The sequence below is a fragment of the Lysinibacillus irui genome, from assembly GCF_028877475.1.
GTDB lineage: Bacteria > Bacillota > Bacilli > Bacillales_A > Planococcaceae > Lysinibacillus > Lysinibacillus irui.
Window position 1 is genome coordinate 1,213,257 of the sequence record NZ_CP113527.1, and the last position, 115,343, is coordinate 1,328,599.

Annotated in this window: 122 protein-coding genes, 2 pseudogenes and 2 riboswitches (2 of these 126 cut by a window edge); of the genes and pseudogenes, 84 read left to right on the forward strand and 40 right to left on the reverse strand. The window is 37.0% G+C overall.

What is annotated here, in order from left to right:
* Positions 1-1,812: the 3' portion of a transketolase gene (tkt, locus tag OU989_RS05735; RefSeq protein ID WP_274796160.1), read on the forward strand. The gene continues 183 nt to the left of window position 1, outside the view; 1,812 of the gene's 1,995 nt are visible here — the last part of the coding sequence; the start codon falls outside the window, past its left edge; it ends in the stop codon at positions 1,810-1,812.
* Positions 1,813-1,836: 24 nt separating this feature from the next.
* On the opposite strand, the gene OU989_RS05740 is transcribed toward tkt, so the two are convergent.
* From OU989_RS05740 to OU989_RS05765, 6 genes are all read right to left on the reverse strand, one after another.
* Positions 1,837-2,187: a hypothetical protein gene (locus OU989_RS05740; protein ID WP_274796161.1), complete on the reverse strand. Its 351-nt coding sequence runs from the start codon at positions 2,185-2,187 to the stop codon at positions 1,837-1,839.
* Positions 2,188-2,373: 186 nt separating this feature from the next.
* Positions 2,374-3,006: a response regulator transcription factor gene (locus OU989_RS05745; RefSeq protein WP_274797285.1), complete on the reverse strand. Its 633-nt coding sequence runs from the start codon at positions 3,004-3,006 to the stop codon at positions 2,374-2,376.
* Entirely contained in the window at positions 2,981-4,021 is a 1,041-nt protein-coding gene (locus tag OU989_RS05750) for a sensor histidine kinase (protein ID WP_274796162.1), read from the reverse strand. The genes OU989_RS05745 and OU989_RS05750 overlap by 26 nt, the downstream gene beginning before the upstream one ends.
* Positions 4,018-4,701: a cell wall-active antibiotics response protein LiaF gene (liaF, locus tag OU989_RS05755; RefSeq protein WP_274796163.1), complete on the reverse strand. Its 684-nt coding sequence runs from the start codon at positions 4,699-4,701 to the stop codon at positions 4,018-4,020. Before liaF ends, OU989_RS05750 begins: the two co-directional genes overlap by 4 nt.
* 112 nt (positions 4,702-4,813) lie before the next feature.
* Positions 4,814-5,452: a PspA/IM30 family protein gene (locus tag OU989_RS05760; protein WP_274796164.1), complete on the reverse strand. Its 639-nt coding sequence runs from the start codon at positions 5,450-5,452 to the stop codon at positions 4,814-4,816.
* A 15-nt stretch (positions 5,453-5,467) separates the two neighbouring features.
* Complete coding sequence (locus OU989_RS05765; protein WP_274796166.1) at positions 5,468-5,824, reverse strand: lmo0954 family membrane protein; 357 nt, start codon at positions 5,822-5,824, stop codon at positions 5,468-5,470.
* A 340-nt stretch (positions 5,825-6,164) separates the two neighbouring features.
* Between OU989_RS05765 and sirA the strand changes: the two genes are divergently transcribed.
* From sirA to OU989_RS05780, 3 genes are all read left to right on the forward strand, one after another.
* Positions 6,165-6,590 carry a sporulation inhibitor of replication protein SirA gene (gene sirA, locus OU989_RS05770; RefSeq protein WP_004232148.1) on the forward strand — a complete coding sequence of 142 codons (426 nt, stop codon included), beginning with the start codon at positions 6,165-6,167 and terminating at the stop codon, positions 6,588-6,590.
* Between the two features lie 98 nt (positions 6,591-6,688).
* Positions 6,689-6,907 (forward strand): YneF family protein, encoded by a 219-nt coding sequence (locus OU989_RS05775; protein WP_004232154.1) that lies wholly within the window; start codon positions 6,689-6,691, stop codon positions 6,905-6,907.
* 345 nt (positions 6,908-7,252) lie between these two features.
* The gene (locus tag OU989_RS05780) at positions 7,253-7,723 is read left to right on the forward strand and encodes an S-ribosylhomocysteine lyase (RefSeq protein ID WP_274796167.1); all 471 of its coding nucleotides are present in this window, start codon (positions 7,253-7,255) and stop codon (positions 7,721-7,723) included.
* A 50-nt stretch (positions 7,724-7,773) separates the two neighbouring features.
* Here OU989_RS05780 and OU989_RS05785 read toward each other — a convergent pair whose 3' ends face one another.
* Positions 7,774-8,745 carry an alpha/beta hydrolase gene (locus OU989_RS05785; RefSeq protein WP_274796168.1) on the reverse strand — a complete coding sequence of 324 codons (972 nt, stop codon included), beginning with the start codon at positions 8,743-8,745 and terminating at the stop codon, positions 7,774-7,776.
* 206 nt (positions 8,746-8,951) lie between these two features.
* On the opposite strand from OU989_RS05785, the gene OU989_RS05790 reads away from it, so the two are divergent.
* The 3 genes from OU989_RS05790 to OU989_RS05800 all read left to right on the forward strand — a co-directional run bounded on the left by OU989_RS05790 (position 8,952) and on the right by OU989_RS05800 (position 11,115).
* Positions 8,952-10,136, forward strand: coding sequence for an acetyl-CoA C-acetyltransferase (locus OU989_RS05790; protein WP_404809716.1), 1,185 nt, complete (start codon positions 8,952-8,954; stop codon positions 10,134-10,136).
* Between the two features lie 22 nt (positions 10,137-10,158).
* The gene (locus OU989_RS05795; RefSeq protein WP_274796170.1) at positions 10,159-10,425 is read left to right on the forward strand and encodes a YqkE family protein; all 267 of its coding nucleotides are present in this window, start codon (positions 10,159-10,161) and stop codon (positions 10,423-10,425) included.
* Positions 10,426-10,608: 183 nt separating this feature from the next.
* Positions 10,609-11,115: a GNAT family N-acetyltransferase gene (locus OU989_RS05800; RefSeq protein WP_274796171.1), complete on the forward strand. Its 507-nt coding sequence runs from the start codon at positions 10,609-10,611 to the stop codon at positions 11,113-11,115.
* Between the two features lie 21 nt (positions 11,116-11,136).
* On the opposite strand, the gene OU989_RS05805 is transcribed toward OU989_RS05800, so the two are convergent.
* A complete protein-coding gene (locus OU989_RS05805; protein WP_274796172.1) occupies positions 11,137-11,616 on the reverse strand; it encodes a VanZ family protein in 480 nt (159 codons plus the stop codon).
* The gene (locus tag OU989_RS05810) at positions 11,613-12,512 is read right to left on the reverse strand and encodes an aldo/keto reductase (protein ID WP_274796173.1); all 900 of its coding nucleotides are present in this window, start codon (positions 12,510-12,512) and stop codon (positions 11,613-11,615) included. Before OU989_RS05810 ends, OU989_RS05805 begins: the two co-directional genes overlap by 4 nt.
* A 76-nt stretch (positions 12,513-12,588) precedes the next feature.
* On the opposite strand from OU989_RS05810, the gene OU989_RS05815 reads away from it, so the two are divergent.
* The 12 genes from OU989_RS05815 to OU989_RS05870 all read left to right on the forward strand — a co-directional run bounded on the left by OU989_RS05815 (position 12,589) and on the right by OU989_RS05870 (position 23,443).
* Positions 12,589-13,146 carry an NUDIX domain-containing protein gene (locus tag OU989_RS05815; protein ID WP_274796174.1) on the forward strand — a complete coding sequence of 186 codons (558 nt, stop codon included), beginning with the start codon at positions 12,589-12,591 and terminating at the stop codon, positions 13,144-13,146.
* 53 nt (positions 13,147-13,199) lie between these two features.
* Positions 13,200-13,712: a hypothetical protein gene (locus OU989_RS05820; protein ID WP_274796175.1), complete on the forward strand. Its 513-nt coding sequence runs from the start codon at positions 13,200-13,202 to the stop codon at positions 13,710-13,712.
* A gap of 122 nt (positions 13,713-13,834) precedes the next feature.
* Positions 13,835-14,296, forward strand: coding sequence for a ferric iron uptake transcriptional regulator (gene fur, locus OU989_RS05825; RefSeq protein WP_274796176.1), 462 nt, complete (start codon positions 13,835-13,837; stop codon positions 14,294-14,296).
* Between the two features lie 232 nt (positions 14,297-14,528).
* Positions 14,529-15,431, forward strand: a complete 903-nt coding sequence (xerD, locus tag OU989_RS05830; RefSeq protein ID WP_274796177.1) for a site-specific tyrosine recombinase XerD — start codon at positions 14,529-14,531, stop codon at positions 15,429-15,431.
* Between the two features lie 98 nt (positions 15,432-15,529).
* Positions 15,530-16,711 carry a phosphopentomutase gene (gene deoB, locus OU989_RS05835; protein WP_274796178.1) on the forward strand — a complete coding sequence of 394 codons (1,182 nt, stop codon included), beginning with the start codon at positions 15,530-15,532 and terminating at the stop codon, positions 16,709-16,711.
* A 13-nt stretch (positions 16,712-16,724) separates the two neighbouring features.
* Positions 16,725-17,975 carry a thymidine phosphorylase gene (locus OU989_RS05840; protein WP_274796179.1) on the forward strand — a complete coding sequence of 417 codons (1,251 nt, stop codon included), beginning with the start codon at positions 16,725-16,727 and terminating at the stop codon, positions 17,973-17,975.
* Positions 17,976-18,271: 296 nt separating this feature from the next.
* Complete coding sequence (gene spoIIAA / locus OU989_RS05845) at positions 18,272-18,625, forward strand: anti-sigma F factor antagonist (protein ID WP_004232181.1); 354 nt, start codon at positions 18,272-18,274, stop codon at positions 18,623-18,625.
* Positions 18,618-19,058 (forward strand): anti-sigma F factor, encoded by a 441-nt coding sequence (spoIIAB, locus tag OU989_RS05850; RefSeq protein ID WP_155590400.1) that lies wholly within the window; start codon positions 18,618-18,620, stop codon positions 19,056-19,058. The genes spoIIAA and spoIIAB overlap by 8 nt, the downstream gene beginning before the upstream one ends.
* A 10-nt stretch (positions 19,059-19,068) precedes the next feature.
* Positions 19,069-19,860: an RNA polymerase sporulation sigma factor SigF gene (sigF, locus tag OU989_RS05855; protein WP_274796180.1), complete on the forward strand. Its 792-nt coding sequence runs from the start codon at positions 19,069-19,071 to the stop codon at positions 19,858-19,860.
* Between the two features lie 15 nt (positions 19,861-19,875).
* Positions 19,876-21,330: a spore germination protein gene (locus OU989_RS05860; protein ID WP_274796181.1), complete on the forward strand. Its 1,455-nt coding sequence runs from the start codon at positions 19,876-19,878 to the stop codon at positions 21,328-21,330.
* A 222-nt stretch (positions 21,331-21,552) separates the two neighbouring features.
* A complete protein-coding gene (gene lysA / locus OU989_RS05865; RefSeq protein ID WP_274796182.1) occupies positions 21,553-22,872 on the forward strand; it encodes a diaminopimelate decarboxylase in 1,320 nt (439 codons plus the stop codon).
* 199 nt (positions 22,873-23,071) lie between these two features.
* Complete coding sequence (locus tag OU989_RS05870) at positions 23,072-23,443, forward strand: GNAT family N-acetyltransferase (RefSeq protein ID WP_274796183.1); 372 nt, start codon at positions 23,072-23,074, stop codon at positions 23,441-23,443.
* On the opposite strand, the gene OU989_RS05875 is transcribed toward OU989_RS05870, so the two are convergent.
* Positions 23,440-23,946 carry a DUF309 domain-containing protein gene (locus OU989_RS05875; RefSeq protein WP_274796184.1) on the reverse strand — a complete coding sequence of 169 codons (507 nt, stop codon included), beginning with the start codon at positions 23,944-23,946 and terminating at the stop codon, positions 23,440-23,442. The two genes, OU989_RS05870 and OU989_RS05875, sit on opposite strands and share 4 nt — an antisense overlap.
* A gap of 55 nt (positions 23,947-24,001) precedes the next feature.
* On the opposite strand from OU989_RS05875, the gene OU989_RS05880 reads away from it, so the two are divergent.
* The 16 genes from OU989_RS05880 (at position 24,002) to OU989_RS05955 (ending at position 40,990) form a co-directional block, all read left to right on the forward strand.
* A complete protein-coding gene (locus OU989_RS05880) occupies positions 24,002-24,781 on the forward strand; it encodes a segregation/condensation protein A (RefSeq protein ID WP_274796185.1) in 780 nt (259 codons plus the stop codon).
* Positions 24,753-25,346: an SMC-Scp complex subunit ScpB gene (gene scpB, locus OU989_RS05885; RefSeq protein ID WP_274796186.1), complete on the forward strand. Its 594-nt coding sequence runs from the start codon at positions 24,753-24,755 to the stop codon at positions 25,344-25,346. The genes OU989_RS05880 and scpB overlap by 29 nt, the downstream gene beginning before the upstream one ends.
* 78 nt (positions 25,347-25,424) lie before the next feature.
* Positions 25,425-26,495: a D-alanyl-D-alanine carboxypeptidase family protein gene (locus OU989_RS05890; protein ID WP_274796187.1), complete on the forward strand. Its 1,071-nt coding sequence runs from the start codon at positions 25,425-25,427 to the stop codon at positions 26,493-26,495.
* Positions 26,496-26,601: 106 nt separating this feature from the next.
* A complete protein-coding gene (locus tag OU989_RS05895; protein ID WP_274796188.1) occupies positions 26,602-27,189 on the forward strand; it encodes a hypothetical protein in 588 nt (195 codons plus the stop codon).
* A 325-nt stretch (positions 27,190-27,514) separates the two neighbouring features.
* Entirely contained in the window at positions 27,515-28,246 is a 732-nt protein-coding gene (locus OU989_RS05900) for a pseudouridine synthase (RefSeq protein ID WP_274796189.1), read from the forward strand.
* A 336-nt stretch (positions 28,247-28,582) separates the two neighbouring features.
* Positions 28,583-29,116: a thiol-disulfide oxidoreductase ResA gene (gene resA, locus OU989_RS05905; RefSeq protein ID WP_274796190.1), complete on the forward strand. Its 534-nt coding sequence runs from the start codon at positions 28,583-28,585 to the stop codon at positions 29,114-29,116.
* Positions 29,117-29,129: 13 nt separating this feature from the next.
* Positions 29,130-30,806 carry a cytochrome c biogenesis protein ResB gene (gene resB / locus OU989_RS05910; RefSeq protein ID WP_274796191.1) on the forward strand — a complete coding sequence of 559 codons (1,677 nt, stop codon included), beginning with the start codon at positions 29,130-29,132 and terminating at the stop codon, positions 30,804-30,806.
* Positions 30,803-31,984 carry a c-type cytochrome biogenesis protein CcsB gene (gene ccsB, locus OU989_RS05915; protein ID WP_274796192.1) on the forward strand — a complete coding sequence of 394 codons (1,182 nt, stop codon included), beginning with the start codon at positions 30,803-30,805 and terminating at the stop codon, positions 31,982-31,984. The genes resB and ccsB overlap by 4 nt, the downstream gene beginning before the upstream one ends.
* A 115-nt stretch (positions 31,985-32,099) precedes the next feature.
* Entirely contained in the window at positions 32,100-32,816 is a 717-nt protein-coding gene (locus OU989_RS05920) for a response regulator transcription factor (RefSeq protein ID WP_274796193.1), read from the forward strand.
* Positions 32,809-34,584 (forward strand): ATP-binding protein, encoded by a 1,776-nt coding sequence (locus OU989_RS05925; RefSeq protein WP_274796195.1) that lies wholly within the window; start codon positions 32,809-32,811, stop codon positions 34,582-34,584. The genes OU989_RS05920 and OU989_RS05925 overlap by 8 nt, the downstream gene beginning before the upstream one ends.
* 78 nt (positions 34,585-34,662) lie before the next feature.
* Positions 34,663-35,196 (forward strand): RNA polymerase sigma factor SigX, encoded by a 534-nt coding sequence (gene sigX, locus OU989_RS05930; protein ID WP_396631733.1) that lies wholly within the window; start codon positions 34,663-34,665, stop codon positions 35,194-35,196.
* Complete coding sequence (locus OU989_RS05935; protein ID WP_274796196.1) at positions 35,193-36,479, forward strand: RNA polymerase subunit sigma; 1,287 nt, start codon at positions 35,193-35,195, stop codon at positions 36,477-36,479. Before sigX ends, OU989_RS05935 begins: the two co-directional genes overlap by 4 nt.
* A 153-nt stretch (positions 36,480-36,632) precedes the next feature.
* Positions 36,633-36,820, forward strand: a riboswitch (FMN riboswitch).
* A 214-nt stretch (positions 36,821-37,034) separates the two neighbouring features.
* Positions 37,035-37,622, forward strand: a complete 588-nt coding sequence (locus OU989_RS05940) for an ECF transporter S component (RefSeq protein ID WP_274796197.1) — start codon at positions 37,035-37,037, stop codon at positions 37,620-37,622.
* 225 nt (positions 37,623-37,847) lie between these two features.
* Positions 37,848-39,194, forward strand: a complete 1,347-nt coding sequence (locus OU989_RS05945) for a sodium-dependent transporter (protein ID WP_274796198.1) — start codon at positions 37,848-37,850, stop codon at positions 39,192-39,194.
* A gap of 186 nt (positions 39,195-39,380) precedes the next feature.
* Positions 39,381-40,715: a type I glutamate--ammonia ligase gene (gene glnA, locus OU989_RS05950; protein ID WP_274796199.1), complete on the forward strand. Its 1,335-nt coding sequence runs from the start codon at positions 39,381-39,383 to the stop codon at positions 40,713-40,715.
* Between the two features lie 89 nt (positions 40,716-40,804).
* A complete protein-coding gene (locus OU989_RS05955; RefSeq protein WP_274796200.1) occupies positions 40,805-40,990 on the forward strand; it encodes a sporulation protein Cse60 in 186 nt (61 codons plus the stop codon).
* 65 nt (positions 40,991-41,055) lie between these two features.
* Here OU989_RS05955 and OU989_RS05960 read toward each other — a convergent pair whose 3' ends face one another.
* Positions 41,056-41,439: an NUDIX hydrolase gene (locus tag OU989_RS05960; protein ID WP_274796201.1), complete on the reverse strand. Its 384-nt coding sequence runs from the start codon at positions 41,437-41,439 to the stop codon at positions 41,056-41,058.
* Positions 41,440-41,642: 203 nt separating this feature from the next.
* Between OU989_RS05960 and OU989_RS05965 the strand changes: the two genes are divergently transcribed.
* Positions 41,643-42,506 carry an AraC family transcriptional regulator gene (locus OU989_RS05965; protein ID WP_274796203.1) on the forward strand — a complete coding sequence of 288 codons (864 nt, stop codon included), beginning with the start codon at positions 41,643-41,645 and terminating at the stop codon, positions 42,504-42,506.
* A gap of 240 nt (positions 42,507-42,746) precedes the next feature.
* Positions 42,747-43,178 (forward strand): annotated as a pseudogene (locus OU989_RS05970) (pyridoxamine 5'-phosphate oxidase family protein); the annotation flags it as partial.
* A gap of 50 nt (positions 43,179-43,228) precedes the next feature.
* Here the strand turns inward: OU989_RS05970 and OU989_RS05975 are convergent.
* Positions 43,229-43,735 (reverse strand): GNAT family N-acetyltransferase, encoded by a 507-nt coding sequence (locus tag OU989_RS05975; RefSeq protein WP_274796204.1) that lies wholly within the window; start codon positions 43,733-43,735, stop codon positions 43,229-43,231.
* 132 nt (positions 43,736-43,867) lie between these two features.
* Here OU989_RS05975 and OU989_RS05980 point away from each other — a divergent pair, with 132 nt between their 5' ends.
* Complete coding sequence (locus tag OU989_RS05980) at positions 43,868-44,665, forward strand: GNAT family N-acetyltransferase (RefSeq protein ID WP_274796205.1); 798 nt, start codon at positions 43,868-43,870, stop codon at positions 44,663-44,665.
* A gap of 10 nt (positions 44,666-44,675) precedes the next feature.
* Here the strand turns inward: OU989_RS05980 and OU989_RS05985 are convergent, their stop codons facing one another.
* Positions 44,676-44,939: a Parvovirus coat protein VP1-like protein gene (locus OU989_RS05985; protein WP_274796206.1), complete on the reverse strand. Its 264-nt coding sequence runs from the start codon at positions 44,937-44,939 to the stop codon at positions 44,676-44,678.
* A gap of 182 nt (positions 44,940-45,121) precedes the next feature.
* Between OU989_RS05985 and OU989_RS05990 the strand changes: the two genes are divergently transcribed.
* From OU989_RS05990 to OU989_RS06000, 3 genes are all read left to right on the forward strand, one after another.
* Positions 45,122-46,168, forward strand: a complete 1,047-nt coding sequence (locus OU989_RS05990) for a DUF418 domain-containing protein (RefSeq protein ID WP_274796207.1) — start codon at positions 45,122-45,124, stop codon at positions 46,166-46,168.
* Positions 46,169-46,307: 139 nt separating this feature from the next.
* Positions 46,308-46,967: a hypothetical protein gene (locus OU989_RS05995; RefSeq protein ID WP_274796208.1), complete on the forward strand. Its 660-nt coding sequence runs from the start codon at positions 46,308-46,310 to the stop codon at positions 46,965-46,967.
* 25 nt (positions 46,968-46,992) lie between these two features.
* Positions 46,993-48,243 (forward strand): glutathionylspermidine synthase family protein, encoded by a 1,251-nt coding sequence (locus tag OU989_RS06000; RefSeq protein ID WP_274796209.1) that lies wholly within the window; start codon positions 46,993-46,995, stop codon positions 48,241-48,243.
* A 58-nt stretch (positions 48,244-48,301) separates the two neighbouring features.
* Here OU989_RS06000 and OU989_RS06005 read toward each other — a convergent pair whose 3' ends face one another.
* Positions 48,302-48,775 carry a YbaK/EbsC family protein gene (locus OU989_RS06005; protein ID WP_274796210.1) on the reverse strand — a complete coding sequence of 158 codons (474 nt, stop codon included), beginning with the start codon at positions 48,773-48,775 and terminating at the stop codon, positions 48,302-48,304.
* A gap of 306 nt (positions 48,776-49,081) precedes the next feature.
* Between OU989_RS06005 and OU989_RS06010 the strand changes: the two genes are divergently transcribed.
* The 3 genes from OU989_RS06010 (at position 49,082) to OU989_RS06020 (ending at position 51,068) form a co-directional block, all read left to right on the forward strand.
* Positions 49,082-50,173, forward strand: coding sequence for a PstS family phosphate ABC transporter substrate-binding protein (locus OU989_RS06010; protein ID WP_404809735.1), 1,092 nt, complete (start codon positions 49,082-49,084; stop codon positions 50,171-50,173).
* Positions 50,174-50,204: 31 nt separating this feature from the next.
* Positions 50,205-50,300: riboswitch (guanidine-I (ykkC/yxkD leader) on the forward strand.
* Positions 50,301-50,412: 112 nt separating this feature from the next.
* A complete protein-coding gene (locus OU989_RS06015; protein WP_274796212.1) occupies positions 50,413-50,754 on the forward strand; it encodes a DMT family transporter in 342 nt (113 codons plus the stop codon).
* Complete coding sequence (locus OU989_RS06020; RefSeq protein WP_274796213.1) at positions 50,754-51,068, forward strand: DMT family transporter; 315 nt, start codon at positions 50,754-50,756, stop codon at positions 51,066-51,068. Before OU989_RS06015 ends, OU989_RS06020 begins: the two co-directional genes overlap by 1 nt.
* Before the next feature lie 44 nt (positions 51,069-51,112).
* Here the strand turns inward: OU989_RS06020 and OU989_RS06025 are convergent, their stop codons facing one another.
* The 4 genes from OU989_RS06025 to OU989_RS06040 form a co-directional block, all read right to left on the reverse strand.
* Positions 51,113-51,997, reverse strand: coding sequence for a glycine betaine ABC transporter substrate-binding protein (locus OU989_RS06025; RefSeq protein ID WP_274796214.1), 885 nt, complete (start codon positions 51,995-51,997; stop codon positions 51,113-51,115).
* 85 nt (positions 51,998-52,082) lie between these two features.
* A complete protein-coding gene (locus OU989_RS06030; protein WP_274796215.1) occupies positions 52,083-52,937 on the reverse strand; it encodes an ABC transporter permease in 855 nt (284 codons plus the stop codon).
* On the reverse strand, positions 52,930-54,129 hold the full coding sequence (locus OU989_RS06035) for a quaternary amine ABC transporter ATP-binding protein (RefSeq protein ID WP_274796216.1): 1,200 nt from the start codon (positions 54,127-54,129) through the stop codon (positions 52,930-52,932). Before OU989_RS06035 ends, OU989_RS06030 begins: the two co-directional genes overlap by 8 nt.
* A gap of 158 nt (positions 54,130-54,287) precedes the next feature.
* The gene (locus OU989_RS06040; RefSeq protein ID WP_274796217.1) at positions 54,288-54,923 is read right to left on the reverse strand and encodes a GntR family transcriptional regulator; all 636 of its coding nucleotides are present in this window, start codon (positions 54,921-54,923) and stop codon (positions 54,288-54,290) included.
* A gap of 271 nt (positions 54,924-55,194) precedes the next feature.
* Between OU989_RS06040 and OU989_RS06045 the strand changes: the two genes are divergently transcribed.
* From OU989_RS06045 to OU989_RS06060, 4 genes are read left to right on the forward strand one after another with little or no spacing between them, the layout of a single operon-like run.
* Positions 55,195-55,926 (forward strand): GTP cyclohydrolase II, encoded by a 732-nt coding sequence (locus OU989_RS06045; protein WP_274796218.1) that lies wholly within the window; start codon positions 55,195-55,197, stop codon positions 55,924-55,926.
* Positions 55,927-55,941: 15 nt separating this feature from the next.
* Positions 55,942-57,054: a bifunctional diaminohydroxyphosphoribosylaminopyrimidine deaminase/5-amino-6-(5-phosphoribosylamino)uracil reductase RibD gene (gene ribD / locus OU989_RS06050; protein WP_274796220.1), complete on the forward strand. Its 1,113-nt coding sequence runs from the start codon at positions 55,942-55,944 to the stop codon at positions 57,052-57,054.
* On the forward strand, positions 57,051-58,136 hold the full coding sequence (locus OU989_RS06055; RefSeq protein WP_274796221.1) for an FAD-dependent oxidoreductase: 1,086 nt from the start codon (positions 57,051-57,053) through the stop codon (positions 58,134-58,136). The genes ribD and OU989_RS06055 overlap by 4 nt, the downstream gene beginning before the upstream one ends.
* A gap of 16 nt (positions 58,137-58,152) precedes the next feature.
* Complete coding sequence (locus OU989_RS06060) at positions 58,153-58,716, forward strand: 5' nucleotidase, NT5C type (protein ID WP_274796222.1); 564 nt, start codon at positions 58,153-58,155, stop codon at positions 58,714-58,716.
* Positions 58,717-58,758: 42 nt separating this feature from the next.
* Here the strand turns inward: OU989_RS06060 and solA are convergent, their stop codons facing one another.
* From solA to OU989_RS06080, 4 genes are all read right to left on the reverse strand, one after another.
* Positions 58,759-59,874 (reverse strand): N-methyl-L-tryptophan oxidase, encoded by a 1,116-nt coding sequence (gene solA, locus OU989_RS06065; RefSeq protein WP_274796223.1) that lies wholly within the window; start codon positions 59,872-59,874, stop codon positions 58,759-58,761.
* 124 nt (positions 59,875-59,998) lie between these two features.
* On the reverse strand, positions 59,999-61,348 hold the full coding sequence (locus OU989_RS06070) for a uracil-xanthine permease family protein (RefSeq protein WP_274796224.1): 1,350 nt from the start codon (positions 61,346-61,348) through the stop codon (positions 59,999-60,001).
* A 55-nt stretch (positions 61,349-61,403) separates the two neighbouring features.
* Positions 61,404-62,771 carry a guanine deaminase gene (gene guaD / locus OU989_RS06075; RefSeq protein WP_274796225.1) on the reverse strand — a complete coding sequence of 456 codons (1,368 nt, stop codon included), beginning with the start codon at positions 62,769-62,771 and terminating at the stop codon, positions 61,404-61,406.
* 322 nt (positions 62,772-63,093) lie between these two features.
* Positions 63,094-63,981, reverse strand: coding sequence for a LysR family transcriptional regulator (locus OU989_RS06080; protein WP_274796226.1), 888 nt, complete (start codon positions 63,979-63,981; stop codon positions 63,094-63,096).
* A 119-nt stretch (positions 63,982-64,100) separates the two neighbouring features.
* Here OU989_RS06080 and OU989_RS06085 point away from each other — a divergent pair, with 119 nt between their 5' ends.
* The 3 genes from OU989_RS06085 to OU989_RS06095 all read left to right on the forward strand — a co-directional run bounded on the left by OU989_RS06085 (position 64,101) and on the right by OU989_RS06095 (position 66,741).
* On the forward strand, positions 64,101-65,285 hold the full coding sequence (locus OU989_RS06085) for a YbfB/YjiJ family MFS transporter (RefSeq protein ID WP_274796227.1): 1,185 nt from the start codon (positions 64,101-64,103) through the stop codon (positions 65,283-65,285).
* A gap of 186 nt (positions 65,286-65,471) precedes the next feature.
* Positions 65,472-66,212: a class I SAM-dependent methyltransferase gene (locus tag OU989_RS06090; RefSeq protein WP_274796228.1), complete on the forward strand. Its 741-nt coding sequence runs from the start codon at positions 65,472-65,474 to the stop codon at positions 66,210-66,212.
* Between the two features lie 13 nt (positions 66,213-66,225).
* On the forward strand, positions 66,226-66,741 hold the full coding sequence (locus tag OU989_RS06095; protein WP_274796229.1) for a DUF6886 family protein: 516 nt from the start codon (positions 66,226-66,228) through the stop codon (positions 66,739-66,741).
* Between the two features lie 48 nt (positions 66,742-66,789).
* Here the strand turns inward: OU989_RS06095 and OU989_RS06100 are convergent, their stop codons facing one another.
* On the reverse strand, positions 66,790-67,275 hold the full coding sequence (locus OU989_RS06100) for an NUDIX hydrolase (protein ID WP_274796230.1): 486 nt from the start codon (positions 67,273-67,275) through the stop codon (positions 66,790-66,792).
* A gap of 19 nt (positions 67,276-67,294) precedes the next feature.
* Complete coding sequence (locus OU989_RS06105) at positions 67,295-67,840, reverse strand: GrpB family protein (RefSeq protein WP_274796231.1); 546 nt, start codon at positions 67,838-67,840, stop codon at positions 67,295-67,297.
* A gap of 117 nt (positions 67,841-67,957) precedes the next feature.
* Here OU989_RS06105 and OU989_RS06110 point away from each other — a divergent pair, with 117 nt between their 5' ends.
* Entirely contained in the window at positions 67,958-68,410 is a 453-nt protein-coding gene (locus tag OU989_RS06110) for a 2-thiouracil desulfurase family protein (RefSeq protein WP_274796232.1), read from the forward strand.
* Between the two features lie 78 nt (positions 68,411-68,488).
* Positions 68,489-69,247 (forward strand): DUF4184 family protein, encoded by a 759-nt coding sequence (locus OU989_RS06115; RefSeq protein ID WP_274796233.1) that lies wholly within the window; start codon positions 68,489-68,491, stop codon positions 69,245-69,247.
* 16 nt (positions 69,248-69,263) lie between these two features.
* Here OU989_RS06115 and OU989_RS06120 read toward each other — a convergent pair whose 3' ends face one another.
* The 4 genes from OU989_RS06120 to OU989_RS06135 all read right to left on the reverse strand — a co-directional run bounded on the left by OU989_RS06120 (position 69,264) and on the right by OU989_RS06135 (position 72,722).
* Positions 69,264-69,971 carry an ABC transporter permease gene (locus OU989_RS06120; RefSeq protein WP_274796234.1) on the reverse strand — a complete coding sequence of 236 codons (708 nt, stop codon included), beginning with the start codon at positions 69,969-69,971 and terminating at the stop codon, positions 69,264-69,266.
* Positions 69,964-70,836, reverse strand: a complete 873-nt coding sequence (locus OU989_RS06125; protein WP_274796235.1) for an ABC transporter ATP-binding protein — start codon at positions 70,834-70,836, stop codon at positions 69,964-69,966. Before OU989_RS06125 ends, OU989_RS06120 begins: the two co-directional genes overlap by 8 nt.
* Before the next feature lie 144 nt (positions 70,837-70,980).
* A complete protein-coding gene (locus OU989_RS06130; RefSeq protein WP_274796236.1) occupies positions 70,981-71,997 on the reverse strand; it encodes an ABC transporter permease in 1,017 nt (338 codons plus the stop codon).
* Complete coding sequence (locus OU989_RS06135) at positions 71,994-72,722, reverse strand: ABC transporter ATP-binding protein (protein ID WP_274796237.1); 729 nt, start codon at positions 72,720-72,722, stop codon at positions 71,994-71,996. The genes OU989_RS06130 and OU989_RS06135 overlap by 4 nt, the downstream gene beginning before the upstream one ends.
* A 117-nt stretch (positions 72,723-72,839) precedes the next feature.
* Here OU989_RS06135 and OU989_RS06140 point away from each other — a divergent pair, with 117 nt between their 5' ends.
* Complete coding sequence (locus tag OU989_RS06140) at positions 72,840-73,442, forward strand: TetR/AcrR family transcriptional regulator (protein WP_274796239.1); 603 nt, start codon at positions 72,840-72,842, stop codon at positions 73,440-73,442.
* Between the two features lie 147 nt (positions 73,443-73,589).
* Here OU989_RS06140 and OU989_RS06145 read toward each other — a convergent pair whose 3' ends face one another.
* Positions 73,590-74,489, reverse strand: a complete 900-nt coding sequence (locus OU989_RS06145; protein WP_274796240.1) for a hypothetical protein — start codon at positions 74,487-74,489, stop codon at positions 73,590-73,592.
* 232 nt (positions 74,490-74,721) lie between these two features.
* Between OU989_RS06145 and OU989_RS06150 the strand changes: the two genes are divergently transcribed.
* The 4 genes from OU989_RS06150 to OU989_RS06165 are packed head-to-tail and all read left to right on the forward strand — an operon-like array spanning position 74,722 to position 78,134.
* Complete coding sequence (locus OU989_RS06150; protein ID WP_274796241.1) at positions 74,722-75,294, forward strand: class I SAM-dependent methyltransferase; 573 nt, start codon at positions 74,722-74,724, stop codon at positions 75,292-75,294.
* Positions 75,294-75,881, forward strand: a complete 588-nt coding sequence (locus OU989_RS06155; RefSeq protein WP_274796242.1) for a DedA family protein — start codon at positions 75,294-75,296, stop codon at positions 75,879-75,881. Before OU989_RS06150 ends, OU989_RS06155 begins: the two co-directional genes overlap by 1 nt.
* Positions 75,882-75,934: 53 nt before the next feature.
* Positions 75,935-76,636, forward strand: a complete 702-nt coding sequence (locus tag OU989_RS06160; protein WP_274796243.1) for a response regulator transcription factor — start codon at positions 75,935-75,937, stop codon at positions 76,634-76,636.
* A complete protein-coding gene (locus OU989_RS06165) occupies positions 76,620-78,134 on the forward strand; it encodes a sensor histidine kinase (protein WP_274796244.1) in 1,515 nt (504 codons plus the stop codon). The genes OU989_RS06160 and OU989_RS06165 overlap by 17 nt, the downstream gene beginning before the upstream one ends.
* 6 nt (positions 78,135-78,140) lie before the next feature.
* Here OU989_RS06165 and OU989_RS06170 read toward each other — a convergent pair whose 3' ends face one another.
* Positions 78,141-78,446, reverse strand: a complete 306-nt coding sequence (locus OU989_RS06170; protein ID WP_274796245.1) for a hypothetical protein — start codon at positions 78,444-78,446, stop codon at positions 78,141-78,143.
* A gap of 136 nt (positions 78,447-78,582) precedes the next feature.
* Complete coding sequence (locus OU989_RS06175) at positions 78,583-79,461, reverse strand: LysR family transcriptional regulator (protein WP_274796246.1); 879 nt, start codon at positions 79,459-79,461, stop codon at positions 78,583-78,585.
* 102 nt (positions 79,462-79,563) lie between these two features.
* Here OU989_RS06175 and OU989_RS06180 point away from each other — a divergent pair, with 102 nt between their 5' ends.
* Positions 79,564-80,754, forward strand: a complete 1,191-nt coding sequence (locus OU989_RS06180) for a YbfB/YjiJ family MFS transporter (protein WP_274796247.1) — start codon at positions 79,564-79,566, stop codon at positions 80,752-80,754.
* 49 nt (positions 80,755-80,803) lie between these two features.
* Here OU989_RS06180 and OU989_RS06185 read toward each other — a convergent pair whose 3' ends face one another.
* Both OU989_RS06185 and OU989_RS06190 read right to left on the reverse strand, forming a co-directional pair.
* Entirely contained in the window at positions 80,804-81,664 is an 861-nt protein-coding gene (locus OU989_RS06185) for a YitT family protein (protein WP_274796248.1), read from the reverse strand.
* A gap of 33 nt (positions 81,665-81,697) precedes the next feature.
* Entirely contained in the window at positions 81,698-82,237 is a 540-nt protein-coding gene (locus OU989_RS06190; protein WP_274796249.1) for a transcriptional regulator, read from the reverse strand.
* Positions 82,238-82,425: 188 nt separating this feature from the next.
* Here OU989_RS06190 and OU989_RS06195 point away from each other — a divergent pair, with 188 nt between their 5' ends.
* Genes OU989_RS06195 through OU989_RS06210 form a run of 4 tightly spaced genes read left to right on the forward strand, consistent with a single transcriptional unit; the run spans position 82,426 to position 84,767 of the window.
* Positions 82,426-82,677: a PLD nuclease N-terminal domain-containing protein gene (locus OU989_RS06195; protein ID WP_274796250.1), complete on the forward strand. Its 252-nt coding sequence runs from the start codon at positions 82,426-82,428 to the stop codon at positions 82,675-82,677.
* On the forward strand, positions 82,661-83,563 hold the full coding sequence (locus tag OU989_RS06200; protein WP_274796251.1) for an ABC transporter ATP-binding protein: 903 nt from the start codon (positions 82,661-82,663) through the stop codon (positions 83,561-83,563). Before OU989_RS06195 ends, OU989_RS06200 begins: the two co-directional genes overlap by 17 nt.
* Before the next feature lie 6 nt (positions 83,564-83,569).
* Positions 83,570-84,349, forward strand: coding sequence for an ABC transporter permease (locus OU989_RS06205; protein ID WP_274796252.1), 780 nt, complete (start codon positions 83,570-83,572; stop codon positions 84,347-84,349).
* Between the two features lie 19 nt (positions 84,350-84,368).
* On the forward strand, positions 84,369-84,767 hold the full coding sequence (locus OU989_RS06210; protein ID WP_274796253.1) for a GntR family transcriptional regulator: 399 nt from the start codon (positions 84,369-84,371) through the stop codon (positions 84,765-84,767).
* Positions 84,768-84,790: 23 nt separating this feature from the next.
* Here OU989_RS06210 and OU989_RS06215 read toward each other — a convergent pair whose 3' ends face one another.
* Positions 84,791-86,188 (reverse strand): hypothetical protein, encoded by a 1,398-nt coding sequence (locus OU989_RS06215; protein ID WP_274796254.1) that lies wholly within the window; start codon positions 86,186-86,188, stop codon positions 84,791-84,793.
* Positions 86,189-86,630: 442 nt separating this feature from the next.
* On the opposite strand from OU989_RS06215, the pseudogene OU989_RS06220 reads away from it, so the two are divergent.
* From OU989_RS06220 to OU989_RS06230, 3 genes and pseudogenes are all read left to right on the forward strand, one after another.
* A pseudogene (locus tag OU989_RS06220) lies at positions 86,631-86,879 on the forward strand (aldo/keto reductase); the annotation flags it as partial.
* A gap of 366 nt (positions 86,880-87,245) precedes the next feature.
* Positions 87,246-88,415, forward strand: coding sequence for an SAM-dependent methyltransferase (locus tag OU989_RS06225; RefSeq protein ID WP_274796255.1), 1,170 nt, complete (start codon positions 87,246-87,248; stop codon positions 88,413-88,415).
* Positions 88,416-88,451: 36 nt separating this feature from the next.
* Entirely contained in the window at positions 88,452-88,745 is a 294-nt protein-coding gene (locus tag OU989_RS06230; RefSeq protein ID WP_274796256.1) for a putative quinol monooxygenase, read from the forward strand.
* A gap of 115 nt (positions 88,746-88,860) precedes the next feature.
* Here OU989_RS06230 and OU989_RS06235 read toward each other — a convergent pair whose 3' ends face one another.
* Positions 88,861-89,244, reverse strand: coding sequence for a winged helix-turn-helix transcriptional regulator (locus OU989_RS06235; protein ID WP_274796257.1), 384 nt, complete (start codon positions 89,242-89,244; stop codon positions 88,861-88,863).
* Positions 89,245-89,665: 421 nt separating this feature from the next.
* Between OU989_RS06235 and OU989_RS06240 the strand changes: the two genes are divergently transcribed.
* Positions 89,666-90,304 (forward strand): GntR family transcriptional regulator, encoded by a 639-nt coding sequence (locus OU989_RS06240; protein ID WP_274796258.1) that lies wholly within the window; start codon positions 89,666-89,668, stop codon positions 90,302-90,304.
* A 17-nt stretch (positions 90,305-90,321) separates the two neighbouring features.
* The gene (locus tag OU989_RS06245; protein ID WP_274796259.1) at positions 90,322-91,371 is read left to right on the forward strand and encodes a 2,3-butanediol dehydrogenase; all 1,050 of its coding nucleotides are present in this window, start codon (positions 90,322-90,324) and stop codon (positions 91,369-91,371) included.
* 321 nt (positions 91,372-91,692) lie between these two features.
* On the opposite strand, the gene yiaA is transcribed toward OU989_RS06245, so the two are convergent.
* On the reverse strand, positions 91,693-92,163 hold the full coding sequence (yiaA, locus tag OU989_RS06250) for an inner membrane protein YiaA (RefSeq protein ID WP_274796260.1): 471 nt from the start codon (positions 92,161-92,163) through the stop codon (positions 91,693-91,695).
* 769 nt (positions 92,164-92,932) lie between these two features.
* On the opposite strand from yiaA, the gene OU989_RS06255 reads away from it, so the two are divergent.
* The 4 genes from OU989_RS06255 to OU989_RS06270 all read left to right on the forward strand — a co-directional run bounded on the left by OU989_RS06255 (position 92,933) and on the right by OU989_RS06270 (position 97,561).
* A complete protein-coding gene (locus tag OU989_RS06255) occupies positions 92,933-93,376 on the forward strand; it encodes a GNAT family N-acetyltransferase (RefSeq protein ID WP_274796261.1) in 444 nt (147 codons plus the stop codon).
* Between the two features lie 443 nt (positions 93,377-93,819).
* A complete protein-coding gene (locus OU989_RS06260; protein ID WP_274796262.1) occupies positions 93,820-94,629 on the forward strand; it encodes a CPBP family intramembrane glutamic endopeptidase in 810 nt (269 codons plus the stop codon).
* A gap of 78 nt (positions 94,630-94,707) precedes the next feature.
* Positions 94,708-96,966 (forward strand): sensor histidine kinase, encoded by a 2,259-nt coding sequence (locus OU989_RS06265; RefSeq protein WP_274796263.1) that lies wholly within the window; start codon positions 94,708-94,710, stop codon positions 96,964-96,966.
* A complete protein-coding gene (locus OU989_RS06270) occupies positions 96,932-97,561 on the forward strand; it encodes a response regulator transcription factor (RefSeq protein ID WP_274796264.1) in 630 nt (209 codons plus the stop codon). Before OU989_RS06265 ends, OU989_RS06270 begins: the two co-directional genes overlap by 35 nt.
* 206 nt (positions 97,562-97,767) lie before the next feature.
* On the opposite strand, the gene OU989_RS06275 is transcribed toward OU989_RS06270, so the two are convergent.
* Positions 97,768-98,961: an MFS transporter gene (locus OU989_RS06275; protein ID WP_274796265.1), complete on the reverse strand. Its 1,194-nt coding sequence runs from the start codon at positions 98,959-98,961 to the stop codon at positions 97,768-97,770.
* Between the two features lie 242 nt (positions 98,962-99,203).
* On the opposite strand from OU989_RS06275, the gene OU989_RS06280 reads away from it, so the two are divergent.
* The 6 genes from OU989_RS06280 (at position 99,204) to OU989_RS06305 (ending at position 104,199) form a co-directional block, all read left to right on the forward strand.
* Positions 99,204-99,788 (forward strand): TetR/AcrR family transcriptional regulator, encoded by a 585-nt coding sequence (locus OU989_RS06280; protein ID WP_274796266.1) that lies wholly within the window; start codon positions 99,204-99,206, stop codon positions 99,786-99,788.
* A gap of 184 nt (positions 99,789-99,972) precedes the next feature.
* Entirely contained in the window at positions 99,973-100,134 is a 162-nt protein-coding gene (locus tag OU989_RS06285; protein ID WP_274796267.1) for a hypothetical protein, read from the forward strand.
* A 157-nt stretch (positions 100,135-100,291) separates the two neighbouring features.
* Complete coding sequence (locus OU989_RS06290) at positions 100,292-101,341, forward strand: Cfr family 23S rRNA (adenine(2503)-C(8))-methyltransferase (RefSeq protein ID WP_274796268.1); 1,050 nt, start codon at positions 100,292-100,294, stop codon at positions 101,339-101,341.
* 447 nt (positions 101,342-101,788) lie between these two features.
* Complete coding sequence (locus OU989_RS06295; protein ID WP_274796269.1) at positions 101,789-102,532, forward strand: SDR family NAD(P)-dependent oxidoreductase; 744 nt, start codon at positions 101,789-101,791, stop codon at positions 102,530-102,532.
* Between the two features lie 287 nt (positions 102,533-102,819).
* On the forward strand, positions 102,820-103,227 hold the full coding sequence (locus tag OU989_RS06300) for an Rrf2 family transcriptional regulator (protein WP_274796270.1): 408 nt from the start codon (positions 102,820-102,822) through the stop codon (positions 103,225-103,227).
* 72 nt (positions 103,228-103,299) lie between these two features.
* The gene (locus tag OU989_RS06305) at positions 103,300-104,199 is read left to right on the forward strand and encodes an NAD(P)/FAD-dependent oxidoreductase (RefSeq protein ID WP_274796271.1); all 900 of its coding nucleotides are present in this window, start codon (positions 103,300-103,302) and stop codon (positions 104,197-104,199) included.
* A 56-nt stretch (positions 104,200-104,255) separates the two neighbouring features.
* Here the strand turns inward: OU989_RS06305 and OU989_RS06310 are convergent, their stop codons facing one another.
* Positions 104,256-104,870, reverse strand: coding sequence for a flavin reductase family protein (locus tag OU989_RS06310; protein WP_274796272.1), 615 nt, complete (start codon positions 104,868-104,870; stop codon positions 104,256-104,258).
* Positions 104,871-105,127: 257 nt separating this feature from the next.
* Here OU989_RS06310 and OU989_RS06315 point away from each other — a divergent pair, with 257 nt between their 5' ends.
* The 3 genes from OU989_RS06315 to OU989_RS06325 all read left to right on the forward strand — a co-directional run bounded on the left by OU989_RS06315 (position 105,128) and on the right by OU989_RS06325 (position 110,350).
* On the forward strand, positions 105,128-105,580 hold the full coding sequence (locus tag OU989_RS06315) for a CBO0543 family protein (protein WP_274796273.1): 453 nt from the start codon (positions 105,128-105,130) through the stop codon (positions 105,578-105,580).
* A 495-nt stretch (positions 105,581-106,075) separates the two neighbouring features.
* Entirely contained in the window at positions 106,076-107,347 is a 1,272-nt protein-coding gene (locus OU989_RS06320; RefSeq protein WP_274796275.1) for a DUF5068 domain-containing protein, read from the forward strand.
* A gap of 522 nt (positions 107,348-107,869) precedes the next feature.
* Positions 107,870-110,350 carry an S-layer homology domain-containing protein gene (locus tag OU989_RS06325; protein ID WP_274796276.1) on the forward strand — a complete coding sequence of 827 codons (2,481 nt, stop codon included), beginning with the start codon at positions 107,870-107,872 and terminating at the stop codon, positions 110,348-110,350.
* 136 nt (positions 110,351-110,486) lie between these two features.
* On the opposite strand, the gene OU989_RS06330 is transcribed toward OU989_RS06325, so the two are convergent.
* Positions 110,487-111,614, reverse strand: a complete 1,128-nt coding sequence (locus OU989_RS06330; RefSeq protein WP_274796277.1) for an acyltransferase — start codon at positions 111,612-111,614, stop codon at positions 110,487-110,489.
* 265 nt (positions 111,615-111,879) lie between these two features.
* Positions 111,880-112,872 carry an NADPH:quinone oxidoreductase family protein gene (locus OU989_RS06335; protein WP_274796278.1) on the reverse strand — a complete coding sequence of 331 codons (993 nt, stop codon included), beginning with the start codon at positions 112,870-112,872 and terminating at the stop codon, positions 111,880-111,882.
* Between the two features lie 125 nt (positions 112,873-112,997).
* Between OU989_RS06335 and OU989_RS06340 the strand changes: the two genes are divergently transcribed.
* The 3 genes from OU989_RS06340 to OU989_RS06350 all read left to right on the forward strand — a co-directional run.
* Entirely contained in the window at positions 112,998-113,585 is a 588-nt protein-coding gene (locus tag OU989_RS06340; protein WP_274796279.1) for a TetR/AcrR family transcriptional regulator, read from the forward strand.
* A 416-nt stretch (positions 113,586-114,001) separates the two neighbouring features.
* Complete coding sequence (rocF, locus tag OU989_RS06345; RefSeq protein WP_274796280.1) at positions 114,002-114,907, forward strand: arginase; 906 nt, start codon at positions 114,002-114,004, stop codon at positions 114,905-114,907.
* A 261-nt stretch (positions 114,908-115,168) separates the two neighbouring features.
* Positions 115,169-115,343, forward strand: the 5' portion of a protein-coding gene (locus tag OU989_RS06350; protein ID WP_274796281.1) for an amino acid permease. Its footprint extends 1,253 nt past the window's final position; 175 of the gene's 1,428 nt are visible here — the first part of the coding sequence; it begins with the start codon at positions 115,169-115,171; the stop codon falls past the right edge of the window.

Sequence of the window (115,343 nt, forward strand, 5' to 3'; positions counted from 1 at the left end):
TTTGTACTGTCAGCTGGTCATGGTTCAATGCTTCTATACAGCTTACTTCATCTTGGAGGCTATGGTTTACCAATGGAAGAAATTCAAAATTTCCGCCAATGGGATTCATTAACACCAGGACATCCTGAATACGGTCATACAGTAGGTGTAGAGGCAACAACTGGTCCTCTTGGTCAAGGGATTGCTATGACTGTTGGTATGGCAATGGCTGAGCGTCATTTAGCGGCTACTTACAATAAACCAGGTCATGACATCGTTGACCACTACACATTTGCACTATGTGGTGATGGTGACTTAATGGAAGGTGTAGCTGCTGAAGCTATTTCATTAGCAGGCCACTTAAAACTTGAAAAATTAATCGTGCTTTACGATTCTAATGATATTTCTTTGGATGGTGACTTAGAAAAGTCATTCTCAGAAAACGTGCAAAAACGTTTTGAATCTTATGGTTGGAATTACTTAAAAGTAGCAGATGGTACAGATGTTGATGCGATTAATGCTGCCATTGAAGAAGCGAAAAAATCAACTGGCAAACCAACATTAATTGAAGTAAAAACGGTTATTGGTTTTGGTTCTCCAAATAAATCTGGTAAAGCAGATTCTCACGGTGCACCACTAGGTACAGATGAAGTTGTTTTAACGAAAGCTGCCTATGAGTGGGCTCACGAACCGTTCAAGATTCCTGCAGAAGTATATGATACATTTACTGCTGCTGCTGAAGTGCAAGGAGCACAACCAGAGGAAGCTTGGAATGCTAAATTTGCAGCATATAAAGAAGAATTCCCAGAGTTAGCAGCTCAATTTGAAAAAGCAATGAATGGTGAATTACCAGAGGATTTTGCTTCTGAATTACCAGTATATGAGGCAGGTAAATCAGTAGCAACGCGTTCTTCATCTGGTGATGCCATCAATGCCATCGCAAAGAAAACACCATCTTTCTTTGGGGGTTCAGCTGACCTTGCCGGCTCTAATAAAACAACAATGAAGGGCGCTGGTGACTTCTCAGCAGACGATTATGCAGGTCGCAACATCTGGTTCGGTGTTCGTGAATTTGCAATGGGTGCTGCTATGAACGGTATGGCACTTCACGGTGGTTTAAATGTATTTGGTGGTACGTTCTTCGTGTTCTCAGATTACGTTCGTCCAGCAGTGCGCCTATCTGCATTAATGGGTCTTCCTGTAACATATGTATTTACACATGACTCAATTGCGGTAGGGGAAGATGGTCCAACTCATGAACCAATCGAACACCTTGCATCATTACGTGCAATGCCAAATCTATCTGTTATTCGTCCTGCAGATGCAAACGAATCAGCAGTCGCTTGGGAACTTGCAGTAGCTTCTGAAAAAACACCAACAGTTTTAGTATTATCTCGTCAAAACTTACCAGTACTTGACGCTTCTATTGAAACAGTACGTGAAGGTGTGACAAAAGGTGCTTATACAGTGTCTCCTGCTACAAAAGAAGTTGCAGATGCGATTTTAATCGCAACAGGTTCAGAGGTTTCACTTGCTGTTGAAGCACAAAAAGCATTAAAAGCTGAAGGAATGGATGTAGCTGTTGTTTCAATGCCATCTATGGATCGCTTTGAAAAACAAGATGCAGCTTACAAAGAATCTGTTCTACCAAAAGCTGTGACAAAACGTCTTGCGATTGAAATGGGTGCATCATTCGGCTGGCATAAGTATACTGGCTTTGAAGGTGATGTGCTTGCTATCGATAAATTTGGCGCATCAGCACCAGGTGAAGTAGTAATGGAAAAATACGGCTTCACGGTAGAAAATGTCGTAGCAAAAGTAAAAGCATTATAAAAGAAACAATGAATACCGCAACACTCAGTGAGCTTCTTTCTCTGTGTTGCGGTTCTTTTCTTTTTTATAGCTTTTTAGTACCGTAATGTATAAAGCCAAGAATTGAGTGACTAGAATACCCATGAAAAGGATAAAATCCTTTGTACTACCACCAATTCCTAATTCATCTACGATAATGGCAGAAAACCAAAGAAGCTGACCAGAAACGATGACGGTTAAACTGGCAAAAATAGTACATAACCAAATGGGTGTTTTTTTGATGCAAACCATAATGAGTAGCAAAATAGAGAACAGAAAAATCACAAGAAAGATAGGATCAAGTAAGGAAAACACATTGTTTGTGACAAAGTTATGATAGGTAAAACGATGATCCATAAAAGATCCCTTTTTTACAAATATTAACGTATCTAATAAAAAAAGGTTCAATTTGGGAGTGGGGTAAAAAGAAGAGTGAGTAGTATATGATGTAATTGGTGCACGTCATCATGTAAGTGATCTACCAAAGTACCTCTAAAAGTATAAAAAACTGCATGCTAACATGCAGTCTTTTTATGTAGGAGGCTATTTAGCGAGCCCATTTTGAAAGGCGTAGACAACAGCTTGTGTGCGATCTTGCACTTCTAGCTTAGCCAAAATATTGCTTACATGCGTCTTTACCGTTTTTAAGGCGATATATAGCTCGTCGGCGATTTCCTGATTGGCTTTGCCCTGTGCCATCAGCAATAATACTTCCATTTCACGGTCAGTAAGTTGCTCGTAAAGGGGCGTATTATTACCGTGACGCATACGGTGCATCATTTTGGATGTTACCTCTGGCTCTAATACCGTTTCGCCACCTATTGTTTTACGGATAGCATCGGCAATTTGTTTTGCATTTGATGTTTTTAGAATATAACTCACTGCCCCAGCCTCTAAGGCAGGATAGACTTTATCATCATCTAAAAAACTAGTGACCATCATAATTTTTGCCTCAGGCCATGCCGCTAAAATTTCTGCTGTTGCCTCTGCTCCTGTCATGATCGGCATGACATTATCCATTAAAATTATATCAGGTCTAAGTTCAAGGGCACGTTCTACAGCCTCTTTGCCATTTTCAGCCTCTCCAACAACTGTAATATCCGGTTGTGCTGATAAATACGCTGAGACACCAATACGTACCATTTCATGATCATCCGCTATGAGCACTTGTATCATCGTCATTGATCTCCTCCTTATGCAGTGGAATTTTAACCTCCACTATCGTTCCTTCTCCAGGCACTGACACAATTTTATAAGTGCAACCAATTTCAACTGCCCGTTCTGCTATATTTTGTAAGCCATAGGAAGTGGATTTATCTGCCTCTACATCAAAGCCTAACCCATTATCTTGAATTCGTAAAATAGCTAAGTCGTCTCGTGCAACTAAAAGTAACTCCACTTCACTTGCCTTAGCATGACGAAGTGTATTGGAGAGCGCTTCCTGAGCAATACGGAATAAATGGTCTTCCTCTGCCTTGGTTAAGGCCATTTCCTCTAACTCATATTCAATATGAAAATAAACTTTTTGCTGAAGCTCAATAATCAATTCCTCTAAGCCTTGTGCCAATGTTTTATTGTGTAGCGCTACAGGTCGTAAATGCAGCAATAATGCACGCATTTCAAGCTGAGCTTGTTGAACAATTTTCTCCACTTGTTTTAAACTCGTAGCATTTTCGTCATTTTCAGTTAATGCGGAGAGCAACATGGAGGCAGCAAACAGTTGCTGTGACACGGAATCATGCAGTTCTCGAGCAAGTCGTTGGCGTTCAGCAATTATGCGCTCCTGAATAATTTTGTCATTAGCTTCCGCCCGTTCATTAGATAAACGCTGTAAGCTTTTACGCTGTGTATCAATTAATTCACTTGTTTGAATAAGTGCTTTTTTTAATGGCTTTGGTAAAGCTTGCTTTTTAGGAAAAATAAAATCTGGCTCGATTAATTGCTTCACGATACGTGTTGCTTGAGCTTCTCGTGCACGAGCAGTCATACTAATCCAGCTAGCAAACAGGAAGCTGAGTGCAAAAAGGCTAACAACAATGATTCCACCTAGAGGAAAATTATCGTAATTCTGTTGCCATAAAGGCTCCCATCTTTTTTCGTCTGGGTTTCCCCAAACAGCCACAAGCAGCCCAAATGTAGCACTCATTAAAATGAAAAATAAAGTAAACAATCTTGAGATAAAGGCAATCATTTGCGTAGCACCTCCAAATCTCCAAGCCATGTTGCGACATGAATAATCAAAATACGTTTTGCATCCTCAGGGTTGCCATCGGAGAAGCTAACACTTTCATTTAATATACGTTGTGGCCCTACATGTAAGCATGTAAGCTCACCAAATAATGTTGTATAGTGTAAACGGAAAGGGATTTCATATGGAATATAGATCTGAACTTTGCCGATACCTTGCCGAATCGTAATAAGACTAGTACCAGCAGGTAAAATGGTTTGTGTTGTATCAATAGTTATATCTCCTGCAAGGCGTTGAATTTGGACATCTTGCCATTTATACGCTTCCGTAGGAGCAGGTATTGTACCGATTAAGTCATTTTTAGTCGCAGGGAGTTTTTCAAATAGCTCTGCACCAACCACTTTTGGCTCGTTTTCTCGTTGTAAGTATTGATAGAGCATATATAAGAGCATGATTACAATGAATAAACGTAAGCTCCACATAGTAAACAGAGCAACCGCAATAAAGAAAATTCCTGTCCATTTGAAAAAACGTACTTTTTTGGAAAAACTTAAATAGAGAAGTACTGCCCCAATCAATAAACAGAAGGCGCCACCATTATTAAAAATAGTGAGCTCTACAAAAACGAGTAAAAAGAAGCATAGTACCCAAAATGTGAGCTTATTAGTTGTGAAATTTTGCAAGAGGGTCACCCTTCCTTCTACTAATAGTATAAGAGAGGGAATGGGTCCCTCTAATTTAAAACGTGAAAGAATGCGCCTTATAAAGTTGGCGCATTGCTTTCATTATATCATGTTATTTATTTTCAATTAGCAGTGGTGAGCTTTCTTCGGCTGCTTTTTTTTCTAATTCTGCCAATCTTGCCTCAAAAGTTGTAACCTCATGATCTTTGTCGATTTGGTAAGCTAATTTATCAATATAGGCTTCTAAATCTTCAAAATTTGTTTTATTGTTTTTGGCAATCATACCGTCCATTTGATGATGAGCACGTGTTACGTTTTCTTTCCCCATCAACTGTAATTGACGTACTTTCATGTCTTTAATTTTATGTTTCATTGTTTCGAATTTGCGCTCAAGCTCGAAGTATTCTCGTGTACTCGCCTCAATACTTGCTTGTAATGTATGGTTTCGCGCTGTGTAAGCTGTTACTTCATCTGTTGCGAAATCAATTAAATCTTGCTCTCCGCTAGTTGTTGCTAACGCCAATTGAGATTCACGTTTTGCGAGTAATTCAGCGTTCTCTTTAAATTCTTGCTCCAATTTTTCCTTTAATTGCCCTTGACGTTCTAATAATTTACCTGTTTGTTCTGTTTGTTTTTCTGCCTCGCGAATGTACTGGTTTAACATCGCAATTGGATTTTTTTGTTCCTTTTTATCAAATAGGTGATGTATGTCCGCCTCTACTGTATATCTAAAACGTTGAAATAAATTCATGTAAATTCGCTCCTTTTATTTTGTTAGATTTGACCATTCTTTTTCAAAGTTTGTAAATGGATCTTCTTCTTTTTTCCCTTCAATTGTAGGGATTTTTACATCTTCGCCATTCCATTTTTTATAGATGACGTAGATAATAGCGATTGCTGCAAGACCGATCATGGCTGGAATGTTAGAAACTGCAGATAGGACTCCGATTAGACCAACCGTAAACCAGAAAATTTTCCCGAATGTGGATTTGCTAGCGATGTAGAAATGCATGCCCAGTGCTACAAATAATCCGGAGAATAGTAAGCCTGCAAGTGGTCCGATTAAGGCAAGTGCAACACATGCTGCGATGACGCCTCCAGTTAATAAAAGAAATTTTCTCATTTGTTTTAGCTCCTTTCGTTTGTACCTTTATGTTACCTATTTGCATGATTGTCTAAAACGGACTCGAAATTGATTTTGTACTAGGTCTTGAGGCGGAGCTTCTTCTAAGCAGCAGTAATAGAGGGGATTTCGGAGTGTTTTACGACTTACTTTTACTATTTTTGATAACTATTCATCGATTTCTAATGCGAATTTTAGCTTTTGTCATAAAGTCATTTTTAGAACCGAAACTAGAATTTTTTCGACAAAAATAGAAGATAGATCCTTCCTTCGTTTGACAAATTAACAAGAGTGGATGAGCTATACTTATGGAAAAGAAACGAGCGAAGGAGGATTTCTGTTGAGAACCTATTCTATATATAAAATAAAAGAAGAGCATTTAACGTTTATTTTTGGCAGAGAGCGTAAGTTGTTGGAAATGATGCAAGGCTGTGAAGACGCCAATGAGAAATCCTTAAAAGAGCTTGCCTATATATGCGAATCCGTTCGTTTTGAAGAAATTGCAGCAATGTTGGAGCATCAACTTGATTCTAAATATGCCCATTTAGAAAGAGCTCGCAATGCTTTGTTTTTAGAACATCCTATAAAAGGCAAAATGGCTATTTATTTAGTCGATCGTAAAATTTGCGTTTATTGCGAAGGTTCGCGAATGCTAGATTTAGATCTATTTCAAATGCTTGCTAAAATGAGTGAACGGTTTATTGCTTTTAATAAACAGGATAATGAGTGTGGGTGGTTAAAGCCGATGAAGTATACAATGCACTAGGAAAATTCACTACAATATATAGTAACATGCTATCATTTGGTGTATAATGGAGCGTGGAGAGTTTTTCTCGGTATATTGTAGTGGAGGAGGTTGGTTGTATGCCTACATGGGGCTGGATTATTATCGTAATTATCGCATTAGCAGCGGGCGCGGCACTTGGTTTCTATTTCGCTCGTCAAGCTATGATGAAATATTTAAAAGAAAACCCACCTATTAATGAGCAAATGATTCGAATGATGATGGCACAAATGGGTCGTACGCCGTCTGAAAAGCAAGTACGTCAAATGATGGCACAAATGAATAAATTCCAAAAGTAATCGGAATTTTTAAGGAGCAGCTAGTTTCAGTAACTGGTTGCTTTTTTCGTGGGTTCAAAAAGAAGGGATTATCTCAAAAGTAAATTGAGATAATCCCTTCTTTTTGTTTAAGAAATGTTTAATAATGGAGCAGCTATACATTTTTTATCTCAAATATTCAACACTTCTATTATTTCATGAAGGACAAAAAAGCGGATATCGAAAACCCCTTGAAATGGGAGGAACATATTATCAGATTGTTATTCTCTTTAAAAATATAAAATTTCATGCAATTTAAAATATTTACACTTATTTTTGGGAAACTAGCTATAATAGGTAGTATTGATAGAAAAGGAGCTGTTAGAAATGGAACGTGAAAAGACAAATGTAGAAAGTTTTGATCTGGATCATACGAAAGTAAAAGCACCGTATGTTCGTTTAGCAGGTGTTAAAACTGGGAAAAATGGCGATGAAGTGTACAAATACGATATACGCTTTAAACAGCCCAATAAAGAGCACATGGAAATGCCAGCCTTACATTCTTTAGAGCATTTATCAGCTGATATTATCCGCAATTACTCTGATCATATTGTTGATTTCAGTCCAATGGGTTGCCAAACAGGCTTCTATGTATCACTTATTAATCACAATGATTATGAAGATTTATTATCTATTTTGGAAAAAACCTTTACAGATGTGACGAAAGCAACAGCAGTGCCTGCATGCAATGAGGTGCAATGTGGATGGGCGGCGAGCCATAGCTTGGAAGGGGCACAAGCCTTAGCGAAAGAATTTTTAGCAAAACGTGATGAATGGCATATCGTTTTTGCGGAATAAAATAACTTAAAAACCTTGCGTGATTTTTAATCAGCAAGGTTTTTATATTGCTAAAAATGGAAAGGTATGACGTTGGAGGAGGAAGAATCTCGATTTATTTTTTGGTAAATAAAACTTTCTAAAAAATCATGAATTAAATCTTCATATTCATCCATATTTTCATTAAAGGACTGTGCATGTGCACCTGTATCAAAGAGTTTTAATTTTTTTGGACCTACTTTTTTATTGTATAAATCAAGTGACATAGAGGCTGGAATAAATGTATCTGGAATACTATGGATAAAAAGTATTGGCTTTTCAATATGGGTAACTGCTTCAGCAGGTGTGACACTTTTAAAAGAGTAGCCATCTCTTAGGCGAACGAAGAAATCGGCAAAACGGATGGGTATAATGGAACCGTATTTAAATTCTGTTTTGGCGATTTGCTTGAGAAGCATCGAAAAGTCAGAGAACGCACAATCGGAAATGTAAAAATCAGCACCATCTTCTACTGTCCCAGCATACAGTAGCATAGTTGCAGCACCCATGGATTCACCATGAATACCAAGAATAGCATCCTCACCAATCATCGCCTTGACTGTTTTCACAACCGCATCCAGATCGTTTTTCTCATAATAGCCGTAACTCGTAGTTTTGCCTCCAGATTCACCGTGGCGACGGTGGTCAAAAATAACTGAATTATAGCCAAGTCTTTCAAATAATCGCGCGTATTTTACGGAATTTATTTTATTTTCCGTAACACCATGACAAATGATAATGGTGTTATTGGTTTCCAAAGGTTGAAACATAATGCCGCGAATGGTGTAACCATTTGGAGAATCAATATTGAGTTCACACTTCAAATTATTATTATACCAAGCTTCGTCAAAGCGCTTAGCTGTCGTTTCACGTTCGCGAACAAATTCAGGATCTTTTTGCTGTATATACATTAATTTATTGGAAAGCGCGAAGCCGAACAAACCTGTTGCAGCCGCGGCTAGCGTTGTCGTAATACCAGAAAATAAAAGCATCTTCTTTTTCATCTAAAACACCTCCACATGCTATTTCTTATTTGTAATGTTCCCAACTAAGATTGTTTAAAACACGTCAACATTTTACAATAACTTTGGCAAAACTGCGATTATTTCTATTATCGAAAATCGTCAAAACATTTGTTAAAATATACATATCTGCTAGTAGCATATGCATGCAGTGTTGATTTTTGAACGGGGAAAAGGGGAGAATGGACATGACAAATGAGGTAGTAATCGTGAGTGCTGTGCGTACAGCTATAGGCTCATTTCAAGGGACATTGAAAGACGTACCAGCAACAACTTTAGGTAGTATTGTCATTAAAGAAGCATTAGCTCGTGCAGGTGTAGCAAAAGAGCAGGTCGATGAGGTGATTATGGGGAACGTCTTATCAGCAGGACTTGGGCAGAACCCAGCGCGGCAGGCAGCGATAAAGGCTGGTTTACCACATGAAGTGTCAGCTTTAACCATCAATAAAGTATGTGGATCTGGTTTAAAGGCTGTTCATTTAGCAACACAGGCCATTTTAGCAGGAGATGCTGATATTATTGTTGCAGGTGGCTTTGAAAATATGAGTCAAGCGCCTTATGTCTTAAAAAATGCACGAGAAGGCTTCCGTATGGGAGATCAAAAGGTAGTCGATACAATGATTCATGATGGCTTGTGGTGTGCGTTTAATGATTATCATATGGGAATTACAGCAGAAAACCTATGTGATATGTACGAGATTTCACGAGAAGAGCAGGATGATTTCGCAGCTCGCTCACAGCAACGTGCAGAGGCCGCAATTTCTGCAGGCAAGTTTGAAGATGAGATTGTCGCTGTAGAGATTCCTCAGCGCAAAGGTGAGCCTATTCTTTTCGAAAAGGATGAGTTTCCTCGAGCAGGTGTGACAGCAGATTCTCTTGCAAAGTTACGTCCAGCATTTAAAAAAGATGGATCAGTAACAGCAGCGAATGCATCAGGCATTAACGATGGTGCCGCAGCCGTTGTTGTGATGTCAAAGGAAAAGGCACAAGAGCTCGGTATTCAACCAATGGCCATCATATCTGCTAATGCCAGCGCAGGAGTCGATCCAGCCATTATGGGAACAGGTCCTGTCAAAGCAGTGCAAAAAGCGCTAAAAAAGGCAGGGGCAACATTAGATGATGTGGATTTAATTGAAGCAAATGAAGCATTTGCAGCACAATCGATTGCTGTAGATCGTGAATTAAGCTTTAATCATGATAAACTAAATGTTAACGGGGGTGCGATTGCTCTTGGTCACCCAATCGGTGCAAGTGGTGCTCGAATTTTAGTGACGCTGTTACATGAGATGGAAAAGCGTGATGCAAAAACGGGCTTAGCCACATTATGTATTGGTGGTGGACAAGGCGTAGCAACTGTTGTCAAGCGCCCTTAATGTCAATAAGTAGGTGAATGGAATGGGAAAGAAACGAAAACAACAGCAACATGCAGCTAATAGCATGACAGCAAGCTTACCAAAGCAAGAAGCTGTAACATTAGCAGACCAACTAGGTGGCGATGTACTTGCAAAATTAAAAGCTGCGAAGCAAGATTTAACTGCTAAAGAGCAAGCGGCAGAAGAAGAACGCCAAGCAAAACTTGCATTTGAACGCAAACAACGTGAAAAAAATAAATCGTTTGAAGAATTACTAAACGAATACGGAGATAAAGGCTCAAAATATTAAATGGGAAAGCAGTGAATTCATGCATAAATGGATTCACTGTTTTTTTATGTCCATATAAAATATCCTTTAATAGACGATATTATAAAGGCAAGAGATTCTTAATCATAAAATGGAGGACGCTGCCAATAACATATACCTTATTGTAGTTTATTAAATGATTAAATTATGATAGGAGTAACAGCCATGTTAGAAATACAAACAGAAAGATTAAGATTAATACCTTTAAATGCTAAGTATCTACAATTACTAATTGAGCGTGGAGAACAAATGGCAAAAGAGCTGTCGTTAAGTAAGTTTGAGGAAATATTAGATGACGAGCTTAAACAAGCATTGCATTTCAGACTCTTCAAGGTTTTAGAAGATGAGCAAAACTATCTGTGGCATACAAATTGGTTGCTTGTATTAAAAGAACAAAATTGTGCTATTGGAGGCATTATGCTAAAAGGGATGCCTAACGAGAGGCTGGAAGTGATCATTGGTTATTACACTTTTCCTAGTTTTCAGGGATGTGGTTATATGACAGAAACCATCATCGCATTGAAGAACTGGTTACTTAGTCAACCAAATGTAAAGTATGTTATAGCTGATACTGAAAAGGATAATAAGGCTTCCCATCGAGTTTTAGAAAAAGCAGGAGCTACATTATATAAAGAAACAGAGTCATTCTTTTTTTGGAGATTCCTACATTAATTATAGATAAAAGACAAAAGGCTAAAACAACGCCTTTTGTCTTTTATTTTTAAACAATTTCCTTATAATGACGACTGCACCAACAAAAACAATGGCCCCGGCTGTATCAACAAGCACATCTTGACCACTCATCGTGCGACCTGGAGTAAAGCTTTGACGAAATTCATCAAGCATTGCGATAAAAGCCGTGCCGATAATGGCAATAATAGCTGCAAAACGGCGTTTTCCCCATGCAAAGTACAGACCAAGTGCAATACATCCAAACCCGATAAAATGTGTCAATTTACGAATTAAAAATTCTACAAATGGAAAATAACCGCGTTCTTCAATAGATACGGTTGTTCCCCAATACGGAATTTTTAAAACGGATAGTTGTTCTTCAAAAGGTTTATTGGAAAGTAAGTCTTCTAATTCAGGTAAAATACTTTGTTGCTCGTAGGTCATACTTGAAGAGGTGATTAGTATGACTAGACAGATGATAAAGATCAACCATTTTTTCATCGGTGTTCTTGATAATGCTCATCTTTAGTCAGCTTATTGACTTTCTTAAAATCTGTTATCGAATCAATTTTTTCATAGGCAGCAAGTGTTTCAGCTAATTGTTGTTGTGAGCTTGCACCGATGACCGTTGAAGCGATAGTAGGTTCTTTTAGATTAAAGGCGATTGCCAGTGCATGTAAATCATCATATTGAGCAGCTAAGTCTGTTAACGTTGTAGATAACTCATCTACTGTATAGGTATTAAAACCATTTACATGCTGTAGACGTTGTTGCCAGCTATTCGTTAGTAAGCCTTTCGCAACTGTTCCACGTGTTACTACAGATGCACCTTCCTTTGCAATCAACTCAAACCATTCTTCAGGGCGACGGTCTAATGCACTATATTGCATCATAACGCTTTTTGCTGAGCTTGCGGGTAAAAAACGACGTAGCACGTTGGGGCGAATGGAGGAAATACCATATTCCCGAATAAGACCTTCTTTTTTCAAATCCTCAAATGTACTGATAATACCATCCCAGTCATCCTCGATTGTACCACCATGTAATTGGTAAAGATCAATGTAGTCAGTACCTAAACGACGTAGGCTAGCATGTATGGCTTCTTTTATATAGGACGGGGATGCATCCCAGTGCCAGCTATTGACACCTTCAGTCCAGCGATTACCTACTTTTGTGGCTAAAATAACATCTTTACGACGTTTTCCTAGGGTTGCCCCAATAATTTCCTCGTTTGCACCGTAATCATATAAATCTGCTGTATCAATATAATTAATGCCAGCATCTAAAGCCATATCGACAATAGTAGCAGCTTGCTTTTTATCTGTCGAAAGAGACATGCCTCCTAAACTGATCTCTGAAATAAACAATTCACTTGTGCCAAGCTGTCTTTTTTTCATGTGAACAACCTCCTTCGATTTCTCTACTTGTAATGGTACAATGAACATATCTGAAGAACAAGCGAGGTTATCGTCAATGAAAAAGTTTGAGGAAAAAACAACTAAAACGACACCGGTCTATGACGGAAGAATAGTAAAACTACAAATTGATGATGTGACGTTACCGAATGGTCAGGTTGCCAAACGAGAAATTATCAAGCATCCAGGTGCTGTGGCAGTCATTGCTGTTACGGCTGAGGGGAAACTAGTGTTGGTAGAGCAATATCGTAAAGCGCTTGAACGTTCTATAATTGAAATTCCTGCTGGTAAACTTGAGCCTGGTGAGGAACCAGTGGTAACAGCACGCCGAGAATTAGAGGAGGAGACTGGCTATGGGGCACATAGTCTAACTTTTTTACAGGCATTTGCGACATCTCCAGGCTTTGCGGATGAAGTTATTTATCTATTTGTTGCCAAGGGTTTATATAAAATAGAAAATAAAGCAGACTTAGATGAGGATGAATTTGTCGAACTATTAGAAGTTTCGTTGGAAGAGGCACAAACAATGGTAGTAGATCAACGAATATACGATGCTAAAACAGCATTTGCGGTACTTTGGCTTGCAGCAAATTTAGAAAATAATCTTTTAGCATAATAGAGACGGACGAGCATAAGCTGTACAAACCTTGATAGAAAAGGAGCATGTTTATGTCTCGTACGGTGTCTATATTTTATCACGCTTCCATCATTGCGGTAAGTTTCGTTTGTGGTGTTATCTTCTTTCATATTATTGGTGGACCGAAAGCGGAACCATTTATTTTATTTATAGAGCCTCGTTTAGCAGATGAGGACAGGCAATCCATTTTTCGTTTAGTTTTACCTGTTGCTATTTCCATAGGCCTTGTTTTGCTACTAGCGACACATAGCGTTTTAAAGGTTTTAGTACGTGTGACTGTAGCTATGCGTGCCACTTTTTTTGGCTTTAGCTCGGTTTTTTTATTACAAAAACTTGAAGCTTTTTGGCTTTATACGATTTGGTGGTTTCCATTTCAGCTCATCTATTGTATATTGTTGCTAGTCCTATGCAATTTACTTGTACCTGCTTGGTCAAAGCGAAAAATCGGGAAACAAGTATCTGGTCGGACAATTTTGTTGAATTTTATCGCATTTTTCATCATAATAGTTGCAGAGTTTATTGTTATTTCTTATGTGTTAAAATGATGAATTGAATGGACATAAATTGAGATCAGATAAAAAAATAGAAGCTTGTTAGAAATCTATTCACTATCTTGTAATAGGATTTACTCCTTTGGTATAATGGAAAGAGTTTAGGGGGGCGTCACATGGAGAGCCGAATTGATCGTATAAAAAAACAGTTGCATAGTGCTAGTTACAAGCTGACGCCGCAGCGAGAAGCGACAGTTGCTGTCTTGCTTGAGCACGAAGAGGACCACCTAAGTGCTGAGGATGTATACCTTTTAGTAAAAGAAAAAGCACCAGAGATTGGTCTAGCTACTGTTTATAGAACGTTAGAATTATTAACTGAGCTCAAAATTGTCGACAAAATCAACTTTGGCGATGGCGTATCGCGCTATGACTTACGCCAAGAGGGAGCTGCCCATTTCCACCATCATCTTGTTTGTATCGAATGTGGTGCTGTTGATGAAATTCAAGAAGATTTGCTTGAAGATGTGGAAGCCGTAGTTGAAAAACGTTGGAACTTTATCATCAAAGATCACCGACTAACTTTCCACGGCATATGCTGGCGCTGTCATGATAAGAACGACGAAACGAATGAAGACTAATAACGAAAAACTGTCTGTTTTAATCTTTAGTATAGATTGAAATAGGCAGTTTTTTGTTTTATCTTGATGCAGTAGAAAGCAATGATTGGGAAGATTAGCTTTTAGGCTAACCCGAATTTCTGAACTTACGATGTAACGACATGGGTTGAATTATGTCGAATGGAGGGTGCTTTAGCACATTTCTTTTTGCCGTGCTAAAATAGAGAATAATTGACAGTGAGGGGGCGTTGTGATGAATGAGTTTCAATATGCAGTAGAGGACTATATCCATTTTATCCAGGTGGAAAGGCAGTTATCTGATAATACATTAGCATCCTATCGCCGAGATTTAGAAAGCTATGTGCATTTTTTACAGGAGGCAGAGGGGATGGCTGATTTTAGCCGTGTGGAACGAACAACCATATTACGGCATTTAGAGCAATTGCGGGCACAAGGCAAGACAAGCCGTACCGTTGCTCGTCATATCTCCTCTATTCGGAGCTTTCACCAATTTTTACTGCGAGAAAAGCGTGCTGAAACAGATCCAACGGTTCATTTGGAAATGCCAACCATAGAGCAAAAATTGCCGAATATCCTATCTATCGAAGAAATTGAAGCTTTACTAACAGCTCCAAATCGTAGTAAACCACAAGGTATACGTGATCTAGCAATGCTAGAGTTATTATATGGCTCAGGTATGCGCATCAGTGAACTTATTGCGTTGGATTTAGCCGATATTCATTTAACAATGGGCTTTGTACGTGTATTTGGGAAGGGTGGGAAGGAAAGGATTATTCCACTTGGCAAAAATGCACTATCAGCCATTAATGCCTATTTAAACGGTGCTCGTGGTCAATTACAAGGAAAGCATCCAAAAACAGATGCGTTTTTTATTAATCAAAGAGGGAAACGTTTAACAAGGCAGGGTTGTTGGAAATTAATGAAGGAGCATGCATTAAAGGCAGGCATCCAACATGAGTTAACACCACATACATTGCGACATTCCTTTGCTACTCATCTGGTCGAAAATGGAGCCGATTTACGAGCGGTGCAGGAAATGCTTGGCCATGCAGATATTTCTACTACGCAGATTTATACACATATTAGTAAAACCCGATTATCTGAGGTTTATAAGCAATTCCATCCACGAGCTTAACACTTCTAAAAGGAAAAATATTTTTTAGTCGGATGTCTGACCTTTATTTTTAGCTTTTTTTTGGTAAAATAGAGTCATGAGATTAGGAGGCAACCATTATGAATAAACCGTTTAACAAAATCCATGTTGTTGTCATGGATTCCGTAGGTATTGGTGAAGCACCGGACGCTGCAAATTTTGGTGATGTTGGTGCACATACACTAGGACATATCGCTGAAAAAATGAATGGGCTTACAATGCCAGTGATGGAGTCCTTTGGTTTAGCAAATATTGAATCATTGCAAGGCATGCATCCAGTTAAGGAACCAAAAGCATACTACGGTAAAATGCAAGAAGCATCTGTTGGTAAAGATACGATGACTGGTCATTGGGAAATCATGGGGTTAAATATCGATAAACCATTTAAGGTGTATCCAGAAGGGTTTCCAGCGGAGCTTATTTCTGAGCTAGAGAAGCGTACAGGTCGTAAAGTGCTGTGCAATCAACCGGCAAGTGGTACACAAGTCATTGAAGACTTTGGTAAGGAGCATATGGAAACAGGTGCGATTATTGTCTATACGTCGGCAGATCCTGTTTTACAAATTGCTGCACATGAGGAAATCATTCCATTAGAAGAATTATATAAAATATGTGAAATTGCTCGTGAATTAACATTACAGCCTGAATATTTAGTAGGGCGCGTTATTGCACGTCCATTTGTTGGTACACCAGGAAACTTTACTCGTACTTCCAATCGACATGACTATGCATTAAAGCCATTTGGCCGTACAACGATGAATGTTTTGAAGGATGCAGGGTTAGATGTAATTGCTATTGGAAAAATCTCTGATATTTTCAACGGTGAAGGTGTTACAGATGCCGTTCGTACAAAAAATAATATGGATGGTATGGATCGATTTGCAGAGGTTGTACGCCGTGACTTCCGTGGTATGAGCTTCTTAAATTTAGTAGACTTTGACGCCAATTTTGGCCATCGTCGTGATCCATTAGGATATGGACAGGCATTACAAGAGTTTGACGCACGTTTACCAGAAATTTTGGAAGCGATGTCAGAAGAAGATTTATTAATTATTACAGCTGATCACGGAAATGATCCAACCTTCCATGGAACAGATCATACGCGTGAATATGTACCGTTAATTGTCTATTCACCACGCTTCAACGGAGGAGCAGAACTTGCACTTCGTGAAACGTTTGCGGATATTGCAGCAACAGTTGCTGAAAACTTTCATGTAGAAGCACCACCATTCGGCAAAAGTTTCTTACAGGATTTGAAATAAGGGGGTTATTCGTATGAATATGGTTCAACTGTTTGAAAAGAAAAAACAAGGATTAGAGCTATCTCAAGCTGAAATTCAGTATTTTGTTGAAGGCTATACGACAGGTTCAATCCCAGATTATCAAGCAAGTTCACTGTTAATGGCAATACGCTTATTAGGTATGTCTGATGATGAAACGTTTTATTTAACAAAGGCCATGATCGAATCAGGTGATGTTATTGATTTAACATCCATTGAAGGCTTTAAAATTGATAAGCACTCAACAGGAGGAGTTGGTGATAAGGTTACACTTGTTGTTACACCAATTATTGCTTCCCTAGGAATTCCTGTGGCTAAATTTAGTGGTAAAGGTCTAGGTATTACTGGAGGTACAATCGATAAACTAGAATCGATTAAAGGCTTGAAAACAGAGCTTTCCTCACAAGAGTTCATTGATAATGTCAATCGATATAAAATTGCAGTAGCTGGTCAAACAGGTAATCTAGTGCCAGCTGATAAAAAGTTGTATGCCCTTCGAGATGTAACAGGTACGGTTGATTCTATACCATTAATCGCTGCATCAATCATGAGTAAAAAAATTGCAAGTGGTGCCGATGGTATTGTATTAGATGTTAAATGTGGATCTGGTGCCTTTATGAAGACACAAGAAGAAGCACAGCTTTTAGCGGATACAATGACAGCTATTGGAGAAAAACTAGGACGTAAAGTGGTTGCACATATTAGCGATATGGATAACCCACTAGGTAAAATGATTGGTAATAAGCTTGAGGTCGTAGAAGCCTATGCTTTATTAAAAGGACAGTTAGAAGAAACACATGAAGATTTAGTCGATGAATGTGTCGTCATTGCCTCCTTAATGTATCAAGTTGCCGCTGGTGTAAAGGAAGCAGAAGCAACTGCAGCTGTTAAGCGTGTGCTTGCGGATGGTTCGGCCGCTGCAAAATTTGAGGAGTTTATTGTCGCACAAGGTGGAGTAGTCTCTGATATTGTTCAAAATGACACAGCTTATAAAGTAGCGGTAACAGCAATAACAGAGGGTACGGTGGAAACAATTAATGCCCTATTAGTTGGTGAAGCGAGTGTCGGTTTAGGAGCTGGACGTTTAACGAAGGAATCTGAACTTGATTATGATGCAGGAATTCAGTTGATTGCTAAAAAAGGCGATCATGTTAACAATGGTGATACCATTGCTTATCTATACTCAAATAATCCAATTGACGAAGAAACAATTAATAAAGTACAAAAAGCTTATACAATTGTATAAATGTTAGTTTAGCGAGAGCTCTCACTTTTAGAGAGTTCTCGCTTTTTTGTGTTTTAAGGAAAGAACAATCAAATAGGTGGATAGAGCTTAGAAGACAGACAAATTAAAGAATAGAACAATTGAAGTTTAAGAATGAGTTGCGTTTAAAAAATGTAGATTTATCCCATACTGCACTTAACCTAAAAAGCTATAAGTATGTCGATTAGACACTATTTCGGAAGACTTTGCACTAGTTCTGTCAGCCGCAAGGATTCACCGTATTGAATGTGGAATTGCACGAGAAGGAGGCGATGTTCATGCATTATCAATTAGAAATGGTCACAAGAGAGACAGTCGTTATACGTTTGTTTGGGGAGCTCGATCATCATGCAGTAGAACAAATTCGAGCAAAAATTTCTGCAGCAATTTTTCAAGGCACTGTGACGACCATCATTTGGAACTTAGAAGGCCTATCTTTTATGGATAGTTCAGGAGTTGGATTAGTGCTTGGTCGTATGCGAGAGTTAGAAGCAGTTGCTGGGCGAACTATATTATTGAATCCATCGCCAACGATGCGAAAAGTATTTCAATTTTCAGGTTTAGGGCCGTGGATGATGGATGCAACAGAGGAACAAGCGATTGATCGCGTAAGGGGGATTGTAAATGGATAACGAAATGACATTAACTTTTTTAGCACTTAGTGAAAATGAAGCCTTGGCACGTGTGGCTGTTACAGGCTTTATTGCACAATTAGACCCAACAATTGATGAGTTATCAGAATTTAAAACAGTTGTCTCAGAAGCGGTTTCCAATGCCATTATTCATGGCTATGAAGAAAATGGTAAGGGTGTTGTTACAGTTCATGCAAAACGTGAGGATGATATTGTAACAGTATCTGTCATGGATAAAGGGGTAGGAATTGAAGACGTTAGTCGAGCAATGGAGCCGTTATTTACAACGAAAAGTGCAATGGAACGCTCAGGTATGGGCTTTACTATTATGGATAGTTTTTCGGATCAGCTAACAGTTATGTCTAAATGGCAAGAAGGAACAACTGTAACGTTTACGAAGAAATTTTATACAGTTCGCACAGCGGTAATGTGAGGTTGAGACAGTGAAGCCGTTAGAACAGTCGTCCGATAAGCTATTGTCTCAGGAGGAAATGCGTGATCTAATTGCACGTGCACAGCAGGGCGATCATGAGGCTCGTAAACGAATGGTAGAAGGTAATACGAGGCTTGTGTGGTCCATCGTTCAACGTTTTACAACAAGAGGTGTTGAACTCGAGGATTTATTTCAGATTGGCTGCATAGGGCTCATGAAATCTGTGGATAAATTTGATTTAACCTATGATGTGAAGTTTTCAACCTATGCAGTACCAATGATCATCGGAGAAATTCAACGCTTTTTAAGGGATGATGGCATGGTGAAGGTGAGTCGCTCGATTCGTGAGCTGAACTTTAAAATCCGTCATGCTACAGAAGAATTTATTAAAAAGAATGAACATCCACCGACTATTCAAGAGCTTGCTCAGGTGCTTGGTGTTACAGCTGAAGAAATTGTCACAGCTTCTGATGCGCTAAGAGATCCAGCATCTCTCCACGAGCAATTGTATGAAAGCGAAGGGGATTCCATTACATTGATGGATCAAATGAAAGATGAAAAATCAGAACAACCATTTGACTATATTCCATTGAAAGAAGTACTCACGAGACTTGAGCCGAGGGAGCAGTCTATTATTTATTTACGCTATTTTTCAGATTGCACGCAAACTGAAATTGCGACTAGACTTGGAATATCTCAGGTACAAGTATCCCGTTTAGAGAAAAAAATCCTCGCCCAACTGAAAAGTTGGATGGCGACAAGTGCAACAGTGGAGCAAGAAGTAATGAAAAAAGACATCTAAGAAAATGGTGACAGCATGACAAATAAATTATTTAACAGCTTAGAAGAAGCCGAAGATTTTCTTATAGAACATTTTGGTGACGGCGAATCATTTGACGTTTGTGTCAAACACTTATTTGTCAAAGATTTGCCGGTCCTTTGTGCCTATATTAGCGGACTTGTGGACGGGGAAGCTTTAACACAATTACTCTCTAGCATGCTCCCAGATGAGGACTCGGACATTGAAATTGATGTTGAGGATGAGAAAGAATATTTTGAGTCCTATTTTAATTTCCATGGACGTTCAGAGGAAACAGAGCGTAAAGCCTATTTACTATCCATTTTAAGTGGACAAGTAACCTTTATTACTAAAGGGGGCTATTGCTTTGTTGCCGAGTTGAGAAACTACCCGGGTCGTTCACCAGAGGAGCCTGACAATGAAAAGGTTATCCGAGGTTCGAGGGATGGTTTTACGGAAGGAATAATGCAGAATACGGCTTTAATTCGTAGACGAATTCGCAATAGTAATTTACGTTTCGAGCTACATAAAATATCAAAAATCGGCCAAACTGACGTCGCGATTGCATTTATGAAGGATGTTGCCAATGAAGATATGCTCGAAGGATTACGACAGCGTCTTGGACAAATTAATCATGATGGCCTGACGATGGCCGATAAATCGCTAGAAGAATGGCTTTTTAAGCAGAAGTTTCATCCAGTTCCATTTGTACGTTATACGGAAAGGCCGGATATTGCAGCAGCTCATCTACTTGAAGGACATATAGCCATAGTGGTAGATACCTCTCCATCGGTTATTCTTGTGCCTGTTACGATGTTTCATTTATTACAGCACGCAGAAGAGTATAGACAGGCGCCAACTGTTGGAACTTTTGTACGTCTAATGCGGTATTTTGGCTCTGTAATGGGTTTACTTTTACTACCATTGTGGTATGTATTTGCAACGAATGAATCGTTACTTCCTGATGCCCTATCCTTTTTAGGTATTGAGGAAAAATCACATGTACCCTTATTGCTGCAAATTCTGATTGCCGATATAGGTATTGAGTTTCTAAGGATGGCCGCCATTCATACTCCCTCACCATTATCTACTGCGATGGGATTGGTTGCGGGAGTGATTATTGGTCAAATTGCCATTGATGTAGGATTGTTTTCTTCAGAGGTTGTGCTCTATACAGCTGTTGCTGCTATTCTTATTTTCATTATCCCGTCGTATGAGCTCAGTATCTCAATCAAAATTTTTAGGTTGATGTTATTGATTATGACAGGTATATGGGGTGTCAACGGATTATTTATTGGATTATTTTTATTGTTTACGTATTTATGTTCATTGCGACCAATGCAGGCACCTTATTTATGGCCGCTAGTTCCATTCTTTCCAAAGGCAATGCTACGTGTCATTATTCGCTTCCCAATGACTGCGGATGCATTAAGACCTTATGTAGTCGCTTCCAAACAGCGAAAAAGATCATAGGAGCCGTTGCACTCGTTTTTTTCATGTGATAAAGTTCACATATAGTATTTTGTGATTTTTGCAAAAATTATTTTCATTCAAGAAAAAGTAAGTATTATACATTTGCATTTTCTTGCTTAGTGGAAATAATTATTTGATGGTGTACGTTTATTTGAAGGTACAATTTCGCTATCAATGCGTAAAAATAACAAGATGGAACGATGTGAAAAGGGAGAGATGCACATGCATTTATATGGAACACAAGCGGTATCTGAAGATGGTCATTTAACAATTGGACAGGTAGACACACTAGACTTAGCAAAAGAGTATGGTACACCACTTTTCGTGTATGATACTGCACTTATTCGTAAGCGTGCACGTAGCTTTATCGATACGTTTAAAAAATTGGGCGTAAAAGCAGAAGTAGCATATGCTTCAAAAGCATTTGCATGTGTAGCGGTGTATCAATTAGCAGCAGAAGAAAATTTATCATTGGATGTGGTATCAGGGGGAGAATTATTTACAGCTTTAAAGGCAGGATTCCCAGCTGAGCGCATTCATTTCCATGGCAATAATAAAAGCATTGCTGAATTAGAGCTAGCTTTTGACTCCAAAATTGGATGTATTGTTGTAGATAATTTCTATGAAATACAGCTTTTAAAAGAAATTTCGGAGCGCCGTCAGCAAAAAATGCGTATTTTATTACGTGTTACACCAGGGGTTGAAGCACATACGCATGATTTCATTACGACAGGTCAAGCAGATTCAAAATTTGGCTTTGACTTAAACAATGGCCAAGCGGATGAAGCATTCCAACAAACATTTAATCATGAATTCCTAGAGCTATTAGGCTTACATTGCCATATCGGCTCACAAATTTTTGACACTGCTGGCTTTGGCTTAGCTGGAGAAAAGTTGATTGACAAAATTTCTGATTGGAACAAGGCTCACGATTTTACGTGTACTGTGTTAAACTTAGGTGGGGGCTTTGGTATTCGTTATACTGAAGAAGATGCACCGCTTGAACCACAAGTATATGTAGAGGATATGATTACAGTTGTAAAAAATAAAGCAACTGTACTTGGACTGAAAATGCCAGAAATTTGGATTGAACCAGGTCGATCGCTTGTAGGTGATGCAGGAACATCTCTTTATACAATCGGTTCACAAAAAACAGTGCCAGATGTGCGAAAATATATTGCTGTTGATGGTGGAATGAGTGATAATATCCGCCCGGCATTATATGATGCTAAGTATGAGGCTGTCATTGCAAGTAAAGCAAATGCGCCAAAAAATGAACTTTATACAGTTGCTGGTAAATTATGTGAATCTGGCGATAAATTAATTATTGATGCTAAACTCCAAGATGCAGCTTCAGGTGATATCTTAGCTATTTTCTGTACTGGTGCCTATGGTTATTCAATGGCTAGTAACTATAACCGTGTACCTAGACCGGCTGTTGTGTTTGTAGAGAATGGACAGCATCAACTAGCTATTCGCCGTGAAAGTTATGAAGATATTGTGCAAAACGATCTCCCGCTAACTTTAAAAAAGGGTGAGTAAATTTGAGGAAAAATAAATGGGTATTGCTAGCGTCGATTTCAACTTTTATTTTGTTGTGGGGCGTTGTCTATTGGGTGTTGGCATCTAAAGGTATTCTCGGACCTGGTTCGTAAGACAGAAATTGGCTTGCGGTAAAAGTACAAATCGTGTAGGATAGTCAAAGATTATGTACAGCTAGAAAAAGAGGGAATAGACAAATATGTTAATTCGATATAAAAAAGCTTTAGAGAAAATAGCAATGGGGCTACTTTCATTTATGCCTAACGAAAAAGACGTAAAAAAGCTTACAGAGACCATCCACTCCTATGAAAATGATGATCATTGGGTTTTATATTTATGGAAAAAGAATGATGAATATGTTGGTATTGTAGGGCTTGTAATCGATGAGGATAACACGGCTACAATCCAGCATGTATCAGTTGTTCCCTCCTATAGGGGCGAGGGTGTAGCAACGGAAATGCTTCAGGAAGTAGCGGAACTTGGCCAATATGAAAGTGTACGCGCTACGGATGAAACACGAAGCTTCGTTCAAAAATGTATCCATTGTATCGATGAAAAAGCAGACGATTAACAACGTCTGCTTTTTCTTTGTTTGCTTTCTTGTCGCTCTGCAAGAATATGTGAGCGATCTCGTAGCATATGTTTATGAAGAAGATAGGTTGAGCTACTAGAAGGCAAAAGCTGTATACGTGTTATGGTTAACTCCAGTAAACTTGCTGAAAGAGGGAGTTGAAAAGCTTGAAAGGACTTGCCTGCTTTAATGGCAGATAAGGTTGTTGTTACTTGTGTTAGGAGTTGATGATAATCAATTTCCTGGAAAAAAATATGACCTTCATTTTTTTTGAAATTATGAAGTGCCTTTTCTAAAATTCGGACAGCGCCAGTATTGTTACCACGTCGCCAATGATAGAAACCTGTTGCAAGCTGCACATAGCCGACTAAAGGATGCAATTTATCACCTGGTGCAATTTTCTTCCAATATTCCTCAAGCACTTCATGGCATTCAAAAAAATCCTGATTGCCATTAAAATATGCACAGTAATCTATAAATAAAGTATGATGCTGTGGATGCATTTTGGACTCCTTTCCTCTATACTAAAAGAACATAGAATCACAGGGTGGTAAAATAATGTCTTATGAAGTAAAACTAGATGCCTTTTCGGGGCCTCTTGATCTATTATTGCATTTAATTCACAGATTGGAAATTGATATCTATGATATCCCAATGGCTGAAATTACACAACAATATATCGACCATATACATGCTATGCAAGTACTGGAGTTAAATGAAGCGAGTGAATATTTAGTGATGGCAGCAACATTGCTGGCTATTAAAAGTCGTATGCTTTTGCCTATTCATGAAGGAGAAATGGAAGACGCTGAATTAGAAGTGGATGGACCTGACCCGCGTGAAGAACTGGTGCAACGACTAATCGAATATAAAAAATACAAAGAAGCTGCCAGCAATTTGCAAGAACTTGAAACTGACCGATCGCAGGTATTTACTAGGCCACCTGCTGATTTAACAGGTTTAGCCTCAGATGAACAAATGGCTTTGTTTGATTTAAATGTCAATATTTATGACATGCTTGGTGCATTCCAAAAATTAATGCGCCGAAAAAAATTGAAGAAACCTTTAAAAACAACAATTGCTAGACAGGAACGATCAGTAAAAGATCAAATGCGTTCAGTTGTTGATTCTTTACGATCAACAGGTGGACGTGCATCATTTTTCGAGCTTTTTCCCTATGAAGATAAGCCGACACTTATTCTGACGTTTGTATCCCTTCTTGAATTGATGAAACGACAGGTCGTCATCGTAGAGCAAAATGGTAACTTTGAAGATTTAACTGTTACCTTACAGAAGGAGGAATGGGAAGATGACGAAAACATTGATGTTACAGAGTAGAATTGAAGCCTTATTATTCGTTGTTGGAGATGATGGCTTAACGATTAAACAATTATCACAACTTTTAGGGGAACAGGAAGAGCTCATTGTTCAGGCGATGAGTGCCTTGAGAGAAGCTTATGACGAGGATTTAACTAGAGGAATCACTGTAAAAGAAATTGCGGGCGTTTATCAGTTAATTACAAAATCAGAGTTTGCTGATACGATTCAAAGATTAGTAGAGAACCCAACGGCCCAATCTTTATCCCAAGCCTCCCTCGAAGTATTAGCGATAGTAGCTTATAAACAACCAATTACCCGTGTGGCAATAGAGGATTTACGTGGTGTGAAGTGTGAACGACCAATCCAAACATTAGTTTCACGAGGATTAATTAAAGAGGTAGGGCGCTCTGAGGGAACTGGACGTGCCATTTTATACGGGACAACTAAAGAATTTTTACATTATTTTGGTTTGAATAGTATTGATGAAATGCCACCTCTACCTGATGAAGACCTTATGGAAACTGAACAAGAAACAGATTTATTTATGACTAAATTTCAAGAGACGTTTAGTGGTTCAAAGTAATTTGTTAGGTATAATGCCTAGCCTTCAACATAAATATAAATCTATATTTTCCTATCATATTGAATAAGGAGTGGCTAGTTGCTTCGGTTATTTCGTTTTACACTGTTTATGATTATTTTGCTAATGGTAATGCTCCCACAAACCAGCTATGCAAGAGGTGGAAGTGGCTATGCTGTCTTAGATGGAGAAACAGGACGTGTTTTAATAGGATCTAACAGCGATGCGCGATTACCTATTGCTAGCTTAACGAAAATTTGGACGGCGCTGGTGGCAATCGAAAATAGTGATCTCCAAGATGAAGTTGTTATTTCACCGAAAGCTGCTATGTCTGAAGGCAGTTCCATTTATTTGCAGGCTGGCGAAACGGTGACAGTAGAAACGTTATTATATGGTTTAATGTTACGTTCAGGTAATGATGCTGCCACAGCTTTAGCAGAGCATGTGGGGGGGTCTGTGGAGGGCTTTGTTAAATTAATGAATGAAAGAGCTGTAATTGCGGGTCTTTCTAATACAGTTTTTATGAATCCATCTGGCCTTCATCATGAAGAACATTTATCGTCTGCAAGGGATACTGCAGAGATGTTAAGAATTGCCCTGCAAAATAAAACCTTTGAGAAAATTGCTTCAACTGTTCTTTATCGGGCGGATACGGTAAACGGAATGCTGTGGGAAAATAAACATCGTTTATTAAGAGAAGGCTCAGGGATGGCTGCAGACATTGATGATGAAACGGAGCAACCTGTCAGTTCTTTGAAATCAGCCACAGGTACGGCCTTTGCTGGTAAAACAGGCTTTACAAAAGTTGCTGGGCGTACACTTGCAACCGCCTTTCAAAAGGACGGGCAAACATGTATTGTCGTAACATTAAATGAATCAGATGATTGGAATGTGCATCGAGGACTATCCAATAAAGTATGGCAAGATTATAGTCTTGAAACAGTAGTGAAAAAAGGGAAATACAACGTTAATAAGAAATTGGCGATTCGTTTAGAACAGCCTATACGCCTACAATTAAATAAAGAAGAAAAAGAGCAAGTACGGCAAGTTCTACATGTTTCAAGGAAACGTAAGGAAGCTGTCTTGTCAATCTTTATTGGGGAAAACCGTATTTATGCTACACCTGTAAAAGTTGAATCAGCGAATCGTTGAAAAACGAGACGCTGATTTTTTACATTAATTGATTAATTGAGGGTAAATTTGGTAAGATGATAATGAGGTTAATAGTCTTAATTTTCTAAAAAAGGAGGAGGAATATTTGAGGAGTGTTTCTGTTGAAACAAATAGTAGACAGATTCAATTAGGGATAATCATTGTATTGTTCTTATCAAGTTTAATTATCCCTGTCATTCTACTATTTCCGATTCAAGAGTGGTTTTATCGACCAAAAGAGGTTTATTATTTTGAACCGTACTTGCAAGCTTATATAATATTTATGGCCGCATTATTGTTCATGGCACTAGCACTATTAATAAATTATTTGATCATACCTGAAACTAAAAAAGGTAAAAGTATTCAACGTGGTATACTGATTACTTCCTTTTTAATTGCTTTAATCTTCATTGCCTTGAGCTTTAATCACTATAAAGTAATGGATTCAAATGGTATTCATATGAATCAATTTTTTAGTTTAAAAGAGGATTTTGTCGCCTGGGAAGAAATAGTGAAAGCTGAGCAAGTAAATGTAAAAAAAGATGGAGCGACAAAGCCTGAGCGACTGGTATTTACATTAAAAGATGGTTCCACAATTGAAGAACCTACATCGACTAAATTGATGCTAGCAAAAAACTTTATTTCCTTTGAGTTAAATCAACGTGGATTAACAATTGAAAATGTGTTTGAATAAAGCTGCCGTGTGGTAGCTTTTTTTGTTAGAAAAAAGGAAGTACAAATAGTTTATATAAACATTTTTTAGGAACGATTTGCTTTCTGGTAAAAAGAGCATACTACTATCTAGGACTGATAAAAAAGTTTTTCCTTAATTTGGTGAATGAACAGAAGATAGATAATTACGAATACTCTAATAACAAATGTGAAATTTGTTTTTCTTTAATAATGCTTAAAAGTATGACATAATTTTCACAGATTGGCGGGAAAAATAACCCTATTCATGAGGTTGAAATCGAATGGTGACGAAAGTGTCAATGTGAAAGAAAACTAGAGGTGAAAAAATGGAAAGATTACAAAAAGTCATTGCCTATGCAGGAGTTGCCTCAAGGCGAAAGGCAGAGCAATTGATTTTAGAAGGTAAAGTAAAAGTAAACGGTGAAGTTGTTCGTGAGTTAGGAACAAAGGTATCTAATTCCGATACAATTGAAGTAGAAGGTGTGAAACTTGAAAAGGAAGATAAGGTTTATTTCTTACTATATAAACCACGTGGCACAATTTCAGCTGTAACAGATGATAAAGGACGCAAAACTGTCACAGATTTATTTCATCATATTCCGCAACGTATTTTCCCAGTTGGTCGTCTTGATTATGATACATCTGGATTATTGTTATTGACAAATGATGGAGAATTTTCCTATATGCTGACACATCCAAAGTTTAAAATTGATAAAACGTATATCGCTCGTGTCAAAGGTGTTCCAACAATTGAAGGGCTTAAAAAGCTTCAAAGAGGGATTAAATTAGAGGATGGTAAGACAGCACCAGCTAAGGTTAGTATGACATCCTTTGATGAAAAAGCAGGCAAAGCGATTTGTGAAATTACGATTCATGAAGGTCGCAATCGCCAAGTGCGCCGTATGTTTGAAGCAATTGGTACTCCTGTTGTTAAATTAAAGCGTGAACGCTTTGCATTTTTAGATTTATATGGCCTTGCCCCAGGTGAATACCGTGAATTGACAAAGCATGAAGTAAAACAATTGCGTGTCTTAGCAGAAACAGGAAAGCTTGATTAAAAGAACTTCCCTGAAGAAAGGTTAGATACCTCGAAAGGTATTAAAAATGTTTACACTTTCTTTGTGGTGAAATCGTTCATAAATCATTCATAATTAATAGCTAAGTGTTTTTGTATCATTTTGCTATAATAGGTGAGAATAGTACACCTAGTAACAGTTTGCATAAAAAGAACTGTAGCACATTTTAATCTGGTATTGTTGACGTCCATGTGAAAGAAGTTTTTACATACTCAAAGACGTAAATAAAATGAAAAAGTTCTATCTGGGTCTTTAAAATGTAAAAGCTTCACGTCTACAAAATTACGCTATGTCGTAATTGATAGGGGGTTTATTAACTTGGAGAAAAAGAAAAAGCGACTCGTACTGCGAACGGTCATTTTAGCCGTGCTGGCATTGGCAATTGGGTACACGGTTTATGGAACAGCAACAAAGGAAAAAGTAGAGTTAGTGGCAGTAGGGTCTGAAGCACCTGACTTCACGTTAGTAGATTTAAATGGTGAAAAACATAAATTGTCTGATTATAAAGGACAAGGGGTATTTTTAAACTTCTGGGGAACTTGGTGTAAGCCTTGTGAGAAGGAAATGCCTGCGATGGATAATCAGTATCAAGTGTTTAAAGATCAAGGTGTACAAACATTAGCTGTTAATATTGCGCAAACAGACTTTGAAGTGCAGAATTTTGTCGATCGTTATAATTTATCATTCCCAGTAGTCATTGACAAAACGAAAAGTGTTATGACTGCATACAATGTAGGTCAATTACCTGCTACAGTGTTAATTGATCCAGAAGGCAAAGTAGCGAAAATTATCACAGGTGAAATGACGGAGGAAAATATCGCTTCGTTCATGGAATTAGTGAAGCCGAAATAAGGAGTAAATGACGATGGAAAATATCATTTGTGCTTGTGGTCATAGTAACCCATACGGCACGAAGCTCTGTGAGAAATGTGGTCGTCCTTTAACCGAAGAAGAAAAGCAAAATAAAGTAGTTGATATGCGATATGATGGCATGGCCATTCGTTCAAAAACATACAACAAATCTATCATCGATAAAATATGGAATTTCTTCTCGAGTGTTAAAGTTGGTATTACCTTAATTATTATCACATTGATTGCTGCTTCAATCGGAACATTACTACCACAAGAGTTTTACGTAAAAGCTTCTGATATGGAGAAAGGAGCTTATTACGCAGACGTATATGGTACATTCGGTAAAATTTATTACACGTTAGGCTTATCGGATTTATATAGCTCATGGTGGTTCCAAATTTTAGTTGGTATGCTGGCTGTGTCGATAATCGTAGCGAGTCTTGACCGAGGAATTCCACTTTATAAATCATTAAAAAATCAACGTGTGAAAAGACATGAAAGCTTTATGAAGCGTCAGCGCATTGTCGCGGAAGGGCAAGTGACTGGTAGTGCAGAGGAAACGCTTGATAAAGTAGCACAAAAAATGACTGAGATGAGATATTCTGTTCGTCGAGATGGTAGCGCTCTCTTAGCTGAAAAAGGACGCTTTTCTCGTTACGGCCCGTACATAAACCATGTCGGTCTCATTATTTTTTTAGGTGGAGTCATGCTACGTCTTGTCCCGGGCTTCTATGTCGATGAATCGATTTGGGTTCGTGAGGGAGAGACACGTGCTATTACTGGCATGGACGGTTATTTCATTGAAAACCGTGATTTCATTTTAGAGACTCATGATAATAAACCACAGGGAGAGCAAGTCAAACAGGGTGTGAATGTTGTTGCGAAAAATTTCCAAACAGATATTACACTATACAAACAGCCTGATGACGCACTACCAGGTGATACAGAAAATCTAGAAAAAGTAAAAGATTATTCGATTCGTGTAAACCATCCTTTAAAAGAAGATGGCTTCGCTCTTTACCAAATGGATTATCGTCTAAATGAATTAAAACAAATGAATTTTGAATTAATCAATAAGTCGACAGAAAAATCACTTGGTAAAGTAGAAATTGATTTAACTAATCCTAAAAAAGAATACGATTTAGGTAATGGTTCTTCAGTACAAATTCTTGTTTATACACCAGATTTTGATGGGTTTGAAAACGGAGAGCCACAAACAAAAACTTCAATTCCAAATAATCCAGCATTTTTATTTAAAATGACAACGCCAGAAACACCAGAAGGCGAAGTAAGTTTTGTTGAAATTATGCAACCTCCGTTAGAGCCGCTTGGTGAAAATAAGTACAGAATGAAGTTTGCAGCAGCAGAGATGCGTGATATGTCAGGTATTACGGTCCGTAAAGATAGTACAATTCCTATTTTATTTGTCGGGGGTGTCATCTTTATGATTGGTGTTGTGATAGGTTCTTACTGGAATCACAGACGTTTATGGCTTCAAGTAGAACCAGATGGCCGCGTGTTAATGGCTGCCCATGTCAATAAAAATATGTTCAGCATGAAAAAGGATTTAGATGCTGTAACAGCCTTTGCTACATTGCCTCCGTATATAGACCAGTTAGAGAAAAATGAGGCTAGCGAAGAGTCCACAAATGGTGGCAATAAAGAAAAGGAAGGTGACAACACCTTATGAGTTTGATTGACCTAAGTGGAAACCTATTATTTGTAGCATTTATTGCTTATTTAGTTGCAACATTATTATTTGGTGGCTCCATTAAGCAAGCGAATGCTACTGGTAAGAATACAGGAAAATGGGGTAAGCTTGCCATTGTTGTAACAATTATTGGTTTCCTTTCTCAGCTTGGCTATTTTATTACGCGTTGGATCTATACAGGTCATGCGCCAGTAAGTAATATGTTTGAATTTACAACGGCATTTGGTATGTTCATTGTAGGCGCGTTTATCTTAATTTATTTTATTTATCGTTTGACTGCACTTGGATTAGTTGCCTTACCTGTAGCACTTTTAATTATTGCCTATGCCGCGATGTTCCCAAAAGAAGTAAGTCCATTAGTACCTTCCTTACAAAGTCATTGGTTAACCATTCATGTTATAACGGCAGCATTAGGGCAATCTATTTTAGCCATTAGTGCTGTGGCAGGACTTATTTACTTATTAAAAGTAGTCGATTTAACAAAGCCTTCTAAACAACGTTTTTGGTTAGAAGCCGTGATGTACTGTCTTGTAGTAGTGGTTGGTTTTGTTGCGGTGACATCTACATTTAGTGCGATGGATTATGAGTCTAGCTATAATTATGTTGATAAAGAAGGAACAACGCGAAAAATTATTTATAATTTACCGCCAATTTTCGGTATGAATGAGTATGAAGCTGTTGAAGAACATGGCATGTCACCATTAGTAGAAATGCCAGCTTTAATTAATGCGAAAAAATTAACAACTGTTGTTTGGTCATTAATGGTAGGATCGGTTTTATATTTATTAATTCGATTAATCGCTCGTCGTCGAATTAGTGCCATTTTCCAACCACTCGTTAAACGTGTAAATTTACAATTACTTGATGAAATTGGTTATCGTTCAGTGCTAATTGGATTCCCTGTATTCTCCCTAGGTGCTTTAATCTTTGCGATGATTTGGGCACAAATTGCTTGGAGTCGTTTCTGGGGTTGGGATCCAAAAGAAGTTTGGGCTCTTATTACATGGTTATTCTATGCGGCATTCCTACATCTGCGACTATCTAAAGGCTGGGAAGGTCGAAAATCTGCTTGGTTAGCATTAATTGGATTCGGGATCATTTTATTCAACCTAATTGCTGTTAACTTAATTCTTGCAGGTTTACACTCCTATGCATAACCTGTGAAGCAACAAGCCTTTTCGCTGTAGCGAAGAGGCTTTCTTTTCTTTTCAATATGTGTCACACCATGTACAATAGAAGTTAGAGAAAGATTGGAAGAGAGGGATCGTGAAAGTGTCAGAAAATATTTCAGTATTAGTAGTAGATGACGAGGATCGTATTCGCCGCTTATTAAAAATGTATTTAGAGCGTGAAGGATACCTTGTTGACGAAGCAGAAAATGGTGAACAAGCGATCGAAAAATCTTTAGAAAAAGAGTATCACTGTATTTTACTTGATATTATGATGCCTGAAAAAGATGGGCTAGAAGTATGTGCGGAAATTAGAGAACGTGCAGCAACACCGATTATTTTATTAACTGCAAAAGGCGAAGAAGCGAATCGTGTACAAGGCTTTGAGCTTGGTGCAGATGATTATATTGTAAAACCGTTTAGTCCTCGTGAGGTCGTATTACGAGTGAAAGCTATTTTACGTCGTTCACAGGCGTTCTCACCAGCGACAAATGCATCCTCTTCAAAAGATTTAGTGGTATTCCAGCATTTAATGATCGATCATGATGCACACCGCGTGACAGCAGAGGGAATTGAGGTCAATTTAACACCTAAAGAGTACGAATTATTATACTTCTTAGCGAAATCGCCAGACAAAGTATTTGACCGTGAACAACTACTAAAAGAGGTTTGGCATTATGACTTCTTTGGTGATTTACGTACAGTTGACACACATGTGAAACGATTACGTGAAAAGCTCAACCGGGTTTCAGAAAACGCTGCTAAAATGATTGTGACGGTTTGGGGCGTTGGTTACAAATTTGAGGTTGTCAATGAATAGAATATGGAATAGTGTTGTCGGGAAGCTATGGGTAACCATATTGCTTCTCGTTTCATTTGTATTATTTGTTTTCACGGTATTGATGCTAGAATTTCTTCAAAACTACCACATGCAGCAAGCGGAAATTTCATTACGTCAAACGGCTGCAACAGTGGCAAGTATAGTGGACGACAATGAAACAGCAGAATCCACTTCAGAATTATTAAAAGATATATTACCTACAGGGACCAATGCATTGATTGCTATAAGTCATGTGGAAGTCTCTTTTGCAATGCAAGAAGGTGTAAATAAAAAAGAAATACAAGACACCATTTTAGCTAACAAATCTTTCCATGAAGTATTTCAATCTGATGAACCCATTATTAAAGAAATGATGATGCCTTCTTCTACTGTTCCAGAAAAGATGGAATCGTATGTTGTGCTTGGTTTCCCATTGAATGTTGAAAACGCAGTACATGGAGCTGTCTTCATCTACCAAAGCCCAGATGCGTTACATAAAACGTCTAAGGAAACAACGAAAATTGTCTTTTTAGCGGCCTTTATAGCATTTGTATTGACAACATTTTTTGCGTTTTTCCTTTCTTCACGTATTACTTCACCGCTTAGAAAAATGCGTGAGTTGGCCTTTGAAATTGCTAAAGGTAACTTTGAAGCAAAAATGCCAACGACCCAAAATGATGAAATTGGTCAGCTTGCGGTTGCTTTCAACCAAATGGGACGTCAATTAAAACATAATTTAGAGGTCATCAATCAGGAAAATGAACAGCTTTCAAATATTTTGACATCTATGACAGATGCTGTGATTACATTTAATCGTGACCGTACAATATTATTAAGTAATCCACCAGCCGAACGTCTTATGCAAAAATGGTTTGTCAACAAAGGCTCGCAAAGTGCTAAACCAATTCCACCTGAGCTTTATCATATGCTTGATCATGTGCTGATGTTTGAGGATAAGTTAGAAGAGGAAATTGAAATGGACGGCAATTATTATACATTTACTATTAGTCCTCTTTATAGTGGAGAAATGATACGTGGTGCTGTCGCTGTTATTCGTGATATGACTGAACAACATCGCTTAGAAAAACTAAGATCGGATTTTATTGCGAATGTTTCTCATGAGCTTCGAACACCGATTGCCATGTTGCAAGGATACTCGGAAGCGTTGATGGATGATGATTTTATTCAAGATCAGGAAGAGCGCAATGAAATTACTAAAATTATTTATGATGAATCGAAGCGAATGGGTCGCCTTGTAACAGATTTATTAGATTTGGCACGAATGGAATCAGGGCATATGACCCTCTATAAAGATGAATTACCAATTAATTCTACATTTGAACGTATTACTCAAAAATTTGCCCAAGTAGCAAAAGAAAAGCATGTTCGCTTGATCTTTGACAGTGAATTTAACGACGATGCCATGATTAATATGGATGAAGATCGCATTGAACAAGTGCTCACAAATTTAGTTGATAATGCATTAAGACATACTGATGAAGGGGCTGTCACTGTAAAGGTTGAACAGGAGCCAACCTTTGCTAAAATTTCTGTGCAAGATACAGGGCACGGCATTCCACAGGAGGACCTACCATATGTCTTCGAACGTTTTTATAAAGCAGATAAGGCACGTACTCGCTCTAAAGGAGGAACGGGTCTTGGTTTAGCCATTGCTCGAAATATTGTAAAGGCACATTCAGGTAATATCATGGTAGATAGTGTGCTGAAAGAAGGTACAACCTTCACGTTTTATTTACCGTTCGATTAATAACATGTATTGCTATTAATTGGCTGTAACTTCTATGAATGTAAGACGACAAATACTATAGAACGGGGGTGGAGTGCTTTGAATGACTCCGTGTTCCATCGACTATACGATGCATATCACCAGGACGTGTTCCAGTTTTTAATATATTTAGTAAAAAACCGTACACTCGCTGAAGATTTAGCGCATGAAGTTTATGTACGAGTGTTGCGCTCATATGATCAATTTGCAGGTAACAGCAGTGAGAAGACCTGGCTTTTTGCTATTGCTAAAAATGTAGCAATTGATCATTTCAGAAAGCAAGCTGTACGCCAAAAGCATTCACTTGATTTCTTTGACTGGGAAACGGAACAGCTCCATTCAACCACACCATCACCGGAAGATATGCTACAGGCCAGTGATGAATTTATGCAAGTCGAGTCAGCACTTGAAAACTGTACAGGTGACCAGAAAATGGTCATTATTATGCGCTATTTTCAGGATTTATCTATTGCAGAAACTGCGCAAATACTAGATTGGACAGAAGCTAAGGTAAAAACAACCCAGCATCGAGCCATTAAATTTTTAAGGCAACAGCTACAGCCGATTAAAGAACAGGAGGCGAAACGGCAATGACGCATAAGCCATTTGATGATGAGCAGCTTGAACATGTATTGAACAATGCCCCTAAGCTTTCTGACCACCGTTCAAAAGAAGACATATTAAATCGGTTAATGGCAGATGCTCGCTTGCAGGATAATATTCACCTTCAAGAAGCAATTCAACAACCAGTAGAGGATGAACAAACTCAGCAACAAAGTAATTCTCTGAAACAAGAAGAACGATCAACCGAATCTAAGTTTCGTAAAATACCATTTTTTATGAGTGTGGCAGCAGTTTTTGCGTTAACAATACTCGTAGGCTCAATGGTAATGAATAATCAAGCTGAACAGAAAGATCAAGCTAGTACGGCTGAAACAGCTACGTACTCTACTTTACAGGAAGATCGTGCTACAAAAGATGCATCTGCGAAGGATGAGGTGCTCCAATCCAATATTGTAACAGAGCATGAGCGTATTTTATCTTTACGGTCATCTGTCTATGAAGAAGATGTCAAAGATGCTGTTGTCTTTCGTATTGGTTTAGCTGGACGAGACGCAGAAAGTGTTCCTATGACATATGTAATTCCAAATGAGCGTGTTGCAACTGATTTTGGAACTGAAAAACCTTCTACTTTACAGATGTATGAAAAATACGCTCCTCAAATAGATGAGGAAGCTAAAGGGTTTACAGACTATCATCCTTATAAAGGTGAGTTAAAGGAGAAGGAAGATAAGCTTGTTCATGTTTTACCTAAGGACAATGATTATGATGTTGCTTCAGCTACCGTCAATGAATACAAAGGAACTTTGGAAGATACATTCTCAGATTCTGAATATACAGAAGTAGAGATTCAAAATGAAGATGGTACGCCTTATGAGTTTTCCCAAGATGGTGAGCCAAGTCAAGCTATGTCATTAACAGGTGCCAAACATTATAATTATTATTTATACAAGGATCCAAATGGAGCAGAATATTTATCTCCAGATTTCCGTCAAACCTTTGCTAATGTGACAGAGGCACTCACACAGATGAAAAATAAAAATGATGATGTTTATGTGCCAGTTGTTCCTGAAAACGTGACATACACAGTAAAAGAGGAAGCGGATGGTGTAGTCATTACATTTGACATCCCTCTTGATTTAACATCCTTGGAGCCAATTCGAGCTACACAATTAATCGAAGCCATGATGCTAACTGCTGCTAGCTTTGATCAACAGTTACGCTTAGATAATGTTGTTCAGGAAAGCTGGGAAGGATTCGATTTAAAAAATTATTTGCCAAAGCCTGTAGGACCAAATAAACAATATATGCCGTAGTCAAAGAGATAAAAGAAATAGGGTATTCCTACAACGTAGGAATGCCCTATTTCTTTTTGCAATACATACAAATCTAATCGGAATTTTTTGAGCAGAACTATTTACTTTTTCTTAATAATTCATTATAGTAAGGCTGTAGAACAAAATAATATGATTCATCTTCGGGGCAGGGTGAAAATCCCGACCGGCGGTAATAGAGTTGTAAATCGTTAATGAATTTTCATTAACTCGAGAGATTTATGCTAAACTCTTCAGCCCGCGACCTGTGCAAATTTTTTTGCATGGCTGACTTGGTGCAATTCCAAGGCCGACAGTTAAAGTCTGGATGGGAGAAGATGGAGGTACGATCGTCATTCATTGTTATGAAATAAACTGTGACTGAGCGCTTTTTCGTATGGCTTTAAACGCTGCTCAAAAATAGTTTATATTGACGCCTATTCGTCATGCCTTTCTCCCTTGTGCTTTAGATGCATAAGGGTTTTTTCATGCTAACAATTGAAAGATCGTCACCTTTCTTCTTGCGAGATTGAATCAGCAAAGAGGAGAGAGTTTTCTATGAAGAAAAATGTTAAACTTCAATCGTTTATTACGATTGGTATGCTGAGCAGTATTTCGTTTTTATTAATGCTTTTTAATTTCCCTATTCCGCCTTTCCCAGCATTTTTGGAAGTGGACTTTAGTGATATGCCTGCCTTACTAGCAGCCATCACAATGGGACCGGTAGCTGGTATTTTAGTAGAATTATTTAAAAATGTGTTGGATTGGATTTTCTCAGGTACTCCAACTGGGGTGCCGGTAGGTCATATTGCCAACTTTGCAACAGGTATTTTATTTATTTTGCCAGTAAGCTTTATTTTTAATCGTTTTAAATCGATTGCGGGCCTTATTGGAGGTTTAGCGACAGGGACAATAGTGATGGCAGTGGGAATGAGCGTTTTAAACTATGCTTTATTTTTACCAATGTACACATATTTCCTAGGAATGGAACCAGTTGTAGGAGACTCACTTTATAAAATGATTGTCGCTGGGATTTTACCATTCAACATTGTGAAGGGTATTTTATTAACAGCTATTATGGCTTTATTATTTTCAACAATGCGCAAGTGGATCGACCGCCAGCGCTCAATGTATATAACGAAATAATTGAAGATGAACCTCGGGTGGATGGACTGCTCGAGGTTTTTTGTGGTTTAAACTGGATGGGAGGTAGCTTGGCTAAAGTGAGAGAGATAAAAATCGGAGCGTAAAAATAGAAAAAAGTAATAGAAAATGCTAGTAATCTAGTTCTTTATGATTATTACCTAGTCGAAAGGCATATTTTCATGTAAAATAGAGTTGAGTTTAGAATGTTTGAGGAGTTTTGAAGAGATGAGTGGAAAAAAAGGACAATGGTCAAGTAAATTAGGTTTTATTTTAGCGTCAGCTGGTGCTGCAATTGGTTTAGGAGCGATATGGAAGCTACCGTATGTCACAGGGCAGAGTGGCGGTGGGGCATTTTTCCTAATTTTTGTGCTCTTTACATTGTTAATTGGTTTGCCCATGCTATTATCCGAATATGTCTTAGGTCGTGGTACGCAATCAGAGGCGATAACTGCGTATAAAAAAATCGCTCCGTCAAAACCAGGGTGGGCATGGATAGGCCGAATGGGTGTGCTTGGTTGTTTTTTATTATTAACTTTTTATAGTGTTGTTGGTGGTTGGATTTTCATTTACAGCGGCCTAGGTGTAGCTGGCGCTGTGATAGATCCAGCAATTGATTCAGCTGAATTATTTGGGAAAATTATAGGGACCCCTTGGATTACGCTAGTGGGCTTAGCTTTGTTTACATTAACAAATGTACTAATTATTTCATTAGGTGTACAAAATGGTATTGAGAAAGCTAATAAATGGATGATGCCATTACTCTTTATCATGTTCATTGTTCTTGTTATGCGAGCTGTTACATTAGATGGTGCGATGGAGGGAGTAAAATTCTTCTTATGGCCAGATTTCTCTAATATTACTGGGAAGGCACTATTAGAAGCACTAGGGCAATCATTCTTTGGACTAGCAGTAGGATTCTCTTGTCTTGTTACATATAGTTCCTATCTAAAAAAAGATGTTAGTCTTCCAAACTCAGCGGGCTCTGTTGTGCTACTAACTGTACTAGTATCTTTTTTGGCAGGACTAGCGATCTTCCCTGTTGTATTTGCCTTTGATTTAGAGCCGGCAGCGGGACCAGGTTTACTATTTATGGTGCTACCGACTGCTTTTAGTCAAATGCCATTCGGGGAAGTATTTTTAGCCATGTTTTTATTGTTATTTTTATTTGCTACATTAACATCATCATTCAGTTTATATGAAATTATCGTAGCAGCCATGATGGAAAATAGTCAGAGATCTCGTCCGATGTGGACACTTTTATTAGGTGTAGTCGTTTTCAGTGCTGCCATTCCAGCAGCACTTTCCTCTAGTATTTTATCGGATGTAACTATTTTCGAGAAAAGTATTTTTGATGCAACCGACTTTTTAGTGTCCAACTTAATGTTGCCATTGGGGAATTTGTTTATTGCGATCTTTATTGCCTATGTAGTGGATAAGGAATTTGTGAAGAGAGAACTGTTAATGGGTAGTAAAATGGGGCAGGGCTATTATTCAACATATCGTATGTTAATGTTAGTCGTTGTACCGATTGTTATTCTCGTTGTATTTATTAATATGTTATTGCAATATTAAAATAAAGATAAGGTGTATCCATTAGTGGGTGCACCTTTTTTATGTATCGAAAATCAAGATCAATATATTCTAAAAAAACAATGTTATAAAAACTAACATAAGTATTGCGTCGTTTTCATTTTTAATGTATTTTAAGTACAGTTATAAAAAGTTGTGTAAACTAAAATTACATTGGAGTGGTGAAGAATGAAACATTATACAAAAGAAGATATTATTCGTCGGGTAAAGGAAGAAAATGTGAAATTTATTCGCCTACAATTTACTGATATATTAGGAACAATTAAAAATGTCGAAGTTCCAGTGAGTCAATTAGAAAAGGCTTTAGATAATAAAGTCATGTTTGATGGTTCGTCGATTGAAGGGTTTGTCCGTATAGAGGAATCTGATATGTATTTAAAGCCTGACTATAATACATTCGTAATTTTCCCTTGGACTGCCGAGAAAGGAAAGGTTGCTCGCTTCATTTGCGATATTGCGAGACCAGATGGCACACCGTTTGAGGGAGATCCTCGCTCCAATTTAAAACGTGTATTAAAAGAAATGGAGGAGCTTGGGTTTTCATCCTTTAATCTTGGTCCAGAGCCAGAATTTTTCCTGTTCAAGCTTGATGATAAAGGGCATCCAACACTAGAGTTAAATGATAGTGGCGGATATTTTGATTTAGCACCTACTGATTTAGGAGAGAATTGTCGTCGTGATATCGTCCTAGAGTTAGAGGGGATGGGCTTTGAAATTGAGGCTTCTCATCATGAAGTAGCACCTGGTCAGCATGAAATTGACTTTAAGTATGCCAGTGCCATTGAAGCATGTGATCATATTCAAACGTTTAAATTAGTCGTAAAAACCATTGCTGCACAGCATGGATTACACGCTACGTTTATGCCAAAGCCACTATTTGGGGTCAATGGGTCAGGAATGCATTTTAATCTATCGCTTTTTGAAGGGGATAAAAATGCATTTTATGATGAACATGCGGACTTACAATTAAGTGCAACAGCACGCAGCTTTATGGCGGGGGTAATGAAGCATGTGCATGGCTTTACGGCAATTACGAATCCGCTAGTCAACTCTTATAAAAGATTAGTACCCGGCTATGAGGCGCCATGTTATGTAGCATGGTCTGCTCAAAACCGTTCACCACTCATTCGTATCCCTGCAGCTCGAGGATTGTCTACTCGAATCGAACTACGTTCAGTTGACCCAGCTGCAAATCCTTATTTAGCAATGGCTGTTATTCTTGCATCTGGACTGGACGGTATACGGAAAGATTTAACACCACCTGCAGCAGTGGATCGTAATATTTATAAAATGACAGAGGAGGAGCGTGAGTTAAATGGTATTGATAGCTTACCATCCTCATTGGAATATGCGCTTATTGAATTAGAAATGGATACCGTTGTTCGAGAGGCTCTTGGCGATCATATTTACGATAAATTTACCGCTGCTAAAGAAATTGAGTGGAATAAATATCGTACTCGCGTCCATAACTGGGAGCGTGAGGAGTATTTAACGATGTACTAAAAAGTGTAGGAGTCTTTTTTCTCCTACGCTTTTTTATATGTGACATGGACATCTTTTTGCTCTATCATTAGAGTAAAGGAGAGTGGACCATGGCACAAACGACTCAAGTTGTAACAATTCAAAATCATGATATTGTGCAATTTGAACATGATATTAATCGAGCTTTAGCAGATTTACGAGGCTTTATCATACTTGATATCAAATACAATACGCTCTATATTGGTGAGCAGACAGTCATCCATTCGGCATTAATTATTTATGAATATAACGATTAGACACCAAAACAGATTAGAATCTGTACGAGTATATCGTTTGGTCATGTCGATGAGACGTGACTTTTTTATTTAAATAAGGATAAGAGAAATACCCGATCTTCTGGAAAGGTTAGAGGTAAAATAGCTACTTCCTCTTTAGTTTTCCATGCGATGTCATAAATTAATCCATCGGGATCTTGAATCATCATTTGTCCACCTGTTATGATGGCTTGAAAATAGCGAACTTCCACTACTTCATTGTGCTTATAATAAATTTCCTTCATAATATCGGCTGTATAGCCTGTTTCCTCATAAACTTCCCTTTTACAGCAAGCCTTAAAATCTTCCGTCGCCTCTTTCCCACCTGATGGGACAGTCCACGTTTTCTCTTCATCAACAGTTCCTTGTAAAACCATTAATAACTGATTCTCTTCGTTCAAACAAATAGCTGCAGCACCTAGCCATTTCATCGTAGAGGCCCCCTATACTTTCTTTTATACTATTTTTATAATGAATACTATTGTAAATAAATATAAGGAGAAACGAACTATAAAAGACTTAAATATGAAAAGCTATTCAAAAAATACTTCCCATTTCACCTGTCCAAAGTTAGCATAAAAAGACAGGTTATACAGCAATATCTATTTTAAGATGGTATCAAGGAGTGAGAGCAATGAGTTGGATTGAGTCGATTCAAAAGGCCATTAATTTTATGGAAGAACATTTATTAGAGGACATCACGATTGAACAGATTGCACAGGAGGTTAATTCATCTGTCTTTCATTTTCAACGAACGTTTGCAATATTGACGGATATGTCCATTGCGGATTATTTGAGACGAAGAAGATTAACATTAGCTGCACAAGAATTAATGGACACAGACCGGAAAATAATCGATCTCGCCTACAAATATGGCTATGAAAATCCTGAAGCTTTTACAAAAGCGTTTCGTAAGCAGCATTATTTAACGCCAAGTGAAGCTAGAAAGAAACAAGGACCATTACAATCATACAATCGCCTGGTCATCCAGGTAAGCTTGAAGGGAGCAGAATCAATGAAGTATAAAATTGTAGAAAAAGACAAGTTTCAAATTGTTGGTGTGAAAAGAACGTATAACTGTCAAAATGGAGAGAACATAAGAGAAATTCCTTTATTTTGGCAAGAAGTGAATCAGAGTGGCCTTGATCATCAGCTATATCAATTAAATAACGGCAGTATCGATGGCGTATTAGGTGTATGTGTACCAAATATAAAGCAAGGACAAAAGGGATTCATTGATTACTGGATTGCTACTGATCATGTAGGGGATGTTGATGAGGGGCTATTAGCAATGGAAGTCCCTGCATCTAAATGGGTTGTCTTTGAGGTCCATGGACCAATGCCAGATGCGATGCAAAATACATGGAAACAAATTTATTCTGAGTGGTTTCCGTCGAATCCGTACGAGCCAGCAGGGACAGCAGAACTTGAGGTTTACCCGGAGGAAGATCCCTACAGCCCAGATTCATACTCAGAAATTTGGATTCCAATAAAGTAATCGTCAAGCCAAGAATGCAAACCGATGCATTCTTGGCTTTTATCATTCTTATAAAAATTTCCTTTTTAACAGTACATTAAAGATGTAAAATAAATGTATGTTTACAATAAACGATTAAATATTAAATGACTTTTTAATCGTTAATTATTTTCATAAGGGGGTTAAAGGATGATGAGAGGTACGATTCAAAACAAACGTGTTGAAATTTCACAAGTGGAAGCATAGCACTTCTTAAAATCAGGGAGAGTAGCGCATGTCGCAACTGTTGATGAGGAAGGCTTTCCTTACGTAATTCCTTTTGTCTATGTATATGAAGGGGATGACAAACTCTATTTACATATTGGCAATATCCGAGAAAGTCATTTTTGGTCAAATATCAAACAAAACCCTAAAATCTGTATTGAAGTAAGCGAAATGGGCGATTTACATCCCGGAAAAAAATATGCCTGTCAATCTGCACTCGTTTACCAAAGTGTGGTGATGTTTGGACATATTACACGAATCGAGGAGGTATCTAAGAAAGAATGGTTCTTTGATGCTCTTCTAGAGAAGTATGGCAATCCTGAATGGACATTTGAAAGAGAAGGCTATCCGATTCTGCCTAAAATTGAGCTTTTTGAGGTACAAATAGAAAAAATAACTGGAAAAATAAATCACAGCATGTATCACTGATAAAAAAGGCTAAGTATTAGTTGAAATCTACCATCCTTAGCCTTTTCATTTTACGAGTTAGTTAAAGTGAATAATTGAAGCGTATTGTCAGTATCGTCATAGCCTTGGTAAATAAAGTTCAATTTCTTTAAAACCTTGATAGAATTGATATTTGCAGCCTCAACTTTTGCAACAATTGTATTCATTGCTAAGTTCGTAAAGGCGTAATCAATTAAAGCAGTTATAGCTTCTGTTGCATAGCCCTTTCCCCAATGAACCTTCGCTAAATCATAGCCAATCTCAGTGATAGCATGGTCAAAATCAAACATATTAAAGCCACATGAGCCAATGATATGATTGGATGCCTTTTCAAAGATTGTGAAACGGAGCGCCTTTTGTTGATCTGCTAATTGTTCCAGTAGTTCAATCATTTCTAGGGCCTGGTCTTCATGTGTAAAATAAGTGATATTCATATATTTGGTTACATCAGGATCTGACCAAATGGCCAATAAATGTTTAGCATCAGCCTTCACCATTTTTCGTAGCTGTAATCTTTCAGTGTTAATACATTCAATCAATACTTTTACCTCCAAAAAGTTAGGATGTTGGATGAAAAATATTGCTATCTGTGCATAATTCAGTCCCTTCTAATGAATCTAATTTTATTATAATAGACTGGGTACAGACTGCAAGTAACTGGAGGAAATATTATGATAAGAGTCTCAGAGGAACAATATCCAACCATTAAACAAATGATTTTAAGAGCCCCAACATTTGTTTATAGTATACTAGATCAAATAATAGAAGGAACTGTCTATGCGGATACAACTGCTTTTCAAACTTTATTATTTCATACGAAATCAGGCATTTATTATATATATGGTGATATAAATAAGACTGCGGTTGATCAACAGCTTAGCTATTGCTTTCTAGAATCTATCAAGCAAAAGAAACGTTTTACTCTATTCTCTTCCACAGCACAGTGGGATACTAAAATTGAACAATTATTCGATGGGCTTATTAGAAAATTAGAGCGCTATACATTTTCATTTGATGAAGACATGTATAATCAACGTGAAAAAAGCGAGGGGCATGATTACGAGGTACAACCTATTACTGAACATCTTATAAAAAATTCATTGGAATTCGGGCATGCATATTATGATGAATATTGGGACTCTCCTGCGAATTTTCTTGAAAAAGGCTTTGGCTTTTGTTTAGTCCATCATCACCAAATAATTAGTGAAGCTGTCGCTATTTTTAAATCAAATGATTATGCGGAAATTGATATTATGACGGATCCGAATTTTAGAGGGCAGGGCTTAGCTAGTATGATTGCAGAAACATTTATTGACCGTTGTCTCGCACATGCTATAAAACCTTGTTGGGATTGCGATATTTCGAATACTGCGTCCATTTATCTTGGTACAAAGCTTGGTTTTACTAAGCCGCAAAAATACTCGATTTTTACTAAGAAGGAGCCCACGCTGTCCTCAAAAACATCGTGAGCTTTGTTCCTTAAAAGTATCGATTGCGTAAATCAAAAACACGATAGAATAATCTGGCATCTCTCGCCATTTTATTAGGTGCATTCATATACGGTTGAAGGCATCGTTGAAACTGTTCATCACAATGTCTTGTGCTACCGTGGCGTGTATAGCATTCATCGTGTAGTTTACAGCAAGCATCCACTGCATTCGTAGGCTCGCCTGGCCCTGAGCAGCCAGGACCACAGTACCGATAACCTGGGTAACAAAAACCAAGCTTGCGTTTTCTATTCATTGGCTAAACCTCTCTTTACTATGTTTTTACTATAAAATATGTAATATTTCATGACAAAAGAGGTTAAAAAACTACTAGGCTATTCTTTTAATTTGTAAGGTTGCTGTAAGCTTAAAAGAACATAACTGTAAGGATGGGGCGTTATGCTAGCTATAGCATAAAAGATAAGGAGTTAATGCAACATGAATCCATCCGTAACTCAGAAAGAACGAATTATTTCCTTAGACATTATTCGAGGATTAGCGTTATTTGGTATTTTATTTATTAATGTAGGTGCCTACCAAGTTCTTATTGAAGGTGGCCCAATGCCTGATTATAGTGGCATCAATGGTGTAATCAATACACTTATTGATATATTTATCGAAAAGAAATTCTTTTCTATTTTTTCATTCCTGTTTGGTGTTGGTTTTTATATTTTCGCTACTCGTGCAGAAGCGCGTGGAGATAGACCGAGATGGCGCTTTGCAAGACGGTTATTGGCATTATTGATTATTGGTATTATTCATATTTTTCTATTTTGGGGCTCGATCCTAGCCATTTACGCAGTGCTTGGATTTTTATTGCTGCCATTTTATTCAGCAAAAGTGACAACAATTAGTAAATGGTTAATGGCTATTATCACGCTTTATATTCTTGCTTTATTAGGACAAATATATATGCCTGCTAATACTACAATGTCAGCTATTTATGGCTTTGTAGGTAATGATGCCGTCTCTATTTTCATTATGTTTTTAAGTGGTTTTTTAGCAGCAAAAGCCGGCTGGATTAGCCATATAACAGAGAATATGCAAAAAGTGAAATGGCTACTTTATGTGACAGGTCCATTATTTATCGGATTTTCATTATGGATTTGGTTGGCATCGCAAGCAGATGATCAACATATACAATCTATTCTTGGCTTAGGTGTTATTCCGACAACATACTTTTATTTAACATGTTTGTTTATAATATTAGAGCATAAACAAGTAGTGAAACTTCTTCAACCAATCGGACGAGTGGGTCAAATGGCATTTACCAACTATTTAGCACAAAGCTTTATCGGTACTGCTATTATTTCACTAATGGGTTTAGAGGTTGTCTCACCATCAGATATTGTTGTAATAGCGAGCATCATTTTTATTATTCAAATTATTTTTAGTATGCTTTGGTTTAAATTCTTTACAATCGGACCATTTGAAAAGCTATGGCGATATATGACATACGGTAAAAGAGCGGTGACAAAGCAATGATAAAATTCTTGGAATCCCAAACATGTAGTTTGGGATTTTTTCCTGGAGAAATAAATATTGTATGATTTTGTAAAAAGTGAAACCTACTATTAATCACATCCGTAGATTAGTTACATGAAATAAAGGAGCATTTGAAAATATGGCAAAACAAATAAAAAAATATATGGCTGTAACAACGGCATCTTTTATGGCTGTACAGCTAGCCGCATGTGGAAATAGTGAAACACAAATAGTAGAGGAAAATCCTACAACAACATCTGCTACTAATCCGTCAAGCGAAGAACAAACTCAAGCAACGAGTGATGAATTAATAAATGTTTATAATAGCGAAATGGCTGATGCCTGTGATGAATGGCAAGAGGGGGACGATGGTTCCTATGAATGTATCGATGAAGATTCCCCGTATTATTCTCAGCATTTCTTTAATGGTCTCATGTATGCAACGGCGGGCGCAATGATCGGAAGTGCCATTTATAAAAGCCGCAATTTAAAAAATGGCACAGATCGAGATGAACAAAGCGGGGGTGGTGGTTCTACTGTACCTCGATCAACCCAAAATGCTAAGGATGAAAGTAAAACAAATGGTCTCACGAACAGCACTCAAGAAAAGGCTGGTACAACATCCAGTAGCTCTACACCGAGTAGTTCAAACTCCTATTCAAGTGGTCAGCGCTCCTATTCAACGGACAGCTCATCAAAAAGCTCGAACTCCTATTCCAATAGTTCTTCCTCCTCTAGTACAGGGAAATCTGGCTTCGGTTCAGGCGGGGCCTCTCGTGGCGGCTCGTCCTCCTCGTAAGTTTGAAAAGGGAGCATAAAAACTGATGAATTATACACAACAACGACAAGCATTCTATTCTAAATTTCCCCATTTCTTCCCTGATTTTGAGGATTTAGAGTACGCACTTTATGATGTTTTAGAATTGCCAAAACAACAAATCGATCAACTTCACTATGCCACACAAATACTTTGGCGTATCTTTTTAAAAGTAGGGAAACAATTTAAGCATTTATCGTGCGATCAATTATTAGCCTTAGGAATTCGTCCCGAAATGATACCCTATATTCAACTAGATTATTTACAGCAGCAATCTGTTCTGGCTCGCTTTGACTTTATTTGTACAGAGGATGGTCATATTAAATGTCTAGAGTTGAATGGGGAAACACCTTTTCTTGTACAAGAAACCTTTGAAATGAATGAACAGCTCTGTCAGCATTTTAGTTTTAAAAACCCAAATGATGTGACCGCTTTACAAAAAACGTTGTCAGGTGCACTTTTTGCTGCTATGCAATATGTAAACGATGTTAAAAAGCCAAAGATTGTGATCACCGGAAAAATGGCAACAGAGGATTATGAAGAGTATTGTCAGGTGCAATTTATTAAGAGCTGTATTCCTTTTGAAATTGAGTATGTACCTATTCAGAAACTAACCATTTTTTCTAGTGATACGTCAAATGTGTCTCAAGGTCTTTATACACCTGCTATGGAGAAAATTGATATTTTATTTCGTCCTGCACATCCTGCAGAGTTTTTAATAGATGATATAGCTTCAGATGGGGATCGTATTGGGCTACAATTATTAGAACTTGTCAAAAAGCGACAGCTAGCCATCATTAATCCACCTGCAGCTTATGTCTTACAATCGAAAATCTTATTATGGTTAATATGGGAGCGGAGAAGTGACCCACTACTCTTTACAGCAGAGGAAAGAGCAGCAATTCAGCAATTTATGCTACCTACATATCTTACAGCAGAGCCTTTTATTCGTGAGGATATGCCTTATGTGAAGAAACCTGTTTATTCACGTGAAGGAAATACTGTGGAGATTTACGAAGGTAGTGGGAAGAAACTAAATGCCTCTCAATCCTCCCATTATGATGATAATTTGTTTATTTATCAGCAGTATATAGAGATGCCTAACATAACGATTCAGCTAAAAGAGGGATATCAGTCTAAAAAATGGCTAATCGGTTCATTTGTTGCTGATAATCGAGCGTGTGGTTTAAGCTGTCGCGTCGGCAATCAGATTACTGAATGGGATTCACATTGGTTAGCAGTGGGTTACAAGGAATAGTAAGTCATTAATAGTAGAATCGGCGAGACCTTTTGATAAGTTTCGCCGATTATTGTTTTTAATCATTCCAGCCCTTACATACATCAACCCATTCTTTATAGGGAGTATACGTTTCGAGTTCTGAAATGGTTACCTCTATGGCAGAATTGCTACTACCGCATGCTGGAAATACAGTTGTGAAGCGTTTCAGTGAGTCATCTAAATAAATGGCCACCCCTTCGTTTACACCAAAAGGACAAACGCCTCCAACATCATGCCCAATCATTTTTTCAACGTCATCCCTTGCTAGCATCTTAGCCTTCGTCCCAAAGACCGCTTTAAATTTGGCATTATCGATTTTAGCATCGCCTGCAGCAACAATTAATACGGCACCGTCATTCACCAGAAAGGATAAAGATTTTGCTATACGTTCAGGCTCACAGCCGAGTGCCTGTGCAGCTAATTCAACGGTTGCAGAACTTTCTTCTAATTCTTGTATCTTGTGCTCAACATGCCATTGTGCTAAATGATTACGTACTTTTTCAATTGCCATATGTACAACTCCTCCTACTTATCTCTATTACATTCGACATAGTGCTATCCAGTTTAATACTTTTTTAAAAGTATTACTCTAACGAAATGCTAGCCTTTGCAACCAAATGTTAAACCTTTGAAATTAAAGCTATGCCGAATCAGGATAAATTTAATTTTAACATAATTTTCTGAATAAACAGTTGTGAATGCTTTATCTTTCCAGTACGATTAGTTTAGAAGTGTAAAATTACACTGGAGGAGGGTATCTGATATTAGAATTATACAAATTGTATCGGTGTTAATTGGTTTATCGGTTGTCACATTAATGGCTGCGCTTATTGTTACACTGAATGGAAGTATACATTTTATGCATTTAGTGTTTACCGTGCCTGTTTGTTTATTTGTCTTTTTTATATCTAGCATGTTTAAATGGATCAACACTAAGAGAAGAAGAGGCTTGTTATTTGGTGCTATGGGGATTGCCTTATTGATTGCGTCCATCAAACCGATTCAACATTATTATAAAATGAGTATCCCGACTGTCGATGCAGAAATTGATGTAACGGCCTATCAGCCATTTGCACAGGGCAATAAAGTGGAAAAGACTGACGCAAAAGCATCCTTACAATTATCGGAGTCATTACCACGTTTAGATGGTGCGACGGCTCTGTATCCTTTGTACGCAGCTTTTGTAGAGGCCACTTATCCAAAAAGTGACTATGCTCCGTATAATAGTAGAGTACAAGTTAATCGCACACCTGAAGCTTATCAAAATTTAATTACAGGAAATGTTGATCTTATCTTTGTGGCAGCACCGTCCACCTCACAGGAATGGCAAGCAGAAAAGGAAGGTCTGACGTTAAATATGACACCAATAGGACGAGAGGCATTTGTCTTTTTCGTGCACCATAAAAACAGTGTCGATAATTTAACTCTAGAGCAGGTGAAAAAAATATACGCGGGCGAAATTACCAATTGGCGAGAGGTAGGTGGCAGGGACGAGACAATTCGTGCTTTCCAACGTCCAGCAGATAGTGGCAGTCAAACAGCACTAGAAAAATTGATGGGCAATACGCCATTGATGAAAGCACCTTCTGAAGACATCGTGTCGGGAATGGGAGGAATCATCCGAGAAGTTTCGCAATACCGAAATTATAAAAATGCCATAGGCTTTACGTTTAGATATTATTCGACAGAGATGGTCAAAAATGAAAAAATTAAATTATTAGCTATTGATGGAGTGGTACCGACTAAAGAAAATATTCAAAATGGTACATACCCTTTAGTATCAGAATTTTATGCAATCACAGCAGGAACAGAAAATCACAATGCACAAAAATTAATTGATTGGATTCTTTCTGAGGAAGGGCAAGTCATGGTTGAAAAGGTTGGCTATGTACCACTGGAAAATCATTAAATAGTTTGCTATACTAAGAGTAACAATCGAATGAATAGTTTTCTAGGGTTCCGTAGCCTTGCTAGTCTGGTCCGAGAGAAAACCACAAATTGATTTTGTGACACGGAAGGATAAAAGCCTGGGAGATACTGTTTTTAAAACAGTTTCTTCAGGCTTTTTTTGTTTGGCTAAAATTAACTCACAAAGTGAATGCTAAACAACGGTTAATCATCCGTGACTTATAAAATGGAGGGGTTTTTATGAATAAACAGTGGATAAGTGTCATTGTAGCGGCTTGCTTTGAAGTATGTTGGGTCATTGGTTTAAAGCATGCAACAAGTGTATGGGAATGGCTAGGTACTGCCATTGCTATTTTTGTAAGTTTTTATCTGCTTATTAAGGCAGGGGAGCATTTACCAGTTGGTACGGTTTATGCTGTCTTTGTCGGTTTAGGGACAGCTGGAACTGTTTGTGCGGATAGCTTGTTATTTGGGGAGCCATGGAAATTAGCAAAAATAGTATGTATTGTAGTGTTACTCGCAGGAGTAGTCGGCTTAAAGCTTGTAACTGGAGAGTCAAAGGATCAAGAGGTGACTGAATAATGGCATGGATGGCATTAGTGATTGCAGGATTGTGTGAGATGATGGGTGTATATATGATCAGTAAATATAACAAGATGAAAAGTATGAAAAATTTAGGATTACTGATTTTTGCATTTACCTTAAGCTTTGCAGGTCTTGCCTATGCAATGGAAACATTGCCAATGGGTACAGCCTATGCTATTTGGACAGGAATCGGTGCGGCTGGGGGAGCACTGCTAGGAATGCTATTTTTTAATGAATCCAAGGACTGGCGCCGTATTGTTTGTATTATCCTTGTATTAGGGGCGGCAGTCATGTTGAAGTTGTTATCATAATAAACAGGCACTCCTGCATAAGCGGAAGTGCCTGTTTTCTTATATTATTTCTTTACATCTTTTGTCCATTCAGCTACCTTATCTGGATTAGCTTCTACCCATTCTTTCGCAGCGTCTTTTGGATCTTTACCATCCATTACTTCTAGCATTACGCTTTCTAAATCTTCTGCTGTCCAGTGGAAGTTATCTAAAACAGAGTATACATCTGGTAAATCTTCTTTCAAGCCTTTACGAACAAATGTATTAATGGTTTCTTCTCCACCATATACACCTTTTGGATCTTCTAAGTATTTAAGATCATATTTCGCAAATTTCCAGTGAGGTGACCAACCTGTGACAACAATCTCTTCTTCATTTTTCAGCGCCTTAGCCAATGAAGTTGTCATTGCGCCAGAAGAAGAAGTAATAAAGTTCCAATCTGCTAAATTATCATATTCTTCTATTGCTTTTTCCGTAGCAGCCGTAATACCAGCACCCGGTTCAATCCCAGTGATTGTATGATCAGCTTCATTTGTTAAATCTTCAATAGAGTTCACATTCATATAGCTTGGAACAACTAAGCCAATTTTTGCACCAGCAAGGTTTTCTCCAAGCTCATCTAAATCAGCTTTATATTTTTCGTACTGTGATGCATGTGTATGTGGTAACCATGCAGCAACCATTCCGTCAGCTTCCCCTTTAGAGACAGCCTCCCACATAATTGCATTATCTAAAGGAGTTAATGTCACATCATAACCTAAATCTTCGAGAACTTGCCCAACAACATTCGTTGAGGCGATTTCTGTATCCCACTCAACATAGGCAAGGTTTACCTCCTTAGAATCACTGGTTTTTCCAGAGCTTGAGCCTGAATCGCCTCCACTACATGCAGCGAGCATGAAGCCTAGACCTAGAGCCATTCCTAACTTTGATATTGTCTTTAGTTTCATCGAATCTCCCTTTCTATTTATCATTTTATCAAACTGCCAACACCATCCATAAGGTGCATGCCGGCGAGAAAGATTAACTATGTTTCTATAATGCTTTCTTTTTATTAAAGCTTTGTGTTAAGCGGTCAATAATAATAGCAAAAATAACTAAGCCTAGGCCTGCAACAAAGCCATTCCCAACTTGTGTACGTTGAAGGGCTGTTAATACCTCTCGTCCTAGACCCGGTGCTCCAATCATAGAAGCAATAACTACCATAGAAAGTGATAGCATCACGGTTTGGTTAATTCCGGCCATAATCGTAGATTTAGCCAAAGGAATCTCTACTTTAAATAGTTTTTGACTAGCGGTACTACCATAGGAGTCTGCTGCTTCGACTAATTCCTTCGGTACTTGACGAATACCGAGGTTTGTCATACGTACTGTTGGGGGTAAAGCGAAAATAACAGATGCAAAAACACCAGGCACAATCCCGATGCCGAAGAAGGCAACTGCTGGGATCAAATAAACAAAACCAGGCATTGTTTGCATGAAGTCAAGTATTGGTTTAATAATGTTTTCAGCTATTGTAGATTTCGACATTAGAATACCAAGTGGAATACCGATAATGATGGATATAATACTTGAAAAGAGCACGAGTGTAGTTGTCTCCATAAGGTGTGTCCATAGTCCTTGATTATAAATAAACAAGAGACCTATTAATGAGAATGCAGCTAGCCCGAATTTTTTGCCTGAAACGAAGAAGGCAAATATCACTACAAGTAATATAAGAATAATGGCTGGGATACCCATTAATAAATCAGTGACCTGATTCATGAGTAGTTTTCCAAATTGCTGAATAGAGTTAAAGATCGTTGAAAAATTACTCGTCAACCAGTCCATAGCTGATTCTACCCATTGAGCTAGTGGTATTGTTGGAATATTATCTAAAAAATTATTCATGTACTTCGGCCTCCTCATCGCTCGTTGAAAGTGCTTGGATGACAACGCCCCTAATGAGAACCCCTAGTAAGCGGTCATCTTTTACAACTGCGATAGGAGTAGGTGAATTATAAATCATCCCTAGAATATCTTGTAATAGCATATCTGGTGGAACGGTTAGCACCTCTGTTTGCACAATGGAGTGGACGGTCTGTTCATGCTTTTTAGCTGCAGCTAGTGCATCATCCGCAGTAATATAGCCTTTTAAGTGTCGATTTTTATCAACAGCCATTAATAAACTAACTGCTTCTTGTCGCATGCGTTTGAGTGCTACTGTAGGGCCATCCAAGTCTACATTAACGTAAACAGGTCGTACCATAACATTTTCAGCTGTTAATACTTTAGAACGGTCCACATCCTCTACGAATGTTTTGACATAATCATTTGCTGGGTTGGTTAATATTTCTTCCCCTGTACCAATCTGAATGATAGAACCATCCTTCATAATAGCGATCCGGTCCCCAATGCGTAATGCTTCATTTAAATCATGTGTAATAAACAAAATCGTTTTTTTCAATGTTTGTTGTAGATCAAGTAGTTCATCCTGCATTTCTTTACGAATCAAAGGATCTAGTGCAGAAAAAGCTTCATCCATTAGCAGTATTTCAGGGTCATTTGCAAGTGCACGCGCTAACCCAACACGCTGCTGCATACCACCAGATAATTGACTTGGATACTGATCTTTGTATGCAAGTAATCCAGCATTTTCTAGAGCCTGTTCAGCTTTTGCTTGTCGTTCTTCCTTTGAAATACCACGAATTTCAAGGCCGTATTCGGTGTTTTGAAGTAGTGTACGATGGGGGAATAAACCGAAGTTTTGGAATACCATACTCATTTTGTTTCTTCTTACAGTCCGTAGACTTTCTTTTCCCATTGTAGAAATATTTTCTCCATCAATATATATATTTCCGCTCGTTGGTTCAATAAGGCGGTTTAAGAGCCGTATAAGGGTTGATTTGCCACTACCTGACAAACCCATAATGACGAAAATTTCTCCTTCATTGACAGTAAAGCTTGCATCGTATACACCAACAGTTGCACCTGTTTCTTTTAAGATATCAGTCTTACTTTTTTGTTGCTTAACGAGTTCTAGTGCTTGGGGAATATGTTTGCCAAACACTTTCGATACGTGTTCTATTTTAATTTTTTCCATAGAAGCACTCCTTTCGTAAATTATTACTATGTGAGGATAATGATACCCAAAAATAAACAAGTAACAACTTTACTGTAGCAAAGGGTTGTTACTTTTGTCAAATCGACAAAAAAGAAAAAAACCGCTTAAACGCTGTTATATCAGCGCTTAAACGGATTTTAATTTGGATATAAAAAGCTTTGAACTCTGGCAAAGCTTTCATCATTACCGACAAAATAAATAATGTCTCCCTCTTCGAATGAGACATAAGGTCCAGGGGATAGTAATAATTCATTACCACGTCGAATTCCTACAATGGTACTTGATGTATTTTGCCAAAAGTTTAATGCTTGTACTGTTTGATGAATGCAAGGGCTATCAGCTGTCATTTCTAATTGATAGGGAATGAAAGGATTGACTGAGCGGAAATGCTCTGTGCGGCTAATTAGCTGCTTTGCTTTATCTTGTAAATTAATTAATTCATGATGCTGTTTTTGGATGCTAGTCAAAAGTTCATTTTGTATTTCATGTATAGATTGAACATCATGAAACTGTCTAACGAAATGTGCCGCTTTTTCATAAGATTTAATGATAACTCCACTACCTTTTGAGGCCTCTACAATTTCTAAGTCTTGTAAAACAGCAATGGCTCTTCTTGCAGTTTCCGCCGAAACATTATATTGACTTGCTAAAGAGGATCTTGCATATATTTTATCGCCAATTTGGTATTTTCGTTCCACGATCTTTGATGCAAGGTCATTGGCTATTTGTTGATATTTTGGCTGTTTTACTTGAACATTTTTTTCTAAGTTCATTCTTAACTTCCTTTCGTCATTACAGGTACCACAGCTTATTATAGACTAGCCTGCACAGAAAAAATAGCATCTCCATAAGCTAGTAGTATATGATGTAAAAGTAATGTTAAAATTTTTGTATCTTATATTTATAATCAAAGAATAATAGCTGTTGATTGACACTTTTTAGTTATTATTATAAACTAAGTTACGTTATGTAAGTGCTGTGAAAATACATGTGCTCAGTTGGTGTATTTACCCCAACTGTTTCTATAGAAGGTTGGAGATTATAATGACAATTACGACTAAAGTTATGGACTTAGTGAAAGATAAAATGACAATGGTGAAGTATACCGACACAGAAAATATTTGCCTTGTTGGACCTGTAAATTTACCGATTAAACAAGGTGATTTTTCTGCCGCATTTCAATGGTATAACTGGCTTAAAGTTGATGCAAATTTATCAAAAGAAGAAATCATTGATGGATTAGCCACTGCCAATTTAGCCTTTTTACAGCAATCATCAGTCCTTGTATATGGTGATTTTACCCATTCAGAAGATGCTTTAATCCGAATGCATAGTATTTGTCACACAGGTGACATATTTGGCAGCCAACGCTGTGATTGTGGCTATCAATTGCATGAGTCCATGAAAATGATTGTGGAGCATGGCTGCGGAGCAATTTTTTATTTAGCAGACCATGAAGGCCGTGGTATTGGTTTATTCTCTAAATCTCTTGCTTATTTATTACAAGAGGAAGGGTTAGACACGGTTGAGGCAAACCATGCTCTTGGCTTCCCGGACGATACTCGTTCTTATGAAGAAGCACTTGCCGTTCTAGCTACGCTGCGTTCTAAACCGGTAACACTTATTACAAATAATCCTAAAAAACTGGCTGCTTTACAGGATCGCGGCTTGGCAGCAGAAGGGCATGTACCTTTATGGGGTGGGTTGACGGAGACGAACCGTTATTATTTAGAAACAAAGGTTGAAAAATCTGGACATATACGCGAAAAGCAATGAGTGGAGGTTACGATCATGACGAATTTAGATGAAAAGTATATGCAATTAGCACTAGATTTAGCAGCTAGTGCGAAAGGAAATACTAACCCAAATCCACTTGTTGGGGCAGTCATTGTGAAGGACGGCGTGATTGTTGGCACAGGCTTACACAGAAAAGCAGGTGAACCTCATGCAGAAGTGCATGCTTTTCGCATGGCTAGTGAACATGCGCACGGTGCGACGCTCTATGTAATGCTAGAGCCCTGCTCACATTATGGCAAAACACCTCCTTGTGCGAATTTAGTGAAGGATTCTGGAGTACGTCGTGTTGTGGTTGCTATGCAAGATCCTAACCCAGCTGTAGCAGGGCGTGGCATTCAATTGCTTCGAGATGCTGGAATAGAGGTAGAAGTGGGGATTTTAGAGCAACAAGCGCGCCGTTTAAATGAACGCTTTATTCACAATATGTTGACGCAACGCCCCTTTGTCATTTCAAAATTTGCTATGACTTTAGATGGGAAAATTGCCACACATACAGGGCATTCTAAGTGGGTGACAGGCGAGGCAGCGCGTGAGGATGTGCACCAAATTCGTCATGAAGTAGATGGAATTTTAGTAGGTGTTGGTACAGTCATCGCTGATAATCCTACTTTAACAACAAGATTAAAGGAAGGGAATGGAAAACATCCAACACGTATTATTATGGATAGTTCTCTACGTACACCTGACCTTGCGAATGTGTTAAATACAGAGCAAGCACAAACGATTCTTGTTTGTAGTAAGGACGTAAGCCAAGACAAGATTGATCAGTTTACAGAGAAAGGTGTCACGGTTTTACCTGTGGGCAAAAATGAACACGGACTTCAGATTGATGAGATGCTTGAACAGCTTTATCAACTTGGCATTACAGATATTCTACTAGAAGGTGGAAGTAAAGTGAATGCTTCATTTTTACAGCAAGGAGCTATTGACAAGTATGTGGTGTATATTGCCCCTAAAGTTCTGGGAGGGAATTTATCGTTAACGCCATTTGCTGGCCATAATCCCTCTTTTATGAACGAAGCATGGAATGTTGAAGTTACTACATTTGATAAAGTCGGCGAGGATTTGCGAATTATTGCCTATCCAAAGCAAGGTGAGGAAAAATGAATTACCATGCGGATGTATGTATAGTAGGAGCAGGACCAGCTGGAACATTGCTGGCCTATTTATTAGCCCAAAAAGGGTTATCCGTGATTCTACTAGAGCAGAACGCAGCACTCGGCCAGGCATTTCGTGGCGAGCATTTAAATGAGGAGGGCGAGGCTGTTTTAAAAAACCATCATCTTTTTGAAGCAGTCGAATCCCTTGGCGTATTACGAATGGAGAAGCTTGAGTATTACGCAGATGGTAGACCTTTTAAAACGATATATCCTGATGAGGCAGTAGGGCATTTAGGTATACATGTACCGCAAAAACATTTATTAAAAGCCATTATACAAAAAGCACAATTATTACCCAACTTTACATGTTTACTACATACAAAGGTAATAAAGCTCGTTATGGATGCATCGGGATATTATAAAGGGATCACAGCAATAAAAGGTGGGGACACGATAAAAATCAATAGTCAGTTAATAATCGGTGCTGATGGCCGCTATTCTACCATTCGTAAGCAAGCACATATTGATGCTCAAAAACATAAACATGGCTTTGATTTACTATGGGCTAAAATTCCTGCCCCTCCTGGCTGGGAACCATCAATTAAAATGGCATTAATCGAAGATAAGCAACTGTCATTGTTTACACAAGTCGGGGGCTTTATTCAAATTGGCTGGAATATTGAACAAGGGAGCTTCCCGCAGCTTCGAAAACAAGTGTTTACACCATTTATACAACAGCTTTCGGATGCATTTCCAGAGTTAGCGAAGACCGTGACGGAGCGTATAACATCTTGGCGTGATTTTGTGTTGCTGGATGTCTTCAGTAGCCATTGTCATAGCTGGGGGACAAAAGGTCTTGTCTTGTTAGGGGATGCTGTTCATACTATGACACCCACTGGCGCCTTTGGGCTTAATAGTGCACTGAAGGATGCAGAGTGTCTTGCGTCATTACTAAATAAAGACACGCTAGCACATTTTAATGTACAAGATTTTCAACAAATGCGTAAGCAAGCCATTGAAGAAGTATTAGCAAAACAAATTGAAAAAGAGCAAACATTTGCTGATAATTTCATCAATAAGGCTTCTTGAAGGGACGAACAACTAGATGAAGTTTGGCTTTGATATAGATGACACATTAATTGATTTACGAGCACATGCCTTTTCTCTTTACAATCAAAAACTAGGGAAGAATGTTTCCTTTGAAACCTTTCAAGCCTTACTACGAGTAGAAATTCATGAACCTTTTGGTTTAACGGATGAGGAAGGTTCAGCAATGTGGAATAGCACATTAGAGGAAATTTATTTTACGGACTGTCCTCCTTTTAAGGACGCCTTAGAAACACTGCAAGCTTTAGCCGAGTCAGGACATGAGATTTACTATATTACTTCTCGTCCTAAGCAGTATTGTGCGCAAACAAAAGCATGGATGGAAGAGCAAGGTTTCCCCATTACCGAAGGACGTTTTTTCTGTGGGATGCAAGATACAGAAAAAGTGGCCATTATAAAAGAGCTTGCTTTAGATATTTATGTAGATGATAAACCAGCTGTGCTGGAAACGCTGAACGACGTAAGGACTAAAGTTATGTTAAAAAATCAATCCTATAACCAACATGTGAATCTACCACGCTTATATGATTGGCAAGAGTTTCAAGGGATGCTACAAAAATAAAGGATTGGTGCAACGAATACCGTTGTACCAATCCTTATTTTGTTAAAATCGACTAAGCTGAAAGGTTGTTAAATCCTGTTTACTTTTGCCGTCAATGATTAAATCCGCTAATACTTCTCCAACGGCACTGCTAAATTTAAAGCCATGTCCAGAAAAGCCTGCAGCGATGATGATATTTTGATGTTCAGGTAAAAAATCGATAATGAAATCTTCATCTGGTGTCATCGAATATTTACATGTTTTTCCGTATTTTAATGCTCCGTGCTGGGGCATGAACTGATCGATAAAGTTTTGTAAGTCAACGCTGTCGGCTTCATCAAATGGTCGTAACGGTTCATTTGGATTAATCGCTTCACCGCCATCATGTCGTCCAAGCTTCAATCCTGTCCCATCAATACTTGGAAAGCCATAGTAGGTCGAATCGGCAAATTCAAAGCAATAGGCTGGAAAAACCTCGTCATGATAAAGCTGCTCATCTGCGTCAAACCATGCAAAAGTTTTCCGAGTTGGTGTTACTGGAATAGTTATACCAAGCGTTTGGAGTAACTCCGTTGCCCAGGCACCTGCAGTTACAATTAAGTGCTTCGCCTTGTAGATGTTTTGTGCTGTTTGAACTTGTACCATTTCTCCAGCTTGGATGGTCAGTACTTTTTCGTTTGTCTGTAGGCTTGCCCCGGCTTCTAAAGCTAATTTTTTATAAGCTCGTATACACGCTTCCACACGAAGGACACCTGCTGTCGGCTCAAAATAAGCTACTAAATTTACTGGCAAGGATAGCCCTGGCCACTTATTCATTGCTTCAGCTGCTGAATAGTATTCGAGTGCTAAGCCATAAAATGCTGCACTAGCTTTCACGTTCTGAATAAAAGCACATGTTGGTTCGCCAATATTTACTACCCCTGTTTGTAAAAATAAATGTTCGTCTGCTAGCGTTTCGAGCTCCTGCCAAAGTTCCCCAGCTCTTTTGACAAAAGGCACATAACTAGCGCCTTCCCCATAAGCATAACGGATAATTCGTGTGTCCCCATGATGGCTACCTTCCTGATGAGGGGGAGTATAAGTATCTAGCATAAGGACTTTTTTTCCAGCCTTAGCTAAATAGTAACCAGCAGCCATTCCCATAGAGCCAGCACCCACAATTATGACATCATATACCATTTTAATCCCTACTTTTTTGCTCTAGTATAACAGATGAATCGTTAAGGAAACAGAAATTTTTGAAAGTAAATAAGCACAGCACCTACTCTCCTAATGGACGAAGGTGCTGTGCACGTCAGATTTACTACTTTGAGCTTGGTAGAACTTTGTTGAGGATAATAGCAACGAGGGCAGCAGTTGCTATGGGTGAGCCAAATAAATATTGAACAGTTGTAGGTAACGAGTATAAGAAATCATCAGGCAATAAAGAAAGAGCTAACGTTAAAATGATAGGGATTGCTATCACATACATTTCCTTTTCACCAATACGTTCATTTTTCATGACCTGTAAACCACTAATGGCTATTATGCCACAGACAATCACAAATACACCACCGATGACGGCAGACGGAATTGCTGAAATCAGTGCAGCTAATTTACCAGAGAACCCGAAGACGATAAACCAAATACCCGCAGCGATAAATACTCGACGGCTTGCAATCCCTGTAATAGAGATAACACCTGCATTGGTAGAGTAGCCCGTAACTGGAGTTGATCCTAATAATGAAGCAATAAAGCAACCAATTCCTTCACCAATAACACCACGATTAATTTGTTTATCGGTTAATGGTTTGTCGATGACATTGCTGATCGCAAACCATGTTCCAGTAGTTTCTGCCATTAAGACAATATAAATAATGACCATTGTGATAATTGCTGAAATATTAAAGCTAAAGCCAAAATCTGCGAAGGGAATTTGTGGCATACTAAACCATTTTGCTTGCGATACTGCTGATAAATTTAAAACACCCATCATATTTGCTGCAATACTACCAGCGATTAAGGTAATGATAACGGAAGTAATACGGAATAGACGTCCTTTTTGATGAAAGACCGTGCCTAACATAACACAAATAATCAAGACAACTGCTGAAATTAACGCTAAATAGATATTTTGGTTAATGGATGCCCCTGCTCCATTAAAAATATTATCACTTAAACCGACAGGCATTAAGGATAGACCAACCACAAAAATAATTGTTCCTCCAACAATTGGTGGAATAAATGTTTTGACAATTTTATTGAAGATGCCTGTATAGCCTAAAATAATGACTAAAATAGCTCCTATTAAGCTAGCACCTAACACAGTGCTCCAGCCTAAATTACCACTACCGCTTGCTGCATAGATCCCAACAATGGCGCCGAGTGGGACATAGGAAGGGCCTTGTGCCATCGGTAATTTCATACAAAAATGTGTTTGTACAATCGTTGCGATTCCTGCCGCAATAAACGTTGATTGAATTAATGCACTTGCCTGGCCAGTTTGTAAGCCGATAAGCATGGCAATTAAAAATGGGACTACGTAAACATCCATTGCCATGACATGCTGTAACCCTAGAAGCGCTGATTGACCAATCGAGACTTTTTCATCTGGTAATACGGTTAACTGGGTTTTTCTTGTTTCATTAGTTTGTTTACTAAGTTGCGTTTCCACGAAGATGTACACCTCAAATAATTATTTAGTTACTATAGAAATTAGAGAATCAATTTTACACTCTCGTATGAACTTTATTTCCTTGCACCCAAACCTCACGAATATTTTCTGGAAGTACAAGATACATCATTTTTTGAAAAATATCGCGTAAATCTTCATTCTGATCAAAAATAGGGAGCTTGGCAGAAGGGATTTTTGTATCAATGATCTGTACATCCCATGTATAGTGTTCCTGTAAACGGCCTATTGGAAGGCTTAGGCTTTCTCCACCGCCAGCTGTTGCTAAATAAAATGCCTCATTAATGGTAATACGTGAATTTGGCACACCACGTTGATCAGCCGCTATAGCTGTATCTACACCATCCTCTAACATTCTCGATGACATAACAGCCTGTCTTGCATTATCAAAAAGACTTGGAGAAAATCCTCCTGAAACATCTGAGCCTAATCCAATATCAACACCCATCGCATGGAAGCGGGCGATAGGAATGACACTATTAGCAAAATAGGCATTGGAGATTGGACAATGGCCAATGGCAGTACCAGTTTCAGCAAATAGTCGTGCATCGTCATCACTTAAGAAATTACAATGTGCCATGACAGATTTTTTACCTAATAAACCAAAGTCATGTAAAGCAACAGCATCATTTTTATTAAATCGTTCTTTAACATAGCCATGCTCCCAGTCACTTTCGCTACAATGCGACTGAATATGTGTATCATATTTTGCAGCTAATTCACCTAAACCTTTTAAGGCATTGTCAGTACAGCTTGGTATAAAACGTGGTGTCACAACTGGATAGACACCTTGTTTAGTTGTTTTGGCTAGTTCTTTTACTGCTAAAATAAACTCTTCTGTATCGGCTAATGCTGTTTGTGTGTTTGCATCACGATAAAAATCTGGATTTTGCTCTGGATCATCCATGACCACTTTTCCGACTAGTCCTCGTTGGCCCTTCTCTGCGCAAATTTTAGCTAAAAGAACGCTTGCCTCTTTATGGACTGTCGCAAAATATAAGGATGTTGTTGTTCCATTGGCAAGAAGCGTGCCTACTAAATCCTCATAGACCTCTTGGGCAAACGCTAAATCCGAAAATTTTGATTCGATAGGGAAAGTGTATGTGTTCAGCCAATCATAAAGAGGAATATCTAGAGCTGTACCTGATTGAGCCCATTGCGGCGCATGGACATGTAGATCGACAAATCCTGGTAAGAAATATTGCCCTTCAGATAATTGATGGAAATTATTTTGATGTTGATATGTAGTTAATAGTTGCTGGTAATCAGTATGTTCAGGAGCGATTGTTTTATCAATCATGCCGTCAGCATTAATGAAAAATAAATAATCTTTTAAGATTTGAACCTCAGTAGCAGATTTACTTGTAAATGCTGTCCCTTTGAAAATATGCGTATATTCAGTCATAAAAACCACCTTAATGTTCGTTTATTGATAATAACATGGATTATTATAGGCTATTTAAACTATCAAGTCTATAAAAAAGCGAATATTGATGGATTAACAAGAGGATTTAAAGAGCATTTTCAACTACTATTTGACAGCTTTGACAAGCGTTGATGGATGGATAAACAAAGTAATTTGAGAGCGTTACACAAATTGGATAGTTTGCCGTACTAGCTGCAATAAGACTACTAGTAGTCTTAGACATTTAGATGATAAGCAGAAGAAGCTAGAAAGGAATCGATGATGAATTTCTCGATTCCTTTGAGATTGGACACGTTTACTATCAAATCGATTGATTGATGATGTGGAGAAAGTTATTAAAGGATGAGGAATGATGCTGTTCATTTTTTCTAGTACAAAGATAGATAGGACGCTGAATATCGATATCCTTTATAAAGACACGTGATACTTGTTGCTGTTGGATAAAGCTAGAGGCTGCAATGGAAGGGGCTAGCATAGTACCGAATCCTGCTGCAATAGCATGGATTGATTCATTAATTCCATCTAGTTGTAGTCCGACCTGAGGTGGGGGAATCTTATGCACCTTACATAAAGCATTTAAGTATTCTTTTGTGGAGCTACCATCTTCCCTTGTGACAAAGGGCTGTTGCATAAGTTCTGCTAACGATACAGTTTGATCCGCTAGTGGGTGATTATAGGGCGCGATAAACCAATAATCTAAGTTCATTAAAAATTGATAATTGATATCTGGGTGATGTCCATCCTCTTTGACAATAAAGGCTAAATCTACCTTATAATGCAGTAATTCCTCAATTACTTGATGCGAGTTAGCCGTTTTTAAATGAATATTTGTAGCTGGATAGATTTGCTTAAAATAAGCAAGCCATTTGGGTAATAAAAAGTGAGAGGGGACATGTGTAGATGCGATTTGCAATTCTTCGTTGCCAGTATTTTTTAGCTGCTCTATTTTATTTTCGATATCCTGCTCTAAATCAAATAATCGCTGAGCCTGTTTATATAAAAAAGCGCCATTTTGTGTTAGTGTAATACCTCTCCCTTTAGATTCCAACAAGGTTAAAGCTAGTTCCTTTTCTAAATTTCGTATTTGTATAGTGACGGCTGGCTGACTTATCATAAGAGCTTGGGCAGCTTTGGAAACACTATTGAGCTCGGCCACTTTCGTAAATAAACGTAGTGCATGTAAATTCATGATAGACACACCTTTTATAAATTATTTTTATGCTTTTATATACATTATATATTAGATTTATTAATCTTCACTCTGTATTCTTTTAATTACAGTAGGGAACTGGGGAGGGGGATGAACACTTGAATCGACAGCATATGGGGATTGTTTTTGGAGGAATATTATTATTGGTTGTAGCGATGGGGATTAGTCGCTTTGCTTTTACACCGATTTTGCCATTTATGCGCCGTGATGTAGGATTTTCATTAGAAGTAGCTGGGTTTTTAGCCTCAAGCAATTATATTGGCTATTTTATTGGAGCATTATGGGCGGGCTTTATTTATCGTCAACGCAAAAAACTTTTATTGGCAAGTGTTGTTTTCAACGTCCTTTCAGTAGGCTTAATGGGATTAATAGAGCTGTATAGTGTATGGCTAGTGCTTCGTTTAATCGCAGGTATTACAGGGGGCTTAATTTTTGTCTTAACGTCTAGTATTGTGATGGATTATTTGGCGAAACATTCACTGTCACGATGGTCTGGCTATGTCTTTAGTGGGATTGGTTTAGGGATTGCAATTTCAGGTTTATGTGTACCTATTATTGAAGCTAAATTTGCATGGCAAGGTACATGGCTAGGATTAGGAATATTGTCAGCGGTTTTTTTACTCATGACAACTATTTTGTGGAAGGGTTTAGAGACTGGGGACGGTTTAAAAGTTGCAAAATCACTCGATACGAAAATGACAAAGGGCTTTATGCCATGGCTGATCGTGTCTTATGGATTAGAGGGCTTAGGTTATATTATTACAGGAACTTTTTTAGTTGATATTATTCATAATATCCCTTCTCTACAGGCTTATTCCTCGTATAGCTGGGTGATGGTGGGGTTAGCAGCGATACCATCAGCACCAGTCTGGACAGTTTTATTAGAAAAATTTTCGGCAATAAAAATTTTGTTTGTGGCATACATATTTCAAGTGATAGGCATCTTGTTACCCGTATTTTCACAAAGTGTATGGAGTGTATTGTTAGCATCGTTTTTATTCGGTCTAACCTTTGTAGGAATAGTCACACTAACAACATCCTATGCACGTCAGCTTTTTCCGACCCAGAGCGGATTCGTTGTATCTCTATTAACAACCTTTTATGCTTTTGGACAAATTATTGGTCCAATTATCGCAGGAAAACTGGTAGAAGTTTATAGCAGCTATAAAGCAGCACTTGTCTTTGCAGGGGTAATTGTATTTCTTGCATTACTTGTCATGGTTGTTGGCAGGTGGCTCACTGTCAAAAAAGAAGCTGTCGCTGAACAATCCATTTCAATATAACGCATAAAAGCCAGAAATCCTATTGGGATTTCTGGCTTTTCTCATTTACTTAAAGAAGCCGTGCCTCTATCTACATGATATTAAAAGATATAATAAAAGTCTATATATTTTTTTCTTTATATGGAAAAATAGACAAGTGCACAAAAGACGTAACGTTACGATTCTACTTTGAAATGAGGTCTTTATATGAATACAGAACAAGCCGTTCAACGCTGGAATCAATATGCAGAAAGGTATACAGCTAACTACGATGAGCAGGGTGACATTCATCGTGTAGTACTGTTAAACCCCACTATCTTTGCATTGTTGGAAGAGATCAATGGAAAGCATGTATTAGATGCAGGGTGTGGAGAAGGCTATTTAAGCAGATTACTGGTGAAGAATGGTGCAAGAGTAACAGCGGTTGATTTTTCACAAAAAATGCTGGACATTGCTAAGGAAAGAACGCCACAGAAGGATGCTATTCAATTTTTACAAGGGAACTGTGAAAAATTAGCGTTTCTAGCAGATGAACAATTTGATTGTATTGTTTCGAATATGGTTCTCCAAGATTTAGAGGATTATCAGGCTGCTCTATGTGAGATGTATCGATTATTAAAACCTACTAGCACTTTTATTTTTTCGATTTTACACCCATGCTTTGTGACACCAAATAGTGGATGGATGAGACATGTGGAGCTAGATCAGCAATATTGGAAAGTCCAACGTTATTTTTATGAAGGGGTGTACCAACAGCTAGATGCTGAGCCACCAATCATTCTGTACCATCGAACATTAACAAGCTATGTGCAAGCAATTAGGCAAGCTGGATTTATGATTGAAACTATTGTAGAGCCAAAGCCATCAGAGGAGATGCTAGAGAAGTATCCTCAATTTAAGGAAGATTTGCATTGTGCAGATTTTATTGTTTTTAAATTAAGAAAATAAAGGAGAAGTAACCATGCGTTTATTCCATATCAGTGAAGACCCTACTATTACGATTTTTCATCCTCGACTACCTGAGCGACCAGATTTAGATGCCACCAAAGGGCTTGTATGGGCGATCAACGAGAGATGCTTGCCGAATTATTTAACGCCAAGAGATTGTCCACGTGTTTGTTTTCATGCAGGAGAACAGACAACAGAGCAGGACAGACAGCACTATCTAGCTCAAGCCTCTCATGTAGTAGTCATAGAAAACAAGTGGTTGGAAGTATTGAAGAATACAAGTCTTTACCTATATGAGTTTGATAGTAATGGATTCACATTACAGGATGATATTGCTGGCTATTATACAAGTGAATTAACACAAATGCCCATCAATGTCACAGAGATCGATGATATAGAGAAAGCATTATTGGAGTATAATGTTGAATTGCGAATCGTAGATAGCTTGTGGGACATCCATGATGAAATCCAGCATACAAGCTTAAATTGGTCGATGTGCAGAATGCGCTTTGCACAGCCTAGACATTAAAAATAAGCCTCGTCATGCACCTAATGCATGGCCGAGGCTTGTTTTTTATTAGACAGTAGATGTTTGTTCAATTGGTGCTGAAGAGATATTGACCAATTTTTTGTCTTGATAGGTAAAAATATATTCATAATTAGTTGTTTCCTTTAGCATTGTGGGTAAATAATATTTTAAATCCGCAATGCCCACATTTTCAGGGTGGAAAATCCAAGTAAGTTCCTTCCAATCTAGAATACCCTCAGCAACCTTTAGAGGGGTTACATATGTAAAAGATTCAGGTAGTTCCGCTATAAACGCATACATACAACCATAGTTAATATCGCCATCTGTCCATGTAATTTTTCCTTTATACGTAATATCCTCGACAGTAATACATGTCTCTTCTTTAATTTCACGGATTGCACAAGCTAATGGTGTTTCATTCTGTTCAATTTTACCACCAACACCATTCCATGCACCCATCCACTGCGGCTTATCTCTATTCAGCAAAAGGATATGATCACCCTTCTTTACAAAACAAATAGTAAATTCAATCAAATTTATTCCTCCTTGTTAATTAGCTATCCGAGCGAGAGGGCGACCAGCCTGTAAGCTGACTCCATTGATTAGCTTGTTTTAAAATTTCCCAAATGATCGCTTCTTTAGAGTTTGTATATAGTTGTCGGTTATTTATGTATTTTTCTGCAAATTCATATTTTACCTGCTCGTAGCGACGACAGTAATTTGGATGACAGCGCAAAAAATCTCGAAATAATAAGGCCAGCTGTTCTGCCCAACTACCAGCCTGTCGAACATGAATATGTACTCGTCTATGACCAGGAGCCTCTCGAAAATAGCGTTTAGACTTGTCTGGATTGTTTGCTCGATAAATAAAATCAAGACATTCTAGTGGTCCTTTAAACGCTTCCAATGGCGTAAATGATGCTACGGATAGTTGTATGTCAATCACTGGTTTCGCTGCTAAGCCTGTTATAGAAGTTGAGCCAATATGATCAATTCTCAGTGCGTTGTCTCCTAGGGCCTCACGTAATCGAGAACCTATGCTATGAAATTCTTTAGCCCATTCATCTGTATATGGCAAAATTAAAATAGGATCGGACATTTTTTCCTCCTTTGGATAGCTATTTAAATAGTGTATCAAAAAAAGAGCAGATCACGTAAAACATTCTAATGTGAGCATGTTATAGTTGTATAAAGATAGTTGAAGGAGTGAGGAGCTATGATTTTAATTAGTGCCTGCTTAGCTGGAATAAATGTTCGTTATAATGGTACGAACAGTCTAGATGAAAAAATACAAAAGCTTGTGTTAGAAAATAAAGCTGTCACCGTTTGTCCTGAGTTAATGGGAGGTTTTACAACGCCACGCGAGCCTGCTGAAATTGTTGGAGGAAATGGTCATGATGTTCTTGATGGGAAAGCAAGGGTCGTTGAAAGATCTGGACGTGATGTTACAGAATTATACCTTAAAGGAGCGAATGCGACCTTACAAAAAGCACGCGAAATAGGTGCAACAAAGGTTGTCTTAAAGGAGTATAGCCCATCTTGTGGTAGTGCCATGATTTACAATGGGGAATTCAATGGCACTAAATTAGTTGGTGTGGGAGTAACGACTGCATTACTACAAAGGCATGGAATTGAGGTAGTGTCGGAAGAGCAATTTCTAACAAATTGAACCCAACATGACTGCGATTTTAGATGAGGGGGTAACCTTTGTCATTGGAAACGTCTGAACAGATGGGAGGTGGGTGATATGCCATTAACCTTTGCACATCCAGCCGTAATTTTACCTTTTTCAAGACAAAGTAAATACATACATTTTTCAGCATTAGTATTAGGAAGTATGGAGCCTTATTTTGAATATTTTTTAAGAGGCAGACCAATAGGCGAGATTGGACATAGCTTAACAGGTTTTTTTACTTTTAATCTACCTCTTGTAATCTTGCTCTATCTAATTTATCGAGCATGTATTCAGCAACATCTAATTAATCATTTACCGGTATGTTTGCAGGATACAGCTAACCAACAAACAACCAAAAGTAAACTATTCAATATCGTGGTATTTAGCTATTCAGCTTTATTCGGAATGTTAACTCACGTGGTTTGGGATTCTTTTACTCCTAAAAATGGATTTATGGTCACGCAAGTATCTATTTTAGCTGAAATAATGCCACTGTTTGGTTTACAGATTCCTCTTTATAAATACTTGCAACATGGTAGTACTTTAGTTGGCATCACACTAATGATTTGCTATGTCTCTTATAGGGCAGCTAATCAACCAAAGAAATTCTTACCAAGTATTCAGCCTAAACAAAAACTCATCTTTTGGCTTCAAGTACTTGGATTGGCATTTTTCTATGTATGTATTTGGTGCTTAATAAATGAGGTTTCACTAAGAAGCTATGGTGTTTGGTTGGTTCGCTTTATCGATTCTAGTTTCTTGAGCCTGTTAACGATTTGTTTGCTACATACACCTCGTCACAATAACATCAAGGTAAAAGGACTTCCATAAACGGGAGTCCTTTTGGTTATTTCCTTTTTAGCTTAGATAAAAGGAAGAATAGAGTGATAACGAAACCAGCATAGACTAGTATCCAGGCAAATTGCCAATAAAACTTACTAGGTATGGATGTTATTTGATCGCCAATAGCCAACATTTCTAAAGAAAGATGGACAGGGGGAAGAACCCAAATAAGACCATTTAGTTGGTCAAGTGAATCCTTTAATGTTGCTAATACTATGGCAAACAATAATACACTAATAACTCCCCACCAAGTATTTTGTTTATTTTTAACAAGGTCTCTTGTAAACAGAGCAGATAGGGCCATACCTAAAGTAGCCAAAGTAAAATGGGCGAAAAATCCAAGAAATAGGTGAATAAAGCTTGGCTTTTCAGCAAAAGCATGGATGACTACTGGGTAAATGATAGATACAAAACTTAAGCTGAAAGCAATTACTATATTAATTATAAATAGGCTGACATTATATGGTGTTGAACCATTCGCATGCAGTATCGTAATCATTTTTTGCCCTTCATCCTCTGAATGAAACAATGTCACGGTAAACCAACCCATCAGGAAAAAGAGGATAATAGAGGTAAAGGAAAAGCTATCTAATATAGGGTTTGGAACAAATGTATAGTTGATTACAAGACATAAAATGAAAATAGAAAAAGGTGGCACATACTGATAGGTTCTCGCGTAATTGCTTAACTGATAACGCATTAAACTAATCATTTGCTATAAATTTCTCCTTATCATTGATTGGCATAAGTTGTTTGATAGAAGCTTTTTTTAGAAGTAGCTGTTGTAAAAGATCGTCGGTATGCTGTGCTTGATAGCGAATATTAACTTCGTAAAAACCAGTAGCCAATTGTGTCTGGTGGTTAATTTCTATTAAATGAGATAGGTCCTCTAAGTATGTAGGATTAGAAATATCAAAAATTAATTGATTATAGGTTACATCCTTCAAGGGTAAATCTGTCCGCATCACTTTTTTGTTGTGAATCATGAGAATCGTATCCACGACATGATCCAAAAGCTTTGTTTCGTGACAGCTTAAGATAATCGTCATTCCTTGTTGTTTGAGGCTATGAAGAGTTTGTTCCAACTCATTTTGTGATGTAAGGTCTAATCCTGATAAAGGCTCATCTAATATCAACAAATCTGTTTCATCCAGCATCGCCTGCATAATCATTATTTTTTGTTTCATCCCTTTAGAAAAGTTGATAATACGAGTATTTTGAACATCTACTAAGCTAAAAAGTTCTAGTAAATAATTTATTCTCGGTAATAGTTCTTGTTTAGCCATTCCACGGATTCGCCCCATCTGATAAAGATATTCTTGAGGCGTAAATAAAATATGAGAAGGGGAAACTTCTGGGACATAGCCAATTTTTAAGTTTTGTTTGGAAGGAATAATTGAACCATGGTCAGGCGTAATAAGACCAGCAATCATTTTTAATAGCGTGCTTTTGCCAGAGCCATTTTTCCCAACGATAGCAATGATTTGGTTATGATCGATTGGAAATGAGACATTATCTAAAATTTTTATGCCCCTGTATTGCTTGGTGATATTTTGTGCGTTAAACAAACTATTCATAAATCTAACACCTACTTATTTGGGTTTTGAAAGGAAACTACCCTAATTGTAAGACACTAGATGTTTGTTTGGCAAAAGAAACCATTTTAAATAAAGTAACAGTAAGGATCTTCTCTAAAGGGGAATGAATCCTTACTGTATTTTTTACAACGAGCGATATTTTTTTAAACTGATAATATTTAATGTAATAAAAACGAGGGCGAAACAGGCAAGAACGCTGATATTCACTACGATATCAGGGAAGGTATAACCTTTATACATAACATCATTCAATGCGTCCGCTGCATAGTAAAGAGGCATGATACGTCCAATGTTTTGAAGCCATTCTGCCATACTATCGAGCGGAAATATACCTGAAAAGAATACTTGCGGAACAATAACAAGCGGGATGAATTGCATCATTTGGAACTCTGAAGCAGCAAAGCTTGATAGCAAGGCACCTAAGGATAACGATACAAGGGCAACCATCATATTAATGAGAAAGACAAGCCAGATTGAACCTACATGAACGATATCTAGTACATAAATACCAAATAGCACGATAATAATCGTTTGCAAGAAGGCAAATAATCCATAGCCAATCATATAGCCTGCTACAATTTCAGAGCGTTTAATAGGTGTCGCAAGTAGTCGCTCCAATGTCCCTGAAGTACGTTCCTTTAGTAAAGCGATTCCTGTAATTAAAAAGACAAAGAAGAACACAAAGAAACCAATTAACATGGGACTAAAAATATCAAAAATTGCCGTATCCTCATTACCATAAACATAGTCCGTTTCTAAACTGTCTATAGCAGCGTGTGAAGGTTGTAACATTTGCGCAAGCTGCATCGTTAACGCTTTTGCTTGGGAAGGGTCATCATTTAATAACGTTAACTTACTATCATTTTGCTTGATTGTAAGCCAGCCATCATACTCTTTATCTTGTAGCTGCTTTTTCGAAAAATCATCATCCTCAATAATTGTAAAATCGGCATCTTTTAATTTATCGATTAGTGGTGCGGGTCCATTCGTGACAACAAGTGTGACAGAAGTTTCGTTACTATTAAATATAAAATACATTAAGGATAAGACGAGAAGCGGGGCAAAAAATAATAAAGCGAGTGTCCGTTTATCTCGTTTCATTTGCTGAATAATTCTTGTGACAATTGCACCTATTCTCATTGTACGTCACCTCCAGCTTTTAAAAATACTTCATCAAAATCTTTTGCCTGGTAATATTCTTTTAACGCTTGTGGTGTGCCTTGCGCAATAATATGACCACTTCTTAACATAGCTAATTGATCACACTTTTCTGCTTCATCCATCGCATGTGTCGTCACTAAAATCGTCTTTTGTTCCTCTTCTTTTAACCGAATAAGTTCCTGCCAAATTTCTTTTTTTAAAACAGGATCAATACCAACGGTTGGTTCATCTAAGATTAATAGTTTAGGATTTTGGATGAGAGCAATAGCAAGAGATAATCGACGTTTCATTCCTCCCGAATAATTGATCACTTTAAGATGTAGGTCATCAGTTAAACGAACAAGGCTTGCGGCATAGGCTACACGCTCCACTCTTTCTGCCTTTGACAAGGAGTAAAGCTTTGCAAAAAAATGAAGATTTTCTTCACCTGTTAAATCTGTATAAAGTGCATCTGATTGTGCCATATAGCCAATATCATTCAATAATTGCTTATGGGGAACATCTAAATCTAACACTCGAATGTGACCATTATCAGGCTTTAGCATGCCCATAATCATTTTGATTAGCGTCGTTTTACCACAGCCTGACGGACCAAGTAAGCCCATTAACTGTCCTTTAGGAATAGCTAAAGAAAGGGGGGCAATAACTTGCTTGTGGTGAAATTTTTTTTCAAGGGATTTAATAGAGATTGCTTGGTTGCCCATACGGACCTCACTCCTTCACTGAACACAATGTTGATTTGATAAAAATTTTACGGTAGCATGTGAGCAAATACAATCAACAGTTTGCCAGCATGTGTTAAGTAAATGGAGGGAATTTGTGTGTCGGTACATGAAAAAATGAATTTTGAAACGAAGCAAGCCATTAAAAAGGCACTGATTCTGCAAGTAGAGGAAGTGGGCTTTGAACGTGTGACCGTAAAAAAATTAGCATTAGCAGCTCAAATTAATCGTGGAACGTTTTATCTACACTATGCGGATAAATATGCCGTAATGGAGGATTTGCAACAAGAGCTCTTAGTGGAATTAGAACGCTATGTGAAGCATGTTCAACCAGTCGATGCTTTTCAAACATTAAAAATGGGCCAACTGTATCAACCATTTATTAATGTGATAGCCTGCATAAAGGAACATGCCCCAGCCTTTCGTATGCTATTAGGAGAGCAAGGAAGTCCGGGCTTTACACAAAAAATGAAAACAATCTTTGGCAATCATATATTAGATAGATTATCCGTTATACGCGAGGAAGTGCAAGATCCAGAATTTCAGCAATACCTACAAGCCTTTATCGCATCTGCCATTTTGGGGGTAATTCAGGAGTGGTTAGACAAGGGTAATGAGAACTTAACCGTAGATGAAATGGTTTCTCTCCATTTCCGATTATTGCGTTTCTTAGGGAATGTTGTAGCCAATACGAAAGGGTGAAAATCTGATATAGATTCAGGGAACCTGATTGACTATATGAATACATTATATTTTCACAGCATCGAGCAGGTAATATCATGATCTAATAAAAAGAACATGATTGGGACTATTTTAAATAGTCTCACTCATGTTCTACTAGTATTTGCTTTATTTTTCATAGTATTCGTTCAACGCAACTTCTAAACGCTCTTCTAAATGCTTGGAAATATAGCTTAGGACAAACTGCTCTTTTTCCATCTCGATTTGGGCGGATTTGAACATCTTGGTGAAAAAGCTAATTTTATTGTTCGTTGAAAATTCCTGTAATGCTTCTGTACGTAGTGTAGAGACAATTTCATTTTCAATATGACGCTCTCTAATTTTTTGCACAATATCCTTTACACTGTTTTCTTGTAGCTCGGTAATTTGCTTTTGGAGATGCTCGTTTTCCTGCTTTAGTTCTAACGTTTCTTTTTGAATTTCTTCCACTTGAAGGACTGAATCAGTCGATAAGCGTTGAATGTTTTCGACAAGAAAGTCCTGATTAATGTTAACTTGTAACGTCCCTTGCTCTTCATTCGGCAAAATTTGAAAGAGCCCTGTTTGGATCATTTGTTGTAGGACGTTTCCAAGAACATCAATTTTATGGGTTAGATCCTCTGAATCCATGGTCGTTGCCGTAATTTGATGTTTAAGTAACTGACCGTTATCATCAAGACCTAGCAATAATTTTATCCCTCTCACACGATACTCATCCTTCAGTAACAAAATCATTCTTAGCCTTACGATAGCAGGCAAGTTTAAACGGATATTCCCATGTACGTTCGGTGAAGCATTGTCAAATACATATTGCTCAAACGGTTTTAAATAGTAGCGAAGCATAGCGTCTGTGATATTAAACCAGCCCGCGACTTCTGCTATTGTATAGTGTTTGGATTCATCGATGTCTGCTAGATAGGCATCATTATAGAGGTTCTCCTCTAAAGGCGTATGTTGTAGTGCAACAAACAATGGGTCATCTTGCACAATTCCGAGTACCAATTCTTTTGCATCATTTACTTTAAGCATCCTTTCACACCCCACTTTATTTTTCCCCTGACTAATTGTTCTCTATATAGGTTTCTATTCGATTGGAAGCAATTGTATGCCTATTTTATGTAGGAAATAATCATTAGAACGAATTACCTTTTAAGCTTTTATGACTCTTAAGAAAATTTTAAGAATTCTCCTCGCAATTCGTTAAGAAATGCTCTTTATAGTTAGAACCATCTACATGAATGCAAAGTGAGGAGAAATTTTCATGCAATTTATTACCTTTCTTACTGAATTTATAAAACATCCTAAAACAATTGGAGCAATTTCCCCGAGCTCTAAAAAATTAGCTTATAAAATGATACAACCTATTTGTTTTGAAACTGCACAATGTATTGTCGAGCTAGGACCAGGAATGGGCTCTTTTACAAAGGAGCTTGTGAAAAGAAAAAAGCCAGCTACATGGCTTGTACTCATTGAACATAATCCGAATTTTTGCGAGAAATTACGTCAACAGTTCGCTCATGAGGCCTATGTTATTGTAATCAATGGCTCTGCAGAAAATATGAAGCAATATATAGACGAGTTGCATATTGAAAAAATAGACTATGTTATCTCTGGGCTACCATTTACATCTTTAAAGTCAGAAGTATCATGTTGCATTTTAAATAATGTGAAGGATTGTTTGGATGATGGGAAATTCATCACGTTCCAATATTCACTTGTGAAAAAAGCATTCTTCCAACGCTATTTCGCGGAGATCTCACATGAAAAAGTGTGGATCAATATGCCCCCAGCATATGTCTTTAGCTGTCAACTTGGAAATACGAGGGTAAGCTAATGGAGTTGCAGGATCTCTTACTATTTATTGATCAATATGGCTATTTTGCATTGTTTTTCAGTTTATGGCTAGGCATTATCGGGATGCCACTCCCGGATGAGATGATTGTAATGAGTGGTGGTTTTTTATCGTCATTAGATACAATGAGTGTATGGAAATCCTTTCTAATTACTTATTTAGGTGTTGTTTCAGGCCTTTCACTAGGGTATGTTCTAGGTAGACAATTTGGTCAACGAGTGCTCGATAAACTTATGAAAAAGAAAAAAGCAAAGTATTTATTGCAATCCAAAGATTTGCTTGATAAATATGGGCGTTTTGCTTTAGTCTTTAGTTATTTTATCCCGATTGTTAGACATATTCTTCCGTACTTGGTCGGGATGAATCATATGTCCTTTAAAACTTATGCCATATTCTCGTATACAACAGGCTTTGTTTGGACATTAATTTATTTCATACTTGGGCACTTATTTGGTAGCCAGATTGAGTATATTTCTTTGCTTGCTACTAAATATGGTATCTATTTAGGTATCGTCATCGTCATAATCAGCTTGCTTTATTATTTTTATATTCGAAAATTAAAAAAATAGTTAAAATAGGGAACATTCCTATTAGTAAAATATTTGAGGTATGGTGGGGTTAGATGAGTAATGAAACAATTTTAATTGTTGATGATGAAAAAGAGATAAGAAATCTTATCGCTATTTATTTGAAAAATGAGGGCTATCATGTGCTAGAGGCATGTGATGGGGAAGAAGGCTTGCAGCTACTGAAGAAGCATCAGGTACATTTAATAGTACTCGATTTAATGATGCCTAAAGTGGATGGTATAGAAATGTGTATGAAGGTAAGAGAAGTAGCGGAAATGCCGATTATCATGCTTACTGCAAAGTCACAGGATATGGATAAAATTGTTGGTTTAACAATAGGGGCTGATGATTATGTGACAAAGCCCTTTAATCCATTAGAGTTGATTGCACGCATTAAATCACAGCTTCGGCGCTATCTTAAAATGAATGGCTTAAATAATAGCAATGGTGAGGAAATGGAAATCGGTGATTTGCGTCTCAATACAGCGACTCATGAAGTCTTTGTTAACAATGAAAAAGTAAAATTAACACCAAGAGAGTTTGCTATTTTGGAACTACTTGTAAGTAATCCGGGCATCGTGATGAGCGCAGAGCAAATCTATGAAAAGGTTTGGAAAGAGGAAGCTTTCCAATCAGAAAATACAGTGATGGTACATATACGAAAAATTCGTGAACGTATTGAAACAAATCCAAGAAATCCACAATATATCAAAACTGTCTGGGGAGTAGGATATAAAGTTGAAAAAGATCTTTAGGCTATTCTTAAAGCTACTGGGGCCCCTCCAGCGTATTTACAGAAAAATAAAGAATAATATAGAGCGCAGCATTAGAATTCAATTATTTACAACCTTTATTTTATGTGCACTTGGAAGCTTTTTAGTATCACGGGCAGTCCTCCCTTTATTTGAGAATATTAATGACACTGTCATCGTTGATTATAGCTACAGTATGAAGATGATGTATTATCAGGCACAAGATACAGCAAAATTAGCGACCCAAGAAAATAATGTGAATGTGTTGAGGCAATTGATTGAACAAGAAGATGAAAATTTCGAAAGTGACCAGAATGCTTTAAAAATTGTAGTAACAGATGAGGTAGGGAAGGTTTTATATAAAACAAAGCAGGTAAAAGAGTCACAAATTGATTTACATGAAGAAATTAGAAAGGTCATGGATTTTACAATTAATCAGCCGTTTGATCAAGCGTATCCTGATACGATTGAAACTTCTCGTAGAGAATTTTCAACATTAGTACCTTTGACCTTGCAAGATAAAAACTATTATTTTTTCGTAAGTGGCCTTCCACAAGGTGAAGCCATTACAAGTACGAGTGAAGGACCTATACCTTTTTTCATTGGTATTATTTTATTTATTGTATCGTTCTTCTATATAACCAAGCGCAAAATGAATCAAATAGAAGCGTTAGCAGAGGGGGTATTGGAAATAGCAAAGGGGAATTTAGCCTTTCGCATTGAGAAAAAAGGGCAGGATGAAATTGCTTTATTAACAGATAATATTAACCAAATGGCAGAAGAAATCATGACAAGTATCGAAATGGAAAGGAAAATTGAGCAACAGAAAAATGAGCTCATTACAAATGTTTCACATGATCTGAGAACACCGCTTACCTCCATAATGGGTTACCTACGGCTATTAAGAGAGGAAAAATATGAGACAAAAGAGCAATACGACGAATATTTGAAAATAGCCTTTTCTAAATCCGAGCAATTAAAAAATTTAATTGATGATTTATTTGAATATACAAAGCTAACAAATGATAAAAATGCTTTAGTGCGACAACAAGTCTGTTTAAATGAGCTACTCGATCAATTAATGGAGGAATTAGTGCCACTTGCAGAGGAGAAACACCGCATTTTTAAGAAGCATTTTTCAGAAGAGCGAGTTTTTGCGGCGCTTGATTCAGAAAAAATTGTTCGTGTGTTTGATAATTTATTAATCAATGCGATTAACTATAGTACGGGTGACGGAAAAATAATCGTTTCTCTTGAAGGGCAAGGCAATCATGTGCGTATTGGTGTAGCAAATCAAAGTGACGCCTTTACACCAGAAGAGCTTGATAGTTTATTTGAGAGGTTTTATAAAAAGGACCAGTCGAGAACGAATGTAACAGAAGGCTCTGGGCTTGGTCTAGCGATTGCCAAAAGCATTGTGGAGCTTCACGGAGGAACCATTCACGCTACATATAAAAATGAGACATTGTACTTTATAATCACATTGCCATTAACGACTTAATCCAAATCACAGTGGGTAAATGGTGATGGTATGATGGATTTGCTTAACGTGTGAAAGCATTTCCTGCATGGTTGCTAAGTGAGCTATGTCCTTTATTAAAAGTTGAATTTCTGTCTGCTTGTACTGTCGTTGAAAGTCAAAAATATAGTCTCTAATAATGGCTAAATTATGAGGATGTTTCATTTCTACCTCTACAAAAAATGGCAATGTTACATCGGGAAGTTTTGTACTGCCCCCGCGACGAATCCAGACCGATTCTTGCACATAATAACGGATAGGTAATTGGCGGTTACTAGCGATAAAAATATCCATAAAAAGCTCCTTTCTATATCTAATTAAAGCCTAAAGGAATTACGTTCAGCCGTCAAAGGAAAACATGAAAAGAGCTGTTCAGTGGGGGAAATCTACTGAACAGCTCTTTTAGTAATGAAAATAATAGATAGAACACTCAAACTGATGGATAGTCATACGCGTCTATTGATTCTAAAAAATATTGAAGTATTGGTGATTGTACATCATCCTTACGATAAATAAACCAGGTAGGAATATGTGCTTGCTTATTCGTTAATTCGTGCAGAGTTAGTGTTTGTGTTGCCATATATTTTTCCGCAATAGCACGAGGAAGTAAAGTAATACCTAATCCAGCAGCAACGCAGCCAATTATACCATCAAGTGTACCAAATTCCATTCTATTTTGAGGACGTACTCCGTCTTCGTGTAACCAATGCTCCAAAATGGCTCGATAGGAACAGCCATTTCGGAACGTAATCACAGTGCTACCCTCTAAGTCTCTCAAATTTTTAATGGGCTTATGCTTAGAAGATGTGATAAAAACAAGCTCTTCACAGATAAACTCCTTCACCAATATATTTTCTTTATATACAGGCCCGGTCACGAATGCACCATCTATTTCATAGTTTTCTAACCGTTCAATATTATGCTGAGATGGACTAGTCAATATAGTGATATCAACCTGTTCATGGGCTTGATGGAATGGTGTTAACAGTGCTGGTAAGTGAAGTGCTGCTGTAGTTTCCATTGAACCAATGCGCAAAATTCCTCTTTGTTCCTCTGTATTTTGTAAAATCTCAAACGATGTATCATAGAGATGAAGCATCTTTAATACCAGTTCGTAAAATTGTTCCCCTTTAGGTGTTAGTTGAATGCCTCGATGCCCCCGATAAAAAAATGTTGTATGATACATAGCCTCAAGATTTTGGATTTTCATAGAGATATTTGATTGCGTGTAATTAAGTGCTGTAGCAGCTTTTGAAAAACTCCCTGTTTGGACGACTGTTCGAAAGATCTTTAAATCATTAATATTCATTGGCCCTCCAGCTATCAATTTTTTTGATACTAATTATAACGAATTGAACATATTTGTGATAGCTAATTATTCGATATAGTGGAGAAGAGAAGGAGTGATACGATGCACAAACAAACAGTTCAATATTTAATAGGTGGTATTTTTTCTTTGATCATTGCCATGGGCATTGGTCGTTTTTCCTATACGGTCATTTTACCTTATATGCAAGAAACAGTTGAATTTAGCCGTTCGACTGCTGGTTATTTAGCAACAAGCAACTATTTAGGCTATCTAATAGGGGCAATAGTGGCAGGTCGTTTAACCTTAGAGAATAAACGTATTCCGTTTTTGCAAATAGGGCTAATTATTAGCATTCTTACAACTGCATTTATGGGCTTTACAGATAATGTTGTTTTATGGTATATACTTCGGTTTATCTCTGGAGTAGTGAGCGCTTTTATTTTTGTAGTGATTGCTAGTCTTGTACTCGATCAGTTGGCTAGTAGTAGTAAAATGCATTTATCAGGATTTTTCTATAGTGGGGTTGGTGTAGGGATTGCATTAAGTGCCATTATTGTGTCACCCATACAGGCAATCTACCATTGGAATGGCACATGGATTGCGTTAGCTTTGTTTTGTATTCTATTGTTTGGCATTATCGTACTATTCATCAAACCTATTAGGCCAAGTGAACAACAACGGATACATGAACCCACTACATCGAAGAGAACTCCACCAAAGAAATGGATGAAGTGGTTAATGATGTCCTATAGTTTAGAAGGGCTAGGTTATATTGTCACAGGTACTTTTATTGTATCGATTGCGCGAGAATCAACAAGCTTTAATGGGGATGCTGCCTTTGTCTGGTTTGTTGTGGGAATAGCTGCCATTCCATCGTGCTTCGTATGGTCAAAGCTAGCGCAGCAGTATGGTTATGTAAAAACATTATTTGTATCCATGATCGTTCAAGCAGTTGGGATTATTTTACCTGCATTTGCCACGAATACGATTACACTCTATGCTAGTGCCTTTATTTTTGGCGCTACTTTTATGGGCATCACAACAGTTAGTACAACGCTAGCAAGACATATAACTCCTATTAATAGCCATAAAATTTTAGGTTATTTAACGGCTGGCTACGCATTTGGACAAATGATTGGGCCATCCATTGCAGGAAAGCTTGCCAATATAACCAATAGCTATCACTATGCATTGATTAGTGCTGCAGTAGTCGTAGCTATTGGAGCTTTCTGTTTAATCGGTGGCCTAAAATATGAAACACATGAAACTGTAACCTCTCCAGTAAGTAAATAAACAAAAAAAGTAAGTAAGTAAGACTATAGAAGCCTTACTTACTTTTATATTAATGGATATCTCGCTTCTTGAAGTTACCGCCGCGAACCTCCGAAACATCGGAAATAACAACAAATGCACCGTCATCAATATCTTTAATAATCGAAACTAATTTATTTTCTTCCATACGGTTAATGACACAATTTAAAATTTCAGTTGGTTCATTGGAGAAACCACCTCGTCCATGTGTATAGGTAACACCACGACCTAGGCGTGCTTGGATGGCATCACCAATTTCCTCAGATTTTGCACTGACCACACGTACTTCTTTTGATTTTTCTAAACCAACTTGGATTATATCAATAACATTTTTTGCAATATAGTATGTTAATGCTGAGTATAATGCGCTTTCTAAGCCGAAAATAAAGCTTGCCCCTAAGAAAATAAAGGCATTGATAAATAATATAATATCACCGACTGAAAATGGAATCTTACGTGATAATAGTACGGCTAACACCTCGGAACCATCTAAAGCTCCACCGTTTCGTAAGACAATACCAATCCCAACACCAAGTAGCATACCACCAGATAAGACAATCAGTAAGGGATCATTTGGTCCTAAAATGGTTTTGACATCATGTAAAAGAACCGTAGAAATGGATAATGCTGCGATACCAGCACAACTCATTAAGGCAAATGTTTTTCCTACTTGCTTGTAGCCGATATAAATGAACGGAATATTTAGTACAAAGAGCAGTACGCCTAACGGAATGCCAAAGAGGTGAGCGCCCATAATACTTAAACCCGTAACACCACCATCAATAACATCATTAGGAATTAAAACAGCTTCTAATCCGTACGCCGCAATAACTGCGCCAATAATAATCATGATTAATTTTCTTATGTTTTGAAGTAACTTTCCTTTTTTCATAAATCTTCTCCATTTCTTTACGTAAAATACTACCTAAGGTTTTGGAATAATATTTAAAGCAATCGTTTTTGTTTCAGAACCTTTAGTTGAGTCGGCCATATTATAGTATTTAGTTAATAATTCGTTTAATTCATTATCAAAGTTCTTGAATTGCTCCGTTGTTAATGTCAAATCAATGAAAGAAAAAGTTGCTAAATCTGCAGTACTTTCTTTTTCATCAAGGGATTGTAAATAATTTTGATATTGAGAAAGTAAAGCTAATTGATAGTAAGAAATATAATTTAACTTTTGCTTGGTTGAAAGTTGTGTCCAATCCTCCTTACTAAGTTTTGCTGCTCCTTCATTTAATGCATAAAACTTCTCTGTAACAGAACGTACTTTACGCTCTTTCACAATTTTTATGATGTTTTCATCCACTAAAATTTGGATATGCCGATATAAAGTAGCCTGGGGTACATCCTTAATAACAGAAATCATCTCCAAAGTGCTTAAGCCTTCTTCTTTATTGTGCATAAGAGCTTGTAAAATTTTCATTCTCACAGGGTGCATTAATACCTCTGCTTTATTACGCATAAATCGATCCTCCTATCAGATAAAATGAGATAGTATCAAGGGAAGCAATCAAATGTTATCAATATGAGAACATTATCAAAAAATATACTATAGATTTTTTTTTGAGATGTACAGTAAAAAGGTAATGTAATTTTTTAAGATTTCTGTTATCATTATCGATAATGATAATGAAAGGGGGCTATATTAAGATGAAATTACATTACGGTTTTGAAGACTTAGGTCAAATTGATTGGGCAAGTATACTACCAATCATTTTACCTTTTTTATTCGTAGGATTTTTACTTATCGTTGTTGCACTAGTCGATTTATATCGGCACCGAGAGACGAGAGAAAATATATTGATGTGGGCAATTATTATTTTATTCTTTAATACAATTGGTTCTGTTCTATATTTCGTGATTGGCAGAAAGGATGTAAATAAACATGCGCTTAGAAATTAATAATATTACAAAAAAGTTTAAATATAAGACGGCTGTGAATAATTTTTCAATGGTTATCGATACGAATGAATGTGTAGGACTTATTGGACCAAACGGGGCAGGGAAAACCACATTAATTCAAATCATTGCTGACATTCTTAATGCAGATGAAGGAGACATTGTACTTGATGGACAAAAAATTTCAAAGATGAAAAACAAAATCGGTTATTTACCACAGTATCCTAATTTTTTCTCCTGGATGACAGCATTTGAAACTTTATCCTTTATGGGGACACTTTCTGGTATTTCGAAAAATCAACTACAAAAGGACATTCCATTTCTTTTAGAAAAAGTGGGCTTAGGGAAAGAAGCACATGCTCATGTCGGAACATTTTCAGGAGGAATGAAACAGCGTCTTGGCATCGCACAAGCTTTATTACACAAGCCAGCTTTCATCATTATGGATGAACCAGTATCAGCGCTAGATCCCATAGGTAGACGTGAAGTATTGAATTTATTAAACGACATAAAAAAAGATACGACCATATTATTTTCCACCCATATATTAAGTGATGCAGAGGAAATTTGCGAACGCTTTGTCGTGATTAAAAATGGTTACAAAATAGAAGATGCGTCGAAATTAGAGTTACTTAATCGCTATCAAGACTCAGCTATCTTTTTAATGATTCAAAAGAAAGATGTTAAGTGGCTCACAACGATTGAACATTTACCGTATGTAAAGAGAATCGAAAGTAGTGGTGATGGTTTTAAAGTATACGTTAATCAATTGGAAGCGGATGCCCATCGATTGCTACAGTACGGCTTGGATTCAAACGTGTTATTTACAAAGTTTGATCTTGGCATTCAAGAAAGCTTAGAAGAAATATTTTTAGAATTGGTGGTGTAACGTGGAGTGAATACGTTTTTAGCATTAAGTAAAAAAGAAATCAATCAAATGACAAAGGAATATAAAGTAGTTTGGTTACCAATTGTATTTATTCTACTAGGCTTAACTCAACCGATCATGATGTATTTCTTGCCTGCTATTTTACAATCAATGGGTGGGATTGAAGGGATTATGATTGATCCTACATTGGCAAAGCCAGAGGGACAAGAAGTGCTGGCCTCCACCCTTAATTCCCAATTTGATCAACTAGGTATTATCATACTTGCCATTGCGACGATGGGCATTATTCAAGGAGAAAAAGCCAATGGGATGATGGCATTCATTTTCACAAGGCCTGTCTCTATCTCATCCTACTTAAATAGTAAGATCCTTAGTCATTATGTTTTAGCTGTTCTATGTATTGCTCTAGGCTATGCAATGTCCTTTGGCTATACATCTTATTTATTTACCTCTGTACCGATAACTCATGCATTGATAGCTTTAGTATTTTATTGTATTTGGCTGTTATTTGTCATAACACTTGTTACCATGATGAGCACATTTTTTAATAGTTCACCATTTATTGCTTTAATAAGTATAGCTGTCTTATTTATTTGTCGTTTATGTGCTGGTTTACATCCATTCTTAGATGTACTTAATCCTGCTAGTAATAGCTTGTATGCTACAACGATATTAGTGACAGGTGACGTGGAAACATGGTATTACGTTACTATTGTTGTCACACTGTTGCTTGTACTATTAATGATGATTATCATGCATCATTTTATTGCCAAAAAGAAATTTTAATGGAAGGATTCCTCGACAAATGAATGTAAAAGTAAATCGAAGGAGCAAAATTCCTTATTATCAGCAACTTACCCAGCAACTGCATTTATTAATCGCGACAGGAAATTTAAAAAAGGGTGATCATTTGCCTTCTATTCGCAAGTTAGCGACACAAATAAACCTCAATCTTCATACGGTTCGTAAAAGCTACAAAGAGCTTCAAAAAAAGGGCATTATCACCATTAACTCTCATACTAGAGCACTTGTTACTGTAGATTCTAATAAAGCAAAGACTATTTCACTTCAACAACTATCGATGAGTGTGGAACAAATAATGATAGAAGCCTATATTTTAGGCATTAACGAATGCCAACTAAAAGAAATGTTTCATAAGAACTTACAAAAATATTATGTGGAGAGTGAAAGAGATGGTTTCTAATAAAGTGACCATCTCTTTTCATTCTAAATTAAAAACACAGCTACAATCGTTGTCACAATCAGCCCAATAACGACAGGAATTAAGTTACGTCTTGCCAATTCAAATGGGCTCACATTACAAATTGCAGCAGCGGGAATTAACGCCCATGGAATCAAAGTACCGCCGCCTACCCAAATCGCTGTGATTTGCCCTAAAGCGGTTAAAGTGGCTGTTCCCCCTCCAATGGCATTGCCAAAGAGACTGCCAACTGATCCTGCTAGGGAAATTCCAGAGAAGCCCGAACCATCTAATCCAGTAATGGCACCGACGACCGCCAACGTGATAACCGCAATTTCCTTTGTTAAAGGGACGACCGCTGCAAGACCAACACCAAGATCATTCACAATACCATGCGAGGTAGCAGGTAGGTGGTCACCGAGAATTTGTGTGAAGCCAGCATCTCCAAGATAGAAGAATGCGGCGATTGGGATAACAGGCCCGAAAACTTTAAAGCCGAATTGGAATCCTTGAATCAAATAGCTTGTCGTCTTCTCGAGCCCTTCTCCTTTATGAGTAACAACACTAAGCAAAAGTAAAATAAAAACAGAGGTTCCACCGATTAAAGCAGTTGCATCGCCGCCCGTTAAATTGAATACTGACATAGCGATGACGTCTAAGATAAAGGCAATGGGAATAAGCACGGCGAAGAAACGTTTTTGACCAATTGACAGTAAATTTTCCGCAGTTTCTTGTTCGCCATCCTCCTCTTCGTTGTTGCCAGTATTTAAAAGCAGCGTTCCTCGCTTCATATCTCGCCGTAAAAAAATATAAGCAACAATTGTGGTTACAACGCCCATTGTAATGACGAGTGGAATACTAGCCGAAACTACATCTCCAACAGGGATACCCGCAGCATCAGCCGTTAATTTTGGAGCCCCTTGTATGACAAAATCACTCGATAACGCAATCCCGTGCCCAAATAAGTTCATCGCCATAGCAACGCCAAGTGCCGGAAGTCCCGCTCGAATGGCAACAGGCAAGAGCACAGCTCCTAATAATGCAACTGCAGGAGATGGCCAGAAAAACCAGGAGATTAACATCATTAACAGACCAATCGTCCAATAGGCAAGTGCAGGTGTTTTAATGATCTTTGTGAAAGGTGCAACCATGACCTCATTAATACCTGAAGACATCATCACTCGACTCATAGCAACGATAATCGAAATAATAAGAATTGTTGATAACAGCTCTGTAATGGCATAGATAAAGCTGTTAAAAACGCCACTGATAGACGAAGTTAAATCGCCAGTCGCAACGATTGCGAGCACAAAGATTCCAAGTATACAAATGAGGGTGGTATCGCGACGTTTAACCATAAATCCGATGATGAGCACAATAAAAACAACGTAAATCCAATGGAGAGCTGTGAATTCAATCCCCATAACGTTTCCCCCTCAATATTCGACCTGATTCTATAGAATATGAAGAGAAAAAAAGATGGTGATGATTTTGAAAAATTTCGCTTTTGATGAACAGCAATGTGAATTGATAAGCGCAATAACTAATGAAAAGAGATGAAGCATAAGTAATTAGGAGGGGCATAATAGAGGTAGTAGAAATGGGGTTATTCCTATATTTATCAATGCTGATTTATTACCCCATTTAAGTAGATATTGTGAGAAAATTTCTTTAGATAAGGCACATTTAAACAAGATAAATGAACATCAAGAAGGTATCTATCAGATATATTTTCCATTCTTTTAGGTACTTTTTTGTTTCTATAGCACTTTTAAGTACGTACTTTTTATTGTGTTAGATATATTTCATAATGACATTTGTAAGACGAGAATGAATGATGAGGTATTTTATCGTGTGAACTTTTTCTTATTAAAGAAAGTAGAAAAAATCAAAAGTATTGCAGATCGTCATCAAATCAGCATTAAGTCAGCTGCTTTACAATTTTCATTGGCGAACCCAGCAGTTGCTACTGTCATTCCTGGCGCAAGTAAACGAGAGCGAATTGCAGAAGTCAAAGCTGCATTAAATACGGTGATTCCGGCAGCATTCTGGAAAGAAATGCGTGAACAAAAACTAATAGCTCCTCATGCACCACTTCCAATCGATTTTAAGTAAAGAGAGTATGAAATGGCTTAGAAGGATTTACAAAGGTATTTTAGAATAATCTGGTTACTGACAACTGATTTCAGATATATGGCATTTTAAAGATACCTCAGCAGCCAAGTGCTAAAAAAGCCTTGGCTGTTTATCTTAGTATTTCCTGTTTTTATAAGAAGACTGATTTGAAATAACACTGATAGGTAAGACTTAGCTTGTATACCTTTGTAGAGAGCCACACTATAAGGGCTATCTAGGTGTATGTCTTGTGTTCAAATTACTGATTTAAGAAATGATGGAATCCATGCTTTATAAGAGTAACCTTTTCATTTTACTCATCATGGTCATCTAGATATTTTTAACTTTTCAATAGGAGATGTTTAAATGGTTGAAGAATTTTTTTATAAAAATATACTAAAAAATCTCTTTTCAGACCCTGTTCAAATTACACTTTGGAATGGAGAGACCTTACATTATGGTGAGGGAAAACCTCGTTTCCATGTAACATTCCATAAGCCTCTATCAAAAAAAGAGGTTGCTAAGGACCCTTCTATTGCATTTGGTGAAGCATATATGAATGGAGATCTTGAAATACAAGGAGATCTTGAAAAAGCAATTCAATCTATTTACAAAAAGCAGGATAGTTTTTTAGGTAATAGTAAATTGCAATATTTCAAAAGTAAATGGAATTTCTCCAAACAAAAAAATAAAGAAGATATTGCTCACCATTATGATATCGGGAACGACTTCTATAAATTGTGGCTCGATGACACAATGACATATTCTTGTGCATATTTCAAAAGCGATAAAGATACTCTAACAGCAGCTCAACATAATAAAGTAAATCATATTTTAAGGAAGTTAAATCTTCAGAAAGGTGATACTTTATTGGACATTGGTTGTGGATGGGGTGAACTGATCACAGCTGCAGCAAAGCAATATGGTGTTAAAGCCATGGGCGTAACATTAAGTGAGGAGCAATATGCACAGACTTCTGAGCGAATTAAGCAAGAGGGACTTACTGAGTTGGTTGAAGTATCTTTACTTGATTATCGTGATATTCAAGGTCGTAAATTCGATAAAATTGTTAGTGTAGGCATGATTGAACATGTAGGAAAAGATCACATTACAGAATACTTTGAAACTGTGAATACACTATTAAATAACGGCGGGTTATCTCTGCTTCATTGTATTTCATCGCTAACGAATGGTGCTACAAATGGATGGATTGAAAAATATATTTTCCCTGGCGGATATGTTCCTGCTGTCAACGAATTAATTACCAATATGACAAATCAACAATTTTATATAGTTGATGTGGAAAGCTTACGTAGACATTACGGTAAAACCTTACAACACTGGGCTCGAAATTTTGAACATGCGCTAGGTGAAATTCGTCAGACTAAAGATGAGCGATTCATTCGTATGTGGCGCTTATATTTAAATGCCTGTGCAGCTTCATTCTTTACAGGTAATATTGATTTACATCAATTTGTATTTACAAAAGGCATTAATGATTCAATTCCTATGACGCGATCTTATATGTATGAATAAGAGGATAATCTATCCTTAACAAGGAGAAAGAAAATAATGACAGAAATTATAATCAATGCGGTTTTAAAAGCTAAATCTGGGAAAGGTGAACTGCTTAGAAAAGAGTTATTAAACTTAGTTGAAGCATCTCGAATGGAAGACGGCTGTCTCCAATATACTCTTCATGAATCTGTTGAAAATAGTGATACATTTATTTTTTATGAAAGATGGAAAGATGAAGAGGCGCTTATATTTCATATGAACGCTGAACATTATAAATATTGTGGTCAGCAAACAGAACCGCTACTGGAAAAACAAGAGATTCATCGTTTACAAATAGTAAATTCTTAAATGAAAGATCCTATGGCACCGTTCACATTCTCAATAGATAATACGACATAACCCTAAATGCGTTAAAAAGGAAAAAGAGACTGTTTTGTGTTTGACAGTCTCTTTTTCCTTCTCATTACGATGTTTGCTGCATGGCTATATCATCATCACGTTGTTTTAACATGACATCTTCGCCATTTTCCTGTAATAATTCAACATGCTTTTCGCCCCAAGTGCAAAGCATGTTTAGAATAGGTTCCATTCCTTGTCCATAAGTCGTTAAGGAATATTCCACTTTGGGCGGTACTTGATTAAAGACCTTTCGGTTGATTAATCCTGCCTGTTCTAATTCTCTTAATTGACTTGTGAGCATTTTTTGGGAAATACCTGGAATTAATCGTCGGAATTCATTTGTTCGAATTTTACCATGGTGGTTCAAATGACAAAGAATAACCGGTTTCCATTTACCGCCAATGACTTCAAGTGTAGCTTCAACACCAATATTATAAATTTTTTGCATTGTAAACCTCCTATAATATACAAAAGTAACTAAAAGTACTGTACATTCTTTTTAAGTATGTATATATTACTACACAATATTAAAAAAATCAAAGGAACTTTATTCTAAAACTCCATATCAATCTAATGTGAGTCATTATGTAAGGCTCAGAACTACTATCTTATATCCTCATCTTCGCAAACCATCTCAAATTAACTATCAAATCAACGTAACAATCATTTTCCTAGCGTTTTAAACTTCTCTTAAAAGATTCTTCAATAGCATTCCAAAACAAGATAATTGAAAGTAACAAGCTTTTATATTAAAATACCTTTATAGATTATCGATAATCTATAATCCATAATATATAACACCTTTAGCTAATCACCCTATACACTGAACTATGTTAAAATAGAAGATATAAATTTAATGGAGTGGTTTAATGGGGTTTGATGAAAATTCAATTTCAAAAAAAACAATTTCTGAGCAAATAGCTGAACGATTATTATTTCGTATATTTTCTGGGTATTATGAACAAGGTCAGCGCTTAATAGAAGCGGAAATTGCAAAAGAGTTACAAGTAAGTCATGCACCTGTCCGTGAGGCTCTTTATCTTTTACAAAAAGATGGTGTAGTTGAAAAAGTTCAACATAAAGGTGTAAGAGTGAAGATTATAACGGATCAGGAATTGAAGGATTATTTGGAAGCGCTTTATTACCTATTGGATACTGCACTTACAAAGTGTGAATCTAAATGGACGGCCGATTTGCAAAGCGAACTATTACGTCGTTTTGAAGCAATGAAACAAAGAAAGTCTGCTGAAAATATTTATGAATATGTTGTTTCGTTTGCACACTTATTACAATTGTTTTTTGATGTTACAGGAAATATTGCGATGCTACGATTTTTTAAAGAAACCATATTTGTTACAAACGTAGCTGCACAAACAAAATGGAAAATGAATCTAGTTGAATCCTATCATATGTCCATCAATACATTTATCAAGTGTATAGAAGCATCGGATTTTGATAATGCACGAGTAGCTATTAAAGATGTTATTTTATGGTACCAATTTAAATAATTTTGGGGGTAACATAAATGAAAGCTGCAGTTTGGCATGGTGTGAAAGATATTAGAGTAGAAGAGGTTGAATTACGAGCTTTAAGAGAAGAAGAAGTGAAAGTAAAAGTAGCGTGGGCTGGTATTTGTGGAAGTGATTTGCATGAATACGAAGAAGGTCCCGTTTTCGTACCAGTTGATGTCAAAGCTGAATTAACAGGTGAGGTTGCCCCACTTACAATGGGACATGAATTTGCTGGAATCATCGAAGAAGTTGGCGCTAAGGTTACTGATTTTAAAGCAGGGGACCGAGTTGTAATCAACCCTACTTTAACGTATAGAAACAAGCATGAAGATGTCGATCGTTATGATGGATTTAACTTCATCGGATTACATGGAGACGGTGGATTTGCAGAATATGTCAACGTCCCCGTAACAAATATCCACCGTTTAGCAGATAATTTAACATTACAAGATGGTGCACTTGTAGAACCAATGGCTGTTGCTGTACAAGCTGTCAAAGATGCTGGGGTTACACTAGGAGATTCAGTTGCAGTATTTGGGGCCGGACCAATCGGATTATTAACAGTAATCGCTGCCAAAGCATCTGGTGCAAGCAAAGTTATTGTATTAGATTTATCTGACGAACGACTAGAGAAGGCAAAAGAATTAGGGGCAACTCATGTTATTAACTCAGGTAAAGAAAATCCTGTACAAGCAGTTCGAGCAATCGTAGCAGATGGAGTTGATGTATCCTTTGAGGTTGCTGGAGTAGCTCCTACCTTTAAACAAGCAATTGATGTAACAAAACCTCGTGGTAATATGATGATTGTTTCGATTTTTGCTAGACCGATCGAATGGAATCCAATGCAACTTACAAATACAGGTGTTAATGTATTATCATCAATTGTTTATACACCATCAATTTTCCAAAGAACAATAGATGCTATGAGCTCTGGTCAACTAAAACCACAAGGAATCATCACAAGTCAAATTGAACTAGATGAGATTGTTGACAAAGGATTCAAAACGTTAACAAGTGACAAAACACAATCTAAGATTTTAGTTGCGATAAGTGGAGAAAAATAATATAGATTAATGTATATCTAACGGAGCATGGCTAATTACAGCCATGCTCTTTTCGTCTAGTCTCCTGACATAACATTGTTTTACTCGGAATTTGATAGAGGGAAGGGGGCTTGAAAAATTAGTCTCGACTTTTTTCACTATCAACGTACAACAGGGAGCAGGGTACCAAATATCAATAGGAAAGATTTTTACATAAATCGAAAGCGTATTGTACTGAACTTGGACAGGCCGAGGACTTGATACGCTTAGGAGTGTAATGAGACAAGAACAAATGACAAAAGGAATCCAGAATGAACTTCTAGATTCCTTGAGTGATATAACTTAATTTCTTTCTTTTGCTCTTTGTGTGTCTCTAATGTTCTTTTGGACCGTAATGGATGCAAATAAACTAAGAACAAAGGACATACCATAAAAACCTTTTTCGCTTAAAACAATACTTCCAGCATTATATAACCCAATACCCATTAATGAAATAGATAGAATAAGTGCGATCCAACTAATACCATAATAAATACTAGTAACGGGTATTCCCTCATCTTTGTCTCTTACCGCTTTTTGTAACGATATGGCTGAATAGAGTCCGAAAACTAAAACGGCTAAGTAATACCCTTTTTCATTTAGTTGCATCGTTGCGTTGAACAATCCTATAAGATAAGCAGAAACACCTACTAGCAAAGCTGCCCAAGAAGCACCTTTAAAAGCAGCAGTCGGTTCTCCCTCTTTTCTTTCTATTTTAATTTTCTGATCAGGTTGTTTTTCCTTATCTAATGAAGTTTCATTTTGATTAGACAATGAATCCTTCTCCTCCTTCTTTCACTGTATAAAAACATTCTATCATTCTAAAGGGATGTTATGAGAACAGAAATTTACAAAATCTCACTTTCAGTAAAAAAGCAACTCTTTTTGTAGGAAACAGCTTAAATTTGTCCTATTTTGTAAAAATATAGACGGTTAATATGGATTATAAATGGTGCAACTGTGCCTAGTTCTTCAATGACAAAACTATAAAGGCTTCATGGTGATTTTTTGGAAAATTCTATTGTGTACTAAGATTAACTTTGTTTCAGATTATTCAAAGACACAGCTGATTATGTCAATGCACCGCTATATTAGACTTGCGACTACAATAATAGAAATCATAAAAATGATTGATAACAGCTTTGTTTTGCTACAAATAAAGCTGTTAAAAACCACACTATTGATGAACTGAAATCACCAGAGACTACAAACGCTAACATGAATATGCTTCTTCCCATAACGTTTGCCCTACATTATTCAACTTCTTTCTATAGAATATGAAGAAATAAAAAGAAGGTGATGATTTTAAATTCGATTAGTTGAAATGGAAGGTAATATTACAGAAGTAAACGATTAAACGCAGGATATAATGCTAGTAAAATTGGATATTCTTATAAAAGAACTCAATTTATACATGAGAGTTTTTCTATTAAAGTTTGTAAACTATAATATCCTATAAGGAGTGATGTGTTATGCAAATAAAACAATATAAATTTAATGATTCGGATAAAATAAACTAGACTATTATAGGAGGAATCCAAATTTGATTTATTTAAAATCTATTGATCAAAGTAATTGGGAAGATTGCATAGAACTGAAAGTAAAGCAGGAACAGCAAAGTTATGTAGCATCAAATTTGTATTCAATTGCGGAAAGTAAAATATTTCCTCATTTAAAAATTAAATCAATCTACTGCAATGAAAAGTTAATAGGTTTTGCAATGTATGGAATAGATTCAGACGATGGGAACTACTGGATTTATAGATTTATGATTGATGAACGTTTCCAAGGACATGGATATGGTAAGGCCGCAATGAAATTAATTATTCAAGATATAGAAGGCAGAAATGATTGTACTGACGTAGTATGGCTTGGGTATCAACCGGAAAACGAACAGGGAAGAAGATTATATGCGAGTGTAGGATTTGAAGAAGTAGGAATTGCTCCATGGGGTGAAATGCTGGCTAAATTTAGCTTTTCTTCATGAAGCTGAAGCATGTAGGTAAAAAATAAAATATTATTTTTAGTTTCTTTCATTTTTCGAAGTTAATTTTGCAGGGAGTGAACCATCCTAATTAGATTTTAGCCAAAAAGCCCGAACTATTTACAAAACATTAATTTAATGTTCTGTAAATTGTTTGGGTTTTCAATTTATAGGGATAACTTTTACTTCAACATTTTCTTGTGATATTTATAAGTCAATTGTTTATTTACCGTATATTGGCTGAATCTTTTATTAATTAAATGAATATTGACGTGAAGTAACAAAAAACGCAATATTATTTCTTTGCGTGAACACGCAAAAAGAATGCGTAAGTAAACTTAATTTTGACGGAAAATACGGATTCTGTAGACACCAAAGTCCGCTATGCTCAATGAGTACTTTAAGAAATTAAAGTTCATTTTGAGAATAACAGGAGGGGTTTTGTCATGTCTGAGGTTTACCGTAAACTTGTAGATTTTTTCAACTTGTCTGATCCGAACTATATCCGTTTCGTCCGTAAATATGAAGCCAAAACAAAAAAAGAAATTGCTTTTTACTTGTTTATTGGTTTGTTACCCGGTCTGATAGCATATGTTTTCATCTATCCGCTTCGAGAGATGATAATGGCATGGACCGACTTATCAGCTCATTATGTGCAGTTATATGTGCTTGTCCTAATGAGTGCCGGCTGGCATATGCTCGTTCCTTTCCTAATGCTACGATACAAGGACAGACTTTCATTCAAGGAATCACTCGTATACTTAGGCTTCACCAGACTTGATCTGAAAGGGCTGGTATTCGTCTTTCCGATTTTGACGATTCTATTCACGCTTTTATCGTTACCTTATGTAAAATATGTCTATCCACCATTTTTTGAATGGCTGAATGGATTCCCTGCTTTCCATATGGGGGAATGGCATGTTTTTTATCAAGGATACTATGATCCAGCTTTTCCGTTACCGTTATTGCTAATTGGCCTAATTGGAAATTTTATCGGTGAGGAAATTTATTTTAGGGGTTATTTGCTACGTAAAGTGGGACTTCTCAAGTTTGATTGGCTATGGATTGCCATCATTTTTCAACTCTATCACATGTGGCAAGTGCCAATTAACTGGGCGTACGTTCCGTTAGCCATAATGATTCCTGAAGAAATCTTAGTGAAGTTGCGCAAAAATATTTATGGCGCTATCCTGCTGCATTTATTTGTCAATTTTTTATGGGGGATGATTAACATGTATTTAGTGGGAGTTCGATAAGCGCTTAGCATGTCATTCACCTTTACTTTTATGCTCGACTAAGTGATTTATTAGAGTAATATACTTAAAGAGAGGTGAGTGGATTTGCAAAAAATAGCCCGTAAATATAATTTAGCTGTATACAGTTCAGCCTTGTTATTTTTACTTGTTGCAGGTTATATTCATGCCATTACTTTAAAGAATCCATATACTGGTTTAATGTTCCTTGAAGACGGAAACACCTGGGTCGTTGCATCCATCGATCCAGCCGGTAAGGTTAGAGAATGGGACATCCATATCGGTGACAGACTTTTGATGGTTGATGGTCAAAAGCCAGAAATAATGAAATTAGGTAATCGTGCTTATCTGAAGAAATTGGGGGTACTTCAGTTCGAGCGCGAGGGCTTGGGTCGCTTCGAATTGCGTAGTGAATTAGCAATGTCAGAAGTTTATAAAAGTTTGTATGCAGCATGCGTGGAATTGGCGCTGCTCGTTATCGGACTGGCTGCCTATAGGAACAAGCCTGAGTCCTATATGGTGCGTCGTTTTTATGCATTAAATGTATTTATGGCGGCGACGCTGCTATCGGTCTATTCAACAGAGACTGTGCTTACTGGACTAATATTGCCTGTCGTTGTTAGTTGGTTGCCTTACCTGCTATTTGCTTTCTTCGTTGCCTTCGTATTTCGCACGGTCCCAAGGTGGATTGGTTTAGTAATGGCTGTCTATCGGGTATTGGCAGCTATGTTCGCTGTATATGCTTTACTAGTTTTCTCGCTAGGGGTCATCCCAGGATGGACCAGGAGTGCTCTTCATGCAGCACTGATTGGTACATTACTTGCCCTATTCGTCATTACTATCATATATTGGCGTACGATGGATCGCGCTGAAAAAAATCAGCTTCTTACATTTGTTGCTGCGTTGACATTTGGCCTGTTACCTTACCTGTTTTTATATGCACTCCCTGATCTACTATGGGGGGAATACATAGTGTTGCCGGATATGACATTGGCCGGTCTTATTGTTTTCCCAGCTTCCATCCTAACGTTGTGGACCAGACAAAAGCTGCTAGATATCCGTTTTTATCTCCCTAGTTTAGTTATTAATGGATTATTTTTGGGGATTGCAACTATCCTGATAGCAGCGCTTATACGTTCTAGTGCATCTCTACTAACACTTATATTGTGTGGTGCGTTTATTATTCTCACATTGCTACACCGACTTGGACTTGATAGTTTCAAACGACAGCGGAAGAAACGGGAAAATCTATTGGATCAACAAAGGTTAGAGATGTCGATTAGGCTTGCTGAACATCGTAATAGCCGTGATCTATTACGAATGCTTGCCGAGCTCGTCCATAGCGTGACAGATATTGAAGGGCTTTGCTTCGTCTGGAATCGGGGAAGTGAAGCTATTATCTATGGAACAGGCCAATTTACCGAGACGCATACCAATTTTAGCCAACCTTCACTAACTGTTTTTGCACAAGTGATGAATCTTGTACAGCCTGATGGAAAGGTCATAGGCTATTTGGGACTTGGTTCAAAAAAAAATAATACTTCCTTTACGCCTGAAGAACTAAGCTTAATCAACAAAGTAAGGCAAGAAACCGTTAGTCTCCTGATGGGTGCTGCTTTACTCGATGAACTAAGAGGAGCGAGAAGTGAATTACCAAAGGAAACCTCAGAATACAGATTGCTAGAAGCCCAGCAGGCAGAGCGGATTCGGTTGTCATATTACTTGCATGATCATGTGTTGCAGAATCTAATTTTTCTTGCTCGCGATTTGGAAGAGTTACACGATACCGAGCGAAGTGACAGGCAGTTAACCGCCGTTTGGTTAAAATGTTTGTACGATACGCAACGTGACATCCGAAAGCTATGCGATGATTTATATCCGCACATCATTGACCAGGCGGGGTTAGATGCAGCACTGCTCTGGCTCGCACGCACAGTTAAAGAGAACGGAGGCCCTGCAATTAAGTTGGACAACAAATTGCCAGCTACGTTGCCTCCATTATACAAAATGACACTATTTCGAATTGTTAGGGAGCTTGCAAATAATACGGTTAAGCACGCGAAGGCACGAAAGTTGGAAATTCAGCTATGGGAAAATGATGACGCGTTCTGTGGAAAGGTCAGTGATGATGGCATCGGATTCGATCCAGTACAAGCTAAAGACAGTACTGACTCTAAAGGATTTGGGCTTGTCACAATCAGTAGTCAAGTAGCTAAATTTGGAGGAGCTATCGAGATTGAATCGGAAGCTGAACGAGGTACGATTGTCTTTATTAGACTGCCAAAACTGGGAGGTGAAGCAAATTATGGATCAACCAATCAAAGTTCTGTTACTCGATGATCATCCACTTGTCATGGAGGGATTGAAAAATCGACTAGAGCGTGAGCAGGATATGCAGGTCGTAGAGACATTCAGTGACCCGCTTGAGGTGATTAAACGTATCGGTACATTGAAGCCGGACGTCGCCGTAATTGACATTTCAATGCCAGGTATGACGGGATTTGACTTGGCAGTAGAAATAAAGCGGACTTACGATATGGCAATCAAAATGATCGTGCTGTCGGGTTATGTCTACGATGAATATGTGCAAAAAGCTTATGAGATAGGAATACATGCTTATTTATCGAAGCAGGCGACCTATCCACAAATAATAAATGCCATTCGGCAGAGTATGCTTGGTCTGCGGCTCGTACCGGAAAATATCACTACATTACCGAGAGCTGATCAATTAACACCAACAGAAAAGGCTGTACTAAAGCAAATAGCGCTTCAGAAGACAAATAAAGAAATTGCTAGGGAGCTAGCTATGAGTCAGCGGACGGTGGAATATCATATGGCGGCAATTAACCAAAAGCTTGAGGTGAAGACAAGGGTCGGGGCGGTAGCAAAAGGCTATGAAATGGGATTGCTAGAACGCTTATACGACAGAAGCTAGCATTAAAGTGTTAATTGCCGCTATAGCGATACTTTTTACATTAGATAGTGAATAGTGAAGTAGGAATGAGTCTGAGTGCCAAACGGCCCATGGCAACATTAATATAAATTTGTAATAAAGCACATAGTTAGATTAATAATTGAAGAAACGGATTTGGATTAAGAAGAAATCTCCAACTCCGTTTCTCTAAAGAAAAAATTATAGAATTACTTCTTCTCTGTAGTAAAATAAAGTAAGGATATAATTGGAAATGTTATTCCAACCCATAATGCTGTACTCCATCCTCCCTCGGCATATGCCCACCCCCCTATTGCAGATCCAATTGCACCGCCAAAAAAGAAAATAGCCATGAATAACCCATTCAGCCGACTACGAATTTCGGAACTCAACGAGAAAATCTCGCGTTGTCCGAGCACAAGATTTGCGGATACTCCAGCATCCAACAATAACGATGAAACTACGAGAACAGCTATTCCGATGGGTGAACTTGTTTGGATGATAAGTGGCAATAAAAGAGAAATAACAACTGTAAGGAGTGCTATTCCTGTTGCAAGTCTAGTAAAGCCACGATCTGCAATTCGTCCGGCTATGGGTGCAGCTACTGCACCTGCAACTCCAACTAGCGCGAATAATGCAACTTCTTTCTGAGAAAAATGAAACATAGAGCTAGTTAACAGTTGAGGAACTGTAGTCCAAAATAAACTAAAAGATGCAAATACACATGCATGATATGCAGCCCGACGGCGTAATATTGGGGTTGTTCTTAGCAAATGCCACATAGAATAGAGCAGAGCTAAATAGTGAGTGTCAGTTGAAGGCTTTCTTGTAGGTAACACCTTCGCAAGTACGATAGCTAAAATAATAATAGCTATAGCAGATAAAATAAATATGGCATGCCAGCCAAAAAAATCAGCGACTAAGCTCGATAAAGGACGTGATAGCATAATTCCAAGTAACAAACCGCTCATCACATTGCCAACAACTCGCCCGCGTGAAGAATCGGATGCAAGATAAGAAGCAAAGGGGACGAGTACTTGGGTAGCTACCGAGCCTAAACCAATGACAAATGAAGCGGCTAGGAACAACCAAGTTTGTTTAGACAGTGCTGTAATGATGAGAGCAACTGCCGTGATAAGTAAAGATGAGACAACTAACTTCCGATTTTCTAAAATATCTCCTAAAGGCACGATAAATAACAAACCGACTACGTAACCGATTTGTGTTAACGTAACGATAAAGCCAGAACTGTTTGCTGACAACCCGATGGATGAGCTAATTACTCCGACTAAGGGCTGTGCATAATACAGATTAGCAACAATGATACCGCATGCTGTTGCCAACAGGAAAGTTAACCAAGAAGGGATGTTTTTTTCAAATGTTTGTTTAGTTATATTAGGCATACTGAACAACTCCTTATGTGAAAATTTATTGTTTAAACACTAATAATTACAACGCCATGTTGTTTCCTCCCTTAAGTTTTGTTCAATTATAAATACTAAACGTATAGTATATAAAATGATTAACAACATAATATACTGAACGTACAGTTTTGTAAATAGGCAAATCCAACTTTCTGTTTTTCTATATAATTGATATACTGAACTTATAGTTTTTAAATTCCGGAAGAAAGGTGATACTTATAATGGATGGTAAAAGAGGGAGACCACGTAATTTAGAAGCACAAAACTCAATCCTATCAGCATCGTATGATTTATTATTAGAAAACGGGTTTCAGGCTGTAACTGTTGATAAAATTGCAGAATGTGCCCAAGTTAGCAAAGCAACTATTTATAAATGGTGGCCAAACAAGGCTGCTGTAATAATGGATGGTTTTCTTTATGCTGCCTCAGAAAGATTGCCTGTGCCTGACACTGGTTCGGCATACGATGATATACTTATTCACGCCACAAATTTAACGAAGTTTTTGACGAGTCGAGAGGGGACAATAATTAAGCAATTATTAGGAGAAGGACAATTTGATTCCGGATTGGCAGATGCCTATCGTGATCGATATTTTCGCCCTCGCCGACTTGAAGCAGGCAGTCTTTTAGAAAAAGGGGTAGAACGTGGTGAATTGAAAAAAAATATCGACATTGATATATGTATTGATTTAATTTATGGTCCAATTTTCTATCGATTACTTGTGACCGGCGAACCATTAGATGAATCCTATGTACAACAATTAATAGTAAACGCTTTTGAGGGAATTCGTACTATCAAGCAGTAAAAATAGGTTTACTGGAATCTTATTTTCAAACCTTAAAATAGCCGGGGGCACATATATAGTGCAAAACCTTAGTGTGATTATAATAATGAGTGATACCTCTGTAAAACAAACATTTATCTTTACATAAGGGAAACTTCATGCTATGGTATCTATTACTATTATTTACAGAAAAGAGGTGAAAGCAATGATAACAGTTTTTAGAATTTTGTTCGGTAAAAATGCAAAACTTGGAAATCGTTTGGCGTATAAAGGGAGTGGTCTGTCCTTTTTTAAGCCAAATAACCAAACAAAATCAGTTATCGGAGCTTTTTCTCTACAGCAAATAAACTTTAATTCAATGACATAAATAATGTCCTTGATTATTTGTGTAAGATTTTTTAAGCGTAGTAACACCGATAATTGTGTCGGTGTTTTTTTGTGCTTAATTTTATAAAAAAGGTTAGATGATAACTCCCTCAAATTTTACTCAAGCAAAAAAGAGTTAAATTGAAGGGTGAGAAAATATGCAACAAAAAAACAAGTATGCAAGAATTCAAGAGTTCTTAAATCAGAATAATTTCCCTAATTTTAGAATGAACCAAATTACAAATGCTATATTCCAAGGTCGGATAAATAATTTCACTGACATAACGGTTCTTCCTAAATCCCTAAGAGAAATGTTAATAAAGGAGTTTGGAGAATCGATTTTAAATATTGAAGCGTTAAAAGTACAACATTCTGAACAAGTGACAAAAGTTCTATTTGAAATTGTAGGGGATGAAAAAATAGAGACAGTAAATATGAAATACAAAGCTGGTTGGGAGTCATTTTGCATATCCTCTCAGTGTGGCTGTAATTTTGGTTGTAAATTTTGTGCTACTGGAGATATAGGATTAAAACGCAACCTCACATCAGATGAAATTACAGACCAAATTTTGTATTTTCACTTGAAAGGACATTCAATTGATAGTATTTCTTTTATGGGAATGGGGGAAGCATTAGCTAATGTACAAATTTTTGATGCTTTAAATGTTCTTACAAATCCGAGGTTATTTGCTTTAAGTCCTCGCAGATTATCAATTTCGACTATAGGCATTATTCCAAGCATTAAAAAGTTGACTCAAAATTATCCGCAGGTTAATTTGACTTTTTCATTACATTCTCCATTCAATGACCAGCGAAGCAAGTTAATGCCAATTAATGATCAATACCCTTTATTGGATGTAATGGACACTTTAGATGAGCATATACGGGTGACCTCAAGAAAGGTTTATATTGCGTATGTTTTGTTAGCTGGAGTGAATGATTCTATTGAACATGCAAAAGAAATAGTAAATCTTTTAAAAAGTAGATATAAGAAAGGGAACTTGTACCATGTAAACATCATCAGATATAATCCAACTTTTAGTTCACCTATGAGATTTGAAGAAGTAGGTGAAAATCGTGTTGAAAACTTCTATAAAGAATTAAAGTCAGCAGGAATTAACGTTACGATAAGAAGTCAATTTGGCATAGATATAGATGCGGCTTGCGGGCAATTATATGGAAACTATCAAAAAACAATTACCGAATAAATAAAGGTGAAGGTAATGGTCAGAACGTGGGAAGTGCCATAAAAGCTAATGATCAAGAAGAAAATAGGAATGTTCCAGTAGAAAAAAGTGGATTATAAAAGATACGATGTAATCCAAATTGGATGACCAATAAAAAAACAAGGTGAACTTGGGGGGATATGTTATATAGGTTCATTGCGCTAAACTCCTTCTTATATAACTGTAAAGGAATAAGCTCATTCCTTCTAAAGTATTGAATACGTTTTTTCCTAGAAGATATACTACTAATGCAAGCAGAAATAAAAAGCAATAGGAGGCAATATCAAATTTTTTAGATTGTAAGTTCATTTTGATATTGGCCGTGTAACAGCACTTGCGTTAGCGTGTCAGGTTCATCAGGTGCGATTGAAACGTAACCTGAATCAAATCTGGGATATATTTTAGAACATTACGTAGGAGGAACTTACTATGAGATTTCAAGATAAAGTTGTCATTGTAACAGGAGGGGCAAGTGGTCTTGGAGAAGCTACAGCACTTGAATTTGCAAAAGAAGGAGCGAAAGTAGCTATCGCTGATGTTGCAGATAAGGGACAAGCATACTCTGATGAATTGAATTCAAAAGGCTACGATACAATCTTTGTAAAGACTGATGTATCAAAAGAAGACGAAATTAAAAATTTAGTTTCTACAACGGTTGAAAAGTTTGGGAAATTAGATGTTATGTTTGCAAATGCTGGCATTAACATTGAGGCTGATGTACACGATCTAGATTTAGCATCTTGGCAAAAAGTAATTGATATTAATTTAACAAGTGTCTTTCTTTCAGATAAATATGCAATTGAACAATTCCAAAAACAAGGTACTGGTGGAGTTATAATTAATACTGGTTCTATTCATAGTCTAGTTGCACGTGATGGTCTTGCCCCATATTCAGCTTCAAAAGGTGGCATTAAAATGCTAACTCAACAAGTAGCTGCTAGATATAGTAAAGAAGGAATACGTGCAAATGCTATAGCTCCAGGCTATATTGAAACACCGCTTATGAACACATTATCACAAAATGTCATTGATAGCTTGGTAGGTCTTCACCCAATGGGACGTTTAGGTAAACCTGTAGAAGTAGCCAAAACAGTATTATTCCTAGCTAGTGATGATTCATCATTTATTTCAGGCGTAACTTTACCAATTGATGGTGGTTACACAGCTGTTTAATCTTTATAATTAAATACACATTTATCATGAACTGCATCCTACTTGTTAGCTATTAACTAACAATTGGAGATGCAGTTTTTTATTTTCACTTATGATTTATAGACTCATTGCTAAAAGAAATATTATAGAAAACATCGATTCTAATAAAGGTTTGGGGAAAAGTCCTAATTGTTTTTCGAGTCTTTTTTGTACACTAAAATAAAACTAGCATCGATACAAAAAAATTGACCGGTAAAAATTAAATAGATATTATGGATATATTAAGTCCTTAATATGGTGGTGATAAGATGAAGCTAACAAAAGCAACTAATTATGCTCTCCACACAATGCTATTTTTAGCTATTAATCCACCCAATGAGCATATTGGGGTGGCAAAATTAGCTGAACGACAAGAAGTTTCAACGACCTATCTATCTAAAATACTAACAAAGTTAGTAAAGTCAGGAATGATTGAATCTGTCTCAGGTGCAAATGGAGGCTATAAATTAAAAAGGGGATGGGAAGAACTTTCATTACTCGATGTTATAAAGGCCGTTGAAGGTTTGACCCCTATTTTTGATTATTGTTTGAATCATAATCCTGATTGTTTAATTCAAAAGGCGATTGAATCAGCTGAGGAAAAGCTGTTGGATGAATTGGATCACACACTAATTGTCGATCTAGCTAAAAAAATGAAGGAGGCATCACCTATGTAATGGTGATGTTTTTCACCCTAATTGTAGATATTAAAGGTCTTTAATATATTTTATGAAAATGGAGGAAAGCAGATGTATCAATACGATTGTATTATTATAGGCGGTGGGCCAGCTGGTTTAAGTGCCGCTTTAACTTTGGGTAGAGCACGAAGGAAAATACTTTTATTTGATAATGGAACAAATCGAAATCGTGTAACACAGGAGTCCCATGGATATGTAACAAGAGATGGAATAAAACCTCATGAATTTAAAGAAATTGCTCTTACAGAATTGCAGTCTTATCCATCTATTTCAATTTCAGATCAGACAGTTATTGAGATAAAAAAAGATGATCAACAATTTGTAGTGAATACATCAAATAATATTTCATATCTGACTGAAAAAATATTATTAGCTACTGGTATACAAGAGGAGTTTCCCATACCACAAATCAGACAATATTATGGTAAGAGTTTATTCAGCTGTCCATATTGTGATGGTTGGGAGCTAAAAGATAAGCCATTAGCTATAATAGCAGAAAGCGAAGCACACATTAATCATATGACCAAGTTGCTGTTTAATTGGTCACAGGACTTAATTGTATTTACAAATGGTCATCAACTTTCCGATATCATACAAAATGAATTTCAACGTAAAAAGATAATGGTATATACGGCTATTATAAAAAATTTACATGGAGACGAAGGTAATTTATACAGTATTGAATTGGAAACAGGTGAAAACATTGTAAGAAGTGGTGGTTTCGTAGTTCCAAGTTTTTATCGTCCAAATAATTTGGCTATACAGTTAAACTGTCAAGTTGATGAAAACGGAGGAATTATAACAGACAATGCAGGAAGAACAACAGTGAGTGGAGTATATGTTGCAGGTGAAACTGAAAAAGCAGGACCCTCTTCCTTGATGATTGCCGCGGCTGATGGCTTTAAAGCTGCTACAAGCATAAACTTAGATCTAACATTATTGAGATTTTAAATTAAAAGCTGATGAGTTGAAAATACAAACTCATCAGCTTTTGTTATAAAAGAGGTTTACATTTCTGATCGAAAGTTGTTACCTAGCTCGTTACCCAGACCAAAATAATGTCGGAAATTATAAATAAGAGGACTCCATTTATTGGGGTCGATATGATGATCTTTTATAATAATGTCCGTATGTGCATGTACATGTATCGTTTGAGTTTCAACGATTGCAAAATCCGGAGAATAATTAGGAACGCGTATATGTTTTACCTTTGCCTCAATTTGTATGGGGCACTCCATAATACGAGTAGGAATGACTGTTGTAGACTCAATAGGTGTTAATCCACTAATTGCAAACTTATCTTTTCTATAAGTAAAGCCAATCTGTTTCTTAAAATCTGGCACTATATTTTTTCCTGTATATGGGGCTAACTGTTCTACATTCTCCCATAGAGAGGGATCAGGAATATTAATAACACATTCGGGATGTCGTTCTAAATTTTCGATTGCTTTTCCACCAAGCCCTATACCTAAGACAATACAATCTCCTAATGCCCATGACGAGGATAATGGACTAATATTTACTGTTCCATCCTCATTCAACGTAGTCAGTAAAATTACTGGAAATCCATAATATAAAATTTTTGGGTTAATCATTTTTGTGTTTGGATTCGTTATTTGCATCTTTAGGTCCCCCTACAATCTGTTTTTATTTGCTAACTCATTGTAAAATAGAAATATTTCCATTTGCATCGAAGTGTCGATTACATAAATAACTATATTCTTTAAAGAATCTTAAGAATATGATGAAATTAATAAATCCAGCTACACTGGTGGGGCAGGGTTGCTAGAAAAAATGACTGCTAAAATAATAAATCTGTATTCTGAAGAGTAGTTAAAAAAATTTATGTTAATAATAGTACTAAAAGGACGTTAGTCAAATGTTCTTCAATTTTCTAATTGCATTTGTTCTTCCATGGCTTATTGCTTCCATGCATTTATTTAAAAAAGATAGTTTATTAATCGTATTAGTCGCCCCTTTTTCTAGTGTCCTAGCTTATTTTATAAATACCATGGCTTACTATTTTGGTTTTTGGGAGGTAGCCCCTTTTCCAGAGCAAAAAAATCTTGCTTCATTGCCTTCAGAGTTGGGGATTTACCCTGTATTAGCTTGTTACTTAGTTTTTCTTATAAGAAAGTTTAAAAGGACTTATATGGTTGTTGTAATAATGACCGTAATTACAACATGTTTAGAACAAATTTTTGTTCTTTTCGGGTGGATCATTTATGAAAATGGATGGAATATAGTGTATACATTTTTCTCCTATCTGTTGCCCTATCTTGTCGTATATTGTTATTACAGATACTTAACAAAATTATCTATGTTTGAATAAAATTGAACCTATTGTTAACCTGTTTGTTTTTATTTAGAGAATGGTCATCTATTTATAGGATAAAGCCAGGGGGCTCATAGAATGAAGTGAGTTACCTGGCTTTTTCATATGTAGTAATTGATTGGTCGGTTTTCTGTGTAAGGAATAAGAATCTCGTGTTTTCTATTTTTGAGACTTATGACCTGGGTATATTATAACTTTTTTACATATCCAAGTACAAAACCGTTGTTATAAATAGGATAAGAACTATTTACCTACCTATGAAAATGCTACACGAAAAAGAAAATGTAATAATTTGTATTACATTAAATGATATCGGATTACTAAAGTGTTAATTATTGGTATGCCTTTGTTGCGATAGTATAATTTTTACCAAAAAATGTTGTTTCATTACAAAATGTGGATTAAAATGGGTATCAGCTCAAAATGGTTTATTGTGAAACTATTTTAAAATTGAGTTTGAAGTTTCTGATTATTGAAATTATGGAGGAAGAAATGAAAAAGAACTTATTATTATTACTGTCACTTACTTTCGCTATCGCTGTTATTCTTAGTGGATGTGGAAAAAGTGAGGAAGAAGCGAAGAAAGACAATGATGCGAAAAATACGCAAGAGGAACAAGGACAGGAAAAAGAACATTCAGATAAAAATGAGGAAGATAAGAAAGAAGAAGAACCAACTAAGGAATCAGCAGATATTACTTCTTTAATCTCTTATATGGAAGAGGAAACACAAGGGACAGCAAAAGTTCTTTATGAAAATAAAGAGCCACAAGTCCATAAAATGGAGGATGTTTCAATTTCTCTTGATAGCTACTCGTTAGTTGAATTAAAGGACTTCCACACTGATTTTGCTATTCCATTTAACGATGAAACAAATGGTGGGGTTATTTTAGCAAAATATACAGTGAAAAATGACATGGATAAAGATGTCTACTATATGCCAAGCTTAGATATTACTTATACAGGAGCACCTAAATACTATACTAATTATAAGGATTTAATTCCAGAGGATCAGCAATTGCCTACAAAATTAAACTATCAAACAGGTTATGAGCTGAAAGCTGGTGAAGAGGTAACTGGCTACATTGCATATCCATTCGGAGAAAGTCATTTAGCGAAAATCAATGAGTTAGGTACAGTTACAGTAATGGTTCCACTACCAATTACAGAGAAAGATAAATATGATACGTCTATTGGTTCAGAAGGCCGATTTAATTTAGCAATTAATGCACAAGGTTCTGAGAAGGTTTCTAGTAACGCTGCGTTCTATCAAGATAAAGCAACGATGGACAACATGGGTGAAAAGAAAATGCTGAAGGAAAAAAGTAATATCAACGACAGCAAACCAATTGGTGATGTCAATGCAGTGTTAGAAGGGTATCAATTTACTGCATTTACCCCAAATGAAGTGGAAGCACCACGTTTTTCTAATTTCACAAATGGCGTAACATTATTAACAGTTAAATTTAAATTAGACAATAAAACGACAAGTGAAATTGGTTTATCGTCTTTGTCCTCAAAATTAACAGTGAATGATGGCACTCAATATTTATTGGATGAAGGAATGCTATTAAATTATGGCTATAAAGATGTCATTAAAGCTGGTGAAACGGGTGAACTATTACAAATCTATGTGCTAGATCAAGAGCAGTATGAAAAGATTTGGAAAGATAAAGCCTTTGAAATTGAATTAGGTCCAATTCGTAACCAAGGAGCAGAGGATATTTCTAAAGGGAAAAAAGCAACGTTTATTCTACCAAAATAAAAAACTAAGAGGAAGGCATGAGTCCATTACAGGGCTTAAGCCTTTTTTTGTTTAAAAGATCGTTGAAAAAAATAGAACCTTTAATTAATACAATTAGGACCCTATCAAACATATAGTAGACAGTTTGTTGTTATATTAAGAAAGTATTGAACGTAAATACTTTTTCTACATGAAATCTCTTAAACATGTAAATATTATCTAACTTTTGTCATCAAGTAATCAAACACTCCTATATTTTGGAATTTTTTAATGAAGAAATTACCTACATAACCAATACAGTATTAATATTACCTTATTTTTAGCATTTATTTATTGGTAATGTAGTTATAATATTGTCTTGTAAAGCAAATTACAGTTGGATTGGGATATTTAATCTTGGAAACTTAGGAAGATTGCTTTACATATAATTGGTTGTAATTATTATTTGCGAGAACAAATTATACATATTTTAAAAACTAAATAGAGCGATAATATTGTTTTCACAGAATAATATAATTTATTAAAATTCTGGAGGAATATACTATGACAAAACAAAACAAAGGTCGTAAATTTTTCGTAACTACTGCTACTGCAGCATTAGTAGCATCAGCAATCGTGCCAGTAGCATCAGCTGCTGAATTTAACGATGCAGATAGCATTTCATCTTGGGCTAAAGAAGCAGTTCAATTTTTAACTGACAAAGGCTTCATCCAAGGCGATGAAAAGGGGAACTTCAACCCAGCTGGTACTCTAACTCGTGCAGAAGCTGCTGAAATCTTATCAAAAGCATTAGACTTAAAAGCAACAGGAACTGAAGATTTTTCTGATGTAGATGAAAATGACTGGTTCTATAATGCAGTACTTGCAACTTCACCTGAATTATTTGACGGTATGGGCAATGGTAAATTTGAACCGAAAGCTCAATTAACAAGAGAACAAGCTGCGAAAGTAATCGTAGAAGGATACCAATTAACAGGTAAAGCGGATTTAAGCCAATTCGCGGATGCTTCTAAAGCTTCTAAATGGGCTGTATCTTACTTAGAAACAGCTGTAGAAAACGGCGTAATCAACGGTAAAGGTTCATTATTAGCTCCACAAGATAAAATTAGCCGTGAAGAATTCGCTACAATGGTAAAACGTACAATTGATGCAACAGTAAAAGAGGTAACTCCAGCTGTAGCTTCTGTACAAGGACTTAATGCAAAAGAGCTTGAAGTAAAATTCAACACAGCTGTTGATGCAAAAGATGCTGCTGTGACAGGTAAATATGCGATTGAAGGTGTAGCGATCACAAAAGCAGAAGTATCTGAAGATGGCATGTCTGTTATTTTAACAACTAATAAAGAATTAAAATTAACAAATGGTAAAGTAACTGTTAAACCAATCCAAACAAAAGCAGATACTAAAGTTTTAACTGAAGAGTTTAACAAATTAATCACATTTGCAGACACAACACCTGTTAACGTTAACTCTGTAGAAGCAAAAGGCACTACAGCAGTAATCACTTTCGATGAGCCTGTACAAAGTGAAGGAACAGTAAGCTTAAATGGTGCTGAACTTTCTAAAGATCGTTATACTTTATCTGGTAAAACTTTAACTATCAAAGGTTTAACTGCCGAGCAAGCTTATAAAGTAGATATCGTAGGTGCAACTGACTTCGCTAATAATATTGCAAATCCAATTGCTGTGAATTTCACAGTTCTAAAAGCAGACGCTGATAATTCAAAACCAACTGTTTCTACAGCAGTAAACGGTACAGAAATTACGTTTGATTTCTCAGAAGAATTAAAGAAACATGATTTTGTTGTTGATAAAGAGACAACTATTAAAGGGTATGCAAAAGTAACTGTTGGATCAACTGTTTTCTATTTAACAGATGCTGATATTAAAGATACAGAGGATAAAACTGTATTCACGATTGATGCAAAATCAGCATTAGGTACAGCTACATTCATTAATACAAACATTAAAGTAGAGGGACAAAAAGATTTAGCTGGTAATGCTGGAGATGCATTTGAGTTTAATGCTATTCTATCAAAAGATTTAACACCTGCTTCACTTGTATCTGCTTCTACTAAAATGTTAGTAGCTGATGATGTAAATGCTACTACAGATGTTGATGCACTATACCTTACATTTAGTGAGCCAGTAAAAGTAGATGGCACTTTAACAGTTAAAACGCAAAACGGTATTGCTTACACTACTGGAAAAGAAACAGCAGTAAAAGCAGACGCTGGTTTCGATGTAGATGGTAACGGTAAAATTGAGGGTGCAGAGAAAAACACTGTAAAAGTTGACATTGATTTAGATAGCAATTCATCTTATACATTTGAATTATCTGCAAAAGCAGTGACAGATTTAGCTGGCAACGTGACTGCAGATACAGTTACTTTCAATGTAACAACAGGCGTGTTTGAAGCTACACCTGAAACACCTACAGATTCATTAGTATTTGGAGCTACACCAGTTGTTGTAACAGATAACAATGTATTCACTGTTGAATATGCTGCAGATGTAACTGCAACAGCAACAAATGCTGCTAACTACACACTTGGAGGAAAAGAACTTCCTGCTGGTACTCAACTTCAGTTTGTAGATGGTACTAAAAAAGTAAGATTCACTTTACCTGAAGGTTCTATCACTGCTAATGGTAATTATGTACTTGAAGCTATCAATGTAGTAGATACAAAAGGTAACACTCTTAAAGGTGGAAAAGTGACAACTCTAGTAGCACTTAAAGAAAATGTTGTACCTGTTGCTACTAAAGTAACTGCAGTAGATAGCAAAACATTTACAGTAGACTTCTCTGAAAATATTGCTGACCAAGCTGCACCAACAGGAGTAACAGTTAAAATTGCTGGTTCAACTGTAGAACTTGCTTCTGCTAAAGTAGAAGGTGGTAAACTTACTGTAACAACTAAAGCTGACTATACATTAACAGACAGCATTGTAGTTGAATTCAAATCAACAAACTTAGTTGACGCTAATAACAACAAAGTGAAAGACGGATCTATTGCTAAATAATTAAACCGTTCAAATTTTGAAACCCCTGTAGAGAATAATTCTACAGGGGTATTATTATTAGTTTCTTCTATAATATAGGGGGTTAATTCAAACGATGCTTTCAATTATTCATGTGAATGACCGTATATTTAATAAATTATTTGTAAGGAAACTTCTTCGGAATTGGTCCAAACGCAATCCAATGATAGTTAAAAAATCTGCCTATCAATAGCACAAGAATCCATGGGATAAATAGGGCAAAGATAAAGCCACCAACACTCCATAAATGAAAGATAATACTATTGCCACTTATATTGATTTGTCTATAAAGGAAAAGGAAAAGTGGATGCAAGAGATAGACACCAAATGAAACTGTTCCTAGATTGATTAAGACATTTACAAAGCCTTGGTTCCATTTATCATAGATCCAGAAGGATAGTTGTAATAAGACCATACAAGCAGTCAAAGATTGTAGCTGAAAAACTAGTTCAAAGATGATGCTGTTCGTTAAATAGGTTTGAGACGAAAAGACAAAGTAATATAAATAAACATTATATATAGTAGAAAAAAGCCAGATTGCCCATATAAAAAGGGTTGGTATCGGGAAATTTTCTTTCTTTAAATGGAGCCATTTTTTATATTGTTCAAAATAGATACCTAAAAATGCACCGGCTAAGAAATAAAGAATATACGAGAAAGAGATACTGCCTCTATAGGGATACTGCCAAAACTCAGCATTTAATAGAATAAAGACCCATTGAAGGGCAAAGCCAATCCAAATTAAATGAGGAGATAGGGCTGGTTTTTTCTTTAACATATACAGGAAGAGTGGGAACATGAGATAGAACTGCACAATAATAAAAATATAGTATAAATGTGTGTACGCTTTCCCAATCAAAAGCTTCTTAAGAAATTCCACACTAAATAGAGCATTCCATGTTACTACTAAATCACGTGACACAAAAAATTGCGTAGCTGCATAGTAGAAAATAGAAAAAAAGAGGTAAGGAATGAGTATTTGTGTTACTCTCTTCTGATAAAAACGAACGATAAGCTCTTTTGTTAAATCTTTTTGTATATAATTGTAAAATAAAACAAAGCCACTTAAGAAAATAAAAACTGGCACAGCGAATTTCGGGAAAATATTAAAAAATACATAAAGTGGATAAAGTTTCGAATCACTTGATAAAACTGTAACAGGTGTACTGGTTGAATGAATGAGAAGTACAGCTAGAATGGCTAATGCTCTTGTGATATTTAATTCATTAATATGTGCTCGCTTCATACGATCATCTCCAAATATTGATTATAGTGTTGACTTCCCATATTGCTACATACATACTCTATTGTTATGCGAATAAGTGCTAAATTAGACAATCTTAATCATTAGTATTTGAAATAGATGGGCATCTATGACTAACTATAGGGAGCTATTATGTCAGGCAGATGTCAGCAATAAAAAAAGTTACCACGCTCTTTATGCGCAGTAACTTCCGTGTCATAAAACTATAATGTTTGGAAATGGAATGGAGAGCAGTTCATATACCTAATTACATTGTAACCAGGAATCTCCCTCTCGCTTGCCCTTTCAGTAAAACTGGTAAAACATCAGGTAGTTGTTGCAACGTTACCTCTCGCTGAATGAAATTAGCAATATTAGCAGGTTTAAAATCAGTTGCTAAACGATCCCAGATCTTTAATCGAATGTCCATTGGGCAATAAACAGAATCAATTCCAAGTAAATTTACCCCTCTTAAAATGAAGGGGAATACGCTCGTCGGAAGCTGTGTACCTGCTGTTAAACCGCTACTTGCAACAGCTCCTCCATATTGAATTTGGCTTAATAATGAAGCTAGTGGCTCTCCTCCAACAGAATCGACAGCAGCAGCCCATTTTTGTTTGCCTAATGCTCTAATCTTTCCATCAAAAACTTCTTCACGATTCACGATAGTGGTAGCTCCAAGTTTATGCAAATAATCATGTTCATCTTCTTTTCCTGTACTTGCTTCCACCTGATAGCCTAACGTAGAAAGAATAGCAACAGCGAAGCTTCCTACACCGCCTGTTGCACCCGTTACTAGGATTTTTCCTTTTTCAGGATGAATAGCATTGTCCTCTAATTTTTGGATAGACAATGCGGCTGTAAATCCTGCAGTACCAATCACCATTGCCTCTTTAAGGGAAAGGCCTTTTGGAAGGGGCACTATCCATTTTGCTGGGATACGGGCATACTCACTGAAGCCTCCAAAATGAGATACACCTATTTCATAGCTAGTGGCAATGACTTCATCGCCTTCGTTAAAGCGAGGATCTTCAGAGGAAACAACAACTCCTGCTAAATCAATACCAGGTACAAATGGATAGGAAGTAACGATTTTACCATCAGGGATGGAAGCAAGACTATCTTTATAATTAATACCGGAATAACTAACTTTAATTAATACCTCACCTTGGGGTAAATCTTCAAAAGTTAAATTGTTCACTTTCACTGTAAAATCGTGGTCTTTATTGACTACTAATGCCTGAAAATTTTCTACTGTCATTGTAACGTCCTCCTACAATTAAATTCCATTAAACAGTATCAAAATTATTCTGACCGGTCAATATAAAATTGGATTTTATCTATTAATCCTGTATAATGGCTTTTATTACGTCATCGGAGGCTCGTATGAAAAAGAAAGAGGAAGAACGAAAAAAACAGATTATGAATGCAGCCTTTCATGCTGTTTCAAATTTAGGCTATGATAAAGTCACACTACAGGACATAGCAAACCATGCTAATGTTTCTAAAGGGGTAGTACACTACTACTTTACAAGCAAACAAAACATTTTATTAGAATTACTAGAATCCACTACAAGCAAAATTTATCGCTTTGAAATACAAGAAATAGGCAAGTACCATTCCGCGATAGAAAAGCTTCAAGCCTATGTAAACGCTGTTTTTGTGTCGCCCCAAGATAATAAAAAATTTTACAGAGTATATTTAGATTTTTTGGCCCAGGCAAACGGTAATGAAGACTATAAAAGAATTAACTTGAAATTTTATGAAAATTGCTGGGGAATTGGCCAAGAAATCATTGAACTAGGAAAAGGTGAGGGTGTATTTAGGGAAGACATCGATCCATTAACATATGCTAAAGTGATAAGGGCGATAATTGATGGATCATTAATTCAATGGTTGACATGTGATATAGAAGAACAACATACGTTTTATAAAGATATATGTTTTAATAGTATTTTAAAATTATTAAAGTAGAAAATGAAAGTAACTTTTAAAGCCTTACTAACTATATTGTAAGGCTTTTTTTCTGTCTCAAAACGATAATTTGTTAATCGGAGCTTTCCCACTCTGTATACAAAATTGGATATGGTTTCAATATTTTTCTAATATATAGTACTTAACCCTTAAATTACTGAGCTAATTTTCTTAAAAATCTATAAAAATAGAACAGTTTTAATTTTTTATTTTGAAATTTCTAACAAAAAAACGCATTAATTTGGTAAAAAAAGTATCCTTATTCACTGAAACCGTTTTTATACATTCATTTATACAAGAAAATATCTATGTTTTTAATAATTTAAACTGTATAAAAATTTAAAATAATGTCGAGTTGAGTCAAAATCCCATTTTCTTTATACTGTGAAAGTAATTATCGGAGAGGAGAAAACATCATGAACAAAGAAGTGACAATTATTGGGGTACCCATGGATTTTGGCCAAACTAGAAGAGGGGTAGACATGGGACCAAGTGCTATTAGATATGCTGGATTAACAGATCGACTTGAAGGCCTTGGTTATTCGATTTATGACGAAGGGGATTTAAATATTGAAATAGTAAATGAAGATAAAGAAGCCGAAGAAAAGACAAACTTAAAAAATTTAAAAACTGTAGCAGATAGTAATGAAAAGCTAGGTCAAAAAGTAGATCGCGAAATTTCTTTAAATCGTTTTCCTTTAGTTTTAGGTGGAGATCACAGTATTGCTATTGGAACATTAGCAGGTGTTTCAAAGCATTATGAGAATTTAGGTGTCATTTGGTACGATGCCCATGGAGATCTCAACACTGGTGAAACATCTCCTTCAGGAAATATTCACGGGATGTCTTTAGCTGTAAGTTTAGGACTTGGTCATCCTGCACTGACAAATATCGGGGGTTATGCACCAAAAGTTAAACCTGAAAATGTTGTCATTATTGGTGCTCGTGATTTAGATCCAGGTGAGAAAAAGCTAATTAAGGAAATTGGTATTAAAGTATATACGATGCACGAAATTGATCGTTTAGGTATGACAACAGTAATTTCGGAGACGATTGAATATTTAAAGGAACGTACAGACGGTGTCCACCTTTCATTAGATTTAGATGGGCTTGATCCAAACGATGCACCAGGAGTAGGGACGCCAGTTGCGGGTGGAATTAGTTACCGTGAAAGCCATTTAGCTATGGAAATGCTATCAGAGGCAAATATTATTACTTCTGCAGAGTTTGTTGAGACAAATCCTGTATTAGATCAATATAATAAAACGGCAGTCGCTGCTGTAGCTTTAATCAGCTCTTTATTCGGAGATACACTACTCTAAACAAAATCTTAAAGAGGAAGAACTTTTCTTAGATTAATAGTCACCACAACCAAATGTAAGAAAGTAGCTCTCCCTAAATTAAGTTTACAATAGAAACGGCGAATGCTCTAGCTATTCAATGGTATTTATTTTGTCAGAAAATTGACAGTTCGTAAAATATACTAAATTAATATCCTATTAATTATTAAAATTTCTATTAGTTATCTTTCTTGCACGAAAAAAAGAAAGTGCTTACAAGATAATTAGTGTAAGGAGCTTCTTATGGCATCAGAACAATATGAATTAAAAAGAAGTATGAAAGCAAGACATTTATTTATGATCTCACTTGGAGGATGTATTGGAACTGGTTTCTTTCTTGGATCAGGCTACACAATTAACCAAGCTGGACCATTAGGTGCCATTTTAGCCTACTTAGTAGGTGGAGCAGTTATGTATT

Excerpts from the sequence above, each read along its gene's own strand:
- OU989_RS05740 (WP_274796161.1), bottom strand. The coding sequence starts at position 2,187 with ATGGATCATCGTTTTACCTATCATAACTTTGTCACAAACAATGTGTTT.
- OU989_RS05745 (WP_274797285.1), bottom strand. The coding sequence starts at position 3,006 with ATGATACAAGTGCTCATAGCGGATGATCATGAAATGGTACGTATTGGT.
- OU989_RS05750 (WP_274796162.1), bottom strand. The coding sequence starts at position 4,021 with ATGATTGCCTTTATCTCAAGATTGTTTACTTTATTTTTCATTTTAATG.
- OU989_RS05760 (WP_274796164.1), bottom strand. The coding sequence starts at position 5,452 with ATGAATTTATTTCAACGTTTTAGATATACAGTAGAGGCGGACATACAT.
- OU989_RS05765 (WP_274796166.1), bottom strand. The coding sequence starts at position 5,824 with ATGAGAAAATTTCTTTTATTAACTGGAGGCGTCATCGCAGCATGTGTT.
- OU989_RS05775 (WP_004232154.1), top strand. The coding sequence starts at position 6,689 with ATGCCTACATGGGGCTGGATTATTATCGTAATTATCGCATTAGCAGCG.
- OU989_RS05780 (WP_274796167.1), top strand. The coding sequence starts at position 7,253 with ATGGAACGTGAAAAGACAAATGTAGAAAGTTTTGATCTGGATCATACG.
- OU989_RS05785 (WP_274796168.1), bottom strand. The coding sequence starts at position 8,745 with ATGAAAAAGAAGATGCTTTTATTTTCTGGTATTACGACAACGCTAGCC.
- OU989_RS05790 (WP_404809716.1), top strand. The coding sequence starts at position 8,952 with ATGACAAATGAGGTAGTAATCGTGAGTGCTGTGCGTACAGCTATAGGC.
- OU989_RS05795 (WP_274796170.1), top strand. The coding sequence starts at position 10,159 with ATGGGAAAGAAACGAAAACAACAGCAACATGCAGCTAATAGCATGACA.
- OU989_RS05800 (WP_274796171.1), top strand. The coding sequence starts at position 10,609 with ATGTTAGAAATACAAACAGAAAGATTAAGATTAATACCTTTAAATGCT.
- OU989_RS05805 (WP_274796172.1), bottom strand. The coding sequence starts at position 11,616 with ATGAAAAAATGGTTGATCTTTATCATCTGTCTAGTCATACTAATCACC.
- OU989_RS05810 (WP_274796173.1), bottom strand. The coding sequence starts at position 12,512 with ATGAAAAAAAGACAGCTTGGCACAAGTGAATTGTTTATTTCAGAGATC.
- OU989_RS05815 (WP_274796174.1), top strand. The coding sequence starts at position 12,589 with ATGAAAAAGTTTGAGGAAAAAACAACTAAAACGACACCGGTCTATGAC.
- OU989_RS05820 (WP_274796175.1), top strand. The coding sequence starts at position 13,200 with ATGTCTCGTACGGTGTCTATATTTTATCACGCTTCCATCATTGCGGTA.
- fur (WP_274796176.1), top strand. The coding sequence starts at position 13,835 with ATGGAGAGCCGAATTGATCGTATAAAAAAACAGTTGCATAGTGCTAGT.
- xerD (WP_274796177.1), top strand. The coding sequence starts at position 14,529 with ATGAATGAGTTTCAATATGCAGTAGAGGACTATATCCATTTTATCCAG.
- deoB (WP_274796178.1), top strand. The coding sequence starts at position 15,530 with ATGAATAAACCGTTTAACAAAATCCATGTTGTTGTCATGGATTCCGTA.
- OU989_RS05840 (WP_274796179.1), top strand. The coding sequence starts at position 16,725 with ATGAATATGGTTCAACTGTTTGAAAAGAAAAAACAAGGATTAGAGCTA.
- spoIIAA (WP_004232181.1), top strand. The coding sequence starts at position 18,272 with ATGCATTATCAATTAGAAATGGTCACAAGAGAGACAGTCGTTATACGT.
- spoIIAB (WP_155590400.1), top strand. The coding sequence starts at position 18,618 with ATGGATAACGAAATGACATTAACTTTTTTAGCACTTAGTGAAAATGAA.
- OU989_RS05860 (WP_274796181.1), top strand. The coding sequence starts at position 19,876 with ATGACAAATAAATTATTTAACAGCTTAGAAGAAGCCGAAGATTTTCTT.
- lysA (WP_274796182.1), top strand. The coding sequence starts at position 21,553 with ATGCATTTATATGGAACACAAGCGGTATCTGAAGATGGTCATTTAACA.
- OU989_RS05870 (WP_274796183.1), top strand. The coding sequence starts at position 23,072 with ATGTTAATTCGATATAAAAAAGCTTTAGAGAAAATAGCAATGGGGCTA.
- OU989_RS05875 (WP_274796184.1), bottom strand. The coding sequence starts at position 23,946 with ATGCATCCACAGCATCATACTTTATTTATAGATTACTGTGCATATTTT.
- OU989_RS05880 (WP_274796185.1), top strand. The coding sequence starts at position 24,002 with ATGTCTTATGAAGTAAAACTAGATGCCTTTTCGGGGCCTCTTGATCTA.
- scpB (WP_274796186.1), top strand. The coding sequence starts at position 24,753 with ATGACGAAAACATTGATGTTACAGAGTAGAATTGAAGCCTTATTATTC.
- OU989_RS05900 (WP_274796189.1), top strand. The coding sequence starts at position 27,515 with ATGGAAAGATTACAAAAAGTCATTGCCTATGCAGGAGTTGCCTCAAGG.
- resB (WP_274796191.1), top strand. The coding sequence starts at position 29,130 with ATGGAAAATATCATTTGTGCTTGTGGTCATAGTAACCCATACGGCACG.
- ccsB (WP_274796192.1), top strand. The coding sequence starts at position 30,803 with ATGAGTTTGATTGACCTAAGTGGAAACCTATTATTTGTAGCATTTATT.
- OU989_RS05925 (WP_274796195.1), top strand. The coding sequence starts at position 32,809 with ATGAATAGAATATGGAATAGTGTTGTCGGGAAGCTATGGGTAACCATA.
- OU989_RS05935 (WP_274796196.1), top strand. The coding sequence starts at position 35,193 with ATGACGCATAAGCCATTTGATGATGAGCAGCTTGAACATGTATTGAAC.
- OU989_RS05940 (WP_274796197.1), top strand. The coding sequence starts at position 37,035 with ATGAAGAAAAATGTTAAACTTCAATCGTTTATTACGATTGGTATGCTG.
- OU989_RS05945 (WP_274796198.1), top strand. The coding sequence starts at position 37,848 with ATGAGTGGAAAAAAAGGACAATGGTCAAGTAAATTAGGTTTTATTTTA.
- glnA (WP_274796199.1), top strand. The coding sequence starts at position 39,381 with ATGAAACATTATACAAAAGAAGATATTATTCGTCGGGTAAAGGAAGAA.
- OU989_RS05955 (WP_274796200.1), top strand. The coding sequence starts at position 40,805 with ATGGCACAAACGACTCAAGTTGTAACAATTCAAAATCATGATATTGTG.
- OU989_RS05960 (WP_274796201.1), bottom strand. The coding sequence starts at position 41,439 with ATGAAATGGCTAGGTGCTGCAGCTATTTGTTTGAACGAAGAGAATCAG.
- OU989_RS05965 (WP_274796203.1), top strand. The coding sequence starts at position 41,643 with ATGAGTTGGATTGAGTCGATTCAAAAGGCCATTAATTTTATGGAAGAA.
- OU989_RS05980 (WP_274796205.1), top strand. The coding sequence starts at position 43,868 with ATGATAAGAGTCTCAGAGGAACAATATCCAACCATTAAACAAATGATT.
- OU989_RS05985 (WP_274796206.1), bottom strand. The coding sequence starts at position 44,939 with ATGAATAGAAAACGCAAGCTTGGTTTTTGTTACCCAGGTTATCGGTAC.
- OU989_RS05990 (WP_274796207.1), top strand. The coding sequence starts at position 45,122 with ATGAATCCATCCGTAACTCAGAAAGAACGAATTATTTCCTTAGACATT.
- OU989_RS05995 (WP_274796208.1), top strand. The coding sequence starts at position 46,308 with ATGGCAAAACAAATAAAAAAATATATGGCTGTAACAACGGCATCTTTT.
- OU989_RS06000 (WP_274796209.1), top strand. The coding sequence starts at position 46,993 with ATGAATTATACACAACAACGACAAGCATTCTATTCTAAATTTCCCCAT.
- OU989_RS06005 (WP_274796210.1), bottom strand. The coding sequence starts at position 48,775 with ATGGCAATTGAAAAAGTACGTAATCATTTAGCACAATGGCATGTTGAG.
- OU989_RS06010 (WP_404809735.1), top strand. The coding sequence starts at position 49,082 with ATGGCTGCGCTTATTGTTACACTGAATGGAAGTATACATTTTATGCAT.
- OU989_RS06015 (WP_274796212.1), top strand. The coding sequence starts at position 50,413 with ATGAATAAACAGTGGATAAGTGTCATTGTAGCGGCTTGCTTTGAAGTA.
- OU989_RS06020 (WP_274796213.1), top strand. The coding sequence starts at position 50,754 with ATGGCATGGATGGCATTAGTGATTGCAGGATTGTGTGAGATGATGGGT.
- OU989_RS06025 (WP_274796214.1), bottom strand. The coding sequence starts at position 51,997 with ATGAAACTAAAGACAATATCAAAGTTAGGAATGGCTCTAGGTCTAGGC.
- OU989_RS06030 (WP_274796215.1), bottom strand. The coding sequence starts at position 52,937 with ATGAATAATTTTTTAGATAATATTCCAACAATACCACTAGCTCAATGG.
- OU989_RS06035 (WP_274796216.1), bottom strand. The coding sequence starts at position 54,129 with ATGGAAAAAATTAAAATAGAACACGTATCGAAAGTGTTTGGCAAACAT.
- OU989_RS06040 (WP_274796217.1), bottom strand. The coding sequence starts at position 54,923 with ATGAACTTAGAAAAAAATGTTCAAGTAAAACAGCCAAAATATCAACAA.
- OU989_RS06045 (WP_274796218.1), top strand. The coding sequence starts at position 55,195 with ATGACAATTACGACTAAAGTTATGGACTTAGTGAAAGATAAAATGACA.
- ribD (WP_274796220.1), top strand. The coding sequence starts at position 55,942 with ATGACGAATTTAGATGAAAAGTATATGCAATTAGCACTAGATTTAGCA.
- OU989_RS06055 (WP_274796221.1), top strand. The coding sequence starts at position 57,051 with ATGAATTACCATGCGGATGTATGTATAGTAGGAGCAGGACCAGCTGGA.
- OU989_RS06060 (WP_274796222.1), top strand. The coding sequence starts at position 58,153 with ATGAAGTTTGGCTTTGATATAGATGACACATTAATTGATTTACGAGCA.
- solA (WP_274796223.1), bottom strand. The coding sequence starts at position 59,874 with ATGGTATATGATGTCATAATTGTGGGTGCTGGCTCTATGGGAATGGCT.
- guaD (WP_274796225.1), bottom strand. The coding sequence starts at position 62,771 with ATGACTGAATATACGCATATTTTCAAAGGGACAGCATTTACAAGTAAA.
- OU989_RS06080 (WP_274796226.1), bottom strand. The coding sequence starts at position 63,981 with ATGAATTTACATGCACTACGTTTATTTACGAAAGTGGCCGAGCTCAAT.
- OU989_RS06090 (WP_274796228.1), top strand. The coding sequence starts at position 65,472 with ATGAATACAGAACAAGCCGTTCAACGCTGGAATCAATATGCAGAAAGG.
- OU989_RS06095 (WP_274796229.1), top strand. The coding sequence starts at position 66,226 with ATGCGTTTATTCCATATCAGTGAAGACCCTACTATTACGATTTTTCAT.
- OU989_RS06105 (WP_274796231.1), bottom strand. The coding sequence starts at position 67,840 with ATGTCCGATCCTATTTTAATTTTGCCATATACAGATGAATGGGCTAAA.
- OU989_RS06110 (WP_274796232.1), top strand. The coding sequence starts at position 67,958 with ATGATTTTAATTAGTGCCTGCTTAGCTGGAATAAATGTTCGTTATAAT.
- OU989_RS06115 (WP_274796233.1), top strand. The coding sequence starts at position 68,489 with ATGCCATTAACCTTTGCACATCCAGCCGTAATTTTACCTTTTTCAAGA.
- OU989_RS06120 (WP_274796234.1), bottom strand. The coding sequence starts at position 69,971 with ATGATTAGTTTAATGCGTTATCAGTTAAGCAATTACGCGAGAACCTAT.
- OU989_RS06125 (WP_274796235.1), bottom strand. The coding sequence starts at position 70,836 with ATGAATAGTTTGTTTAACGCACAAAATATCACCAAGCAATACAGGGGC.
- OU989_RS06130 (WP_274796236.1), bottom strand. The coding sequence starts at position 71,997 with ATGAGAATAGGTGCAATTGTCACAAGAATTATTCAGCAAATGAAACGA.
- OU989_RS06135 (WP_274796237.1), bottom strand. The coding sequence starts at position 72,722 with ATGGGCAACCAAGCAATCTCTATTAAATCCCTTGAAAAAAAATTTCAC.
- OU989_RS06145 (WP_274796240.1), bottom strand. The coding sequence starts at position 74,489 with ATGCTTAAAGTAAATGATGCAAAAGAATTGGTACTCGGAATTGTGCAA.
- OU989_RS06150 (WP_274796241.1), top strand. The coding sequence starts at position 74,722 with ATGCAATTTATTACCTTTCTTACTGAATTTATAAAACATCCTAAAACA.
- OU989_RS06155 (WP_274796242.1), top strand. The coding sequence starts at position 75,294 with ATGGAGTTGCAGGATCTCTTACTATTTATTGATCAATATGGCTATTTT.
- OU989_RS06160 (WP_274796243.1), top strand. The coding sequence starts at position 75,935 with ATGAGTAATGAAACAATTTTAATTGTTGATGATGAAAAAGAGATAAGA.
- OU989_RS06170 (WP_274796245.1), bottom strand. The coding sequence starts at position 78,446 with ATGGATATTTTTATCGCTAGTAACCGCCAATTACCTATCCGTTATTAT.
- OU989_RS06175 (WP_274796246.1), bottom strand. The coding sequence starts at position 79,461 with ATGAATATTAATGATTTAAAGATCTTTCGAACAGTCGTCCAAACAGGG.
- OU989_RS06180 (WP_274796247.1), top strand. The coding sequence starts at position 79,564 with ATGCACAAACAAACAGTTCAATATTTAATAGGTGGTATTTTTTCTTTG.
- OU989_RS06185 (WP_274796248.1), bottom strand. The coding sequence starts at position 81,664 with ATGAAAAAAGGAAAGTTACTTCAAAACATAAGAAAATTAATCATGATT.
- OU989_RS06190 (WP_274796249.1), bottom strand. The coding sequence starts at position 82,237 with ATGCGTAATAAAGCAGAGGTATTAATGCACCCTGTGAGAATGAAAATT.
- OU989_RS06195 (WP_274796250.1), top strand. The coding sequence starts at position 82,426 with ATGAAATTACATTACGGTTTTGAAGACTTAGGTCAAATTGATTGGGCA.
- OU989_RS06200 (WP_274796251.1), top strand. The coding sequence starts at position 82,661 with ATGCGCTTAGAAATTAATAATATTACAAAAAAGTTTAAATATAAGACG.
- OU989_RS06210 (WP_274796253.1), top strand. The coding sequence starts at position 84,369 with ATGAATGTAAAAGTAAATCGAAGGAGCAAAATTCCTTATTATCAGCAA.
- OU989_RS06215 (WP_274796254.1), bottom strand. The coding sequence starts at position 86,188 with ATGGGGATTGAATTCACAGCTCTCCATTGGATTTACGTTGTTTTTATT.
- OU989_RS06225 (WP_274796255.1), top strand. The coding sequence starts at position 87,246 with ATGGTTGAAGAATTTTTTTATAAAAATATACTAAAAAATCTCTTTTCA.
- OU989_RS06230 (WP_274796256.1), top strand. The coding sequence starts at position 88,452 with ATGACAGAAATTATAATCAATGCGGTTTTAAAAGCTAAATCTGGGAAA.
- OU989_RS06235 (WP_274796257.1), bottom strand. The coding sequence starts at position 89,244 with ATGCAAAAAATTTATAATATTGGTGTTGAAGCTACACTTGAAGTCATT.
- OU989_RS06240 (WP_274796258.1), top strand. The coding sequence starts at position 89,666 with ATGGGGTTTGATGAAAATTCAATTTCAAAAAAAACAATTTCTGAGCAA.
- OU989_RS06245 (WP_274796259.1), top strand. The coding sequence starts at position 90,322 with ATGAAAGCTGCAGTTTGGCATGGTGTGAAAGATATTAGAGTAGAAGAG.
- OU989_RS06260 (WP_274796262.1), top strand. The coding sequence starts at position 93,820 with ATGTCTGAGGTTTACCGTAAACTTGTAGATTTTTTCAACTTGTCTGAT.
- OU989_RS06270 (WP_274796264.1), top strand. The coding sequence starts at position 96,932 with ATGGATCAACCAATCAAAGTTCTGTTACTCGATGATCATCCACTTGTC.
- OU989_RS06275 (WP_274796265.1), bottom strand. The coding sequence starts at position 98,961 with ATGCCTAATATAACTAAACAAACATTTGAAAAAAACATCCCTTCTTGG.
- OU989_RS06280 (WP_274796266.1), top strand. The coding sequence starts at position 99,204 with ATGGATGGTAAAAGAGGGAGACCACGTAATTTAGAAGCACAAAACTCA.
- OU989_RS06285 (WP_274796267.1), top strand. The coding sequence starts at position 99,973 with ATGATAACAGTTTTTAGAATTTTGTTCGGTAAAAATGCAAAACTTGGA.
- OU989_RS06290 (WP_274796268.1), top strand. The coding sequence starts at position 100,292 with ATGCAACAAAAAAACAAGTATGCAAGAATTCAAGAGTTCTTAAATCAG.
- OU989_RS06295 (WP_274796269.1), top strand. The coding sequence starts at position 101,789 with ATGAGATTTCAAGATAAAGTTGTCATTGTAACAGGAGGGGCAAGTGGT.
- OU989_RS06300 (WP_274796270.1), top strand. The coding sequence starts at position 102,820 with ATGAAGCTAACAAAAGCAACTAATTATGCTCTCCACACAATGCTATTT.
- OU989_RS06305 (WP_274796271.1), top strand. The coding sequence starts at position 103,300 with ATGTATCAATACGATTGTATTATTATAGGCGGTGGGCCAGCTGGTTTA.
- OU989_RS06310 (WP_274796272.1), bottom strand. The coding sequence starts at position 104,870 with ATGCAAATAACGAATCCAAACACAAAAATGATTAACCCAAAAATTTTA.
- OU989_RS06315 (WP_274796273.1), top strand. The coding sequence starts at position 105,128 with ATGTTCTTCAATTTTCTAATTGCATTTGTTCTTCCATGGCTTATTGCT.
- OU989_RS06320 (WP_274796275.1), top strand. The coding sequence starts at position 106,076 with ATGAAAAAGAACTTATTATTATTACTGTCACTTACTTTCGCTATCGCT.
- OU989_RS06325 (WP_274796276.1), top strand. The coding sequence starts at position 107,870 with ATGACAAAACAAAACAAAGGTCGTAAATTTTTCGTAACTACTGCTACT.
- OU989_RS06330 (WP_274796277.1), bottom strand. The coding sequence starts at position 111,614 with ATGAAGCGAGCACATATTAATGAATTAAATATCACAAGAGCATTAGCC.
- OU989_RS06335 (WP_274796278.1), bottom strand. The coding sequence starts at position 112,872 with ATGACAGTAGAAAATTTTCAGGCATTAGTAGTCAATAAAGACCACGAT.
- OU989_RS06340 (WP_274796279.1), top strand. The coding sequence starts at position 112,998 with ATGAAAAAGAAAGAGGAAGAACGAAAAAAACAGATTATGAATGCAGCC.
- rocF (WP_274796280.1), top strand. The coding sequence starts at position 114,002 with ATGAACAAAGAAGTGACAATTATTGGGGTACCCATGGATTTTGGCCAA.